We start from the raw sequence: 102,633 nt of genomic DNA on the forward strand, positions 1-102,633 counted from the left end.
CAAAAACAACACATAGACCAAAATCTAAAATGCCGGAAATTTTATTCTGACTATGCATGATGCCGTAAGATGCTGTATCTATCGGGTAATCCGGGGCTGGAATCACGTAAGTCGGGTTACTGGCGACATACCTCTTTTTGAGTTTGGCATCAATGTCCTCCGCGGTACCAATCGCCTTCCCTATCCCGCGAAACATGAGCTGATGTACCGCAGAAAAGTCATAAATACTGCTCTCTCCTTTCTCTTGAACCGCTTGCTCACTCATGAAGGGGGACAACAGGAAATCCATAAAAGGAACGGTGATCGCCACAGCCACCAGAGATCGGATAATTTTCAGGGCCGGGGATTCAGCAGAAGCACTTTTCTCGGTATTTCTGTTTTGAGAAAGGTATGCGGAGTCAAATGCATATAAAGCCACCATCACCCCCCACAATACAGCGGTAACGCCGTAAAGGTAGCGCAGCGTATTGGCGATGGTATTCGCGGTTTCGACCGGCATTGGCGCAGCACAGGCAGCTCTTTCAGAAGCCGTCATTTCGCGAATCACATCCGCCTGGCTGTCTGTCAATCCGAGTGGATTTAAAGCATGTATGGATCCTTCCGAGCCAAACATGGCTAAAAAAATCCGTTGAGAGATAGGTTGATACAATGCTTCGACGGGGGCTGGACAAGAGACAGACATGTCTATCTCATTCTCTGCGGACGCCAGAGGAACCTGCATGAACATCAGGAGCGCGAGCAAGGCACTCACAAAAATTTTGCGCATTTTTTCTATAAGTCTACAAAAATGAACAAAAAAAAGCAGCCTCGTCGGCTGCTTGTCACTGTGTGAAGACAGTTATGGTTCCCGATTCAAGTCATCGTCTTTCGATTGCGTGTCTTCATGTGCATCTGGATCGGTAGTTTGCCCTATCTCTTCCTGATTCTGTTCAGTCTCAACCTGCGTTCTCGAACGGACTTCAGGTGCGCGTTCAGACTGAGATTGACCGGATTGTGCCATCCCGTGTTTTTCATTCGGAGTTCCCAGAAGCTCCGCAGCTTTCTCCTTCGCGCTGCTGGTCAGATCTGACACCTCTCGGAAAGCCGTTCTCACATACTGAGCTTGTTGATGCAGATAAATGGCATTGTTCTGTCGAATGACTTCTTTGGCCGCTTTTTTAACTGCTCTATCCTCCTCAAATACCCGTTCCCGAACTGTCTCCTGGCTGGCGGCGGCGGCGGCAAACAAGAGTGCGCCCACTTTTTGCTCCCGCGCATCCAACGACTCTGCACCAATCTTTTTAATAATATTGTTCGGTGCTTTCAGGCTCACCTCAAAAATCATTTTAATGATATAGATGTAACTCACCCAAATAATAATCACCATAATCAGATTCATGATGACCTTAAATGGGTTAAAGAAGAAATCTGAACCTGAACCCATCCCAAGCACCATATTAATACTGGTCATATCCATCATAATGAATGCCACGTAAGTCAGCACAAAGGCAACCAAGAAACCAACAATCATCGCAAATGGTCTTATCGTAATATTGACGAAGGTTCCATACAAAGATTTCTCAGGTGCAGTGTTCGGATCATTTTGATCCAGGAACATAAAGAAAGTCATTGCAATCAATGAAGAAATCACCATGAGCTGTGCCACCAGCATCAGCCATCCAATATAAGACAACAGGTGACTCGCAACAGGAATCATCGGGGTAATAATCGCCATGATCAGCCCTAAAATAATCATCACCGCAGCAGCCCAACCCATCACAATATTTGCTGCAGAGGCCACGACTTTCCCGGCCCCAACCATATCGAGTTTCTTCAATAATTTATTGGAATTATTGCTTTTCTGGTTTGCTCGACTCGATTGTTCAGCCGCAGCATTTTTCCCACGGTTTCCACCATTGCCCGTGTTACTACTATTATTACCAGCAGGTTCGGTGACAGCATTGGAAATGTCTGTCTGCAGAATATTATCTGCTGCCTGCTTTAGAGAGCCTATAGTTTTCACTGTCATATATGCCGCCAATACAATGAGACCGTAACTAAGAATAGTTTGACCTTTCTCTTGCGAGTAGAATTGCTGATGACCAATATAGATAGGACAAGATGCCTCAAGTACAGCTTTTCCCGCGGTTCCATATTTCTCTTCAACTATCTCAACCGCCTTAATACTGCCACAAAGACTTATGATTTTATGGTAATCCTGAGCGGACAGCTGAATCTTAGCGATCTCACTGCCACGATCACCACCGGCTCTCGCGATGGTTCTGAAAGTCGCTTCTATGGCATCAGAGACAGAAACCTTTGCTTTTTGTTCTAATGTCTCAGTCTGTGTCATCTTCAGCTTCGACTCAACAGCCCCGCCAGTGTAATCAAGATCCGTTTCACTTCGCGCCCCATCCCCCGAACGATGACTTCCGCCTTGTTCGGTAAACAGCTGGGCATCGGCAGCCGCTGCGATTTTTAGCTGGTCGTCTAAAATTCCGCCACCGGTGTCTGGCGTGACATAGAGAAATTCTGGCGCCTTCACCTTGTATTCAGATAAATATCGCGACAACTCAGGGTTACTCGGCGGCAGAAAGTTTGAACCCGAAGAATAAAAAGTCGTCCCACTCTCCATCGTCTGAAACTCCATATTGATTTTTGTATCGATGACATTTCTGGCCAAATTGGTAAGCTCTCTCATTAAAGCCAGAAAGTTATGAGAAAAGGCAGCAAACCCTTCCTCTCTTGTTAACAATGTAATCTCATTGAGATTTTTTTTCGCACCTTCCATCTCTTGAGAATACAGCAGCGCCTGAACAATCCCTTTGACGACGGCGACCCTTGCCGCTTCCACATTGGCATTGTACTGCTCAAAGCTGTCATAGATTCCGATATAGTCATCCTGAAGCTGTGTTTTGCCCAATGCTGCGGCTTCAAGCGAACCACTCAGGAAACTTTGTAAGCTGGATGTGTCGGCTTCAAATGGAATCTCAAGTTTGTTGCCATTGACGACCGCACACTGCAAGCTGAAGTCACTCACCCCGACATTACCTCCGTTAAGCGCTTTGACTGTCGCCTGTGTACGAATGTAAGCCTCTCTGTCTGTGTAACATCGGTCTGACACCACTTGCCTTGCAAATTTCGCTGCCAAAGCCGCTCTGGCATTCAGAATCTCATAGGTCTCGCTATCCTGCTCAACCAAACGGCCGCCCTCAGCGAGGTAAGCGATTTGATCAAAGAAGTAATTCGCTGAACTGATCAGAAACTTTTCTTTTTGTGAGTCTAATCTCAGCACTTTAATCTTATCGTCAATGCCGACTTTGACTTCTGCCCAGAGAGACACCAGCTTATCTTTGTCACTCATTTTTTCAAAAGTGATGGATTGAACCGCCGTATCAATCATTTCGACAATTTCTTCCTCCATCTTGCTATACGCTTCAAAATCAGGAATCGAAACATCAGAGACAAATGCTGGCTTGTTGACTCGCTTTTCTGAACAGATATAAGGAATGGCCTGACCTGAGTTGTCCTCTAAGTGAAAACCCACTTTGGTCGAAAACCCGGTTTCATCCCCCTCCACTTCAATCAGGGATGGGAAACCATCCCCCAGTGTCGAGTATTGATAGCCACTTCCCCCCTGAGATAAGGTCGCAGTTGCCCCAGCAGCGCGGTCTTTTGCACCTTCGTAGACACTCAATAAAGAAACCTGAGCGGCACACAACGCATCTTCAATCAACACACGGCTTTTCGTCACAGGAATACTCGCCATGGAAGGGGCACCCTGTGTATCTAAAAAAGTTTTTTCCCGTTCATCAGGCAAATCGGAAAGCATCATGTAACCAACCGTAGACACCGCGATATTGGCCGCGCCGATGGCCCCCAAAACGGCAACACCCATGATCACTTGAATCACCAGCACATCGGTCTGATAGCCTAGAATGTCAGATTCAACTGGCAGCGGTGTAATCAGCAGCACCCCAACCCCGATTCGAGAGCATGTTTTGAATAATCCATATTTTCCACCCCCGATTTCACCAGACCGCAGCGCAGTAAATGAGATCACCGTCAGCTGCACGCCGATTAGTATCTTCACGAGCCACATCGCCAGCGATTGAATGGAGATGACTGAAACTTCGAGATTCACGATGTCATTTCTGTACTCATCTGATGTTGACGCGAGAGAACGATCGGCCCCATCTTCATGATCTTCCCCACCTCGGATATCAATCAGTGATAAAATTTCATCTTTGTAATCGAGATCCGTGAGTTTGATTGCCGTTTCCATGGTTGCCGGAAAATGGTAAAGCACAGAGAGAATGGATTTATCCCTGGGACAGATTGTCGAGGAAAAAGGCTTCGGCAGCGGATAACCATGCTCATTTGAATAAACATCGCATGATGATTTCTGAGACGCATCAGGCTCTGTGGCATGACTGAGCACAGGTGTCACACTCAATGCCAATAAAACGATAAGTTTTTGAAAAATGCGGAGCATTAGAAATTTATTTACTTTTAATTTAACAAAATTTCTATTTAAAGATAAGGCGAGCCTGAGCCCGCCCTGGTCTTATTTTAGGTAGTGTGTGGGGAGAATCGAGGTTTTCACGAACCCCAGTAATTCTTCATGGGCTGCTTCAGCCTTGACCCCGGTGATGTCATCCACAAAATCAGTCGTCTTATCATAAACATAGTTTGTCGCCTTCACACCGCGATACATCCCCCAGATCAAGGCTAGATTGAGGGCAATCACCGTCATGATCGTGGTCAGAAAATCCGCGATGCCATTCGATGACAGCTCACTGATCGTTGAGGCATAAATGACCACCATGTATGCCGCTAAGTTTGACGCGATCGTGCCAATCACAAACGCAGCCATGAGCGCGACAAACACCATGGAGAGATCAATAGACAATCTGAACATGGCACTTAACAAATATCGCGAGACCGTAATATTATCGTCGTCATCTTCCGTTTCACTGAATTGCTCTTTCAGGAATTTAATCGCCATGAGGGGAGACGCAATCAGGTAGATCAAAAAACGCTTTAAAGATAAAAACAACAAGCTGATTGCCGCCCATAAAAAGAACGCGCCAGCCACCAGTTTTGCCAGAATTGCCGTTAAGAACAACAATCCACCTGTTGTGAACATAGTCTTCATCAAGATCAGGAACATTGTGTTTGCCTCGACGACCTCTTGACTGAGTACCAACTTCATTCCTGATGCGACGATCAAAATGACACCTGAAATAGGCAGCAGCGTGTTATACATCGATTGCATATAACTGTAAGGCTCAATCGTTTTCAGCCTGACGTCTTCTAAAATCGGTGCCCCTTCATCTCCGGATTTGGAGACGGTCAGTTCATCAAGATGCAATAACACATTGAACCACCCTTGGGTGTTTTCATGATTGGTGTGGCTGGCTACTTTTTCCGCCAAATTTTCAGATTCAGATAACCCCTGCCCGATACTATGTCGTGCGACCCGATCCAGCGGGATTTTCACTCGGTTGATGGTGCTCACAGCATCCTTCACGATACTTTTCGCGAATTGGCTTTTCAGCGAATTCCGCATATCCGCGTACTCACTATCAAACTTCAGCAGATAACCGACGGCCGTCATGACAGATTCAATCGGTGAGATGAAGAACCCACGATGATAAAACGCATAGTCGTTCGAGGAAAATTGAATCTGGCTGATGCGAGAAGAGCCGCCTGCGCCGAATATGACCGCTTTGATATTGCTGTAAATCGTCTCTGCATTCACCTCGGCTGGCACAGGCAACATTTTGCCGCCAGCAACCCCTGTCGCGCCATAAAATTCACCGGAAGTCCCAAACCCATCCGATTCATCCCGTACCTTACAGACAAACGAAGCATCAAAAGCGTCATAAGACCAGCCTGATATTGCGCTGAAATGACCTTGTCTTGCCTTATTGGCACAATAGGATTGCTTCTGATAGCGATAGATCTCATTAAAAGCCATTTCAACGTTCGGAATATGCTTTGTCACTTCCCCTGAATAGCTGTCGTGATTGAACTTGAGCGCTTCATTGGCCTCATTGTCCGGGATACTTGCGTTCATCAGTTTGATTGACCCGTCGTAACGCACCTGATCGCGCGAACGTATACTGATTCGTCCTTCTCCCATTCTCTGTAGAAGAAATTTACAGCCCGCGTCAATCGAAAAACGCTCAGACCAATCCGAGCCAAAACAAGTTGCGTTCAGCTCAAACTCGGTTCCCGTGAGCTGATTGACGTCATTAAACTTCGCTATCCCGGCACGCAATGTTTCATTGGTGAGCGGTTTCCCCTCAATGAGAGAGAACACTTTCATGCCAATCGACTCTTCAGCAATCAGCTTCTGGTTCGCAGAGACCACCATGCCGGAGATAAGATCTTTGATGTCATTTTCTGCCATTCTGGTGAACACCATTTGCGCTTCATCGCTGTTCGACGTTGTCTTGACGATATGCGTGAATAATGAAGAAGACGCAACCAGCGCGAAGTTGGCCGCAAAATAGTTACTCACAACGACGGCAAAAACCATGAGAAGCTGTGCAAGGCTCACGCCTCCTAAATCGTCCATCGGCTTTATCATAATCATCGCGATCAGAATGGCTGGTGTGGAGATGAGCATCTTTTTCCAGGCTTTCGTGTTATCTTCTACCGTCATCGACACCCAGGACATACGCCAGATCGCAATCGCGATCAGCGCCCCAGCCAAGACGACCAACACATAATTGAACGCCCCCAGAACCCGCTCAAAATTAAATTGCTTTATCATCGGAAGCACAGTGATGTCGGATTTGTCTTTGACCGTATCAAATATCCGATACATTGCTGTGGTTTGATACGCTGAGTCGGACGGATCAGTATAGGGGTCGTAAACGCCCCCCTGAAATTTCAGGTGCTTGAACTCAGATTGCTCTGGCGCCATCGACTGAAGGGCGTTGATCACAGACAAAGTATCTTCCGGAATCACGATCTTATCTGCCATCTCCATTGCCCTTTTGGTGGTATTGGGCATCATGAAGGTCAACGTTTCGATGACGACATCAGGTTTTGGCGTGACGGTGATTTCCCCGCCAGCATTTGTTTCCTCAGCAGCACTTGCTGCCACTGTCATCGACAGCATCAGTATGATTGAGGAAAACACCCGAGTCATGGTGCTTTTACTTATTAAAGTCATCTGAATTTAAGGTTTCATTTTCTTTTTTTTCTCGATCTCCTCCAGTGAGTCATACAGTGAGTTGTACTGCTGCGGAATTGAAATTGCATTCACAAGAATCGACATCGACATGAGCCCAGCGACTGCCGACCAAAAGACGGAATAAACCAACCTGAACGTCATATTTCCCTCGCCCGACAACGAGGACTTTGCCTTTCTAAAACATAAAAGCGCGAAATAAATCAAGACCGAATAAGTCAATGCGATCGTCAGCGCAGTGATGATGAGGTTTCCCATTTTTTATTTAAGTATATAAATACACTGGGGTAAAAAAAAGCAGGCCTCGACAGGACCTGCTTTGTTGTTGGCAAGCGACTTTACTTTTTATTCGGATCGCCTCCGCCAGTGTCTTGATTTCCATCTGAAGGTTCATCCCCTTCCTGACCTGCACCTTTATCGCGCCCTTCGCCAGATGTTGTTCCGTCTTCAGCTTTCCCGTTCTCGGAAGGCTTTTGAGTACCAGACTCAGATGGCCCGTTCGATTTCGATTCAGAGGGTTCCGATTCTTTATCAGACCCTTTTCTCTCACTTGAAGGCTGAGAGGAGGTTCCGTCTGGTTTGGTGGTTCCCTCTTGGCCTTTCTGCTTTTTATTCTCCAGGAAATTATCAGCAACGAAGCCAGCGGGGGCGGCCGTCACTGACGTTGCCATATCCGAAATGGTCTTGGCAGCAATGAATGTTTCTATCCCTGCGGTGACCTGAATATTCAGACTCTCGACACCCATTGGCCTTAAGACATGATCTGGCATTTCAGTCATCATTTTGACCAGGCTCTTGAGCACGAGGAAATACATTCCGACGGTAAAGACAAAGAATACAATCGAGCTAAAGGCCGCAATAATAGACATCATGATCCCCTCCGCTTCCATCTCCATTCTAAACAGCGTAAACAATGTTGAGTTCACAAGATATACACCTGCATAACTCAATGTGTAGAACACCATAAAGGCAATGAATATCAACGGTGCTCTCAGGACCACAGAGGCCATCATGGAGAGAATAGAGGCCGGTTTAAACAGTGCGTTACCATCCTCTTTGGTCATAAAGGCAAAGGCGATTAGCAGCGGGATGACCGAGAATAAGATTAAAAACTCAGCTAACCAGCCTAACCACATCATCATTTGCGCAATGTAAGGCATCATCGGGATGATATACCCAATAAATATGCCCGCAACAATAAATACTTTACCGAAAATAGCAAATATCGCAGAGATCGTGGCAAGCACCTTCAAGAGTAACCCTACTTTGGTCAATTGACTCAAGATACTGATTCCCAAGCCTTTTATCTTTGCAAGAAGTCCGTCGCCATCCCCACTTTTTCCATCACCATGGTCCTGCCCGTTTACCGCTTTATTTAACAGCTGAATCAGAGAGTCGACTAATACGATCACCAACCCTGTCATGAGCATGTCTTTCCCAAAAATAGAGAGTGTTGCAATGGGGTGTTGCCGAAAGTTCACGCAGTTGGTTGTCGTGGTACATTGCGAGAATCCATCGATTAAGTTGTCACCACCAATGCCAAACCCATGCTTCAGGACATCATCGGCGGGAATCACAGCGTCTAGCATCATACCGATATACTTCGCCATGACTTCAGGCTCATCTTCTCCGGTTTCATCACCCCGCAGTGATTGCGCCGCAATATCTGAGCTGCCTGCCTGAAGCTGTGTGCTGAAGTTGGATTCATTCACAGGGAAGTTGGCTGCCTTGAGAATCAACATCTGATCTTCTGACCACAGTGGCGTCAGGTTTGGCATATTTCCGCCAACCCGTAAGTTAGACTTTGATGTCACCTTGGGGGACGCATTGTAGATCACTTCAGAGTATTTCTCTTGCTCCTTGGATAATTGCATAAAGTAACTTGAGATAGCGACTGCACCCTGCTGTCTCAGGTTTTTGAAAAAACGTGTTTTATCTTCATCGGCATTGGTCGCTATACCTTTCAGCGCGGCATGCCTGCTCATTGCTGCAATTCTCGCAAAGTAAGCTGCGATGTTGCTCATGTGAACTTTCGCTCTTTCTAAAGCCACACCGGATTCGGTTTGGTTCACCGTATCGTCGCTTGCTTCGATCACTTTTATTTTCGCTGTTGCCGCTTGCTGCAAAAGAACAACCTCAAGGTTCGCCGATTCACTGAGGCCAAGCTCAATGGCTTTGACTGCTTCAAGGGCTACAGCCACCATAGGCGCTGGTGCAACCGTTCCATAACTCGTGATATCGCCTTCTGTCGGTAAGATACAGATAGGAAACACATCTCCGCTGACCAGATCTCTGATATCCGAGTTCCATTCATCCTCATCCGGCTTAACCTTATGAAGGAAAGTGATTTCCTGGCTACTCTTGTCGAAGTTTTGAATACAGTTGTAACGCCTTAAATCTCTTGCTGCGGCTAAGGCTTCAGCAACAACAAAATGGAACGGCTCTTTCGCATATTCAATCTTATACTGAGCTGCCCCGATGAAAGGATTAAAGGTATGTGATGTCACATTCTTCCTGTTTTTTACCGCCTCAACACTGATCGCCCCATAAGCAAAAGCCTGAACAATCGATGTCACGTCTGCGCCACTGACCTCAGGGTATTGAATCCGTACTTCTCGGATTAAATTGAGTAGGTTATCCCCTGCAGCCTTAATTTTTTCAGCCTCATTATTTCCCGGTTCGCTGGCTCCTTCACCACTAATCATCAATTCAGAAAGGCTCCCCATCAGCGGGGCATTCGCTATCATGCTCATCACCCCTGCAGGGACATCCGGAAGGGGTGCTGCCATATTGAGCGTTGTTGCGTTTTGGAACAACTCCTCGTATTTATTGGCTTTTTCGAAAATCGGACTCGTTAAGCTATGCCACTGCTTGTCCTTGATACGGCTATCATGGAGCGTGAAGTTTGAGCTACCTGAACCCTGAACGGAACGGGAATCTAAACCACTTGAATGGTAACCATGCCTGCCACCATGAATTATCCCTGAAGACTGCTGTAATGTGATTGAAGTGTCACCGAATAAGCCAGAAAAATATTCTTTTGCCGTGGGATGGCGCGACTCATAGAATCCTACTCTCCCCAAAAGGTGAAAGAAAAATTTATCAAAAAACCCCATTGACGCTTCATCCTGAACCATCCTGGCATCTTCAGGAGCCACATTCGAAAAGTTCGTTCTCAGTGCAGCCTCTTGTGCACCATATAACCCCCGGATGATTTCTGTCGCATACGTTTCCCCCTGCGGTAAAAACTCTTCATACGCTTCGAGAAGAGAGCGATTACTTTCATCAAAATTAAAAACAGCAATCATGGCGGTAAAAAGATACACCGTCATTTTCATCGCAATCAAACCACAACCTACCACCAGAAGCTGCCCGACATTAATGTCACCAATTTTGTATGCCAGCGCAGCAACCAGACCAAACCCGGCAAAGGCTTTATAAGTATTTGGGTCCTTCATGGCCTGCTCAATCGAGGAATCCCTCATGCTACGGTATCCAAATAAGTACAGCCGGTAGGCTGAGAACATCAGGATGATCACCAAACACAGATCGACTGCGGCCGCAGCTACCGCCCCTATCGGTCGGCTGATGAAGTTTACAATTTCTGAGTACTGCGGAATTGGAACACTCAACGTCTCAAACAAGCCTCGAACGGCAGCATTCGATCGGATGACAGAACCCAATGATAAAGAAAAGGCATTCAAGCCAACATCCTGCTTGCAAAGAACGTAACTATTTTCCTGAACCTTACCATCTTCCTTAAAGGCCGCTCGACAGCTATCGTCTATCACAACTTTAGATGTCATGCCTTCAGCGAGTGCACTTCCTGACACAGAGATACCGACCAGAAAGGCTAGAAATAAGTGCTTTAAAAATTTCAGCATTTTATTTTTCAGTGATTTCTTTAAATATTATCAACTTTCACAATCATATTCATATTCCCTCTGAGTTCTTATCATTGATTCAGCAGAAACTTTTATCAGTTCGTTTTTCACATAAGGCTGGATTGAATGAATAAGTTCTTCTCCAAATAACTGAGATTGCACATCAATCTCTTGTGACAGTGCGATGATATTTGAATTTGATTCGATCATTAAACTGACATGCGTTTTCACCAACGCATAAAGAATATGAACCGGTAACTCCCCCTTAAAAGACTTCCTGGCATAGGTTGCCAAATCAGCTTCGAAAGACATCGTTGGCTCAAGAATAAAAGACTTGTCTTTCGATAATTCAGCAGAATATATCATGTCAATCAGAGAAGAAGCATTCACAGATAAAGTTCGTAATTCACGTTTTATAGAAGAAAAACTATCCAGCATTGATTGAGAAAACTCATCATAAGCCACTGAATATCCCATGAATTTATCTTCAAAAAAATTTAACTCGTAAGCAGCATTCACGATCATTTTCTCTTCATCACTCGTCTCACCGCCATCAAAAACACCATGAATAATATTGTTTGCAGCAACCTTCCTTTCTGTTAAATCGGCCTGATACTGAAGGATCATGTCTTTGAATATCTCCCTCTGCTGATTCAACAAGGCTTCGTTTTCTGCAACCTGTTCTTCAATCTTGAGAAGATGCGATACGTCTGATTTGAGCATTAATTTCAATTGAGATAAATGACGTTCAATGATTAATTTATCGACCAGAAAATGATTCATGAAACCAAATGTTCCGAACCTATGATTGATCAATGAAGCAAGATTGAACCATCGCTCAGATTCTTTAAAAATCGTCTCTATATATTCGCACTCTAAATAAAGCTGCATTTGGTTCAACTGACATAGAAAATTGTTAAACCGCTGTATGATATCTCTCGACACAGAATCTGGACTGCACCCAAACGCTTCTCTTTGAATGATATTCGTGATAATTACCTTCTGTTGGGCTATTTTTTGATCACGATTGATCATAAAGAATGGTGAATCTGTCTCACTTTTATTCAGATCGATAATCTGATTAATGCTTAGCATTGTTTTATTTTAAGTTAAGCAACATCCAGATTAATAGACAAATCCAGGGCCAGCGAAGCATCAGAACGAAAAAAGAAACCCAATAAACATATTGTTCTCATCGCGTTCAGATGATTGACGGAACGACATCCAGTGGTAACATAGAGACAAGATCGCATATACTCAGGCATAGGCTCCGCTAAGGCATCGGCGCGTTCAATGGCCAACAGTAAATCTTTACTTTGTTGATACTTTTGGCAAAAGTTGACGTTTTATCGCAGGAAATTCAGTTTCTTCACTTCCGCGAATCACTTTTTCAGTTATCTTTCGAAAATAGATAAGGCACTAACATGCTCGTTCAAGAAATCATCGCAACTTGGTCAAATCAAGCTGCAACCAAAACTGTTGTCCTGTTGGACGCCGAGACAGGCGGCCTGAACGACGCAACAAACGCGACAGATCCAAATATTCCGCCGCCGCTTACCGGCGCTCAGTTTTACCCGGTTCTTGAACTGACCGCTCGATTCTTTGACGGCAACCTCGTTGAGATTCGTCAGCCAATGACGTTCGTTATCCACCACCCCCTTGATGACCTTCATCAGCAGTGCAGCAAGTGGTCAATCGAAAAGTTCAAGGACACATTGTTTCTTGAATGCGAACACGCCGACATCTCCCTCGAAGACGCTCAAAAGATGATTGCTGAAACGGTGAAAGAGATTGGCCATCAAGAGGCTTATCTCCTGGGCAACTCAGTGAGCCTTGATAAAGCTTTCATTACACATCAAATGAAAGATTTGCATGCATGTTTGCATTACAGAATCATTGATGTTTCAACCTTAAAAACTTTATTTGGATTTTTGTTCGGAGAACATGCGAATTTTAAGAAATCTGAATCTCATCGAACTGAGCAAGATGTCGAAGAAACTTTAGGCGAACTCAGATATTATCTCAACAACTTCATCAAGAGTCGTGAAGTTGTGGCAAGAGAAGTCATATAAAAGACCTGATTTACATCAATAAGCCGCATCTTGCGGCTTTTTTTAAAAAAATATGGGCGTGAACTCGCACTGTTTCCCTGAGCCACGCTCGAACTTTCCTATAGAAAAACAGTCAGTTAAATGAAAATCCTTTCAGACGCTTTTGGTGAAAATTCTCATAGATAACAACAACCTAGTTTTTTTGATCCGATTGATGCGCTCCTCGGTTCTGAAACTCCTTTTTTGAATAGCTGATAAATAATTGATTTCTGATATTGAGTCGTGCCATGTCTGTCGTTAGATTCTAAGAGAATCACAACAAATAAGACGAAAAAAGAAGATGAAAAACTCACAAGATAAAACAGACCGATCTTTGTTCGAAGAACTTGATGCGCAGATTCGTGAAGAAACAGGTAAGCATGTCGTCACTTACAAAAAAGAAACCGTCGCTCAGATTGTTCTGAACTATCTTCAAGAGAGTGGTTATTCACGCATTGAGGTTGTTGAGGTGGTCAACGACTTTGTTGAGCACTTCAAGTCAGCACTTCTTGATGGGTCAACGATTGTGATTAGCAAGCATGGCCGTTTAGTCCCCCGGCTTAAAGCAGGGGGGCGTCCTGTCCGAGACCTTTCCCGAAACACTCAGATCAAGATGAAGACGACAGCAACTGTCACCTTCTCAAAAACGAAAAAAGCGACTGGCGGAAAAGTGACCATTCGTGGACTGGCTCAGTCTTTCATGGCGCAATACGACAGTGACCATCGCAAACAAGTCCTCGCAGGTTATATTGCTTCAACCTTCTTTGCCTGCATCACGAGGACGAAGAGTGAAAACCACCGCATGGAAGTCAGGGGGCTTGGCGTTTTTCGTAGCCAAAAAATCAAAGCACGTGTCGGACGCAATCCAAAAACTGGCGAGCAGACGAACATTCTTGAAGCGACCTATCCCAGGTTTCGAATCAGTAAGCCTTTTCGGGATGAACTGGCAGCAGCTTTATCAAGACAAAAATAACGATGCCTTGATCGTTGACTGAGCGAGGCTAATAAAGCCACGTCCCTGATGTGGCTTTCATATTTTATTGCCTTCCACTGGCAATATAGAGAAGCTTCCCGTAAACCAGCCGAAGAATTTCCTGCTCATATGGATTCAGGCTCGACAAAAATTCATGGCCTAAATCTGAAAATTTTGAAGCCAATAACCATGTTGCCGCTGACCTGTCACTCGGTTGCCTGCCAAGCACGAACTTTGTCACCCAGCGAAACTGAGGCCAGTATCGCTTCGCGCGCTCGACTAAGTCTTCCGTTTCTCTGATAGCAACGGAAATAGGCAGCCGTTCGAGACCCAGGTTCAATGCGCTTTCAAGATACTCAAGAGTGTAAATTTCTGCCGCATGCTGACTGAGTAGATTGTGAATTACCTTCGATAAATTTTCTTTATTATCATCAGGGTAATCTTCACCAAATGTTCGTATAGCCTCAGAAACCTCATCGAATGCAGCCTTGTGCGTGGTGAAATACTTCATCGATGCTGCTCTTCCAAACATAGGGCTCCCTTGCATGTTTACTGTAAGTAAAGAGCCTGCACAATGTGTATTCAAGGATGTTCTGAACAAAAAATAATCAAAGCAATGTTATTTCGATTTTTTTGGAAAAGATGGTTGACCCAAAAACGACGTAGTAATATAGTGACAACCAAGGCGAGAGAGATAAGCGAAACCGTTGGCTTAGGCCAGCAAGCCTCTGACTTTTTAGCCTGACACGCCTCTTTTGAAAGTCCTTTCTTTTTAGAGTTGTGTATGTGAATTTACAACCCAGCGACTGGGTTGTCCTGGTGAGGTGGCCGAGAGGCTGAAGGCGCTCCCCTGCTAAGGGAGTATACGGTTTATCCCGTATCGAGGGTTCGAATCCCTCCTTCACCGCCATGTGCTCTGTTAGCTCAGCGGTAGAGCAGACGACTCATAATCGTTTAGTCGCTGGTTCGAATCCAGCACGGAGCACCAGATTTTTCTAGCAATATCATTGGATATGGTTTTCAGGCGACATATTCATCTGATTATTCAGCGAATTACCAGATGAATATGCCTCCATAGCTCAGCTGGATAGAGCACGCGCCTTCTAAGCGCGTGGTCGGGAGTTCGAATCTCTCTGGGGGTGCCATTTTTTAGCATATTGTATAAAGCGGGTGTCGTATAATGGCAATTACCACAGCCTTCCAAGCTGTTGATACGGGTTCGATTCCCGTTACCCGCTCCACTCATTCAAAAAGGCCGCTCAGACGGCCTTTTCTTATTGAGATCAACTTTCATTCAATCTCCTGCAAGCGACCGTGATCCATCCAAAGATGGTAACTGGTGTTCGTATACACAGCCATCTAAGTCAACTGACAGATCACAAATGACGACTTGTGAATCTGAATGATTTGAATCGAACGCCTATTTTCACCATGATTATGAATGTAAACAAAAGAATCTTTATGGGAAAAACAACGAGACTGAAACGCTCAGAACCCGGTCATGTATCGGTCGAGCCAGAAAAAAGAAGCCACAGAGACAAAAAGAAAGAAAAGGTAGAGCAGGCTCAGCAAAACAGAGCAAATGAAAAGAAAAAACTTCAATCTGCGCTCTCGACAGGCAATGTCGATGATCTGGCAACACCGGCACCCAAAAATACAATCAAACCGACCTACCCCAGAAAACGAAATGACCATTAGGTTCGTTACAAAGCCGACACCTGTGTCGGCCTTTTTATTGTGTGCTGAATCACCCACAACATAGATACCTGACGCTCTTTTCGCTGTCGCGACCGGGAGGGAATGAACGAGAAAAACCTTCAGTATGAGCGAATTACTGTCACTAAATGACTAAAAACCATTCATTTAATCAAAAAAAAGATTTTTTTTATAACTCGCTATTGAAATGGTCATCATATTACCACTAACATAAAATCAAGCTTAAAACTCAATTAATTAACAAAAGATCAAATATGAAAAAAACAATTATCTCAGTAGCAGTAGGCATGGCTTCGTTTGGCGCATTCGCTGCATCAGGCGTCGTAGCTCCAGCTCATGATGCAGTCGCTCAGTCAATCGAGAACGTAGAAATTTTCGGTAAACTGGGTGTTTCTTACGATGACTTTGATGCGTCTCAAGCAGCATCTGCCGACGCAGGTTACAACCTTGACGACAAAGGTATCGACTACAAACGTAACACAGAGATCGGCCTGAAAACGACTGCTGATCTGAGTCACGACCTGCAGGCTTCTGCTGTCGTTGTGGGTAACTTCAACAACGCAGACGAAGACTTCCGTCTTGATAAAGTAGAAGTCGGCGTGAAGCACGAACTCACCGCAATACACTTCGGTAAGATTGACGACCGTTACGACCAAGCAACGAGTCAGTTTGACCAGTTCAGTGAAGTGTTCAACGGTACAGACTTCGAGCGTTATAACGCAACGGGTAAAGTTGATGGGATCGCAGTATCTTCCAGCCCATTCGCCGGCCTGGGTGTCGCTGTTCAATTGGGTGATGCTGAAAGCGGTGATCTCGGTGACGATGTTGCACTGACTGCAACTTACCACTTCTCAGGCATTGATCTGGCTGGTGCTTATCGTTCTGTAGATAAAAGCGTTGAAGCTGGCGCAGTTCAAGACGCTGAAGCTTACAAGCTCGGTGCCGGTTACGCCTTTGAAGGTTTTTATGCTGGCCTCGTGTACGAATCAGCAGAAAACTTCGACAAGTCTGAACTGGAAACGCTTGGTCTGTCTGCTTCTTACAAGTTCGATGCCCTGACAGTGAAAGCGGGTTACCTGACTGACGAGTATAAAGGCGTTGATCGTCGCAAGTTCGACACAGACACACTGCGCTTTGCCGCTCAATACGATCTACAGGAGAACGTTGAGCTGAACGCTGGTTACGCAAAAATTGACAGAGACGTGGCAGCTCTTGATGAAGACCTGTTCACCGCTGGTATGATTGTTCGCTTCTAATTGCATCCAATCAAAATGAAGTCGGTTTAGGCCGACTTTTTTTCTTTTGGTCAAAAGATGACGCGCCAGACACCACCTTGACGAACCATCATTCTGACATTCCCAACATTGCGTTCCGGATTCGCTGAAATAAGCTCAATGAATAGCTTTTATCACAGGTCTCAGATTGATTCTCAGCCTGCTCTGTCATACCACAGTAAGCATGAAGCAAAGCCTCTCCTTTCTCATCAAATCTCGGCTCCCCACTCTCTAAATCCACGACCCCGACTCGATTGTCATTCAAGAAAAGCTCGCCCTCAATGTCACAACTCATCGACTCCTGAAACCTTGTGATGTCGAGCATTTTCTTCGACACATCAATCATATTTCTTCGAACCATGTTGCATTTCATCTCGGGGTTAGCCGGAAGCACCAGCATGGCGCTGTATTTCAAGTCACCACACACCCGACACTCAAAGTTAAAAGACTTGATCCCACAACGTTCATTCTCTTTGAGGGTAAACTTCATCACTAATTGAATCGGTTGCTCAAAAAATTGAATGATAAACGGATACATGTCTGATGATGGGTTGGGCGTAAATAATTTACCTTTTTTAATATCCCCAATATGAAATTCATCAAGATAAAGAACATATTCACAATCAGCCCGAAGGTGAGTCGCCTCAAATTCACACCATCGCTTCACAGACTTCATGAGCTTTCCATAATTTTCGGCATACAAGTTCCAGCGGCGAAATCCTTTATCCGAATTGATATGACAGAAGCTCAGCAACGATGAAGGCGTATTTTTCATTGGAAGTGTATTCATGCATACCTGAATGACTGATGTGATATTGTCATACCTCTCTAGGTCTGCCAGGAATGCCTCGTCACTCAAATGTGTACGTATATAATCGAGGGTTGATTGTGGGATCTTCGCGTGAATGGCCATATAAAACTGAAGAAGAGAAACCACCTGAATCACAGAGTCACATGTACTCTCGGGGTGTATGATCGTTTTCTCAAGGTATGACTTCGCCACTCGACAATCATTCGAGTCGAGTACTTCATGATTCAAAATTTTCTTTTGTACGCTTACAGGAAGATCTGACAGAATTCTCTCTGGTAAAATTTTCTGCATCCTAGTTTTTTGTTGCTTTTAGGATCTGAACCAGCGTGAATAGTGAGATGACGCCATATAATCCGAGAGCTATCCAGTTAGGAATGCCAGAGAGCTGTTTCTCTCCCAAAAAGAAGATAAAAAACTCCGAAACTGAGTGCGCAAGCGCGGTTAAAAAGTACATCGCCGCTGAATTTTTATAAGCGGATTCGAGGTCTTCACGTATCGAGATCTTCCCGAGATATAGGCTATAAACAGATAAAAAAGTCATTATTGAGGCTAGCCCAACAAAAAACATGACGTTTCTGACAATCTCTTGGGATTGATAGAAATATTCTGAAGCAAAAATGACACCGCCAACCATCACCGCACCTAAAATTGAAAAGACGCCTCCTTTACGCCGTAACGCCCTTACATCTTCAAAGACATCTACTGATTTCATGATTTATATTTTATTTAATTTATAGCCATTACTGATTGAAAAATGAAGTTTCCGGCGTGTGTTTTGTATATTTTTATAGATAATCATTGGCATCAAGTTATAATTAACGAATGCCTAAACCCGGTTTTATTTCAATATTAAAATCACCCAGCCTACTCATTCCGAGACGTCTATGAATCATAATTACTTTAATCATCTAATTGAAAGTGACTTTAAACTTTTACATTTGGGGAATTGGGCAGACAAAGTAATATTAGATGCAGAAAATCACACTGATGTTCTTTTCGTTGACGAAAGTGCATTCGCACCACCAGCCCCTGAGGCAATCAAAGAATCGATTATTTGTGTGAAATCTGACTTTGAAGCGTCGATTTATCGAAAAGCGAAAAACATTCAAGCGCTTTATGATATCGCGAATAACACAGGAAAAAGATTTGTGATTCTGGGTTACCGTGACCTTGGCGTCGTAAAGGAATCATAAAGGTGGCAGTGCCACCTTTACCTTGATGCGTCTCTTCTCTCCTACGGGCTATCGCAAGAGGCTCAAGAAACTGTTCAGCATGCTTCTGATCACGTGAATGTTCTTTGCTGAACCCTGCCCACGCTAAAATCAACTGTTCTTCCTGAATTCGCGCTTTTCTATCTCATTGAGTTCTGGAACCCATACGACTGCATTGAGTCCCTTCATCAGAAGGATGAGTTCATGAACTCGATGTAATTTTTGATGGCATCATTCATGCGATCAATTTGAAATAATCGATCTTGTATTTCATCATCCGTAAGGCTTTCAAAAGATAAGAGCAAAACTGTCATCTCATGAATCCGAATTATTTCTTCTGAAAACTTTTCGGTTTTCAAAATTTTTTCTTTGATCGCGAATAGATTCGCTATGGATAAATTTAGACTTTCTCTGATTGAATTGACATTCATTTCGATTCCTCTTTGATGGTGTTTCACTGGAATTTTTTCTTCCCATTATGAAATATGACCCTGTTTTGAGAGGGAATCCTTCAAAGAAAATCGACTAAAGATGCCCTGCGTCAGCTTGATAACGATAAATGATACATCGATATCATTGACTGAGTTTAAACAGTGTTGTTACCTGAATATTTGAGCAATTTCTCTGTTGGCAGCAGAAATGCTGTCTGAGCCATGAACTGAATTTTCATCCTCAGACAAAGCAAACAGTTTTCTCAACGTTCCCTCTAAAGCCTCACGTGGGTCAGTGGCCCCCATTAGCTCTTTGTATCTTACAATGGCGTTTTCTCCTTCGATAACAAAGGCAACGATTTTACCGGAAATCATGAACGCAATCAGGTCTTCAAAAAATGGCTGACTTGCGTGCTCAATATAAAACGCTTCAGCTTCCCTTCTTTCAAATCGCATCATTTTCAGCTCAATAATGTCCAATCGTTCCGACTCAAGCACAGCCAGAATCTCTCCGACGATGTTTCTTTTTACCGCGTCTGGCTTGATGAAGCCCAATGTTTTTTCTTTCATTTTCCTTTGTTCTGAATGACGTATTTTGTATACAAATTGGTTCAATTCGCTTTCAATTCAAATATCATGAATTCATGTTAAATCACTTTCGCAACATTTAAACAAGTGGAAAATAGCGAATCACTTTCAATCCTCGATAAGGATTCACTGAATTTACAGGCGGGTAGTAGAAAATAAGACAATGGATATTCCTTTTCAACAACCTAATTTTGAGGAAATTACCGATTCATTCCTCACGTAATTTTGGGCGTGATTCTTTATATATTGATTGCCTTCAAGTGTTCTTTTTCATCAAATAACGCTTGTTTTTCAATCTATAAGGTGACAACCATGCTAACAACATTATCGGTCGTTTTTGGGGGAATCGCCCTCCTGGCCATTCTTCTCTGTGTCAGAATTGTTCCTCAAAAAAGTGAATATATCGTCGAAAGACTTGGTAAATATCACACCACCCTGTCTGCGGGTCTGAATGTTATCATTCCTGTTCTTGATCGTGTGGCCTATAAACAATCATTAAAAGAGGTTGCAATCCCTGTCCCTCGCCAGGAAGCCATCACAAAAGATAATATTTCTGTTGCTGTTGGCGGCAACGTTTATCTGACCGTTGTGGATTCAAACAAAGCGAGCTATAACGTTTCTGACTGGGAGTTCGCTGTTGTGCAGCTTGCGCAAACCGTCATGCGCTCCGCAATTGGTGAAATGGAACTCGATGAAACCTTCAGCAGCCGCGCGACGCTGAATGCGAAAATTGTAGAACAAATCTCCCAACACTCTGAAAAGTGGGGCATTCTTGTGTCAATGTACGAGCTTGACGAAGTTGAGCCACCGCAATCTGTCAAAGAAGCGATGGAAAAGCAAATGAAGAGTGAGCGTGAGAAGCGAAGCGCAATCCTGGATGCACAAGGCAAAAAAGAAGCTCAGATTCTTGAAGCGGAAGGTCGAAAGACAGCGCTTGTTTTAGATGCTGAAGGGCAAAAAGAATCTCAGATTCTTGCGGCGCAAGCAGAGAAAGAAGAACGCGTTCTGCATGCACAAGGTGAAGCTGAAGCAACAATCAAGATGGCTGAAGCACAGGCTGTGTCGATTGAGAAAGTCGGCACTGCCTTAAGTAAAGATGGCGGTAACACAGCGATGCAGTATGAGTTGTCCAAAAAAGCAATCACTGCGAAAGAAAATCTGGCCAAAGAAAGTACGGTAATGCTGCTTTCGGACAAACAGTCCGATCCTTCTGAAACCGTCGCACAAGCGATGGCAATCACCGCAGCAATGTCGAAGCACTAACAATGAGCGACATGTTTACCAGTAGTAGTCATATCATCATGCTGCTCGGGGCATTTCTGATTGCACTTGAGATGCTCACCGGTATTTCAGCATTGTTTCTTTTGGTTCTTGGCGCCATTTTCCTGCTGACTGGCGGAATCATGGAAGCGACCGGGCTCACAAGCACACCCATGATTGTTGCCCTCGTTGCCTCACTCGCCGTTGCGGCATTTTTCGCCCTGAAGGTTTGGGGGAAAAATGACAACAAGGCGAGAGGGACTGTCGACGGGAACCTTTATGAAGGTGAGACGTTTGTCTTAGCAGAAGATCTTTCGGCAGACACCCACACCGAAGTCCATGTCTTTGGTCTGAAATGGCGTTGCCGGGTTGAAGCCGGTCATCCCCCCATCCGGGCTGGAGATGAAGTCGTTATTGTGAAAGCCGACGTCGGAAAAATCACAGTGCGTAAATACGGTTAAATCAATCTTCGCAATGCTGTCTTACAAGCTGTAAAAGAAAAGGCTCTCAAATCGAAATCTGAGAGCCTTTCTACTTTTGTGAGCAAATACCGCTCAAATGCATCTGAACAAATCAATCTCAGGCCACTGGGTGCCTGGGCTTGTTTCCAGGCGGTGTTATTTGATCACGGTCAGCGTTCTGTAAACTTGCTGACTGTTACCCGCATAATCCATCGACTCAATCCCGACATGATAGTCTTTACCAAGGCTCAGCCCTTTCGCTTGCACAGACCACTCGCTATCCGAAAATACGTTGTAAGTCTTGTTGTCTACCGTCACCTGAATACTGGCAGCTTCACCAACCGTACCAGAAATCTGAACGGTGCCATCCGCCTGCATCACAGGAAAGTCCGCCACAGAAATCTCAGGGGCATATGTATCAATCGTCAACCCGTTAGACACGCTACGGATATCGCCAAATGGCGAGTATGAATCAACCACCCACCTATAATTACCGTCTTGTAGGGTGTCTTCAAATGTGACCGACCAACGACCATCCTTGCCTGCATCTGTCGACAACACAACACCATTTAATCGCAAGTGAACCTCAGAATAAGGCGTTGTCATCCCATCAAAAATCAGGTGACTTCGTTGCTTTGTGACATCATCGTATCGTACCCCAGAGTCACTGAAGGAACTCAGCGAGCCATCTAAGAAGTGCGGGCGATGTTCACCCTGTGCGCGGAAAGTGTGACTGACGATGTTACCGGCAACATCAATCGCCGTGAGATCGACACGCTCACCAACCCTTACAGGGCCTAAATTGATATCCCAGTGACCGTTTTCATCGACAAACCCATCAATGCGCTTACCGTTTGCCGTACCATACACAGATGATGAAGGTTCACCCTGCCCAGACAAAACCAATTCTCCATCAGTAAAGTTTTGCTCATAGGTGATGTCGGTGGAAGTATCGATAATGATTGAAGAGGAAACTTTCTCCCCATGACTTTCAGCAATCAGGGGGTATTGACCATCAGCAAGCGGCATCGATTGCCAGAAAAAGAAGCCTTCAGAATTTGTTTTGGTTTTAAACTGAATACCGTTCAGCGTAATTTGTACATCGCTGTTTGGTTCAGCAACCCCAACAAATTCCGGTTGGATGATTTGTGTAATACCATCATGTGCACTCGCTCCGGTATCAGAGCCAGCAGACAGACCGATATTCAGCCCGGATGCCTGAGCAACACAAGGAAGGATGGCAAAAGCAATACTGACCGCGAGAATCTTCTTCATCTATTTTCCTTAAAACAATATTTATCCAAATTTTCAGTTTGAGTAGAGAAAATACCCTCAACTCAACCGTCCTCATATTGCCATCAAATAAAATCAAAATAAACATGTACTTAGCATATTTTTTGCTATAAAAATATTATTTAGTTTATCAATAATAGTGTTAATGGTGATGTTAGGAATCCATGTGTCACGCCACCAGCGTTCAGGGAATCATCCATGTCAATCATAGCTTTCAGTCGCAACACGATAAATGTTGAGAGAGAAAAGCCCTACGAAGAACTGACTTTTTGCGACGCAGGTTAATCTATCCAGCGCCCGGATACACCCCATTCCATCAGGTAATATTGAAATGTCAGGTAAGCGTTGAAATCGTCAGCGTACAATATAAAGCCATCAGAACGATTCGGTGGGCAATGTTGATAGGGCGAGAGTTCAATCAATTCTTTGAGGCCAAAGTCCTTTCGCATTTTTTTCGCTCTCTCCATCAATTCATGACTCCCTATACCAACATCTATAAAACAAAATGTCTTCATTACCTTCCCCTGGGCTTGCTGCATTTCGTAGGCTGATTTTATTGCCGCTTCTTCTCTGCTCAATTGCCCGACAGCTTCTTTGAAAAGCTCATATCTCACTTCTGACATTTCGACAACACGCCCATGCTCATCCTTCAAGAGCAAAAAATTATGTGTACCATTGAATAGATTCATAAAAAAAGAAGTCGTCTGCGCTGTGAACGAATCAATCACCGTGAAAGTTAAGTCCTCTTGATACGCTAGCCTTCTCGGCTTGGTTAATCTTTCTGCATCAAGGCAGTTGTGACATGAATTTGTAAGCTCAGTCACTTCGAATTGTGCCTTCGGGTGCTGGATACATTTGGTGTTGAACGCGAGATGCTCAGGTAAATCATTACAATGTTCGAGCCCTGAAATGTACGCTTTCGGACCTTTTATGGTTATTTTTTCCCCGATGTACTCAGATTGAGACTTTTCAATTCTGTAATGGTCTTCCTCAACTAGCCATAGGAAAGACAGGCAAACAATAAAAGGTAAAAGGAGCGTGATGTTTAACATGGCAATCTTCGTTTTATTCAAGGGTAGAAGATTCGCGCTGGGTATGTCTAACTCAGGTAAGTCTGGTTCTTTCATCGTCACACCGTAAATTCTCACCAGATCTTGCAGAAGCCGTCACTCAAAAGATCCTTTAAAAAAGGCCTGATTCTCAAGCGCGCAAGATTCTTTCTTGCTCAAACCAGTAAGTACGGATGATGACAAGGACACAAATTGAGATATAAATCACGAAATTTAAGGGAGGACGCATCAAAAAGCGGCGCAATCATTTCAAAGTGAAACTATGATTTCACAAAAATCGAGATAAATGAAAGTATAGTTTCACCCAATTCAAATCAATCATCCAAACGATACGCTCAGGGTTCAGCCCAGACAAAACTCGGCAATTGGGTTCCGGATTGATTAGAACCGTATGTCTACTTTCCGAATATGTCAGTGTTTATGAATACCACTCATGATGCATATCACAAAAATAAGCGCATATCGCGAGGAGAACTTCGCATGCCTTATCAGTGAAACTATGATTTCATCATGACTGATTTTAGTGAAATCATAGTTTCATCCATGCCTTTAATCGCCTCTGTTCCCTTTGATCAATTTGTAGTTGATCTAAGAACGCAGGTGAAACTATAATTTCATTACCCATTGATAAGTGAAAGTGTAATTTCATTATGGTCAAGAAAATCATTCAGACGAAGCGCGGGGCCATTGTGTTCCCGAAGCATCAGAAAGTGCTACAAAACCTCGGTGAGAACCTAACGCTCGCGATGAAACGCCGGGGGATCAGCCAGGACATGATGCACAAAAGAACCGGGATTTCAAAGCCGACGCTCCGAAAGATTGTGAAAGGTGATCCATCCGTGTCGATTGGTCACTATGTGAATGTGCTTGTCGTCCTTGGTCTGTTGGAAGATCTGGGCAAGGTTGCATTAGATGATGAACTGGGTAGGAAACTTCAGGACATCGAACTGTTAAAAAGAAAACGATAAGGGCAATTGAGCATGGAAATCTTCGTTTATGCCGATTGGATTGACACAGAGAAACCAATGCGGGTCGGTACGTTGCGTTCTTCCCAGATTCGCGGACATGAGCACTTTAGCTTTACATATGATCCGGTGTGGCTAACGTCCCCGTACATCCACCAAATCGACCCTGCCCTTCATTTGTATATGGGCGAGCAACATGCAACAGATGACAGAAACTTTAAAGTTTTCTTAGACTCATGCCCAGACCGTTGGGGCCGGTTACTCATGCAACGCAGAGAAGCAGTGATTGCCCGCAACGAACAGCGCCGGGCAAGGAAGTTATTTGAAACAGACTATCTATTAGGCGTGCATGACTCGTTTCGAATGGGAGCGCTGCGTTTTTGCACTTCCCATGATGGCCCTTTTCTTGATAACAATGACGATTTGGCTGCTCCAGCAATCACTTCACTGCCAGAGCTGCAGCAAGCCGCAAATGGGGTAGAAGATAAGCCTGATTTTGAGAACCCTGATTATCTCAAGTGGCTCAATATGCTGATCTCTCCCGGTTCGTCGTTGGGGGGTGCCCGCCCGAAAGCTTCCGTAAGGGAAGTTGATAACTCGCTCTGGTTAGCCAAGTTCCCAAGCCGATATGATGAATACGATATTGGGCTGTGGGAGTTTGTGGTGTACCAAATGGCCTTAGCCGCCGGGATCACTATGGCTGAATCTAAGGTACAGTCAGTCGGGACACAACATCATATCTTTCTCACCAAACGGTTCGACCGTCTAGAAAATGGAAGAAGGCTTCATTTCACTTCCGCAATGACCCAGCTGGAGTATTTTGATGGCCATGACGACGGTGCAAGCTATCTTGAGCTGGCTGAGTTCCTCATCCAGAATGGCTCAAACACACAGGAAGATTTAGAACAGCTCTGGACGCGGATTCTATTCAATATCATGGTTTCCAATAGCGATGATCATCTGCGCAATCATGGCTTCATTTTTGATACAACCGGTTGGCGATTATCACCGGCGTACGACATTAACCCGACCCTCAATGCGACGGGGTTACACCTGAACATTGATGATGTCAGCAATGCGCTTGAAGTTGATCTTGCCTTTGAGGTCGCGGAGTACTTTCAGGTCGATGCCGGCAAACAAGATGAAATTTACCAAAAAGTAAAAAATGCGGTCTCAACATGGGAAATACTCGCCAAACAAGCCGGCATCAGCAAAGGCGAACGGGATTTACTCAGAGATTGTTTTTGGGTGCCTGAGTCATGAATGCAATCGGTCAGCGTCATTTCCGCAATAGGCTCATGCTCGCAATAGCTCATTTTCGCAATAGGCTCATGCTGACCGATTACCCAAAACGGGGCTGTCTTGTCGCAGTCTCGTTCCATTTCAGACCTCTATTTTCCTGCAATCCCTAAGGCATCTGAAACCGGCTCATCTGAAACCACGACTCACCTAAAATCCAAGCCCTATTCAACCCCGGGAATCAATTCATGGTGCTTTCGATTGTCGGCGCAGGCAGTGCCAGCAATCGCCCCAGACGATTCAAAGTATGATGCTCACTTTTTCTCTTGTACGAACTGCATCATTGCTTGTGTGGTCTCCAGGACCACAGCCCCTGCAGCAGCCATCTCATCAATCGATGATTGTGCCTGCGCTTCGAAAACAGGCTTTGTGGCCTCAAGATTAAGGGCTGGGATGAACCCCGCCTCAATCAGCTCAAGCACAGTCAATCGAACACAAAAGTCCAGCGCTAATCCGCCCACCAGCACATATTTGATCTTGTGCTTGTTCAGGAACTCTACAATCCCGGTGGATCGTGTTCTGGCGAAATCGTGCCATAAAGCGCCATATGGATGGCAATCGACTTCTTCACCTTTTTTAATGGAGAGATCGTATTCTTCTGGACGATGGAGGCCATCGATCACATCCGCACCCAATGTATTCGCGACACAATGCTGGTTCCAAGTAATATCCGCGTTTGGATAACCTTCGAGTTTTGTGCCCATTGGCTTTTCTTTGGTCGCCTCGTAGACCGCGCCCTTTGGGTGCCAGTCTTGACTGAGGATGTTGAAATCAGCCGCTTCAAACATTTTGTTCATATGCGGCAGAATCTGGAGTGCACCGGTCACTGGCAACTCTTGAGGGCATATTTCCGTGAAACCGTTTTGAGGGTCGACGTGAATTGCAGCAATTTTCATGACATACACCTTTCGATTTGAATCCTTCGTATCGTGATGATCGCTCATCACCTCAAGGCCATGATGTTATGACGCACACTTAATTATGTCAATATGAATTACATAATCGAAATAAGGTCGCACGACGCATCAGAAATCAAACCAGTGATTTTAGTACGTTAACTTGTGAATTATTTTTGTAATTAAGAATGACATAAAACACACATGGAAGAGAACGGACGCTCACACAGATGGCAAATGCACCCTTTGATTCTCGTCACCCACTCAGGTCACCATTCACTCAAGTCGATTCAGGGTATTTGGGATGGCCTTCTTCACAGCCTGAAAGTATACAGTCAAACATCAGTCCCCTGAGCCCCCCTTCCAAGAACAGAATGCCTGACAATCCCAGGCATGATTGCCGGCCGAAAAGAACACGGATCATTAAAATTCAACAAAAAGCTTGAGTTTAAAATCAACATAGCAATATAATGACAGCGCACCTGCTAATCGCAAGCAGGTCAAACCACACGGTTCTAGAGCGTGTGGATAAAGAAACAGCATTGAGCGCGAGAGGCACTCCGACTCGGGTGTGAATGCTGTTTGCGTAAGCGATCACGTTTAAGAACGCACACGCCCCACATAATTCGGAAAACACCCCTAGGTCATAGTTCGTTTTTACCTAGCACGGGTCAGCGACGTGGATGCATACACGGTTCGTTACGTTGTGGGGCTTACCTTTTTACCAGTAGCGAATTACCAGTAGCGAAGCCTTTACCGGTAGCAAAGTCGAATCTATCATGAAAGGCAAAATCGTTCTTTAACGCACTGCTTTTTTTGATCAAAATCCTTTATTTCAATATAAATAAAGAAAAATGATTCAGACAACCAACCTCAATTCAACCGAAGAACGTCTCAAAAAGGCAATTCAACAGGCTGCCGTATCAACATTTAGCACACCGATTCTGATTGCAATCTTCTTCTTTAGTCTTAATTTCTTTCATGATGATGGAAATTTAGACTTTTCCACATGCTATTGGGTCGTGTTCGCTTTCGCTCTGTGCTCAATGTCTGATTTTTTTGACTATTACACGAGGCTTCGCTCCCCCCATCCCATTGATTTCATCTCTGTGGCAAAAAAACTAAAAACATTCAAACATCGCTCACCAGTGCCTTCATTATCGATTTTGAAGCAATTGGCGATGATTTCGCTCACCATCACAATTTTGAGTGACCTTGCGTCAAAGTATCTGATTGAGAGCGTTATTGTTGACTCGATCCCCGCTCAGGAAATCAATGAAATCGCGTTAATGGTCTCATTAATTGCGACCATCGTGATTGCGGTTGCCTCAATTGTCTCCCAACCCTCTCACCATGACGTTGGCATTCAAAATGTAAAGCTGGAACTTCTCCTGGTCGCCACACTCCTCTTGCTGGGACTCACCTCAATCATCAATATCAACAAAAATTATGCGGTTGTACAATTCGAAAATCACGTTAAAAATCAGAAGGATAGTAGAAACATCCGGGTCAGCCACACGATCACAGGAGATTATCTGCCCTCTGAACTATTGGCCCCAACGATATACGGCAATGAGCAACTGGCTGCGAAGCTCCTGTCCTCACTCCATGCAGATGATTTCAAAAAGCACCCTGATCTGGCGCGTGTGATTGCTCAGGCACTTTACGCAAATGCTCACATCAACATTGAAGCGGACAAGAAAGCACAGACAAAACATCGCCGCTTCCCGAATGCCACACAATACCATGCAAAAGATGAGTCAGTACTCAGGATGTTCATTGAAGGTGACATTCAGGGGTTTACCAAGGAATCGGTGAAGATCATTCAAGAAAGCAGCTTACAGACGGCTCCAAACGGCTCTTACGCGGTGAGCCTGCTTCTTCATTTAATTGATGCCGAATTCATTCAAGTGAACGGCATCCAGCCGAACACCAAGAGCAGGGCCAGCACTGAGATTGAAGCGGAAACACGGGGACAAGATATAGAAAAGTTGCTGGAACTGCACGAGTTCCTGACCCAGCCGGACACAAAATATCACGTGGACAACTTGAAGAATAAGTGATTCCAGAATCACATTTTTTATGTGCTGAGCAGGTATGAATGACTCAAAAGGCACCCCCAATGTTCAGAAGAACACCAAGAGACAGGTGCCTCTTTCCCGCTCACGATTTCTCAATTCATTGATCAATTCATGGAGCAATCGGCTTCCCTATCACCCGATCAAAGAAGCTCATTTCTGGTTCTGCAATCACATAGTAAGGCGCTGGTTTTCCTCGTTTTTTCTCAAAGTCACCTTCCAGTTCTTTGATGTATCCGCCATCAACAAGCCTTTGGCGAATGCTTTGTCGTCCCACCTCGATGCCTAACAGTCGGTAAACATGAATGATATCGGCAATTGTAAATTTATGTGGGAGCGCATAAAGCGCACCTGAAGTATATCCAAACAGATTCTTAATATGCTTGATGACTTTCGTGACAGCCTCATTATGATCAAAGGGAAGTATGAGTTTGCCACTGAGAACATCTTCAAGATCGACCCACTTATAATCAGGATTTCGTGTCATCGCCTCAGACAAATCTGGATTCACGAACGCATAAGACACAGCAACAACAGACCATCCGTCACTATCCCTTGTCGCACCACCATCATTGTAAACTTCATTCACTAATGTCGGTGTCACGCCGAGCTTGGTTCGGATGATGCGTTCTTTCGCGCTTTGGTAGGTTTCGTCCCGGCGATATCCACCCTCCAGGTCGTGCGAGTAAATCATGCCACCGACGAGAGCAAATTCTCCGTAATAAGGACGATCTTCCATATTTCTTCGTAAAAGCAGAAGCTGCATTTTCCCCTCAAAGACGCGAAGGGTGACGAAATCCATCATAAAATTTAACATACTGAGTTTCTCAAGCGATGATTTATCGATGTATTCTATGAACCGCCCGCCTTTATGTCAATCTGGATTACATAATCGGATTACACCATGATCGTCGGTCCACATGCATCTTCAACCGAGCGCTAAACTAGTTATGTCGCCCTTCATGGTGTTCAGTTAGAATAGTGAACAACGAAGGCATCACGCGTACACCACACGTGATGATGGAAAACAACATCTTAAACCGGCCCCACAACCTCACTGACAACGGGAGAGACTTATCGTCATGCAGAACCGTAAACCTCACATCATGGCACTGACCCTGACAGCAGCAACCCTGAGCACTGCCTGCACCATTGGCGCCTTACTCTTTGATATAAATCAAAAATATGCAATCGTGATGGCTGTACTTTCTGTTTTTTCCTTCAGTATTTTTATGACCGTTAAGTTCTTTCAAAAAGACATTCAGATTCACACGCCGAACGAAAAAGTCACCAGCACTGATCGACACCCTTTCGCGGTCTCACTGATATTATCGGCAATCAATAAAGATGAACCACCAGCGAAACGTGACATCTAAAGCCACCAGCTTATCATACGTCACTCTGAATGACTTAAAGAAAGCAAACATATCATGCTGATAAAGAAGTATTCATGTGCACAATATCAAACTCACAACCATTTTATGTAATTCTGATTGACATAAAAAACATGATTCTTTAAGCTGGAATCAAGTCAGAAAATGAGAAACAACGATGAACAACACCATGACAGAATCACCACTCCATACAGCAGGATCCACTTCTCTTTCGGATCTGTTTAAAGGCCACGCGATTCGCAGTTTTACTGATACCGACCTGTACAAACTCACCATGCAACAAGCGGTCTTCAGTAAATACCCAGATACTCAAGTTCGTTATGAATTTGTCGTTCGCTCGAATGAAAGTCTGGCAGACGACTTCGCTGCAACCCACAGTGAAATCAATGCCCTATCTAAACTGACGCTGACTGACAGCGAAGCCCGCCAACTTCAGAAACTCCCCTTCTTTAGCGAAGCCTATATTTCTGCCCTACGAGATTTCCGCTTCGAACCAGAGCGTCATGTGAAGATGCGCATCGTTCCTGATAAGAACGGTATGAAACAGCTCAAAATTTCTGTGGTGGGAAGTTGGTATAAGACGATCCTGTACGAAGTCATGGTGCTTGCCATTGTTTCTGAAGTCAGAAACCGCCGCCTATGGCCTGAAATGAAACTTGAGACCTTCCGTAAAACACTCTTTGAAAAAGTTGAACACCTGAAGTCTGAAATCAAACGTCGCAATATTACCAACTTCAAGTTGGCTGAGATGGGCACGCGTCGCCGCTTTTCTCATGTCGCACAGACGTATGCTGTCCAATATCTGGCTCGTACTTTGCCTGAATATTTAGTGGGCTCAAGCAACATCATGCTGGCCCACGAAAACCATATTAAGCCTATCGGGACCGTCGCTCATGAGTATTTCATGGCGCACCAGGCATTCACAAATGTGAAACTGAGCCAGAAGCTCGCCCTTGATGTGTGGGATGATGTATTCCGCGGGCGTCTGGGGGTGGCTCTCACAGACACAATCGGCTCTGATGCATTCCTTGACGATTTCGACTTTAAGTTTGCTAACTCATTCTCTGGTGCACGTCATGACTCCGGTTGCCCGTTCACCTGGGGCGACAAATTCATTGCGCATTATGAGACGCTGGACATTGACCCAATGACGAAAACCCTGGTATTTACCGATGGGCTAGACTTCAATCAATGTCTGGATCTATGTGAGTACTTTGCAGGCCGTATCAATGTCTCCTTCGGTATCGGTACTTTCCTGTCTGCTGATTTAGGTGAAGTGACAAAAGAAGATGGCACTCAGTACAAGCCACTCAGTATCGTCATGAAGCTCGTTGAGTGTAATGGCCAGCCTGTCGCGAAGATCTCTGATGAACCCGGGAAAGCGATCTGCGAAAGTGATATCTATCTGGCAAACCTACATGAGCGATTTGGCCTTCCTCAGTTCAAAAAGCCAGAAAAAGCACTGCGTGAGCGTGCATTGGCTGAGTTAGGCGTGCAACCTACAGAAATATTTAACCCAGAAAAAGAATCTCGTGCCCGCGTGGATTTTCTAAAAAGTAAACTCATTGAAAGCCGTCGTCATTCCCTCGTATTGGGGATCAGTGGTGGGGTGGACTCGACAACGACGGGCCGTATGGCTCAGCAAGCGGTGGATGAGTTGAATCAAGCGTTCAGGACCGATAAATTCAAGTTCATTGCGGTGCGCTTACCTGCTGGGGTTCAAAAAGATGAAGATGACGCACAGGCTGCCCTCGCCTTTATCAAACCCTCTCTGAATGCGACCATCAACATCGGTGATGCATCAGAGGATATCCACAACAGCGTGGTTTCTGAAATGAAGGCAGGCAACTTGAGTGTCGGTCAAGCGGACTTTCATAAAGGCAACGTCAAGGCCCGTATGCGAATGATCGCCCAATATGAGCTGGCAGGCTTCCATGAGGGCCTCGTTGTCGGGACTGACCACAACGCAGAAGCGATTACAGGTTTCTTTACAAAGCACGGTGACGGCGCATGTGATATCGTTCCACTTCGCGGCTTAAACAAGCGTCAGGTACGTCTGATTGCTCAACATCTTGGTGCACCAGCGTCACTGTACGCGAAAGCGGCAACAGCAGATCTTGAAGAAGAACGCCCTCTGCTAGAAGATGAAATTGCGCTTGGCCTGACCTACGACCAAATTGACGACTTCCTGGAAGGCAAGCAGATCTCAGGTGCAGCAGAAGATAAAATCCTGAGCATCTACAAAGCGACCTCTCACAAACGAGCGCTTCCCGTAGAGTACCGGTAAAAAATTCATCATGAGAGTGAGCCACCCAGCGCCAGACGATTTTTTAATCTGATGCTGGTGGCTTTTATTTTAAGATTTACTCACCTCGAACGCACACCTTCGCCTCTAAAATCAATCGCCAAAAAGAAAAAAAACAGATAAACTGTACCCGTCTCTAAAAGCAGTTTCGCCCCTTGAAAGCTTCAAGATAATATAGCGCCATGATGCCGACGTTGAGAGAGTGGTGATTGTTGATTCCGAGGCCAAGGTATAAATCGGCATCAATGAAACAAGAAAAGCTGAGACGAAATATATATAATGAAAAAGACAATTTCTTTTTATCAATTAATACTTTTATTCATCACTTGTGTGAGTCAAATATTAGCCATTTTTATTCAACCAGCTTAAGTATCTCATTTTGTTACACAAGTAGTGAGAAGGGCGTCGAAAATATCAGGGTATTTGAACGTAAATACCTTTTTTGTTTAATATTAATGTAGTAACATAATGCCCTCGGGACATAAGGGAAAATAACAAAAAGTGGTGACAACATTGTCTATTTTAGATGAAACCTCGTTAACGATCGAAAGCATCTTTAATATAGATGCGGCTAAGGTTGGCTTTAAACCCCCAAGCTCACTGAAGAATCTTCTTCTGGAGCAGACTGAACTTGCATGTGACGCACTCGGTCTTCATTCTGCAGATTCGATGTTATTTCAAAGTGATGCCGAATTGCAGGAACTGCTCTCAGAAATCGAGTTTACCGGATACCTGATTGAAGCTTGGATGCCAATGGCGAAAGGCTTTGAATTTGATGGTGACGAACTCATTGGATATTCACATGACTTATCCAACTATAAAATTCAGCTATTCTCTGGTGATAGTGTCGAGGAATGCCTCGAAAAAGCCACGCATTGGCACAACAAGAATATCGCGGATTGGTCGGCCGCCAGCCTTACCGAATAGGGCAATATAGAGATATTTGGGTTGCAATAAAACCGCTTTCACGGTAAGGAAAACATGATGAGTCGTATTTCCAGCGAATCATAAGAGCGCACCTGAGCACGAAGCAAGTTCACTCTTAAGATTTCATAACCAACTCCCCCCCGATTATGTCTCGGGGTTTTTCCATGTAGACTCTTTTCGATTATCACGATCGAGCACCACATCACTCAGGCGTCTCCTTTTATCTCTAAGAGAATCCGTTTCCACAATGATCATTCAAAAGTGACCTCTCTTTTCAGACAGGTCACTCCTCTCATTCTGTCATCGCTCATCACATGGCTTTCACGCAAGCAGAACAATCACAACCAACTGTTTTATAGTCACTTTTAACACATAATTACCATGATCTGAGCGGTGATTGAGCTGATGATTCGACTTTTATTGTTCTCGCTTGTTTTGTAGAAAAAATCGACCATGTGCGCAATCTCAACAGCCCATCGCCAAGGCAATACGGCTTAAAGCGAATAAATAATACTTTCAGAGCAACATAGAGACGTGACGAACTTGAAGCGGTGAGGAGATAAAATAATTCTCTTCCTTCATCTTGGTCACGGTGATCCGAACTGCTAACATAAAGATAAAAATGATTGGACGAATTGAAAATTTAACCAACTACTCACTGGTGGACAACTTTGTCACGGGTAACCTCGGTTCTATCCCATTTTACGGGGCAAAGTTTAACTTAAGCTTCGCTATCTTGTTATTTTTCTACTTGATTTTCAGAAGAAATACCAGTTGGAAGCATATTCCACTACTCGCATTCCTTGCCATCCCATTCTTACACTCAGACCAAATCTTATTCGAAACCTTTACGCCATCTTCGGATAATCCCCAAACGCCGCATATCATGCTTCTCATCTTTTCAGCGTCAGTGTTGACACTCATGGCATGCGTGAAGAAGACCAGAACATTACCTCGGATTTTCGGCTCTATTGTCGCGCTTGCCCTGGTTGCCGCATTTTTGATCATTCATGCCGCGACGATAAACATAAAGCTGAAAGAGCAAGTCGCAATGATCATGGACGCTCATTTCTCAGTTTTCAACGCAACCTTTCAAAGCAGAAGCAGCGAAACCTTTCTTTATTACTGCGAAGAGGAAAAAATACACTGCCTCACCTCTCTACCAACAGAGAAAGACAAAGAAACAATCAAGCAAGTGCTTGGCGGGCTATCAGACAGAGCCTTCAAAGTCATCGACTCTGGTGATGAGTACATTCAAATGTATTCGCTGGACATTCAAAAAAGCGCCTTCATTTTTATGTATGGTAAGGTCGATGACACGGTAAGACTCATCATCGACTTTGACAATCTTCATCAAGCACACCGAAGCTGTCTCATTGTCATGTATGTTTGGTACTTCATCATCTCGAGCTTATGGCTTTACGGGGGGCTCTTCCTTTATTGTAAACATATCAGTATGTTTCAACGCCGCACAAAGCACACGCTATCCCCCCAACGCCCTGAAAAGATCGAGTCCGGCACAATGAAACCGCAATCAAGCCAGGGAGCAAAAGAAAAATAAGCTTGATACACACAACAGTATGCTCTGTTTGAAAATCCCCAAACATGACCGATATCAACAGATTGCATATCAAAATCAGGTACGATGAACCTTGCAGCCGATGAAGATTTCAGAATACCAAGTTGGCAACTGTGTAATTGTCGGATGACTTTCAAGCTGATGAGGGTGCTTGAGCCAGGTAAGCGAAGGTTCTCAGACGACAAATACGCAAATCATGCTAACAATAATCTGTTCAACCTCTTTGAATGAAACACCAGCCTAAGTCATTGTTTTGCAAAAAATCACTAGCCACAGCAATTCCTTGTGGTAGCATAGTGACAAACGCCGGGCACTTCACTCATCTCGAGATGACTCTCCAATTAGCCAATGAGGTTCTCTGGAAGGGCAATGAGAGAAGTAGCGGGTTACCCCGCTCTTTTAAACTGCCAAAAACACGACATCCTGTCATCTTGATGATCGTAAAATTGGTCAGTGAATACGAAGAGGTGAGTATATCTTCCACCCAAACGAAGTGGCAATATAAAGACAATAACAGAAGGTAGTTTCCCAAATGAACAACAACGTCAGCAAAAAGCAAAAAGAAGTACCTCGCTATCACCTGCGAAGGCAGAAGCCATCGGGTCAGAAGAACAACGTCAACAACACACATCAGGTTAAACCCAAGAAAAAGCAAAACACTCAAAGGAAAATGCCAGCTAAAAAAATGGCTAAAACCAAGGTGAAGACACTGAAATCGTTCCTTTTGTGTAAAAAGTTCTGGCCTCGTGTTTTTAATATTTACAACCCGAAACCACTGTGTAAAGGCATGCGTCAGGTGCTTCTTGAAGACGCCGAAAATCGTGGCATCAAGGTTTCTAACAGCACGGTTTACAATGCGTTATTCTGGATGACCTCGACCATCCAGTACAAACAAGCCCTTGTTCGCTACCATGCTCGCTTTGATCATCAGGGTGAAATTATTGGTGTTGTCTCTGAAGTCGAGAAAGCTAAAGCGCAAGAATACATTGATAACGCACCCACAAACGTTAAAAAAGTTGCAGCGAAAGCAGTTGAAAAAGCCCAAAGAGCACGAAGCAAGCATCATCACCCCCATGGCGTGTCTCGCGGTAGTTATCGTCCTCGCGATCAGCAGGGTTCAGGCCGACCAGCGAATGCTCGTCAACATTCAGGCAAGGGTCACCCAAACCAATCTAACGGTAACCGTCACAATAGCGGATATCACCGTCAATTTAATCAAAATCAGGACGGCGTTTCCCTGAAAACCCCGACGATCAGTTACCGCAGTCGTCGATCGCGTCGTTCAGCATCGAGTGAAGTTGTCGCTGTCGCTTCATCCGATTACTAACCCTATCAACCATGACAGCTCATGAGTGAAAAGGCGCTGTGGGGCGCCTTTCCTCGTCATAGAATCATTGAGGTAAAAAATGAATAAAAAAATTAGTCTTCTTTGCGTCGGTCTGGCTTGTCTTGGTGCGCTGATTGGTGCCGATCAGTACAACCGATATCAGACGCGTATCGAAGCAGGTAAACCGTTCATACCGATTGAAGGAAAACATTACCAAGTGATCTCAAAATCAGAAGAAGTCAATGCTCTTCTTACGAAATTGGGTGTGAAGGAAGGTGAAACCTTTGAAATTATGTCTTACACCTGCCCTGCCTGTAAAAGCATGGAACCCATGCTCGACTTCTTTGAAGCCAAAGGGGTTCCCATTCAAAAGTTTCAAATCGGCATGGACACTCTCCCACTTGCCGAAGCAGAGTACTTCGTGAAAGAGAAATCAGCATCAAACCTGAATGCTTTTCGGAAAGAAATGTTCATAAAAATGCTTTCATCGGCACCAGCCCATGAAAAAATCACCTTTGCTAAACAGATTCCTCTTGAATATGGATTGAGCCTGGACGATCTTGCCGCATTCGATGTAAAGGCGACAACGTACAAGCAACTGACTTTAGCTCTGGCAGATAAGTTACAGGTGACACATACACCAACAATCTATGTTGCAGGTCAATATGAGCTTATCCAAAAGAACCACGACTCCTTTGAGCAGTTCTCAAAAACATTCGAACACGCTTTGAATTTAGGGAAACCAGCCAGTGTTCCAGAAGCCGAACAAAAATAAATTTTCACTGTTTCACAGATAAATAAAAAAAACCACCTCATGTGAGGTGGTGAATCAAGTGAGGTTGTGCTTGTTATACACCAATATATGCTGGCTCAGCTCAGTCATGTACAGAAAAAAGCGTACCAGCTTGTTCCTCGTTTGATGTTAGTAAAGTAACTTTCTGACCGGCTTTCAACCCTCAGAAGAAAAAAATAAAAAAAACCACCGCATAAACGGTGGGAAAACATCAAAAATACAAATAATAAATATAAACACAGAAAATTGCCTCTTCGTTAAGGTTCCCCCTAGCGAAGAGACAAGCAGATTAAAACGCATAAGTCATTGCTTAGCAATAGATTTATCGATTAGGTCGCTTGATTGGTTGATGTGCGCACACATGGACACAACCTTGTTGATTTTAAAGTCAAATGAGTAAATTGATACAAAAATTTATATCAATTTAAACAGAATATGCAACCGATTATATTACAATCAGTCCGTCATCTCCTTGATTAGAATACGCCCCATATTATCTAAACTATCAATAAGTGATCCATCAAGTAAAATGTTCAATCATTATCCCGACGAGTCATGCTTCATTTTTTGTATACTGTAGGCCGATACCAAACCCAGGCTGAAAGTCATCGTCAAAGTCGCAGTACCACCATAGCTGATCAGTGGTAGTGGCACACCAACAACGGGTAAAATTCCAATTACCATACCGACATTTACAAAGATATAGGCAAAAAGAATCGACAAAATACCACCAATAAAACTTTTTGCGTAGATATCATCAAGTTTCAATAAAATGCTTAGCACGCGCCCCATCAAAAAAAGGTACATCACCATCAGCATTGCGAAACCGATAAACCCGAACTCTTCCCCGATCACAGCAAAAATAAAGTCTGTATGTTGTTCTGGGATGAAACCCAAATGTGTTTGAGTCCCCTCTAGCCAGCCCACACCATCGAGACCCCCTGAACCAATCGCGGCCTTGGCTTGCGCAACGTGATACCCCGCCCCGAGTGGATCAGCCTCAGGGTTGAATACAGTCATGATACGCTCTCTCTGATACGGCCTTAATACGTGATACCACAAAATCGGTGATGCAGCCGCCCCGACAAGGAATCCACCACCGATCAGCCGCATTGGTAACCCAGAGAAAAACAATACAGCAAACCCAGAAAACGCAATCATGATTGCCGTGCCTAAGTCAGGTTGCAGCAAAACCAAAAATGATGGTAAAACAATGACAAGAACAGACAAAAGTATGTTTCTGAGCTTATTGGCTAATCCCATATGAGCAACAATCAGTGCACACATCATCGGTACCGTGAGCTTAGCCAGCTCAGATGGCTGGAAACTCATCAATCCTAAGTCTAACCATCTTCGGGCACCCATTCTGAGATCACCAAAGCATGCGACAGCGATCAACAAGACCACGGTTAGCACAAATGCTTTCGCAGCCAGCTGTTTCACAAAAATAACATTCAGTCTTGAGGCCACCACAAAAACAACGATCGCCAACAGGCACCGAATCATGTGCGACGTCATCATCTCGGCATTCTCACCTGACGCACTGAACACAATCATTGTCGAGAATGAAAGCAAAAAGATGAGGGCAGTAAACAGCCATCCATCGACCTTCCATCCATCTTTAAAACTAAAGTCGAAGAGCTTTCCGCTCTGGTAGTTATCATGCTTCATTTTGCTACTGTACCGTCATGACCTTGATGATGTACGTATTTCTTCGCATAAATGTTCGCGAGCTTTTGGGCAATAGGCGCGGCCACTGAGCTGCCAGATCCTCCGTTCTCCACAAATACCGTTATTGCTATCTGGGGATCATTCATCGGAGCGTACCCAGTCCAGACCGCATGGTCTCTTAAGTGCTCAGCTATCTCATCGTTCTCGTAGTCAATTTTCCCCAGTGTAGAAAACACCTGAGACGTACCTGTCTTACCTGCCATCGCCACACTGGCTATGTTACGCAGGCTTCTTCCCGTTCCTTTTTTAGAAAAAACAACATCTTCCATACCTTTTTTTACAGCCTCTACATGCTTAGGGTTAACATAGAATTCATTCAGTAAGGCGCGACTTTCCCCCTTGACCATGACAGGCTGATAGAGCTTTCCTCCATTCAGTAAAGCAACCATGGCATTATTCACTTGTATCGGAGTAAGCATGAAAAAACCTTGACCGATACCAACAGTCAGTGTCTCACCACCATACCAAGGTTCTTTCTTCACCCTTCTCTTCCATTCAGAAGATGGCAGCAGACCTTCCCCCTCCCCCTCGATATGAATACCCGTTGGTTTACCGAACCCGAATTCTGCGAGCGCATCATGAATGTAATCGATGCCCATCGCATGAGCCAAACGATAAAAATACACATCGCTCGAGACAGCAATCGCCTCTGCCATATTGACATAACCATGACCTTGACGCTTCCAGTCTCTAAATCGATGTCCCCCAAGTTCGAAATATGGGCCACTCCATCTGACAGACTCTGCTTCAATGAAGTTTCCCTCCAGGGCAATGAGTGACATCAAAGGCTTTATCACCGAGGCTGGCGGATACTGGCCAAGCGCCACACGGTTAAATAAAGGCCTCTTCGTTGAATAGAGATCGTTGACTTCCTGTTGCGTCATTGAATTGATGAACTGATTCGGGTCAACATCAGGCATACTCAATGCGGTAAGGACTTCACCCGTTTCGATGTCCTGAATAATCACCGCTCCTTTTTTGCCTCCCATGAGCTTGTGCGCTTCCATTTGCAGATCAGCATCCAGTGTAAGCTGAAGGGTTTTTCCTTTGACAGGCCTTGACGCGATCTTTCTTTCGACAACGCGACCTTTGGCATCCAGAGCGACAGTCTCTTTCCCTATCACGCCATAGAGCTGCTGATTATAAAGTTTCTCGAGACCCATTTTACCGACATAGTCGCTTGCAATCAGGTGATATCCCTCCCTCTTTGCTTTCTCCATATCTTTTGGATCAACACGGCTGACATAGCCCAGAGGGGAAAGGAATGCGCCTGCATAATGATACTGACGCACTTTTTTCACCTGAATACTTGTTCCTTCCAGGTAACCAATATTTTCAAGCGCAACGGATAAATTTGATTGATTCAGATCTCTGAGCACAATGACCTTCTCATAAGAACGCGAACGGAGAATTTTATTTCTTATCTTTGTCTGATTTTCTTCTGGAATGGGAATGAATTTCGTCAGCATCTCGATGTAATCAAATGCCGCCTTTTCTCTGTTATTTCTGTACGATGCAAGACGCTCAGGGATAACAACCAAGTCATACATTGGCCTTGTACCCGCGACTAAAACGCCATTTCTGTCAACAATGTCTCCACGCTCAGGCGATGTTGATATTTCTTTGATTGTGTTGTTCTTAGCAATCGCATACTGGGCTTTGTGATCATTGACTTGAAGGTCGTAAACCTTGTATCCCAATCCAAGGAAGCAAAAAAGCATGATTGCTGCGGACATTTTTGCTCTGCTGTTTATTGTTTTTCTTTCAAGCTGTCTACTTCTGATCTGCTGACCCTTTTTCATGAAAACCCGGCGATTATTGCTTCATTTTTGATATTTAAAGCCTAAAACTCAGTTCAAATATTGAAAAGGGGGAGAACTGAAATAGATGGATTTTCTTCATGAGCTGGTGGCTTTTTTATCACCTGACAGGTAAATAAAAGAAAACCCCGACAAAGTCGAGGGTCAATGAAAACACTCAGTCCTATAAATTGAGGTACGAATTGATCATTTAGACTGATTTAAGTTTTGGCTTTTCTGCTTTGCCAAGCTTATCTCCAACACGCTCAACACGAATCAACAACAAATCAGCCATACGAACAAAAGCCAAAGCCATCTTTGAAAGTTTCATTTGCATATTGTAGTGCTGCGTTAAACCAAAGTTGATCACCTTAACCTTCAAAAGCGTGACTGTTTTCGGATCATCAAGTTGAATCGCTTTCAGAATTCGAGAGATAACATCGTTGTCTTTCTGCCTGAACATCTCGACATCAGGCTCGTGATTCACATGAGAGGCTGCTTGCTCACCAACAGCTGTCTGGGCCTGGGTTGGTCTCGGATACAGAGTCTTCTGATGTTGAATCTGTACATCTTGCCTCATTTTGGCTTTCGATTGACAGACAGCCTTCCTGCTCAGATTTGTCTTATGCTTACAGGTAGCGTTCTGTGCTTGATTGGAACCACCTACTTCTGATGCAGAGGTAACTCTTTTGTTCATGCTCACTTCGATGGCAGCCACGCCTTGCGGATTTTTTCCAATTTTATAAATGACCTCCGTACCGACAAGTTGGGTAGCACTCATATTCTTTAACTCTTTACGAAGGGCCGCAGCATGAAAATAAATATCCTTTTCTGAATGGGAGTCTGTGAGAAAACCAAATCCCCTTTCACGAAAAAAGATTTTAATTGTACCACTGATTTTAGCCATGTTACCCCTATCTGTGTTTCCTTGATATTATTTCTGCTGATTCAGCAACACCAAACAGTTCACGATATTACCACACCATAACCCACTGTAAAGCCTAATTTCCGCTAAGCACATGTTTTTTGTGCGCATACAAGCAACTTTGACTTTATTGCAAATGGTCCCTATATTACTACCACAATTATCAACAATCATGACTCACGCGAACATGAACTTTATGACCATGCTTAAATTTGGGAGCTTCTATTATACGCTCGTTCTGATTGCCGCTGCGGTTTACCGAGCAACATTCATGGCACATGTTGCGACTTACCAGGATTTAATGTTCTATCTATCATTGATGTTCTGGTTATGCGTTGTACTCACCGTGAAGGAAAATGAGAGAACTCACACACTATCAGCCAAATGTATCACTTCTAGCCTTATTTTTATGCTCCTATCAGAGCAAACATCTGAAAGTGGAATTTATAGCGGATGGAATAACAAAATTGATGAAGTAGTCGATGCAGTACTCGGTGGCATGGAGTTGACCATTAACTTTGGTAAACCAGAAGATCTTATCCCTTATATCAGCACGTTAGAAATTTACCATGCTCTGTATAACGCTCAGGCTGGTGTGTTGATGTTGTTACTCCTAATAGGCACTCTAAAGAGCAAAGGGGTGAAAAAGTTTGCGCCCAAAAAGTCAAAAAGAGTAAAGTCGAAAATAAAATCCTGATAACAAAAAAGTGCTCTTTCTTGTTATCAGGAAAATTCTAGATATTATAACTTTTATAAACTTGATAATTAGTAGGTAATATCTGTTTCAAAAATTGCAACTTGTTGTGTGTTCAAGGTCTCTTGTGCATCTTTAAAGATACCATAAATACCTTGAACATCATCTTTAATCCCTTCGAGTTCAAGGATTGCGCGTTCTATTGATAGCAAGTCAGATCTATTAAAAACGGAATGATTCTCAAATGCAACTTTAGCAATTAAAGCATGATCATCACGCTTTTTGTCAAAGAATTGTTCTGAAAATGAACCACTCTCAGCACTCATTGAAGCTAAACTCAATAAATGCTTCTTTCTAAAACCATCAGCAAAGGTAACCTCAACCTTATCTAAATCTAAGTTATTGATTATAAATTCTTTTCCTGAACTAGCATTTCTGAATAAGATGGACATAGGGTTTCCTTTTCTGTGTTACTTATCATTATGTATAGAGTATTATATTTGTATCGGAATAAATTACAATACAAACTGCCATCCAATCATCAAAAAAGCAATCAAATGGTTAGATTTCCAGCTAAAGTATGAATGGCACGAATAATACACTATCTTTATCTTGCCACAACTGTTAAAACAGGGACTTCGGTCACATATTTACTTTTTAGCGTCAATTCACCGTGCATTCAACATTTTAGAAACAAAATAACAAATCATAAAAATAGTGTAACAAATCCCCCTTCACCCAAAGTAACGTCAAAGAGAACTGTCAAGGCAGAATAAAGAAAAACGCCATAACATAAGTTTCCTGGGATACAGAGAGGCTAACCACAATTTTACCCATGGAAGCAAAATATTGTCGAACCAAGACCTCTTTTTTGATATCAATCTTTATCACACGCAATTTATGTCTACGGCAATCTAGGGATAACACTATCATTTGGTGAAGCTTAAGGCGGCAGAGTACAATCATACTCATTGATGAGTACTAAACGATGGGGGCACCGTAAACATAAAAACTAAATTGTGTACAACTCATCTAAACTTTTACTCAAAAATTATTTCACCACGAACCTGTTGGATCGTTGATTAAATACTTCATAGAGATGATCTCACTGTTATCCTCTGTTGATTTCAATGACTATAGACAGTTATTACGAGTACTCGATGAAGAGAGGATTATTTGAATTTCAAATAGTTAATCATTACCGTTTACTTAAACAGTCTTACATCATGAAACTCAAAAAAAAAGCGAAAGCTGGCTCTACCATGGTTGAGTTAATCATTGTTGGTTCTTTAGTGGTACTCGCCTCAATATTTATTCTTTCTCAGTATTCAACAAACAGTGCATATAAAGAGGGTAAAAGAGAATCACAATCGGTAGATCAGCTTCTCCAGGAAACGATTATGTTACATCCGGTGAACTCGATGATTAAGCCATTCCTATATCCGCTAAGTGATGATCAAAAGAACGATAGAGAGCATGAGATCGTTAAAAAAGGATTTGACGCGATTCCTTCTGAGGACCTCAAGAACCTTCTCAACAAGTACTTTAAACATGCTCTTAATATTCACAGGCATCCTGTCATACTCACAACAAATGGCCAGTTTTTAGAGATAGAGTCAGAATTTTCCTCAGTAGATACTTGTTCAGGATTTATATCGGAAATGAAGTCCACTTCGTGGCAAAAGGTTACAATCAATCATGTTACAGTAAGCATTCAAGACTCAGTTGCAAAAGACTTATCAAATCTTTGTGCTAACCATTCTAAAGATACTTTTAGCTACACCCTCCAGTTCTGTTACGAGACTGCTGCTTTACCCTGTACTTAAAGCAAGATGAATCTCACTATCTGATAACTCTCTGTCATCCATATGGGCACACGAGAAGTTGAACGTAATCCTCTCGTTGCCTATACGATTCAGCACTGATACCTGAAATCAAGTTGAACGCACACAAAAACACAGATAAATGTCTGAAAAGGCGCAAGGTTTCAAAAATCGAGTATTGATGGTTAAGTCTTATTTACGGCAGCTGAGGCTTAGTACAATACGATCCGTCTTACTTCTCTTTTCTGGAAAATTGAATAATCGATCGCTAGAAAATGAAGCTCTCTGCCTCTATTTTTCTCACACTGAACAGAAACAGAAAGCGTTTCCAATGGATTGAGATTCAGCGTTCTGCCAGCAATGTGACATCGCTCCGATTCAAGTCCCGTTTTGTCGATGACGCTTGTAGAAACCTCAATAGGTACATCTTGAGTGTTCTTTATTTCAATCCTACCCACTCCTCCTGATGCTATCTGTAGAAACATCGGAGATACGGATAAGTGTGGCATCGCCTCTAATGAAGATAAAAAAAACAAACTGGATAACAAAGAAACTACTTTTATTTTCATGAAGCCTTTTTGTGTATTATACAAAAACAAATTAACAGAACTTAAACTTTTCAATGAAATCTGCCATAAATTGTCAATCAGCGCTCCTCGCTCCCTTAGATAGAAAGACTTATTCATCTTTCTCTTTTTCATTGATTTCTCTCTGACTTGTTCCTAATATCAAACTAAAAATGGTCAAGAAGATTATTTTATCTTTTGCATTTTCGGCATCGATTTTACTTCCTTTCGCACATGCCGATGAATACACTGAAGGTGTCATTCGTTATGTCTCAGGTACTCTTTATACTAAAGATATTAAAGTAAAGGCTGAATATCTGATTCACTCGATATCCAGAATATTTATAGAAAATTGGATCAATGATAAGGAAGCATTTCAGTCAATTTCTGATGATATCAATATTAGTCTCAGTTGCTACATATACGAGACACAAAAGGCTGGAGTGGATCGTGAATTGAATTTAGTCGATGAGATTCAAACCTTGATGACAGATTCACATCGAACGAAAAGTTTATATCATCAGTTCATGAAACTCGATATGCAGAGCAACCACATCATGAAAGAAAAGACGATTTGCTCCGCGTTAATATAAAGTCATAGGAGCTTTCTGAGTGAGTGCAGTCTCAATATGGGCTTGTATACAAAAGCCAGCATCAGAAGGCTCAGAGATGCAAAAAGAAGCAGCTGGTACTGATCGAAATACAGCCCCAGTAAACATAAAGTAACCAAAACAATGCTGACTACGATTCTTCTCACAAAAAGATCATTATGTGCAAGCAAGATCTTACAAAAATCATTATAAATCCCCACATTATGAGTCTCTCCCAGCGCATAAGGATAGAGCGAGTCTTCAAGTGTCTCACTGAGCGCATCAGCAAATGTGTCGCCATCTTGCAGCCTTTTTTTGACCACTTTGGTGATAAAAGGTGACTCACCCTCAATTTTGTCTAACAAAATCATCGGGGAATCCTCGGGATTTTCCTGGCGTATATGATTCAGGAGGATAACAAACTCAATTTGTTTAGAAATTGAGAAACCCCGTCTTATCTTAAAGCGATTAATCATCTAGTTTTTTACAATGATAGCCATTTTATAAACCACATAGTAGGTCATGAAGCGACTCAATAAATGTCTCTGCACATGAAAGATCTTGAAGTTCGTCAAGACCATATTCCTTTTTACAATTAAAACCACCAAGAATGACGCTAGTTTCTGTGAGAAAAATCAAGTCTTGGTTATGGATTTCTAACTCAATATACTCGATGAGCCGCCCGATCATCACAGCAGGATCAGACTCCAAATCCAATGAAGATACCGATATAGCGTCTTGCTCCCCAACCTCTAAACGAAACTCCAATCCCCAATTTTTTTCCACAAAGTTAGAAACAATAATTTTCTTCATACGAAACCTCTCCATTTCAGGTCTCGCATGATACACCAATCTCCATATTGCCACAATCGGCATATTACTACTCAATCCTTGCTCATCATCGAGGTCAAACTTTCTCAATATTTTTTTATGTGCTTTCTCTCATAATCTAGAAGTTTATTTAGATTGTATATAACCCCCCTCAGTTGCTTGAGCTCATTTTCTAGAACTAGCAACCGATCCTCTACGCTCATCTCATGGCTGACACGACCACCAAGCCATCCACCACTTACTGCGATAATGGCCAATAAAAAAGAACCACGGGTAATAATATATGCGACAACAAGTAATATTTTACTGATATCGTGATGCGCCGTCAGATCTCCGTATCCAATCGTGGTTACACTCACGAAAGTAAACCATAAGCTATCCCACAGCGTTTCTATTTCTGCCCCGGAAACATTTGACTCAAGGTAAAATATTGGCATCGAAAATAAAAATGAAATAATGTGCGCAGCCAAAACAACAAACGCCTGTTTCTTGATTTGATCTAAGTGTCTTTTATTTATCCTCATCTCAATTTTGATTTATTACTTATTTACTATTAAATAAGTAATAAAAAAATGAATCTTTATCTAACAACTGCTTGTGTTGTTTTCATCTCCATGATTTTCTCTTTAGCTGAGTCCAGCGTTGTGGGTTCGAATGAGTTCAGAGTTAAGAAGATGATGAAACAAAATTTTCCAGGGGCATCTGATCTACTAAAGGTAATTTCACAAAGAAACAAATACTTATCTTCAATCATCTTCATGAATACCATGGTGAATATTGGAGGTTCCATGCTCATCGGTACACTTGCTACACAAACTTTCGAAGATTTTTATTATACAGTATATATTTCAACAGTTACTGTAGTCATGCTATTTCTCTCTGAGATAAAACCAAAGGTTTTTGCAGCAAGTCGACCTGAAAAAGTTGGTCGATTTATAGCGAAGCCATTAATATTCATCACAAGTATGATTAGCCCAATCATTTATATCATTAACCTACTTGTGGGTAATAAGTCAGAGCCAGATAAATTAACCATTTGTGAGTTAGACTATATGCTTAAATCTGCCAATGATTTAGGTATCATCGATAACAAAGAAGCCAAATTTATTCAAAATTTATTCTCGATAAGAGATAGAAAAGCATCTGAACTCATTATTAAAGATTGTGAAATCACAGCAATCCCAATACATGAGTCACTCACATTTGCCAAGGAATTGGCTTTAAATAGTCATCTGAAGAGGTTTATCGCTGTAAATAAGCATCAGCAACCTGTCGGTGTTATTTTTAAAAGTGATATTCTTGCAAGCCTACTCAATGGCAACGATGAAAAAATTATCGCAGAGATTGTTCATCCCGTTTTGGTTTGTTCGGAAGAAAAATCTATGATGGAGCTACTCGAAAAGCTCTACAGAACGGATACGCACCTAGCAGTCGTTATAAATAATGACGGGGAGATGCTTGGTGTTGTGACCTTATCCAACATCCAAGAATCAATATTAAGCCACTAACAAAATTAAAAGGGAATTCGAATGGATTCCCCCTCATCAATCGTGTTTTCTTCTGCTTCCTTCGAAAACCCTAAGAATTCCTTAACCACTACGGCACCATAATAGTCTATCTTTATCCCCATTTCTTTCTCTACCCTATCCAGCCCCCACTGAACATCATAACCGTCAGAAAGTTTTAAATTCTCTATACTAAATACCACCTCATTTCCACTTTGATTTCTATTGAGGTATCTCAACAATATTTCTAATACACCGATACATACCGCTTCATCATTCATGAATTCGAACAAATCCTCTATGGTGTTGAATATTTTAGATTGGTATTCAAATATCCATATATCAGATGAATCAAATTCAACTTTTTTGATCAGTCGGTTTCTTATTTTCACAAACATGGAGACAACACCGAAAGGTTATTCGTTAATTTCAGAAAAACACTCACTATAGGTAAAGTGAACCAGTTTTATCCCAGCTTCACCATTCAGAGGAGGAAACAACTCAGCAAGCCAGGAATCAGCAGAATCGAAATAGCAAAGCACCCCCTCAAGGTTTAGGTCTTTTGAAGTAGACACCTGAAAGCAGGCTTTTGCTAAAACTTTTAAAAAACAATTAATTATTCCGTCATCAGACGTATTTAGAAGCATGTGACCGTCATCATAATTTTCTACATAAAGTCTCAGCCTATCTATTGAAACAACCGAGAAATCAATTTCAGCAGTCAATTCAATATCATTCCAGGAATGGTTAACCGTATATGTTTCTTTCGCTATCTTACTCATTGATACCTGACCTCTTCACAAAATAACTTCCTAATCAAGTTCAAGTACGAATTAATCTAGATTTTAGACTAACTTAATATTTTATAGCAAGCGATCACAGGCGAGTATCTAAAAAATATTCGGCGATGATTTTTGCATCAAACTCATCATCTCTCATTTTAAATATCACCAAATTAGCATACCGTTCATTCAGTCTATTCAATACCATCAAAATAATCTTGTTATTAAAAAATCAAGTAAGGTTCCTCCTGTGACACCACATCAAATACTGAAATATATATTTTTTGCAACACAAATCTAACAAATATTCAGTAAGCTGTTCTTTAATTTTAATTCAGTCATTTTATATATTGCATTCCAGGAAACAATTTTTGTTGTGTCACAGCTATCTATCCTAAAGAGTCAAAACACATGTATATACGACTCTCATTTCAAAGTTCTGGTGAATCACTATCCGACAGTGCATGTTTAACAACTGATTCTGTGATGACAAATGAGTCGATATTCTCTGAAGGTGAATCAAAAGAGAATTCTTTTAGAACTTTATTCATCGTGCCATCAAGCCCACGAGCGCCGACTTTCTGCTCAAATGCATGATGTGCTACCGCCTCAACAGCCTCGTCAGTGATGCTCAGATCGATATTATCAGCCAATGCCAAAAGTCGGTGACCTGCAAACATACTTCGCTTGGAATCCGTAATAATCTGCTTCATGACATCCATCGTCAAAGGTTCTAAATGAACAATGGTGCTGAATCTGCCAACAAACTCTGGCTTCATTCCATATTGAACAATATGTTTTGCGTTCACATGCTTCATTCCAGCATTTTCCTTCACACGCGTTTCTGGCGTCTCATCAGCGACAAAGCCAATTCTCTTCTTCGTACCACTCTCCTTATCAAGGATCTCATCAATCCCCTCAAAGGCACCACTCGCAATAAAAAGGATATTTGACGTGTTGATCGTTTGAGTCTTTGCTGCCTGTTGTTTTCGACCACCACTGACCGGGACGCGAACATCAGCCCCTTCACACAGTTTCAATAAAGCACTTTGTACACCATCGCCAGAAGGATCTCGATTTAGATTCGCGCTATCCCCTCGCTTCCTGAGTTTATCGATTTCATCAATGAAGATAATCCCTTTGCTTTCTGCCAAACCAATGTCACCATCACACTTCTGAATCAATTCTGCCAGCATATCTTCAACGCTATCACCAATATAGCCAGCTTCAGTCAGTGGGGTCGCATCCTGAATATGAATGGGAAGATCGGTTAAAGCAGCAATCGTTTCTGCAAGAAGCGTTTTTCCCGTCCCGGTTGGCCCAATGAGAAGGAGATTCGATTTTTTCGCCTGTGAACCAAATCCATGCTTATTTAAAATGATGCGCTTTTGATGTTGGTAAATCGCAACTGAGAGCATTTGCTTGGCATCATGTTGACCTATGACATATTCATCTAACAACGCAACCAATTCACGTGGTTTTCGCAGTTCTGAAACGTCTTCCATCACCATTTCCATCGCATCTTTATGCGTTCTGTCTTGTTCTTCTTTATTCGCTTGTCTGCTTTGAGCACTCAGGAACTCATAACCATCTAGGATACAGGGCTTACAGAGCATGATGTCATCGCTATACGCGACCTTGTCAAAACCTTCCCCATTTCCGCAAGCAGTACATCTGTTTTTAACCTCTTGACTAACCATCTCGTCCCCTTCGCTCAGCACTGATCTTCGATATACTTGTGGCATTATAATGATAGCGACGCTATCATCAACGCAAATTGCTGAATTATTTATGACTGCCATTCACTTTGATACATGAGGGGGGATATGTGGCTGTACGGTGTGTTCAATTTTTTTTAGATGTATCTGAAACAATCCCAGATCAAATCACAATCTCATCGAACGGAAAGGAAGAGACCCTAAAAGTCGATAAATTTTTAACAAGACACACAAGGACCAAAGATTTGGTCGCCGCACTGAGCAAAGCAGGACTTGATGTAAACCGAGATACAGATGAAAGAACGCTCTTAAAACTGGCAAGATACAAGGGATTGGATAACCACAAAATTAACACAAACGAAGTGTTCGTGGTCAAGCATATGACACCCAAGAAGTATTGAAATGCTCAATCAAGAAAAGCGAGAAGATTGACAAAAACCAACAGCCATCACTATAGTGCCACGAAATACAAGCAGACAAAAAATAAAAGAAAGCGATGAACGAAAACAGAAAAAAAGCACTCGATACAGCACTGGGACAAATCGAAAAGCAATTCGGCCAAGGTGCCATCATGCGTCTGGGCGACTCGACCTCAATGAATGTCAAGGCTATCCCAACAGGCTCACTCACGCTTGATGCGGCACTGGGCGTTGGTGGCCTTCCTGAAGGGCGTATTGTTGAGATCTTTGGCCCAGAGTCAAGCGGCAAAACAACCCTAACACTGAGCGTCATTGCTGAAGCGCAGAAATCAGGCAAAACATGCGCCTTTATTGATGCTGAGCATGCCTTAGATCCGGTCTATGCCAAAAAAATTGGCGTAAATATTGATGACATGCTCATATCTCAACCAGATACAGGTGAACAGGCTTTAGAAATGACAGATGCACTTGTTCGAAGTGGTGCTGTGGATGTCATCGTTGTCGATTCAGTGGCAGCGCTCACGCCTAAAGCTGAAATTGAAGGAGAAATGGGTGACGCCCATATGGGCCTTCAAGCCCGCATGCTGTCCCAAGCCATGCGTAAGCTGACTGGAAACATCAAATCAAACAATGTGCTTGTTATCTTCATCAACCAAATTCGGATGAAAATTGGGGTGATGTTCGGAAACCCTGAAACGACAACTGGCGGGAACGCCCTAAAGTTTTATTCATCAGTACGACTAGACATCCGAAGAACGGGGACAATCAAAAGTGGTGATACAATTGTTGGCAACGAAACTCGCGTCAAAGTGATGAAGAACAAAGTTGCACCGCCTTTCAGGGAAGCTAACTTTACGATTCGCTATGATGTCGGTATCGATATGGCTTCTGAGCTCATTGATATTGGTGTGAAAGAAAAAGTGATTGAAAAAGCAGGCGCCTGGTATAAATACAATGGCACCAGGTTGGCTCAAGGAAAAGAAAACACGCGATCATACTTGCTTGCCAACCCAAACCTTCTAGAAGAAGTGAAGAACAAGCTCAAAGGATTCAAGGTTAATCTCAATGATGCCATTCAAATAGGCGCTGAGTCTGAGCATTTCAGCGAAGACCGAAAAAAATAAAACTTCAATCACTATCCTCCCAACAATGAAGAGAAGTGAGCAGGCTTCTCTTTTTTATACAAAGTGGCAAATATAGATATGCTAATAGTGACATAAAAATGACGAATTTATGCATGAAGCCGGTTCTGGGGCATACTCATCAAGTCTAATATGATAACTTACAATAAAAACCAGATGAGCTTTCAATTTTTTATGCGATCTTCCATACATTAAAAACCTATCGTGTAACATTCCTCAAACGACATACCACTCATATTGAGTACCTTATTAAATAAACTTCTTTACATCTGATTGCATTGCAATATAATGCCCCTAGTTTCATAATTACAAATATATGGGTATACATAGAAATGCTCAATGCTCACTACACGATTGATATTAATGGCGAAAAGGCTAAGGTTCACATTTCCGGTTTAATTCCATGCGAAAACCTGACTGGAAACGCATCAGCATTACATCTGAGGACTATCCAGGATCTGTCGAAACCATGGATGACAGAACATTCTTCAGTTGCATCATTCAAAGTTGATACATTCGATATTGAAGATTGTCGTCGGCACACAGAATCATTCCCAGAAGTTGGTGCTCTCATTAAGTTGAGTTATTTTTGGTCAGGCTTGTCTGATGATTATGAAATGCTGTGTCAAACAATTCATAGTGGCTGTTCTGACGAACTCGTATTCAGTGGATATATCTGGGTAAAAGACATGTTTGACCGTGGTGAAGTGAACCAGGTCGTTTCGAATTGGGCCATCCTACAGACGGAGAAAATGACCCATTTAGCCAGCCATGTATCCAGTTTAAACGATGATGAATTTTTTATTGCTTCTCAAAACAACGCTATTCTAGAAAAAATTCGCAACTATTTTAATTGAACTGATTCGATGAGACTGCTTAATCTGACTCTATGTAGGCTGGCGACAGAATCTATCTCGGGCGCATCGCCAGCCTACACGAATTGCACTCAATACGCTTCAAAGACACCGAAAAGAACCGATTGATTCATCTTTATTCAGTGTGGTATTAAGATGCGGCACCCTAAATTTGGTGTATCAATGGCACCAAGCTAGATAAGGTTAGTGAATAAAATTGTCTGATTCAATCCCCTTGTCACGATTATACTGATCAACCACTTTATTGATCCATTGTCTTAAAAAATTAGTTGATGTCATCATGCTTACCCGACCCAACCTTTCTCCGGTTTCAATCAACTGGGTATCAGATGTTCCCATTGCATTGATAATTCCAACAAGCTCATTTTTTTCATTAAAAACACCACCACCACTCATACCAACCTGAATCGGCGAATTTAGTACACTGATAATACATTTTCTGTTATGCCACATGCTCTCTTTCATCTGGATATCCAGCTTGTATACACCCTCGCCATAAATGGTTTTCAAAGGATTCATAAACGATTTACCAAACGTTTTTACCTTTTGCTCAGGATAGATCACGCCCATTTTGTGTCGCTGCTTCCCAGTATTATCTTTTTCGATAATCGATATATCGCAATCCGGATGATGAGCAACGACCAACGAGTAGTCATAACTCGCAACATGTTTTGCCGTTAGGCTAAGATTTTTGGTAATAGGAACACTACTTCCAGAACTCCCAAGGAGCAAAGGTATACCAATTATCTGCGTATCAATATCTATCTCGGTACCATGATAATCCTGAAGAACACCGTTACTGCACCCCCCAATAAACAACACAGACAAGAGTATTGCTAATCTTAATCTCACAGTTTTTAATCTATTTGTAGTCTATTTTTTGATTAAAAAAAACACCTGTCTTTCAATTCTTATTACCCTAACTTATAGTTATAAAAAAGGATCAACCATGAATGCCATGAAAGGCTTTTTAAAGCCAACTTCATATTTTAGACATCTCGTGCAACAAGATGGAAAAGCTCAAGTCGATAATCTATTGAAAAAAGTGATTTTTATTGTCTCTTTCTTTTCTATACTTGCTTACCTTTCTGTGTCGAATTTCGGAGAAAAAATAGGGTTAGCCAATTCTGGTTTATATGCCACTAAAGCCGCAACGGATGCAGCATTATGGGCATTATGTACATTTTTCATACATGGCCTCATCGCGGCAGTCGTCGGTAAACTCTTTCGCGTCGATGAACGCGTTTCAGGGATCGTCACCTGCTTTTTCTGGTCTCACTTTTACGGCTGGATCACTGGCATATCGGCTTTTGTCATCAGCTATACCTCCGTTTATTTGCTGTCAGATGACGTCGAGCTTTCCTTATTGATTTCATTCGTTCCTTTTGTCCTGATCAAGATATGGTATTTAATCAAAGGCGCTGAAATCTCCATGCAAACAAGTAAGTTAGAAAGTACAGCGATTGTATTTCTTTCCTTGGTTTTAGTGATTACCCTGAAATGGTGTCTTAACGAAGCGACAAATCAGCTCTTTGAGAATAAACTCATTGAATCACACGAAATGAAACAGAAATCAGCCCTTGACCTATACTCACAGTAAGCATTGAATCGTTCACTGAGGCAATAGCCTCAGTGTTGACAATGGCTACATGCTCTAAACAGCTACGGATGATTAATGTTTTGATCATCCCCACCGATTTTCATTGCAGCCACCACCAATCTTTTACTGAAGAGAAAATAACTGGTGATGCTATAGATAACAAAACCAAACATACCAACAAAAACACCGATTCTCACCACATCCCGAAGCGTTTCTGTTCCACCAGTCGCAAAATGAATGAGGAAAATCACCGAGAAAACGACCAGATAAACTCCCCAAAACATAGCATATAACGTGAGTACGAATGGGTTGGTTGTGATTTCCTTTAACTTTATCTTTTTCATGACTTCCATATCCCCCAATTTTCACAATCGCTGGATTGTGTTATCCATTGAACAACAAGATGAAATTCAATGAAATCGTGCAAGCATCTATCTTACGTACTGTTTCAGGTGCACCACAAGTACGAATCCCACACGATGACGACAAAATAAGAAAAGTGTTCAGGATGCAAATCCAGCATGTCGTAATAGCTCAACCCCCAGGTCAAGTTCATGATTAGATTCACAAAAAAGCAACAACTTGAAGACTTTACATCCTTAAGAAATTCACGTCCTTATATTGCTTTTTGGTGATTCATCTCGTCAATCAAGTTATACTTTCTCAATCAGACATCAACCAGCACTTCGTATTATGCTCAATGTATATCACTCGAACAGCATGGCGCTATTGAAAACTCTTATCATACAACTGATTAAAAACGAGCCTTTAGAAAGTGTTTTCGAAGAAGAGCAAATTCTTGTCCAGAGTTCAGGGATCTCGCAATGGCTCAAAATGTCTATCGCTTCTGAGATAGGAATTACAGCCAATACCAAGTTCCCGCTCCCTGCCACATTTCTCTGGAACATGTTTCACTTAATCCTTCCTTCGCTCCCGAAGGAGAGCGCATTTTCCAAAGAGATGATGAAGTGGAAGATGATGAAAATCTTACCCTCTGTGATTGATTCACCTGAGTTTGAACCCATCAAAAACTACTTGGTGAATGACAAAAATGGAGTCAAAAACCACCAGCTCGCAGATAAGATTGCAGATCTTTATGACCAATATTCTGTCTTTCGCCCAGAATGGATTGCCGAGTGGGAAAGCGGAACATGGGATCACGATGTCATCGGTCACCATCGTTGGCAACCCATCCTCTGGAAACTTCTCGTTGAGTATACAAAAGCGCTGGGACAATCCGAATTTCATCGCGCAAACATGTACGAATCTTTCATTGAAAAGGTTTCTTCCGGAGACTTCGACAAGTCTGCGCTGCCGAAAAGATTGTTTGTCGTTGGCATTTCTTCTTTACCGCCCAGATTCCTTGATGCGCTACAAGCTCTTTCTCGCCATGCAGAGATCCACTTGATGTTCACCAATCCTTGCCGATTCTACTGGGGAGACATCAAAGACGAGAAGTACCTTGCTCAGTCTGAAGCAAAAAAGAGAAAGAAATTTATCATTGAACACGCAAAGGCAACTGATGCCGGCGAGTCTCATCAGCTCACATCAGGCATTAACCATGAACTTTTTGTGGGTGAGGATACAACGATAGGTGCCTCTGTTGGTCACCCCCTCCTTGCTTCAATGGGAAAAATGGGACGTGATTATTTATCACTTTTGTCTGAGAAAGAGGCCGATGAAATCGATGCATTTATTGATATAAAACGAGACTCGCTTCTGCATCATGTTCAGGCCGACATACTCAACTTAGATGACAAATCTCAGTCTGTTTCCTTCGACAGTAACGAAGGGAAGGGAATGATCTTCGGTAATGATCGCTCAATCACACTGCACGGCTGTTTTTCTCCACACAGAGAGGTTGAGATACTTCATGATTATCTGCTGAAAAAATTCAACGAAGATAGTAACTTAACACCACAAGATGTTGTTATCATGGTCACTGACATTGATCTTTACTCACCTCACATCAACGCAGTGTTTTCAGGTGTTCCCAAAGATCGGTATATCCCCTATTCAGTGTCTGACAGAACTGCATCATCACAAGCACCAGTCTTACAGGTATTTCTTGATCTTTTATCGATTGGCATCGGCAGACAAGAGACGTCAAAAGTCATGGAAATACTCGAAGTCCCTGCGGTGATGAGAAAGTTTGACATCGATCCCGATGACTTCAGTAAGCTTTCCATATGGATAGAGCAATCCGGGATTCGGTGGGGATTAGATGAAGAGACCGCGCGATCAAATAACTTACCAGCCCCGAAGCAAAATCATTGGCTTTTCGGACTCAATCGGATGATCTTAGGCTATGCCATCCCGCAAGAGAAAGGCGAATTCCAAGACATCCTTCCTTACAATGAGTGCCAGGGATCTGCTGCGGAGCTTGCCGGAAAGCTCGGTGTATTGATTGACGCACTCATTGCGCTCAGAAATGAACTCTCTCAACCACATACCATTCAAGGCTGGATTGATGTCATCAACAGCCTCCTCGATACCTTCTTTGATGTCACAAGAGAGGAAGAAGATGCAATTGCAAACATCAGAGCAACACTGTCGACGTTATATCATGTTGTGCAATCTGCCCAGTACACAGACGACATCGCAACAGAGATTATCATCAGACATTTCAACAGCATCTTTTCAAAAGATCGGCTTTCCCAACACCTCATGATAGGGAAAGTCACATTTTGCACCCTCATGTCTATGCGTTCGATACCGTTCAAGCTGGTTTGTCTGCTTGGCATGAATGATGCTCTCTACCCCAGAGCATGCCAGCCTGAAGGTTTTGACTTAATGGCAGCGAATCCCCGAATTGGAGATCGTTCCCGAAGACACGATGACCGATATCTATTCTTAGAAGCCATACTTGCAGCGCAAGAATCGCTATACATCAGCTATGTTGCCAAGAACATACAGGACAACACCGACAAAGCCCCATCCGTCTTGGTCAGTGAACTCCTTGAATACCTTCAAAAAAGCTACTGTTTTGAAGACAACTTTCAGGATGATGCCGAGCAAGCAGAAAGGGCTTTGGTTGATACAATATATTGTCAGCACCCCTTAAGTCCTTTCTCTCCGTCTGCTTTCCAAGGGGAATATCAAAGTTTCGCAGCTGAATGGGTTCCGGCATCCATGGCCTCGGTCGCCAAAAAAGAAAAAGCTGCTGATGTCTTTCTGAGCAAACCTTTGGAAAATATCCTTGTCAATGTATCTGGCCATGACGCTCAGATAAGATTAGACATCAGTGAACTCCTTCGATTCTGGAGCTTACCTGTAAAACACTTTTTTGCGCGCCGCTTGAACGTCAATTTTGATCTGCAACATCATTTTACCCGTGATGAAGAATCATTCGATCTGGATGCCAGAGAAGCGTTCCCGGTCAAAAGGCAATGGCTGGATGCACTTGTTAATCAAACAGATATTGAAAGTGGTGACGGAAAGGGTTGCCAAAGCTTTTTATTAAACGACATGTCATTGAACAACATCTCATTGAACGACATGGTGAAACAGTTTTCGTTAGCGGGGGTGTTACCGCATGGTGGATTTGGTTACAACTGCTTATCAGACATCCGAGAATCCATCGCGTCTGTCGCAAAACAAGTCAGGGGACTCACCGCTTCTGGTTTGCTGGAACAAAAAATAGATCTCTGTTTTGAACTTGATGGCCTCACGATTCATCTGGATGGCTGGGCAAGACGCCTCTTTGCGCATGGCTCAGTTTACTACCGTGCAGGCACGCTTCGACCTCAAGATATCCTCCAGGCCTGGATTCAGCATTTGGCCGTCGCGGCGAGTGGCATTCAAAAACCAACTTATATACTCTGTATCTCTGATCAAATCATGATAGAACCATTGGGTATTGCTGAAGCGAAAGAATATCTAAGAAACCTTGTTCATGGATATTACCAAGGGATGTGCAGCCCAATCCCTTTCCTGCCCAGGTGTTGCTATGCCGCACTGAAAGCCATTCAGGATAAAAAAACGGGTCTGTTTTGTGGCAGCTTTCAGGAAAATAAAGACAAAATCACATCTGCAATTGAACAGGCCTTTACTGGCGGGTACAACGCATTCAGTGGCGAAATTTCTAACCCTTATATATCAAGGGTATGGACTGAGGTAAACGATGACTTTGCAGAATCTGTATTCCACGCTGCACTCACTTATCTATACCCGGCGATGACCAGAATCAAAGCAATTGAGTGAGAGTTCATAACGTACAAAAGGGAACATTCCTTTTCTTTGTTCACATCAAATGACACTCAGGTTTCGTGATTCATAGCCCCGGGAAATCTTCATGAATCAAAATTTAGGTTGTCGGTGTCAAACGCGCCTACAACCGCCCTACAGGATGTCAAACAGGCGATGGTCAATACAGTGCGACCTGCTAACCTAAAAATCTCTCTCTGAAAATATGTCAATCAATTGCTTCTGCGATAATGGTTTTCTGCCTCTTTTACAAAAGTACGCGGGCGCTTCTATCAGAGCAGCTCGAATCAGATGCGCTAAGGCTCTGTTTTTACATCCATACAAATCCACCAGATTTAACCGACGCTTGCCTGGACAATGATCAACAGTGAGGCCGAAGCCACTATAAAAAGGCGTGCCGAAAGTGTGTACTTCTTTCCCCTCAAGCAACCCAAGTATCCCCAATTCAGAAGTAAGCACACAAACCAATCTTGCGGAAAACAGGGCTTGCAGCAAATAATGCTGACTTCTGTATTGATCGACCAGACTCATCAACAATTCTGATTCAAAACGGCCATTGTGATGTTGAGAGTCATCGACAAAAACAACCTGAGTACACTCAAGCTCCCGCTTGACCGACATCAGAAAACTGAAATGATGATGTCTTTGCCCGCCGAATCTCACCTGATCGCTTGTCTCATTTTCTCCAATCACTAAAGTAAACTCAGCCCCACTTTGAGGTGCCACCCTGTTCTTTCTGAACAACGCTTGCAATGCGCTCAGAACCCCGAACGCTTCATCAATTTGTTCATTTGAGTATCGAACGCCCGCAATGTACTGAATCAGCTCACTTTCACCAGAACTCTCATAATGGCAATGTCCCCCTTGTTCCATCAAGAGCGAAGAGATACGGTTCGAAAGGCCAAGAACACTGAGTAAGTCCCCTAGAAAATGATCTGAAATCCGCCATATCGGGATATTAAACTCAAGCGCCAAATCATAAACCCAGGCAGGTTCACTGTGCCCCACAACACAAAATGAACATGCGCCTTCTGAGCTCACAATTTTCCGTTTTGCCAGAGAGGCTCCGAGATGACTTGGGTAGTAAACCCAATTGGATTCAGGGCAGATGCTTCGGGCTCTCAAAAAATTCGCCATGCCCAAACCGACGGCCAAAATGGTACAGCTTCCTTGTCTTGAGGCAACCTCCTGACACATTGCAAATTTCATCCTTATGCACATTCTCTTGCTCATCAGTACGCACTGACCTGATGATGTCATTATTACACCACACAAGCAACAGACCACTTGCCGATCCCGCACGCCATAAACGCCAGTATGAATGCCTTGGCAAGCAACACCCTAATTCGTTGTTTTTAATGTAAATTCATCGTGGCTTCTCTTTCCTCTGTTCAGCATTGTCGTTCTCAAATTGACTAATTTTTTGTACTTTTTATAAAAACCTAAATTTTATGAGTCAAATACCATCGTCATCTCCTCATCGCTTGTTTGAAAGAAAGAAGGATAACCACCCCGTCATCCTTATGATGTATTGGGGATTGATGACTTCTGTATTCACCCTGGGTCTCTCCGCAATTGCGTCCTCAGTCATCGCAAAGATAACCATCCGACATACGTCTGGTATCATTCATGAACACAGAAAAGGGCATCTGGAAAACATTGCCAAACGAGGGTTTATCGGTGGATTTCCACTCTTTATGATCGGCTGTTTAGGCTTAAACACCGCTTTGGCAGGACTGGTCTATTTTCCACTTGGCATATATTTCACACTCGGCGCCATCAGAGGCTACATCAGATACACCGATGGCCTTGATTCTATTCAAAATCATCAGTCACTGAGAAGGCTTGTTTAGGCAAACTTGTGTGGTAACATGTTGACAGTCTTCATTCATCACCACGCAAATTATGCCAGCACCTGAAAAACACCCCATTGAGGTTCTCAACCCGCTTTCCTTCCCGCTTTACGGAGCCAGACTCATTGAAGCTTCGGCGGGCACAGGAAAAACATTCACAATCTGCACCCTATACCTCAGGTTGTTACTGGGTCATGGCACCGAAGACTGTCGCCATCCCTACCCATTAACGGTTGATCAAATCCTGGTTGTCACTTTTACTGAAGCCGCAACAGAAGAGCTGCGCTTCAGAATTAGAACAAGAATCAAAGAGGCAAGATACGCATTTCTCAAAGGAGACTCGAATGATCCTCTCTTAAAAAGGCTCCTGGAAGATACGCAGAATCATCAACTGGCCGCGAACCTGCTCCTTCATGCGGAAAGGCAGATGGACGAATCGGCGATTTTTACGATTCATGGTTTTTGCCAAAGAATGCTTGTCAATAACGCATTTGAGTCAGGGTCACTCTTTGAGACCAGCTTCCTGACCGATGAAAGCAAACTCAGACAACAAGTCGTTTCGGATTACTGGAGAACTCGATTTTATCAGCTTCCTGAAGAAATCAGTGCAATCATACGCTCTGAATGGAAAACCCCGTCTGACTTGCTCCAAGACATCAACCCTTACCTTTCGGGTTCACCGGTGTACATCAAGGGCAATTCTATTGGTGAAGATATACAACAAGTTCATAAAGACAATTTAACCCGAATCTTCAGCATAAAATCAGCGTGGCTATCACACAGCGCCGACATCGTCGAGGCACTTGACCGCTCTGACATTAACAGAAGATCTTACACCAAAAAGTCTCTTCCGAACTGGATCAACCTCGTGACAGAGTGGGCTCACGCCGACACCAGAGATTATTTTATCCCGAGTCAATTGGAGAAGTTCAGAGCGACAGTCCTCCAAGAAAAATCAAAAGCAACCCCACCTCAGCACCCGCTCTTTGATAAAATCGAAACGTTTTATTCAAATCCTGTCAGTCTCACCGACGGGATCATGAAAGAAGCCATTGAGCGCTGTCGAGTCCTTTTGAAAGCAGCTAAAGAAAAAATATACGTTCTGGCTTTTGACGATCTTTTGACTCAACTCAACGATGCCCTTCAAGGGGATCAAAGTAAGCTTCTTGCGAAAAAAATCCGATCATTATATCCAGTAGCAATGATTGACGAGTTTCAAGACACAGACCCACTTCAGTACAACATTTTCAGCGCCATTTATAGAACCAAACTGTCTCAACAGACAGAGATAAAAGCGCATGGCATTTTCATGATCGGCGACCCCAAACAAGCCATCTATGCTTTTCGCGGCGCTGATATCTTCACCTACATTCAAGCCAAAAGAGAGGTCAAATCTCACTTTACGCTCAACACGAATTGGCGCTCAAGCCACAGAATGATTCATGCGGTCAACAGCCTTTTCATGCATTCTCCTGACCCATTTATTTTTAACCAAGATATCGTGTTCAGGCCCGCGCAATGTTCACCGAAATCAGACGCTCTCGGTTGGAAAATGAACGGTATTACTCAACCTGCCCTCACACTCTGGCTCAACCGAGAACATCCAAAACTCACGTCAAAGTCAGACTATATTGCTGAGATGTCAGACGCGACGGTTGAGCAGATCCACGTTCTTCTCTCTCATCCCGCAGCACACATCGTGCAAGGAGATGACTCAAGAAACGTTCAGGCCGGTGATATCGCCATCCTGGTCAGAACAAGTCATGAAGCGAGAATTGTCCGGCAAAAACTGTCGGACCAAAACATAGCCAGTGTCTATCTGTCGAACAGGGATAGTGTTTTTGCGACAAAAGAAGCCCACGACATCCTTAGAATCCTATCCGCAATAAATGAGCCATCCAATGACCGGCGACTGAAACCCGCGTTAGCAACGCACCTACTGGGTGAAAATGCGGAGTCATTCGTTGCGCTTGAACATCATGAGCACTTACTTGAGGAAGTGATGCTGGAGTTTTCTGAATATGCTCGGATTTGGGAGAAAAAAGGCATTCTGCCGGCACTACGTCAGATTTTTATGAACAGAAAAATCGCCGAACGACTCCTGACAAGCGTTGACGGAGAACGCAAAGTCGCCGATTTTCTTCATATCGCCGAGCTACTCCAAGCGGAAAGCCAGAAGACCACAACTCAACATGGCATGATCCGTTGGCTAACGGAAAAAATTGAAAAGCCAGATGGAAACGCTGAAGAACAGCAAGTCAGATTAGAATCTGAAAACGACCTCGTCAAAGTCATTACAATCCACAAATCCAAGGGACTTGAATATCCCTTTGTCTTCTTACCTTTTTTAGCAACATTTCGTGAATCCGAAACATCCCTTTACCATGATGAGGTCCAAAACCAGACGGTTTTAGACACGAAAAAGGGGCCATATGCTACCTCTAAAGCAGAAAAAGAAAGGTTGGCAGAAGATCTCAGACTGCTTTATGTCGCAGTCACCAGAGCCGTATATGGCTGCTTTATCGGCCTTGCACCAATCGCAAACGGAAGAAAGAAAAGTGGTGACTCCGCAATGCACAAAAGTGCTATCGGATGGATCCTTCAGCAAGGATGCACTTCTGATCCGAATGGATTACTCACATTTTCACAGAAGCTCGATGCTTCCTGCGAAGATATTTGTCTTCAGGAGCCACCCAGGCTTGGTCATCATGAAATCAGCCTTCATCAAGAAGTCGAGTCTCACACGGTGAGCGCCCAAAAGAACAATCGGCAGATCACAGAGAATTGGTACGTCACGAGCTTCTCCGCACTCTCAATGAACGCACTGACCCACAGACATGCCGAGCCGGAGTTTGCTTTTGAAGAAGGAGAGATCGAAACTGAAGAAGAAGTCATGAACATCTTCAATTTTCACAAGGGTGCAAAAGCAGGCACTTTCCTGCATAGCGTATTTGAACATGTCGATTACTCAGCGCCTTCTAGCGAAAAAAACAAAGATATTATTAAAGAACTGCTGTTTTTAGCAGGTTACGATGCGGAATGGGCACCTGTCATTCAAAAATTAGTCCATGATGTTCTATTCAAACCCATGGGGGACTCACTTTTTCAATTAAGCCAGGTGACAAAAACCAAGTTACTTTGTGAAATGGAATTTACATTTCCAATTAAAACACTCAATGCGCAAGCTTTGGCGAATGTGTGTAAAAAACACGATCCAGTTTCTGAAAATATGAATTTAAACTTCTTTGATGTCTCTGGCATGCTCAAAGGGTTTATTGACCTTATCTTTGAAGCTGACGGTAAATTTTATATTTTAGACTGGAAATCGAATCATTTGGGAGATGTTCAAAGCTGTTATACACAAAATGCGTTGATCGAAGCCATGCAGGATCATCGATATGACCTTCAGTATCAAATTTATTCACTCGCGCTTCACAAACATCTGAAAAGTAGAATGAAAGACTACGTTTACGAAAAACATTTTGGTGGTGTCCTGTATATTTTTTTACGAGGTATTAATCATGAAAATAATCATGGCATATTCTTCACTAAACCGACTGAGGCATTCTTAATCGATTTGGAAAACTTGTTTGAAAGGAAATAAATATGAAAAATATGACCGACCTGATTCAGAATTTATATCAAGAAAAAATCATCAGGCCACTTGATCTCCAGTTTTCGAAACAAATCAGAAGCCTGTGTTCAATGAATCTGAGTCCAATTGAGCTGGACTTCATCACCTACATCGCTGTGACAACAAGCTACGAATACTCATTGAGCCATATCTGTGTCCCATTGAATAAAATGAAAAAAAAACACGTTTTTGGCCTAAAAAAATATCCGGAAAAACTAAATTCTTTTCTCCCGAGAACAGAAGAATGGGAGATAATACTCGATAAGTCAGGGGTTTGTAGTGATGGAACGAGAGTCACCCCTCTCGTTTTCGACGGCGAGAGAATATACATCTATCGAAACTGGCTCATGGAGAAAGAAGTGGCTGAAAAGCTATTCGAGCTTTCAAAACCCAAGACACTGGATGAAACAAGATTATCAAAAATAAATATAACCCTGAATCAATTATTTCCTAGAGAATATCAATTATTCGATCAATTCACCTCACAAATCGGGGATGACACCTCTGATGACGATATCTTTTCACTCGTCTGTGATTTACTCCATGTGAAGGAAGAGAATATCCAAAAAATAAATAAGATAGCTGTACTCCAGGCCATGAAAAACAGGAATCGGGAAGATATATCGCAGAAAATGAACACGCTGATACCAGAGAGTCTTTGCGTCAACTGGCAGAAAGTTTCCACAGCGGTCGCTTTAACTCGACAACTTTCTGTCATCACCGGTGGCCCTGGGACTGGAAAGACAACCACAGTATCTAAACTACTCGCAGCATTAGCTGAGATACATAAATCTCAAGATTTTACGATAAAATTATGTGCTCCAACCGGAAAAGCGGCAGCCCGATTAACCGAGTCAATTTCAAGAGCCATCGAAAAGTTAACAATCAGTAAACAGGTCAAAAAACGTATACCGTCTGAAGCAAGCACAATTCATCGACTTTTAGGGTCGTTCAACAAAAAGGCAGATTTCAGGTATCACAGAAGCAATAAGCTGCACCTTGATGTTCTCGTTGTCGATGAAGCCTCTATGATTGATCTTGCATTAATGAGCAAGTTGCTTGAAGCCTTACCAGATGAGGCAATCCTTATCCTCTTAGGTGATAAAGATCAGCTGGCTTCTGTAGAAGCAGGAGCAGTGTTCGGAGATATCTGTCAATTTATCAAACGTGGCGTATCAGAATCTCAAAAAAATATTTTAGATCTCATCACACATTACTCAATTCCATATGAACGAGACTCAAATGACTTTAGTGATTCCCTTTGTCTGCTTAGAAAAAGTTACCGATTTCATCAAAACTCGGGGATTGGCCAACTTGCTTTTTCAACAAATACGGGTGATCCACATTTAATAAATCAAGTCATATCAAACGAATATGAAGATATCAATGTGATTGAATTAAACCCAGAAAGTTACAGGTTATTTTTAAAGGATGTCGCAAACGCCTATACGGGTTATCTGAATATGATCCTCAACGGAGAAGATAAACAAGAAGTTTTAAAATCATTCTCTCAGGTAAGGCTGCTTTGTGCCACAAGAGACGGCGAATGTGGTATCAAGGCGACGAACAAAAAAATTGAAATGCTGCTAGAGTCAGGTGGGTTTATCTCCAGACCCAAAACAAGTTCTTGGTATGTTGGCAGGCCAGTCATGATTACAAAAAATGCGCACGCCTTTAACCTTTATAATGGTGATATTGGCATTTGTATGAGAGATATTGATGAAAAGCTCTATGTTTACTTTGAGTCACCCCATGGAGGTCTAAGAAAATTCCTCCCAAGCCGGTTACCTGATCATGAAACTATTTTTGGCATGACCATACACAAATCTCAAGGTTCCGAGTTTAAAAAGACATATCTTCTGCTTCCCGAAAAAATGTCAGCAATGATGACCAGAGAACTTGTATATACGGGAATAACGAGAGCCAAAGAATCACTCACGATATGCTGTTTAAGAAAAATTTTACACAAGTCCTCAGCATTCAAAACAAAGAGAAATAGTGGTCTTGTAGCATTATTATCATCATAAAATCATAGCCCCGGAATTCTTTCTGGGGCTTCATTAACACTTGTAGTCAACATCAACAACCCCGTCTTCAGCCAGGAAAGAAAATGCCTCTGCTAAATTTTCACATAAAACTTCAACCTTTTCATCAGATAAAGGCTTTCTGAATATTCTCTCCCCGCTAATTGCAACAACGATAATATTTTCTTCTTCTCGATAAATATCACTATCTGCAGGAGTAAAACTAATACTTATTTCTGATGGGTTAATTCCAGCCATAACATAAATTTTATTTTTAGCATATATCAAAGAAATTAAATTAAAAAGAGACCAGTAGAAAGAGCAACATCGGTCACTCCTCTTATTCTCGTTAATAATTTTTTTCATCAATAAATAAACATGGGAACTTTATCAGAAAGAATGAGATCAGTAACACGTTTAATCAATTCATCTTTCATAGGCAAGTATTTCTTTGTTTTCCATGCTTTAATCGGATTTAAGTATGGGTGGTAATCATCCACAAGCGTTACTTGAAGGAAATGATATTCATCATAACTTCTAAAGAATGTCTGATTAAATGTTTCAACCTCCATCTTTCTATGAGGCTCAAATGTATGATCAAACTCCAAGTCTTTTGTAAATTTAACATGACCAGACTTGTCCACACCAACACCGACATTGGCCATTGATTCCTTGTACTGAATCTCTAAGGTTGGAATATTTTCGTCTCTCAGTATTTGAGAAAATTCCCCCCTTAACTCTTTTGTCGGAAAACAAATCGCGACCATTGCTCTTTTGGGATGCCCATAGCAACTAGAGCATGTCAGATACCCCTTCCCTCTTAAGGCACCCACTAATCCTCTGATACCTTTTTCAATTTGAGTTTCAAACTCATCAAAGTATGGAGAGACAGTAATGGCGTAATATCTCCCTTGCGAATCGTATCCCCCAAATATTCTGCCGTCTGAAAACTCCTTATTATTTTTTTTGAACGAAATATCATAAATTTCAATGGGTTTAACGTTTTCTTGTTTTTCAACGTTTCTTGCCTCAATCACAACCTCATGAGCTGATATAGGCGACTGAAACATATCAATACTTTCATGAAGGATTTTGTTTTTCTTGCTCATTTTCGACCTGATTTCATACAACCTTTTCAGTTAATATAGGTTTATCTTTTCTCAAAAGCCAAATCAGAGTTCTAAATGAGCCGCCAGGAAGAAGAAGTAGCCAAACGAGAGTTTCTCGATAAAACCGGCAGAAGAGAATCTCGTTATACAAAGATTCCTCTCATTCGAAAGACAATTGATAATTAAGTCTCTATTTATAGAAGCGAAAATTTCTCCTGCTTTCTTATCGACCATTGAACACATTGACAACTGGCATCAGGGTCATGTAGTTGTATGCCAATTGAGCATCTCCCTCAGAATCGAATAGCACGCAACTGGCATCTGTATTTTCCAGCGCCCACATTCCTGTATGCCTTTCTTCCAACCCATAAAATCCAACAAGTTCATCCGTTAATTGAAAGGGCCTATGCATCATTTCATTCTCCTTCTACGTAACATGACACCATTTTCGCCCAGAACTTCCTTTGTAATCATCTGATTTATATTAACTTTCATTGCTCCTTGAGCTAGATTGCAACATTACAATAGAAGCCCCTAAACTGGTAATATAATGACATAGGATAAAAAACAAAGCAGCTTGAAAATACCACGAAGCAAAAATTTCCGATGGGCATCTCATCAGACGATGATGATTCAGCGATAAGCGAAATCAGAGTGCTTGGGTTAAGTATTGATTTGCCGACAGCACAAGTGATACCATAGGCCACATGTTGCTTAATGCGTCATTAAAGTCATGATTTAATTGAACTATCGCGTTTAATTTTTGGGGAAACGATAGCAAGAGAACAACCATGACTTAGCCAACGAGACTTAGGCTGCTCATAGACATTGAAATCAAGGTTTATTTGTCTTTTACTGTACTATTTTCTATATTCTAAGGAAAAACATCCATGGATCTAAATACCCTCCAACAACTCAATACACTCAATCAAGATATCCTCAATGATTCCATCGCATTAAGCGAAGCTGGGAAAGCAGGGAAAATACCCTCGAATCTAAGGCCTGTTGTGGAAAAAGGTCTGGCGCAAGCGACGGTGATGTCATCTCTAATCATGGAAGCACTCATAACAGACGACGATGAATACACACAAGTCATCCAAACACAAGCAACCGCCTTTGCGCAAAACTTGAAAGAAATTATACAAATTTTTGAATAACAGGAGATGAGTAAAGAAAAACAACCCGAATTAGATAAGGAGCTGGAACAAAAGATCGCAAAAGCAAGGGTGCTAGATTCAAAACTGGCATCCTATACAGACGTCAATAAAATTAATAAGAATCTTGCAACAATAGAGAAAGATCTCCCAAGTGATAGAAAAGCTTTTATCCAAGATCTAGAAGATAAGCTGAATCAGCTTATATCAAATCAAGACAAACTTATTTCTACGGCAATCAAAGCTTTGAATCGTATAAAAAAACATGACATACGTAAAAAAATACCAGATTTTCTAGCTAAGCATGGTAAACCGTTACTTAAGGTCGCTGTAGCGACAATCCCTCTTGCATTTATTCCAGATGCGATAGAAGTAGTGACCGCGGGTAAGAATAATTGGGATGCCATAAAAGAGTTGATTTCGATAGATCAATTACAGCAACTCCACAACGATTTCCAACACGCCCGTGATACAATTCTTGAACATATCAATGAAGAGAATATCAAGGAGATTTTTGCTTACGGTATGTGGACTGGTATTGCACTAGAGATGAAACATCAATGTAGTATGCTATTTGAACGCTTATTTGGAGCATATACATCAGGTAAGATAACCACCCAAGCCGGTGAAAAAATTGACACTGCTGCTGTCTTAGCAGCCTACAAGCGCATAGGAGTTGACTTCTACCAAGATAAAATAAATCTAAATGATTTAGAAAAAGTTGTAGCTGAAATAAAGCAGGTCGCTGAGAAAGTGCATTCCTTAGATGAAATTGGGATAATTAATTTTTCGAGAGCCAATGGAATAATAAGTCATGACCAACATACCGAAATGTTAAAAGTCCAAATTATCTCCGGGGTAAAGGACAATACTTACACTCCTCAGCAAACCGAACTCACAGCGTCAGTGGTTCCTATCCTAAATCAGGTCGCAGAAGCGCTCCACCAAACATACCGCTATGATGATAATCAACGGAGAATGATAGCGCTTGCGAAACCGGTAATAAACAACCTTGTTTTTGATAAAGAAGGTTATGAAAAAGTTGATCAATTCATGCGGAAATGCTTTGCTCGCGATGATGGTGGCCATCAAAATCCATCTAACCCTGAATCCACAGTGAATCTCCTTAAAGAGCATATCCTGTCTTCTATTGCTTCAAACGACCAAAAAACCATGAGAGAGTTAGCCAATGTAATACAGGTTACTCAGAACGCTATTCAAAATCTAGAAATCAATAACGCGGCTGATGCAGTATTGGCTGAAGCAGTATTGGAAAATGAGACGAGTGCAACAAACCCGCTTGAAAAATATGATAATCGGGCTAATTTGGTAAAGAATGTTGGTGTTGAAAATATCGCGGCGATAATCCAATCAGGGAAGTCGTTAGAACAAAGTAACAATATGCAAAAAAATGAAAAAGTTGAACTAAGTCGATTAAAGCTATAAGAACAGCAAATTCATTGATAAGAGGGGGTGTAAATCGCCCTCTTCTTTTTATTTTATTGCTCTAACTGCTTTTGCGAGCAGTGATTCAAGTAAAAATTTCACATACGTGTTTTCAGGCACCAGAAATTTCATTCGCGTGATTATCGCACCACAACGTTGACTATCTAAATCTTCCTGCCGATCACCATACGCACGCCATCAGTTCATTCTTACTCGCTTCGCTTCAGTCTCCAATCATTCATCCCTCAACCTGGTGGTTGCTCCAACACGTTTCGATGCCGAACCAGAGAAAGTTTCGATTTACTCAGGCTCTCTCTTTACTCATACATACTCTCCAAATGATTGTCATTCATAGCCCTCATCAGCTCTTTCTTGTATGGCTCTATTGAGAAGTCAGTTCTAAGTAGAATGCCTGATTGCTCACGTTTACCTTTCTGAGCGTGTCTTTTATTTATCCATTCACTTGCCTAAATTGAATGACTTACATCTTCACTGAAGAGGTGCCAGCTTGAGAAATTTTTTACCTATATTATTCACGTAAATGCGTACAGAAATTAAGGCAAACGTGAGATTCAATAATCTTAGGTTCGCCTTTCATGTATTCGTTCACTATATTACTAATGTCTTAATTATGCATAAGATTGAGTCTAATTCTGACCTGCTCTTTGGCTGGATCAAACAGTCGTTTAGCATTGTTTTGACTACTATCCATCGTTTTTCATAAGGTTGGTTCGTAAAAATGTGCGCAACGTGGCATTATTCGGACGACACAAAAAAAAAAGAGCTTTTAATTTCCTTCAATCTATTGCACTCATTGCTCACTGTGGTAATATAGCAACCAATTCTGATGAGGGTTATATTCAGATATTCTAGTCTGTAAGTAATTAATATCCCTCTATTTATCAGAACACCATCAGAAGTATCGCATCACATTAATGAAATAAATTAACACACAAATTGGTTCTAAATTAAGATACTTACAACCTACTAAGATAGGTTTATCAAAAGAAAAATAGGGTGTTTGGGTATATGACAACAGCAAATAAAACTTCTGAAAAACAGCCACAGAAAACGAATCAGGTTACTATCCCTTTCCGCTTCGGAGCCACGACCTCTAAGGCTTCACTTCAACCAGCAATTTACGAAGCCATTCTTACACAAAAAAACGGCGATGTAAAAGCAACTCGATCTTTCATTAAAGACCTCGCCATAGAAGCATGTCAGTCTGATGATGTCCATGACGTTTCTCTTTTCGTCCAGTCGAAAGCATTGGTCCACCTCATGCCACAAGAGATCCAAAGTAACATTTTCTTTAACCCCACTTCAGACGGCCGCCTCCCGATCAGATATCATAACCCTGTCTCCAAAAAGGGAACCAAGATGACAACGCTGACAATCTTAGTTGACATTCTTGATTTCCTTTATGAAGGTTCAGGTCAGGCGATCCATAAAAACTTTGCCATCGCCGTTCACCAGGCGAAAGCCAAGGAGGCGCAAGCGATGAAAGCGGCGGGTCTTGAACCGAAGCGGCAATGTAACGTGAGCCACATCGTGCGTGAACGAATCATTAACCACCTCATGAGCGCCATCGATGCCTGATCAAAAAGTACGTGCACCCTTTTAGCCCTCAATACGAGGGCTTTTTTATATATAAAGATCTAGACACCACCAAACTTAGTGGTAATATAGTGACAATTCTGGCACGACTCGTTTTTAAGTATATGATTTTCTGAGTTTTGTGCTTCTTTATGAGGAAAGTTACCTATGTCCACTAACGTCGTTCATGAAATCGACTTAAATGTAGCTCAGTCTGCGCTCTACAAGATCATTGATTCACAAAAGTCAGCCATTCAGTCCGCTAAAGACGTGATTAGAAATTCATCTGAAATGCAAAGACAAGCAGATGATCTGGATGCTTCTCTTGGTAACACCGAGTTGCAACTCTCGACGTCTATGATCTTAAAAGCAGAAAGAACCATCCGTGCTTGCGTAGACTCATTGCATTACATTCGAATCAATGAATTTGGCTTATGCCGAAAGTGTTGGGATGACATTGAGTACGAAAGATTAAATAAAACACCTTACCTCATCCATTGCTCATCATGTAGTAAAGATGAAGAGCTAGTCGGTCGTCATATCATTGGTGCTCGATAACGAATCATTCATTTGTTGCATTAAGGTAAAAGTTCCCGACAGAAAAAGTTGATGAGGAATTTAAGTTTGAATAGTCCCAAAAAAGAGGTGATCATCACCTCTTTTTATTACCTCTCGTCAGGCATGCATCTAAGTATTTGGTTAATCATTCTCAGCATGGTCATATATTAGATTCGTTGAAACATAAGCGTTTTTTCATAAGACATTTTCTTCAATAAAAACGATCCTGGCCAGTTCAGCGAGATACTGAGTGTTCTGATCACTTGATTCTTTAATGAAGACTCCGTCAATACTATCAATAAATTTCCATCTGATGAGGTTTTTAAAGACCTCCTCGTTACGCCTGTCTTTATAAGCAGGAACAAATCGACTATTTTTAGGTAATTCTAACAAAGGCTTATGGAATAATTCTGCTAGATAATTATAGCACTCAGCGACAATCCTCAAATCTTGATGGCCTAAATTTGACATCACGAGAGACCACACCTGCGCCTGATCAAACTTGGCATTCGGTAATACGCCAGAGAAAATATGATGAATCATATCGAGATCTGGCAAGAGGAGATTAAAGGGTGGAATCTGATATCTTAAATTGAGGGACTCATAGGCGATAGCTCTCTCTAAAGGGGACTTTCCATAGAGTGTTCCTGCTTTCATGACTAACTCATGAACAACGCCAATTTTAGAAATGTACGCATCATAGTTATCAGAGAAATCTCTCTCAGAAATAACAAGTGAACTTTCAATTTGACCACCGGCCTTTCCTTGAATAATTTTTAAATGATTTTCTTCTGTGAAGTTATAAAAGAAGCCGGCCTGTTTCGCTAAATCCCAGACTTTCTTAAATCCAGAGCATTCTTTCTGGGCAAACTTCATATATTCTTCTTCAGGCAGCAGCTTGTAATGATACCAGCCTGCATTACAATACCTCAGATACTCACACTGAACACAGGCATCTCTTTTTAAGGTCAGCTTCTTCGTTTCTTCACCGCTGTTTTCAAACAAGACTCTCGTGGCCCAAGCTTCATCGTCGATAAATATAGGTTTAAATCCGCCAACCATATCACCCATGGTTTGGTTAGCATTAAAATGAGTCAGACCATTTGGCTCAATGCTGAGATCGTATTTGAAATTCCCGTTACACTGAAATGCTGTCCCGTGGCTCAAAGCCCCATACATCTCTTCCAAAGGTGTGAACGTTGCATTTCGGCGGTTTTTGGCATATTGAAACTTTGTTAAGAAGTCAGACATTTTGTCAAAATTCACCATATTATGCTTAAAAAACTCTTTTCCTGAACCATATGGAGATAATTGCTTGATTGAGTAGTCCGTGATCCCAAGCGGATCAAATTCTTCAAGAATCGCTTCAGGCTCCATATCGCAAACCGTTTTGGTAAGGATGATATCAAGGATCTTTTCTTTGGCATGAATCGAGGCTAACGTCTCTTTAAACTTTGGATACATCTTATTGTTGTGGCCAAATCGATTCGTATCAGGCTCCCAAGAGGTATAAAGACAAAATAGATCATGATCTCCATATTGGTTAAACAAGTCTGTGTAACGCTTATCCTTATATATGAGGTTTGTCAGGAAGTTGAGACTCCCCTTTTTCTCACAGCGTTTATTGATTCCTTCTATTCTTTCCAGCGTATAAGGAAGCAACTCTTCCCAGAACTCAAATGGCATCATGGTGGTTTCGCCTCCAATCACCTCCCATTCGATATTCTTCAGCCTATGATCGATATCGATAAGTTTCTCAACCTGATCAAATACTTTTTTATAGTGTTCTACGGTTATTCTTTCTTTACTTTTAAAAAGCTCCGGTTCGATATAACAATGCTTACACTTCAACGTACAAGAACGATTTGTTGTAATCGAAACATTTAATTGGTCTATAAATCTATACACACCTTTTTAACGAAAGATAATCCGTTAATTATGCCGCGTCAAACAAGAACGATACGACTGATACATAAGATAAACCTAAACAGTAATACGTTCGATTATCCAAAAAATTTATTTCATTTTCCTCATTCAGAAGTCGATATTAAATGTGAACATCTTGATATCACCTACCTCATCATAACCAAAATTCAGTCCAAGAAACTCTGAGCTCATAACCCCGATCCCACACCCTAAAACATCAGCAGCCAAATCTGAGCCAGAAAATCCTCGATAGTCTATCTCGTCATAAATCTCTTTTGCTGTCCCCATGAATAAGCACGATGCCAAAGCCTTTTCGTAGTTTTGAAATATTTCGTTTGCCGTAAATCCAATCACACCCGATGTTGTAAGGTGTTTCAACTTATCATTTTCCATGGCAGAAGATGACACGGTAGGCAGTATCACCACGACCATCAGTGCCATTTTTTTTATTGTATCCATACTAGGTTTTTCAACAAGAATAATGACATTCAATCTAAAAACCTACCATGACATATAAAATTAAAAACAAAAGTTACTCACATTGAGAGTTTTATTTCCAACGCTCAACCATACAGTCACAGATAACTGCAACTCTCCCCAAAAGGCGGTATATCAGGAAAATATGTGCTTCCATTGACAAGAAATACACTCGACCAAGAAAATAATCCCTTCAATGAAGGAATTGACGAGCAGTAACATTGCCTTCGTGACACTTTTGGCACGATCGAACTCAATCCTTTCCGGTATCATAAATAATCATCTATTTCTCAGTGATAAATCACAAATGTTTTGCCATATACATTCACGAGAAAATTTTATTCATCTGTGTTTTATAACGTATTGCTTTTATATTTTCACAGCAATATAATGACTAACGAAGCACAAGCTTCAGACCTATTCAGCACCCAATGTTGAGTTGTGTCTTTTTTAGAACCTTAGAAGGCCGCATTTTGCGGCCTTTTCCTTTAGATACTCGAAAGAATCAAGATGACAAAATCGACATAAAGCATGTCATTGACAAACCTCTTGCTCCGAAACGCAGTCACTGTTGCAAAATATAAGACTCGTTTACATCTTTACATCACAATTCATGTAGCTACACAGATAAACTTGGATCATATTGTGAAGCATCTCCTAGATAATTCCCTAATTTTGTTGCTAATATCTACTCAGGCAGCGTAATACCCTCACGTTCTGTCGCAAAAAAATGAAAATCTATGTTTAGAATTAACTCTGATCTTTATGTGAGTGATTGCGGGACCAAATATGCAATTAAGCATAGTGAGCGCCAGTGGGATGTTGGTGAAGTCGTCTCACTCCGCTTAGTCAAAGACCAATCCTCCGCATCGAACGCCTTGTTTAAGGAAGGAATTCCTGTTTACTTCGTTTACTTTAGTGATTTTTGCCTGGGTTATCAGCTGATTCTTGATGAAGATCGTCTTAGAATTTCTAACGCGATTGCCAAAAAGTGGCTAAAGCCACGTCGATATCATGAACTTGAAAGGAAAATATCTAAAGCTCTACACGATCGAACGGCTGAGCTTGATCAGTTAGACAAAGAGTACGGACTGATTGAAATCAATGCTCTCAGTAACAAACTCACGGTAAGGCAATTGCTCGCTTTACTCTCTGCGAAAGAAGTGGGGTGCAAGCTCTTTGAGCAGAATCATCGTGGCTGGTCAATTTCAATCCCAGAAAACGTTAAGCTGAAGTCAAGCGCCTTAGACTATCGGCTTCACGATCACGATATCGAACATATGAAGTCTCAAGGGTTCCTGGAGCCTAAAGAAACGCATGTATACTCTATTGTAAAGTATCCTCAAATTTCCCCTCCGTTTGACCTTAGCAAAGCGCTCTATGCTCAGCAAAAATAAACAGTAAGCGCTCTCATTTAAGCGCTTATTGCCAGTCTAGGTAACTCGCCACCACAAGGATAAATGGCAAAACTGCGCTCTCCAGGCTCTCATTAACTCAGATCACTTTCCCCTTTCGCTCACGCCTTTGAGCTCTTGATTCGTCCTTATCCTGTCTGATGGCTTGAGGCATCGTGAGCAGGCAAGCAAGCTATCTGGAATTCTCACATTTTCTGAAAGCTTCGCGATTATGTCTCCCATTTACAGAGATATTGCGGCAAAATAGAGACAAGTCAATTTTGGAGTATACCGCTGTGAAAAATGTGATCAAATACACTTATAAAGCGAATGCACTTTTTGCGCTCGTTCGTCGAACGCGTTACATTAAACGGTGGTCGCTGATGTTCAATGTATCCGAGGAAAACGTTGGGGAACATAGTCATGAAGTCGCCATTTTTGCTCATGGTATCGCTGTGATTGGCATGAATAACTTTGGTCGCGCGTACAATCCTGAACGTATCGGAATGATTGCGGTTTATCATGAGCTGAGTGAAAGTGTCCTTGGCGATCAACCTACGACGCTGAAACATGCTACTGAAGAAACGACAGCCTTCTTTAAAGGGATTGAAGGAGAGGTTGAAAAAGACATCGTTGACACACTTCCATCCTCTATTCGTAATCATATGGCCAGCCTCACTTTATCCAGCCAATTTCTTGAACATGAAAAAGACATTGTTAAAGCAGCAGACTTACTGAGCATGCTTCTTAAATGTGATCATGAACTGAGTCTGGGAAATAGAGAGTTTTCTTCTGCAAGAGATAAAGTCTGGAGAAAATTCCAACACTACATCGAGGTTTACCCTGAGGTGAAAGAGTTCTACGAGATCCATATGACTCAGCACCAACAGACGATTGACGGACTCGTAAACCTTTAACCTAGCGATGAGCCACTGGAAAATTTTCATCTTGCGGCTCTCTTTATATGCCATGGTGATGCTCATCAGCCCACTTCAACTCATGACGAGTCACACGAGTGCATTCAATGACTGTCCCACCTGAATTACAAAGCGGGGATGGATGCTGCCGATTAAACAATCATTTTTTCATTCGATATGAGCATTACTTCACGAATATTCGATCAATCCGCTCGGAATAGCCTGAGGGAGGTATGAAGAAAAAAATGCCTCCATTCACTTCGGAGGCATCTAATAAAATGACTGACAAACAAGAAAGCGCTGTTCAATGCAATCTTGTTGTCAGCATATTGCCATGGCAGTCACTCAGAATCAATGAGAACTGATGGATATTGCCCATCATTTTGTAAAATATTTGGTCGCTCCAGTCCTTCTCCAATACCCAGCGTTAGAACAGAGATACCCTGCACGACCGCCACTCACCACGAAAAGCGGTTTCTCGACCGTTCTCTTTGGTATTGGTTATATTGATTACTGTCCCTACATTGCTATATTTAAGTTAAGCGCTTAATACAATTATGAAAAATATAAAGTTAATTCAATACACTATTTTTGTTGCAGCTCTCGCTGCCCCAATGTCGGCTTTCTCGTACAACCACCTCCCTTTGGCGACCTATCAGAGTCATGTCACAGTGGAAGCTCAATCCCCGAACCATGTCATGAAGGCAGTACAGTCAAAAGATCTCAACTCATTACTGTCTTACTTGGAGTCTGGCGACCCTCAAGCTCAGCTTTATGTCGCAGAGCAGTTATACGAATCGGCAATCAGTCCTGAAGAAAACATCAGGCAATCATTTCTTTTAACACAAGCTGCCGCAAAACAAGGAAATAAGGACGCACAAATAATTTTATCGAAAATGTACTACCACGGTGTTGGCACAGACATTAACTACGATCGTGCTTTCGGTTGGATGGCTCACTTAGATGAAACGACAGAAAACCTGGAAGCTATCCTGGAATATGCGGAAGTTTACCTATACGGGACCGAGAAGATTGAACCGAACATCCCGTTAGCCATCCATTGGCTCAAGAAGGCAGCAAACAGGCAGCACCTTCCCTCTATCATTGATTTGGCTGAAATCTTCGAGAATGGCGTTTGGATAAAGCCGAACGCTGTCAATGCCAAGTATTATCGGCTTCAGGCAGCGAAGATGGGAGATGCCAACTCTCAACTCATTGCAGCAGAAAATTACTATCATGATGAGGATTACCAGAATGCATTTGAATGGTTCAATCGTTCTGCAGCCAGCGGAATGAATGAGGCAAAGATACAAATCGGCATCATGTACCTCCATGGACTTGGTGTCTCTCATGATCCGATCAAAGCTTATGTTGTCTTATCTGATGCGGCATCCGATGGCGATCATGAAGCCAAAAAAATGAGAGACCTCGTAGCCAAATCCCTGGATGTCGACAGCCTGATTGAAGCAAGAAAAGCCACGAGGCTGTTTATGCAATCCAAGGTTCTCTGACAAGTCAGAAAATGATCAGTCGTCAACCCAAAGAGGTTCCCAACATGCGAACCTCTTTTTAATCTTCACGAAAGTCTCTTTCACCAACATGGATGAGCGCTTTGCCAAATCGCGACACTCATTTCCCCTGACACCGCTTATCAAACTTAATTGTATTCCTTTCGGAACCTGACACGATAAGCCGTCAAAACAAACCCATTTCCGCCATCATCGCGTACAGTCACTCTCAGGCACCAGCGATCTAAAATATCGCTTGGCTCGCCTCTCATTTGCTATGGGTTATATTGGACTTTACTTTCAGTTAAAGATTTGAGCGAACGATATACACATTCTTTGCTGAGTTTATCTGGAGCAATTGGGTCGCCTATCTTAATTTTTAGCTTCCGTAGCCATTTTCCAAGCAAAGGTTTTTTCTTCGATCTTGAAAAATATGAGCCATACACACCCGATAAACCAACAGGGATGACAGGAACTGGTGTCTTCTTGATCACATACTCAATCCCCCCTTTGATCTCTTGAAGCTCTCCGTCGTGGGTGATTCCCCCTTCAGGGAAAAAGACAACTAACTCGCCATTCGATAACGCCCCTTCGATTTTTTCAAAGGCGCTCTTAAAATAATGCATAGATTCCCTTGGGCTCGCAATGGGGATGATACCAGCGCGTTTGAAAAACCAGTTTAAATACTTGTTCTCGTAAATTTTGTACCACATAACAAATTTCGCAGGCCTTTTACTGATCGCAAGAATCAGAAGTGCATCAATGTAGCTGACATGATTCGGGGCGATCACCGCGGCCCCTGTTTCTGGGATGCCCTCGATTCCATTGGCATCAATTCTGTATAGCAGTTTGACTAAAAGCTTTGATAGGTAATGAGCAATCTTATACATAATCATTTCGAACACTGTTTTTTATTTATCCTATTACACTCTTCACCATTTAGCAACCCGACCGTGAGATCAAATTCAAGACCGTTATGAGCACATTCAGTTCTCACCTTTTCTGTTCCATCCTTGCCGAAACACAATGCTCACGCTGTTCAAACTCAGAAACCTTGTTCTGAAAGACTTTTCTTGTTGCTACAACAATGACCAAAATAAGTCTTTCCATTTATTTACAATAAGTTAACTCTTGATTGGTATGCAACTTCTCTCACTAAACTTCATCTTTTGGGGTAATTCAGCTACTTTTTCCACTAGTGAAAAAGCCTTCTAATGCTCAAAAATATTTTCGTTCCCATGCCGATTCTCATGCAGAAAGAGAGCGACAACGCGTCGTTGATGAATTCAAAGTATTAGATGCCCGTAATGATAGAACTCAGCTTCACTTCTGTACTATTCAAGCTTGGTACATGAAAAAACATCTCCCGAGTTTAGCGATGATTAAAATTATTTATATCATTGAAAAACAATCGAATTCACTTTTGTTTTTACAAAACTTTATCTTTCAGTCAATTACCAGATCAATGAATAAAGTATTACCATTAATTAAGCTTTAAAAAAATATATCAAAATATGAATAAAAATATTTTATATACACTGATTGCATTACTCAGCTTTTCAGCCCACTCCTTTAAGTTCGATAAAAAATACACCATGCGTCAGCCTGACGCATTATCTGACGGCACTCATAAAGTTGCCAAAGGTGCACAGGTCATTGAAGAAACAACCTCGAATGAAATGAAGCTAGCTGTTCTTCCCAAGGGTGCCATATTCCTGTTCATGGGTACTTGCCCTCAAGGAAGCAGCGCTGTAAGAGAGATGGCTGGAAGGACTGCCGTCGGGGCTGGCCCTCTTAATGATGGCACCTTATCTCATCACTATAGAATCAACGAGCAAGGTGGTTCACAAAGGCATAAGCTCACTAAATCTGAAATGCCCCGACATCAACATATTATGGCTTGGGGTGAGACCTATAGAGATAAAGATTGGTCGCCGTATGGTGTTGCAGGTGGTAGAGGATATATCGGAAGCGGAGACAGTGATAGAGATAACTACAGATACCTCAACAGCCCAGAAGGTGGCAGTCAATTCCATGAAAACCGAATGCCATATCGCGTGATGAACTACTGCATGGTCAAGTAATATTGAGAGTTCGCGCCATCGTTACTTCTCGATCAGAAATGCCCAGACTGATCATCTGGGCACTTTTTCAACCTAATACGTCTGCGATATAAAAACCGAGCATCCTCGACTCTGATAACCTCTTCGGCCGATGAGGCAACCGCCCCTTCACGTATCTCTCACAAAATTTACTCATGATTTCATAATACTCCGGTGCATTTTCCTTCAGCGGAGTAAGGAGACACTGTAACTGATTCGGTATCCCCAGCCTTGCCTCTGCAATCGCACCTGCAATAGAACAAATCGCATTCGTATCTCCTCCAATGTGGAGGCTATATCGGATCGCCTCCTCAAATGAGTTTGCCTTTAAGCCGATCCAAATTGCATATGGGACACTCTCATATGCCAATGTCGTGAACTGATAATGCCGATGCAAAGATGCAAGATTCATGTCTTTGCTGTATAAATTTCCCCCTCCGTGCACATCGACACTGTCTGCAGCGATCTCTTGGTGTATGTCATCAGGACGCATCCCTTCCAGCGATCGAAAGATCGCCAATGCAACAGCCTGTGCTGCAAACACAGCTTCGGGTGTATCGTGTGTTGCTGTTGAACTTTCTTTCGCCATCGCAAAAAGCTCATCTTTACTCGTGGCAACATAAGCCACAGGGGATACCCTCATTGCGGCGCCATTACCAAGTGAGCCTTTCAGGTTTTGGTTTCTTCCGCTCGTACCATGCAGAAAATTTTCACAACCTTCTATATCTGTAGAGGTGTTTCCATTAATATTCATATACTTAATGTGAAGCTCGGTTTCTCGGTATGCCTCGCGGTATGTTTCAAATTTTCCTATGAGCTTCGCGGCCGTCGCGATAGCAAAGAGCGAACCCTCTGTAAAATGGCTTTTTCCTTCAACAAAAAAAGGCAACGACAACCCCTTTGTTGACTCAATTTCATAATGGGAGCCGATCACATCCCCTATCACTGTTCCTTTCATACAATTTTTAAAAAGAATAAGATGTTGCACACCCAAAAATCAAAGAGGGTGGATAAGATATTCACTTGAGATTTGATTTTTATTTGAAATAATTACCCACCTTATTGTGTTTAATCATCTCCTCAAGATCACTCAGTGATCAACATCCAGTTCAATTCATCCTGAATTCAGATAATCAATACAACATTCATATTCGCACATGAAAAGCTGATTTTAGCGCTCTGAACAGATTCAACCGCTATTCTTTAAGTGTCAGAAAAGCCGCCAGCCTCCTATCAACACCCTTTGAACATCAATTTTGTCGGGCTAATCTTTAGATAAAAATGAAGTTCAACGTATCAAAGTATCCTTACCTGATAGCTTGGTTTGTCGCGAATGCATTGAGCCTGTTATTCTTTACGCTATACGCTACATTTTTAACCGACTACAGCCTCACACACCTCTCAGAAAAAGCAGCACTGATCGTCGGTGGTCTTTCTCTTTACCAGTTTTGCGCCATCATGTGGCTCACGGCATTCTATGAAAGAGCCGATCATCGTTTCGTTTATCTGTCTGCTCTGTTTGCCTTGATCACGTGGCATTTTAGCTTCTGGGGGGAATTCTCAATGTTCACCACAGCGTTGGCTGGCGGTATTCAAGGCGATCCTTCATTTAGGGTTTTCGACAAACAATCGACGGTTATGTACCTATACCTGTTTGGTTGGGCTTATGTTTGTGGTAAAGCGCTCACAAGAAAGTTTCACGACTTACAGTTTATGGCGCTCTCTGGTGGTGCCATCTTGGCCATCCTTGTCGGATATCATCTCTTAGGATTCTGGTCCCTTTTCGATCAGGCGAACCGATACACTCAGATTCAGGATGAAACCTATATGGCTGAGCTAATCAAGCTCCCTGATTCTGAATTTCCGAGTCAGTGTGACATGCTGGAAGGCGTTGAATGTTTTCGATTTCATGTACTCAGAGACGGATATCCTGATGCGTTACTGAATTATAACGCGGCTTATAGAAACTCAATCGTTGCTTTGGCAAACGACCCAATGACTCAGACTGAAACATTTGGTCATACATACCTCTACAGAGACACCCTCTTCGAGGATAACTACACCGAATACTATTCGCGCTCTTTCTTTTTCGATCAGCGTAAAGGCGTCGTCCACTACGTTATCTCGAACTACTTCGGAGATGTTCCTGTCAATTACCTCACCCTGGTTAGCTGGATGCTTGTCATTGCTGGTGTTTTCTGGAACTGGCTTGTGATCGGGATTGGTATCGAGCACTCAAGAAAATTAGAGAAGAGAAAAAGAAAACCTTTCGACAAGAAAGAAGCATGGATATCAGCGGCAATGATCCTGCTCACGGGTCCATATTTAGCCTGGGCGGGAATGGACTACTTCTTCGCTGAATACACTCACCTACTGTTTATCATAATTGGTGCCATAGGCCTGGCCCTGGTGATCAAGCAGCAATGGAGTGCTGTTGTCTTCCTGGTATCTTGTGCTGTTTTTATCACCCCGTCGATTTATATGTACGTCATTGCTCAAATCAAGGTCTGGGACAGATTGGATATTGCGACCATCGAGTCATACAGCCTGAAAGGACTGGGGTACACTGCCCTTACGATTGCGATCATTGTTCCTGCGATCCTGGCTGGCTTTAGAAAACGTGTTATCCATCGGCCAGAAGCGACGATTTCGTTTGTGTTCCTTGCAGTCGCAGGAAGCTTCCTGACCTATGTCGGGACTCACATGATCTTCCCGAGTCTCCTCTCTGATTCTGAAGCTCTCAGGATGAATACCCTATTGGATTCAGGGAAACCGTTTGTTGCATTCTGCCAAGCGTACAACTTCGATGTTTGCCAGACGGTAAATAACCCTGACTGGAAATGGGCGTTCTATCAACCAATCATGAACTCAATCTGGTACATGCTGATGGCTGGCGTCTTATCGATGACAGCATCATTATTACTGCTAACCAGTTTTGCTCATAGAAGAAAGTCATAGTCTCAGCTTTTTTAGCCAAATCGCGATACATCATCATCCGCTCAAGATGGCAACCGATGGCGATTTGGCTGCGAAGTAAACCAGGCACCGCAATTTCTATTGACTTTGCCAGGCTGGGTTCAACGACAGTTCACTTGTGCCCCCTTCCTTTGAAAAATGTTTTTTCGTTCCTTATACTCCCGACAAAACATAGATAAATCATGATGAAAAGTTTATTCGGGGACTCAATCCTCAAGATCAAAACGTCGGTCAATGGTGACGCATACACCCAGCTTCTGGTTTCTCCGGAAGGGGGGAACAAAGACCCATCCTCCCTCCTTAAGTCCATCCACAGAGCGATTCAAGCCGTAACCATCACAAAAAATGAGAACACAGCCACTTGGTCGAAAAGTATTGCATCTATCGTGGGATTTGTTTCACTCAACTACCCTTACAATTCCGCCTATTGCGCGACCAGCTTTGATGTTCCGTCAACTGATGAGATTTTAAAAACAGGGGGACAATGCTTTCAATTTGTCATCAAGCCCTCTGAGTGGGTGTGTGAGTCTGATTGGGCGAACCCAAAATCTTTCGTGATTGAAATTTCAGACCTGAGAACGGGTTCTATTGTTTTTTCTGGAATACCCGATAAAGACGCCATCAAGGAATTGGAACGTAAATTTAACATTGCATTTGAATCCCTCTAGCCATCAAGGTGCGTGATCACGCGCCTTTTTCTTAATCCAACCCCAAAGAAAAGGCGCTTTGATATCATCGCTAAGTCGCCTCAGCTCGTGGCAAAAAGCACAATTGAGTACATCGTGTATCACTCAAGGCTGAGTTAACTCTACGGTCGTAAAATACCAGATTTCGACGCTTATCCCGGCGCTGTTTCAGCCAGCGTATGTGCATCAGTCTCTCGTGCCTCAGCTTCCGGCATCACCCGGTTATCAGCCGATACATTGCTTTTGATATTCCCGCCCAATCAATAAACGATTCATATGGTAATATTGTGACTAAAGAATATTAGACAATCATCAATTCATGAGAAAATTCACCTTAAGCAAGTGGTCATGGCTATTTGCAGCAACCGTGGCGCTCATCATTACCCTGTATATCATCGGTGTCGCGATAACCTGGCTATTCTGGGCCGCTGTAACTTTCATGGTTACGAAATTCACCTTATTCAATAAACACAATCAATCAGCATCAATGAAGCCGAAAAAGAACAAAGAATCGTGCCATCCTGAATAACAAACGAAGCCAAATTTTGAGCAATGATTTTCCCTCGGAGAATGTTCATGACCGTTCTCCTCAGAGAATGATTGTATTTCAATGACTGTGAAATATAATGCCTTGGTACATGAAGAACCAATATAAGGCCAGGCAATGGAATCACTTTTTCTTTGTATTAAGATGAGACATTGTCGTAAGACACGGAGAGCATTATGAGCACAGAATTAAGCTTGAAAGATAAATTTCTCTGTAGAGTTTATGCGATTGGCGTCGTTTTAATTCTCTACTTGATTATCTGGGGAGGGTGGGAAATCGTAGAAATGCTGGCAGGCAAAGGATGGTTCAACTGGTAATCGTCACACCCCGATAAGACTTCCCCCTTAAAGGGGGATTATTTTCTGGCGTGTCTCTTTCGGAACGGACGTATGAAAACAATGTTTAAAGGGTGACAGCCAACCTTCATCACAATCCACAACTCGGCAAAACAGAGCATGACACGACCTCTCGTCACCAGTCACAGTGCATCACACTGCTTTACATGCCAGCAGGCCTCTATCATCAGAAATGAATCCAGTATTTCAATCCAGGATGATATCGAGTGTGCCGCAAGATACACAATGCGACAAATGACCAGTCTTTAAGAGTCTGCGATCCTAAAATCACCACTGATATGCCTTCGCGATCCCAAAATCACCACTCTTTGGCGGCAGTGAGCCTATAATCACCAAGCATTCCCCTTTGCGATCCCAAAATCACCACTCTTTGGCGGCAGTGAGCCTAGAATCACCAGTCATTCCCCTTTGCGATCCCAAAATCACCTGTCTTTTGGTGGTAGTGAGCCTACAATCACCAGTCATTCTCCCTTTGCGATCCCAAAATCACCTGTCTTTTGGCGACAGTGAGCCTACAATCACCTGTCATTCCCCCTTCGCGGTCCCAAAATCACCAGTCTTTTGATAGTCAGTGAGCCTAGAATCACCATAGATTTGCCTTCGCGATCCCAAAATCACCAGTTTTTTAACCATCTGTGGACCTAGAATCACCAATGATGTGCCTTCGCGATCCCAAAATCACCAGTCTTTGGCCGTCTGTGGGCCTAGAATCACCACTGATGTGCCTTCACGATCCCAAAATCACCACTCTTTGGCCGTCTGTGAACCTAAAATCACCACAGATTTTCCTTCGCGATCCCAAAATCACCACTCTTTGGTGGTCTGTGAGCCTAGAATCACCACAGATTTTCCTTCGCGATCCCAAAATCACCACTCTTTGGTGGTCTGTGAGCCTAGAATCACCACTGAATTGCCTTCGCGATCCCAAAATCACCAATCTTTTGATAGTCAGTGGGCCTAGAATCACCACTGAATTGCCTTCGCGATCCCAAAATCACCAGTCTTTTGACAGTCAGTGGGTCTAGAATCACCACTGATTTGCCTTCGCGATCCTAAAATCACCAATCTTTTGACAGTCAATGGGCCTAGAATCACCAATACCAAAGTACTCAGTGGCTTAAAATCACCTGCATTTCCCGTGGCGATCCCAGAATCACCAGTATTAAAGTACTCAGCGATCCCAAAATCACCACTGATAAAGTACTCTGTGGGCCTAAAATCACCTGAAATTCCCATGGCGATCCCAGAATCACCAGCCTTTGCGGAGCCAGCGATCCTACAATCACCAGTATTAAAGTACTCAGTGAGCCTAAAATCACCTGAAATTCCCGTAGCGATCCCAGAATCACCAGCCTTTGGGGAGCCAGCGATCCTAAAATCACCAGTGTTAAAGTACTCAGTGAGCCTAAAATCACCTGAAATTCCCGTGGCGATCCCAAAATCACCAGCCTTTGCGGAGCCAGCGATCCTAAAATCACCAGTGTTAAAGTGCTCAGTGAGCCTAAAAGCACCTGCGATTGCTATGGCGATCCCACAATCACCAGCCTTTTAGGCAGCAGCGATCCTAAAATCACCAGTGATTCCCTTTGGCGCTCCCCAAATCACCAGGCTTATCGAGGAATAACGATCCTAGAATCACCGGCACGCGCTTGGCGATCCTTCAATCACCCAGAAACCAAGAACAATCGACCACAAAACACCCAAATCGATGAATAATGGTACATCTCGTGGTTTCTCTGGTGAATTAAGGATCGGGTTATGGAGAATTTAGGATCACAGTGTGATTTGGAATCAGGTGAATTCAGGATCACTACTAGATTTAGTGTTAAAATAGGTCATTGAACTCAATATATAGAATAAACCGCCCTGAACTGAGAAGGTGTCTCTCGTTGGCCAAAACGACGGTGATTTAAGGATCGCATGATTATCTCATTGTTTTAAAAGCAATTTTATTATCTCTATGTCACTTTGGCTGTCTGACATATTCACTTTCTGTTCGTTTTGAACGATCCTAGAATCACCAAGACTCCATTGACACTGGTGATCGTCGGATCAGGTGAATCAAGGATCGCTAAAATTGCGCTATTTCACATATTTTGAAAAATCAGTCTGTTGATATTTTCCACCTCTGTGAATATCATCTGATTAACCTGTGCGTATCTCTGTATAAGATGTTTATTGTCAGGTGTTTGAAGGATCGCCATTTGGTGATCTTAAGATCGCTTTTGGGTGATTTAGCGATCGCAGAATCCTCAATATTCTTGGATTCTTGGTGATTTAAGGATCGGTATTCGGTGATTAAAGGATCACTACTTTTAAAGAACTATCGAATATACAAAGACTTAGAGTTAATCTTTCCCGCGTTCCTATTTACCCTATATAACAGTATGAATTAAATAAAATTTTTTCCAAATATCCGAAAAAGATCCTTTTAAACACAGACTTTAAAAAAAGAATTTCACTATTTTTTCCATTTAGGGTTAAATTGGCATAGTAAGAGAGAGGTGTAGAGATGACTGACCCTAAAAATGACGTTCTAGATCCTTCAAATGAAGACGCCCAAGAGAATGGACAAGGAGCTGAGCATTCTGCCGCTGTATTTATGGATAACTTATCAGATGGTTATACAACCAGCTTAAGTGCTCACCAGTTACCATTAACGATCTCAGACAAAGCGCTTTCTGGCAAAGTAGCACCATCAATGGCTGTCAAAAAGAGCAGTCGTGATGGTTGGACCATTACTCATAAAGCTGCACAGATTATTAACCCAAGCACACAAGAGGTTGAGCACTACTTCGCGACTAAGCCTGCGATGACCATACTGGACGCTGTATGGGATCTGATTAACATGAAAAAATGCAGCCTTGAACAAGATGGAAACACATTTACAGTCACTTTTCGAAAATATGACCTGAGAAAATATTTATACTCAATTAACAAAAGCCGATCAGGTAAACAAATTAACGAGCAGATAGAAATACTTCAAAGTTCAGTTTTAGAAGTTGCCAATAGTAGCCTGAAACGAAATGATGGCATTAGCAACGTAAAACTGACTGGAACCTACTTCCAGAGCGCATATGAAATTGAAAGTGACAATCCAAGACTAGATGGCCTGTACAGAGCAACCCTTCACCCTGTCATCGCAGAAGACTTGATGCAAGGTAGATTTCGAGATGTTGAAAAAACGTATTTATCTGGTACCTCTGAATCAAATGAGATATATAAGGCCTGTATTCATAAAATGAGACATCAGTTTACAAATGCTGATGCTTCAGCTGAGAAAATTTCTTTTACAATCCTTTTAGGAGATCTTCTTTTTTCAGCCGGAAAAATGGAAGAGATGACTCAGGGCGCGATGCGAAGAGCTGTTAACGTCTTGAGGGAAAAGATGGTAAATAATGGAATTATCTCATCTAAAGAAAATATGCTTTCTGAGTGGGTGTTTGATGCAGCTCGAAAAGTTAATGACTATCAATTGGTGATTACGCCTACAATTGAATGGGGTGAATCACAGCGCCGATCAAATGCCAAATATAAAAGGCAACAAGAACAATTGAAACGTGGTATACCCAGTAAGATAGAAGTACTTGATATTAAAGAAAGCAAAGGCACTCGGATTAAGAAACTCAATTAAGTAAAAGCATGATACGCCGCTGTTCATTCTGGGATGCTCTTAAAGCTGAAATGAAGAGCGGTCTAAGTATCAAATACGACCCCTTTACCTTCAGGTATATGTTTACTACCACGTCAAATAAATAAAATCCTTGAAACGATAGTGAGTCGATTCCTATTAACATAGGATGGACTTAGATAAATCACCATATCGAGATTCATTATTTTCAATGAGCCATTCAAGATATTTTTTTCCACCGAAACAGTCATCTTCAATTTTATTTTCTTTCCAGAACTCCATAACGCAATAGTTTGAGTGTGCGCATTCCAGGCACTCATTATTATCATTTCTGGTGAATTGTTTTGTGAGATAGTTTATTCTTTCTTTTCCACTCAAAATCTCTTCAAATTCTTGGTGGATAATATTGCCAAACGGCCTCATATATTCTTCATATCCATTTTTGTAATCAGGTAAACAAAATGTACCATCAGGCATGAGAAATAATGTCTGGGATGCCGTATTTGAAATAGCTGAGTTCCGGTAAGACTGAACAAAAAAGAATGCTTCCTGACCGATTGTCGGTGGTGTCTTGCCTTGAACATGCAACTTTCGCCCTTCTTTCGTCGCCTCAATCATAAAGAGGGACCAATTGTTCATTGTCGGTGCGAAGCGGTTATATTTCTTACCTTTATTTTGCTCATTCAGCATAAATGGGAGAAAACCTGCTTCACAGATCCCTAAATTTGTTAGATAGGTGATAGTTTCTTTGGCACCGAATTTCAGCATTTCTTCATTGATGACACTGAGTGTCCCCACAGATAAGCCATATTCTGTGGCTTCTTTGACTCTGTTTTCCCATTGCTCCAGGTATTTTTTCCCTCTCATTCTCCCATCAAACGAGGTTTGAAAATAGCCATCGCAATACTTGTCAAAAAATCCAAACCACTCAGGTTCAATATTGACTAAAGATGTTAAAACAACATGTTTTAGTGTGTACCCTTTTTCACTGGATAGCGATGTATTGATAATCTTGATTGCGTCCTCAAAATATGCCATTCCCATAGATGTAGGTTCGCCACCATACCAATAAAGAACAATATTTTTTTGGTTTATTTTTTTTGATTTATAGTAATTATCTATTTTTTTACAGATTAAATTGATGTTTTCTAAGGACATAATTGTTTTATCTGCCCTTTGTTCTTTTGATAAATAACAGTGCGGACATTTCTCAGCGCAGAAAAGGCTTGGCATCATCGTTAAGATGAAGTATCCACTCTCAATGGATACTTGAGAATCAGGTGAAAACATATAATTATTTTTGAAAAAGAATACAAAAAATATGGTATACGGCAAAACAATTCAGAGAGAGGTGAGCTTTTATGGCGTTGGTCTTCATACAAGTGCCAAGTGTGCCCTGAAGATAACCCCCGCACAAAAAGGAGAGGGGCTAGTTTTCAATCTGAAGGGAGAGTCCGTCGTTGTTAACTCAGACTCTTTAAAGGGGTCATGTCTTGGTTCGAATATTGTGGGTGGTCAAGCAAGCCTTAGAACGGTAGAGCACCTTCTCTCTGCCCTCTCTGGTCTTGGAATTACCGATGCTTATATTTCAACAAACGACATTGAGGTTCCTATTCTTGATGGTTCTGCTGCTGATTTTTTCAATCAGCTAAAGTCTGCCGGTATTTGTTTGTTAGGAGACTATCCTCAAAGGAGAGTGGCCAACCCGTTTTCTGTGTCAGATGGTTCTAAAATGGTAGAAATTGTACCGAGAGATGATGGAGAACAGGTCGTTGATTTTTCGATATCCTTTAATAATCAGGTTGTTCAAGGCATGCCCCAAAAGATGAGTTATATACATAATGAATCTAACTTTTATGAACAAATTGCTTTTGCAAGAACTTTCGGGTTTAAGCGAGATCTAGAAGCCCTACTTTCTAACAATCTGTGTCTTGGTGGCAGTTTAGAGAATGCTATTCTTATTGATGATGATAGAGTCATTAACCTTGATGGGCTAAGATTTAAGAGTGAGATCATATCACATAAAATTCTCGATATTTTAGGAGACCTTTATCCGCTCTTTAGAGATTTTACAAGTTTTACAATAAAAGCAAATCAGGCTGGACACGCGATAAACAATCAGTTTTTAAAAGGATTTTATAGAGAGTATGATGAATAACTCGAAGTGATTTATTTCATAATGTGAACGGATAAAACCCAAGATGATCGTTCTTGGGATTTTCTATGATGTCAAAAGCCAAGAGACTTATATCCGTTATACTTTGTTGAAATGAATATCTACTCCAGCAATGTTTTTCACCATATCAATATGACAAGATAGCTCTGAAGCTGGGTTATATCGATAAGATGGCTCATAGATCTGTGTCATGGCAAATTCACCACTATTCACGCCTGTTTGAATGGTAACACCAATTTTTGAAAGGTATTCGCTGACATGGATGTTTGTCGTAGCACATAACCCCACCCTTCCCCAAAGTAGCCTGGTCAGACTGATCATATCGATAAGTGTGTTCGAAAAGTAACTAAGCCTTAAGAACGCGAAGGTTTGGGGAGGTAATGTGGAGCTAACAATCGAAAAGTTAGTATTGGATTGAGAGATTGCTTTACTGTAAGTACTCGTAATCACTTGGTGGAGTTCTTTGCCAAGAGCGTAATCACTTGTATTCACTTTCTCACCCATGTAGTTTTTTACGAGGCAGTTTTGCCTTGTAAGCCTTTCGTTCACAGTACGATTCTCTACTTCTGTGAGTGTGTAAATGACGAGCGCTCTATGATCTTCTGGATCACGTGGGGTCAGCTTAATGGGTTCCATCGCATCAAATTTTGCGAGCCACTTGATGATAGCCTCGTCTTTTGTTTGGTCTTTCACATAGTCAGCAAGTCTTTTGGTCAGCCCGTTTACAAACTCTAAGCCTTGGAAAGATGTCAGTAAACTTCTATCAATTAATCCAGATAGAATACTGATTTGCTCACCTTCATTGGGTTGAATGTATCTTTTGATGGCTTCAGCAAGCTCATTGCATGTGTTTTGAGGGAGAGATGCTCTGATTTGAAGGCCGTTAAGGGTCTCTACATCTTCTAGATCTGGTGAAGTGCTCAGTGAAACGGGCAAAAAATAAACTGTTACAGTGTAACTCTTGCCGCTCATTCGAATGTCTTTTGTCCCTATTTGAGTATGAATGTCATTTTCAATTCGAATCGTTGCTTCCGGATTGTGCTGCAGTGCACACATTGTGCTCCAAATCGGTCTGAATCGCCTTTTATCTTTCAGTTTTTTAAGTTCAGTGAATAATTCCTCGTTGCTAGAGTTAGGGTCGCTGTAAAGCTTATAAAGCGCGAGAGCATCAAGCTCATCTTGCGCCAATTTTGATTTCGTTTGAGCGCTATTCATTGAAGATTTCTTTTCTTTTTAGTAGTAGTAATAAAAAACCATGACGTTTTCAATCAATGAGACGCTGATAGCCGTCGCTCCTCCTCTATTTTTTGTTGTCATTCTGATCTTCATTCTTAAGAAGATAGCGAAAATGACCAAAGGTAAAGAGCCTCATGCATTGCAGAGAAAAAGAAGCATACTTGTTCGGTCTATTATTTCTGCATACAAGCCGATTGCTATCTTGCTCTTGTTTCTTTACATCAAGTACATTTATGTTGTTCTGGATTTTAGAGCGCACGAAAATGCGATTCTGACGTTCGTTTTCGACGACGCTTACTTTATTGCTAATTTGCTTTTTGTTACCTGGGCTGTGACGCTCACCGTGAACAGCTTTAAGGAACGAATGATCAAGAAACTAGCGCTTGAAGAAAAGTCGGTCTCCAACCTGGATAACAACCCGCAAAGAACAAAAATTGATGCACTCGGTAAAATTTCTTATGGCTTGTGGTTGGTCTTTGCGGTGATTCTCGTTCTGGGTCATTTTGGCGTTCCTGTCAGTTCGATTTTAGCATTTGGAGGAATGGGCTCTATTGTGCTGGGGTTTGCTGCGAAGGATTTGTTAGGGGATCTGGTGAGTGGTTTCCTTATCTATATGGATGGGCAATTTGACATTGGTGAATGGATTAAGTTGGAAGAACCTAAGATTGAAGGCACGGTTGAATATATCGGTTGGCGTGTCAGTCGGATCAGAACGTTTGATGATAGACCCTTGTATGTTCCGAATGGCATGTTAAGCAAAGCGATCGTTCAAAATGTGAGTCGTCGTGATGCAATGAGGATTAAGGAATACATTACTGTTTCTGCCGAATCTGCACCTTTAATGAGTATGATATGTAAGGAGATCCGCAACGATGTTTTGTTGAATCATGATGGGATCGACCAAGATAGAACTGTTGTTGTAAATTTAGCCAGTTATCAAGCTGGTGTATGTTGGATTTATTTGAGTGCTTTTACTCGAAGTGGCGATATGCAAGGATTTTATGGAATAAAGCAAGATATACTCATCAAAGTTCACGCCGTACTCCAAATGCATGACGTCGATATAAAATCCCCTGAAGTTTCGGTTCACCAAATATTAGGAGCCGCTTGATTTTCATTTTTTTTTTTCATAGTTTTTATGAAAAAATGAATACGAATGAATTTCAAAAACCCAACACTTTATGGTTATGGTGTGGCGGACAACTCTTGTGTTGATGAGTGCTTATCTGCCATTGATTCCGATAATCAAATTTTCAACCGTTCTTCGTTTGACTCAAAGAGCTTTAATATGGTTTTTGAGTCAGTTTGTAAGTCATTTGAGGACGCTGATACGTCTGCCAGTCTTGCCGTGATAGGCTTAATTAGTTTTGCCATCAAGAATCAAATTCATCTCCAAGACATACATCTTTGCGCTTATGCAAAGGCAAAACAAATTGATCCTTTGGCTCATACAGAGGAAAGGGCGTTTGCTATTTCCTCACTAGACAATCAGCTTTTATCTTTTCTTCTCGATCAACGTGTTCTCCTTGATGATTACTGTAAATAAAGCCTTTTTTTCAATGAGTGCCATCGGTGCTTGTATTTCAGGTTATTTTCTTGGCCTTAGAATCAGCGAAGAGAATGACTATGAAGAGTACTTCGCGGATAAAGAAACAGAGAATCCTTTTCATCAAACTTCATTCCTCATGTCTAAACTCTTACCATTGAAATTAGAGACTGATGAAGCGAGTAAAGAATCTTCGTTTCATTCCATCTCTGAGGATAGCTTTGATGAAGACGAACTTTCAGTGAATGCAGATGTTTCCGATTTAAGACATTCAGAGAAGCTAGGAACATCTCAGCCAAGTTCTCTCACGGTGCAGCCTGAAACTTTACGTATTGTTGAGGTGGACATCTCATCTGGTGATTCATTCATCGGTATTGCAAGAAAGTCGGGCGTGAATACTGATGAGCTGACGAATCTTTTATATCGCAGTGGGTTGAGTCAGTCTACCTTCTCTTTAAGGCAAGGCCAGAGGCTAACTTTTGAATTCAACGGTGAAAAGCTGGTTTCAGTCAGTCTCATCGGTGACTCCATCACATACACGAAGTTGATGAAGGGGAAGAATGGTGGCTTCACGAAGCAAACTTTAAAACTGCCTTCAAAGGTTTATGCAAAAGTGATGGAGTTCAAGATAACGAATAATTTTTCTTCGGATGGTGCAACTCGTGGTTTAAGCCAATCTGAGATCGTTCAGGTTGTTGATGCATTCAGGTACAAGGTTGATTTTGGAACAATGACGCCAGGAGCTGTTGCCAAAGTTCTTTTTGAGAGAGAAGAAGTCAATGGCAAAGTTGTCTCAAGTTTACTCAAAGCGGCAAAGGTATTTTTGACGTCAGAACAAGGTGTTTCAGCATTTTATTACAAAAATGAGGATGGTGCTGGTTACTACGATGAGAATGGTAGTAGTTTGACGCCAAGCTTCTTGAGACACCCGATAAAAAATCCACTCATAACATCTAAATTTAATTTAAACAGAACACATCCGATCCTCGATGTTGTGCGGCCACATTGGGGGACTGATTATGGTCATATGAAGGGAACGCCAATTTTAGCAATTAGCGATGCGAAGGTTAAGTTTGCAGGGACGAAGGGTGGATTTGGGCGAACTGTCATTTTGAGTCACCCTCAGGCTATTGAGACACTGTCTGCACACATGAGTAAATATGCCGAAGGGATAAAAACGGGTGTAAGCGTTAAGAAAGGTCAAGTTATCGGTTACGTTGGAAAGAGTGGTTTATCGACCGGTTATCATCTGCACTTCGAACTCAAAAAAGATGGAAAGAGGGTGAATAGTTTATCCGTTGACTTGCCGACGGTTGATGTCGTAGATGATAAAGAAAGATTTGGAAGAGAGGTCGATGAGTACATTTCTTTACTTGGTCAGTAGCAAATGTGATAGAGGGTGCATCAAGCACCCTTATTGATTTTGATAGCATCTAAAACGTGTTCTTTGGGCATCGGTTTCCCCAAATGGTAGCCCTGTAAGTAGGTACATCCCATTTCTTCAAGGATCTCTGCCTGCTTGGCATTTTCAACACCTTCAGCGACCGTTGTTAGATTCATTGCTTTTGCAATCGTGAATATCCCTTGCATCACTTCTTTTCCACGCTCATTGCACACATCGTCTACAAACGCTTTATCAATCTTTAACTGATTCAAATTCAATTCTTTTAGTCGATACAGGGTTGATTCACCAGTTCCAAAATCATCAAGTGAAACAACAACGCCTAATTCTCTGAGTGTGTTCACATGTTGTTTGATGAGATTAAAGTCTTTGGCGGCCATTGATTCGGTAATCTCAATTTCTAGCAGAGATGGGGTGATTTCATATTCCTGAATCATATTGCGAATATGGGATATGAGCGGTTTGCCATCAAGATGCTCTAGCTGAGCAATCGATACATTGACGGCAAAACTAATATTTCTGTGACCATTTTTTTCTAACCACTTGAGTGTCTTACATGACTCTTCGATGACATGTCGTCCCAGTCTATGTATAAATCCTGTTTCTTCAGAGAGAGGTATGAAGAAGGCTGGGGATATAAAGCCCAACTCCTTATGATACCAGCGACAAAGCGCCTCAAAGCCTATAATTTCTCTTGTTGTGGCAGTTAACTTTGGTTGGTAGAAGACACTGATCTCATGATTATCGATGCTCTTCAGCAGCGCATCTTCCATCTTGATTTTTTCTAGCTGCTTGCTGGCATATTCTGACTTATAACAGTTTATTTTTGTTGCCCCACGTTTCCCGATTAATCGAGCGATTTCAGCTTGAGTTATCGCCGATGAAATGATGTCTACTTCAACACCTTCCTCATTGGCTATTTGAAGCTCAGATATCCCTGAGCATAAACTGAGTGAGAAACCTAAAGGATCTTTCATCGACTCAGATTTTTCGATAATCGAATGAAGGTCTTGCATGACATCTTCTACACTGTCAGCGGCGTATGTGAGTAAAAAAATGTCTCCATAGGGTCTTGCTGAAGCTAAGCATTTACTTTGTTGCTTGATAATCCGGGACACACCTCTGAGCACCCTTCTCCCAATGGTATAACCCATGTTTTTATTTATCTCTGAGAACTCAAGGATATCAATTGATGCGATAAAGATTCTTTTATGATTATTTGGTAGGTTTATCTCGCGGATAACTACCTCATTCATGTTCTTCTTATAGGCCTTAAGGTTAAGCAGCCCTGTGACACTGTCTATATCATCATGTCGCTTCACTTCTGAGGGTAGCAAGAAGCTTAGCAGCAAGCTGCCGGTAATTACCCCATTTACAACAGGGTAGCCTATTGTCCCCAGTGAAGCACTTGCTAGTCCTATTCTTAAAATTTCATGAGAGCGTCTCATAAAGTGCATTAAACTTTTGGTGCATCAGTCAGGATTCTTTGAAATTCCTTCATTAGCTCTTTGTTCGGGGATATATTTCGATCACCATTTCTATATATCTGGACAAGACGTTGAGCAGCCAATTTACTTCCAGCGTACGCAGCATTCTTCAAGTGTTCAATTGCTTTGGATATGTTTACTTTAAAGCCATCACTACCGTAGTAAGTCGCAACGCCGACTTTGTAAAGTGCATCTGCATTCCCTAGATTTGCTGCTGCAACAAGATGAGAAACACCATCTACTCTTGCATTTTCAAACTGGTCTTCATTGTACATATACAGTCTTGAAAGTCTGTAATGCACATCGGCAGATTTCTCTGTATGAATGAGTTGTTCATATAGACGAGCAGCACCTACAAGATCTTTCTCTCCACCGATGCCATGTTCCATGAAGTAACCCAACCGAAAGTTTGCTTCTATTTCTCCGGTTCTTGCCGCCAAGTCATAATAGTGTCTTGCCTGACCTAAGTTCCTTTTCAAGATTTCCCCCTCATCAAATAACTGGGCAAGTCGTAAGGATGCTGAACCTGAACCTTCATCGGAAGCTTTTTTTAGTAATGTTGCAGCTTCAGTCAATGTGTAATGTGATTCAGCACCACCGACGCTACGAATAATATAGTCCGCTAAAATCTCACTGACCCCTGCTGAACCAAGTCTGAGTGAGTTGTTCATCCAATGAAAAGCTTCTTTTTCAGTATTGTTTCTATTGTGGTAGTAGTTTGCCAAAAACAGCGACAGCTCTTTGTCTTCTGTTGCCATTGACTTTATTTTCCTTAAAGCATTATTTAGGTATTCATCATGAAGCACGTCTCGGTCGACGAAGCTCATAAGATTCCAAACAGCACCACTGACCCCTAACTCTATCGCATTCATATAATGCTCTGTCGAGGATTTATAATCATTGGCAGCTGCTCTGTTTTCAGCGAGGAAAATCTGTACGCCAGGAAGGTTTGAATCTTGCTCAACAAGGCTTTCAAAAGTAACTGGCGAGGTTGAAGCATGGCCTGAAGCAGAGAAGCCAGCTAAGAATATTACCGCCAGTAAAGAAAGGTTCCTTTTCATTTTATTTTTAATTTAACTATTTCGTTTTATGTATTTCAATAGCACCTCAGAAATGCGTCTAAGTAATTAAAGTATTTCTGCATTAAAGTTATTTATATAGTTTTCACTCTCACAGACTTTCCTTAAAACCCAGCTTGTCGAGATTGCAAGAGTCAAAAAATGCAACACGTCTTGCTTTCATTGTGAGTGATTTAATCCAACATCTTATATATTCCCCAGTTACATTGTCATTAATCTCTCATACCCTTAGCGACATTTTAGAACCTTAGAGTCTTTTTTATTCATGCTTCATGTGATTTTCATTAAACCACTCAGCGTTGAGGCGGGGGCGAGATAAGCTTCTTGTATAACAATCCAAATGGACACTACATAATTTAGGCGGTAATGCTTAGGCTGCTAATCCAATGTAATACAGTTACTTATATGATGCTGCTGCGCAAAGATACTTAGATAGTAACATTCGCTTGGCTGCATGACCTCTCCTTAATGCGCAATCAATACAAGCACAGACAAAGCGTCGCCATCGGTGATTTTCCACTAGTGAAAAATCACCTCACCCATTATGCGCGTCGAGTGTCTTGGTTTTCACAAGTGGAAAATTGCCATCCCAACGATTCGTTCTGATGTTGATTACTAATAATAATTTAAGCTGCAAGACCCAACTGAAAACGCAGTGGTTGTTGTGGGATTTCCCTGGCGAAGACTCAAGCACCCAACAAGATAGGCTCGCTCATAACTACTAATTTTTCACTACTGAAAAGCTCCGGAGATTACACGGTACGAATGACGACCTTTCCACTAGTGAAAAAAGCCATTGTTAGATGGTGGTTATCTTGGGGTTTAGGTTTTCACTGCTGAAAAGTGAGTGGTATAGATGTCCATTGAAAGGGAGGTTGCCATTGTCTTTTCACTAGTGGAAAGGTGATTGGGCTGTGTTGTTTTTTGGCTGGCTTTTCACTAGTGAAAATTTTGTTTATTTTGGTGTTCCTTTTGGGGTTTTTAGTTCACTGGTTAAGGTGTGAGTGGCTTTAGAATCAACCCGTGGGGATGTTTTCATTGGTGGGAGTTCAATGCCATACCTAGCTTCTGGGTGGGTTGTTGTTTGTTCTTATATGGGTGCTGATTTCGATTGTGAGTAATCTTGGCTCTGTTGAGTTTTGTGAGTGAAAGTGCAAGGTGTTTTGTTGTTTCCCTATTGGTGTCTCTTTGTGCGAGAGATGCTCTTCGATGGTGCGTTGTGATTCTGTTGCGCTTTTTTGGTGTCAATGAATAGTTAATGAATATTGTATCGTGGGTCTTTTATTGGATTCTATGCTAATCATTCTTTCAGGCTTTATTGTGTGTTTACTGTCAACGCTAGGTGTCGGGCAATCGGGCTTTTCCTTGCATGATATTACCTTGTCTGCTTGATTGCTTTTCCGGCGTCCTCTCGTTAAAGGGGGTGTTTGTCTGTATTTTGAAGGCTCCAAGTTTATGGGTCTTGTCAAGTGCTTTTAACTGGCTTGAATCTCCCTTGTGTTGAGTGTGTGTGTTGAGTTTGTGTGTTGTTTGGTTTTGTTCGTGTCTCATCTTCGGTGTGCTCAAGGTGCTGTGTTGGATGAGGGTTTTCTTGGCCACAGGTGAAAGGCTTTCCTTACTCTTCATGCGGGCGAGGTTTTTCTTTAATGAATTGATTTTAATTGTCTTACCTAAATAGTTTACCTACGGTTTTACAGGAGTGTTCTGAGAGAGCCTGGTTGATCTGAATGGTGATAACGATGCTGCTCTTTTCGCCTTGTTTTTAGTGAGCGTCTAACCTTTGATGCTTGATGCTTGAGGTTTGTGGTCGGGGTAAGCAACAAGATTGTTGTGATGGCTTCCCTACAGCTATTCGGTTCTGGCTAGAGTCATGCCTCTTTAAGTCGAAAGACTTGTGGGGAGATCCTGTCGATAGAGATAGGCAGATGTGAGTGGGTTTTTGTATCAGAACTAGATGTTTACAACGGTCATCATGAAATGTTTTCTTGTGTGATTTTTACCCTGTTTTTGGTGTCTTTTTTGATATCCCCTCGGTAAAGAGTGCTTTTTGTAATTTTTTGTGGACTTATATATAGGGCACTGATAGATTCCCTTTTTAAGGGGAAATCCTTTACTTTCGCATACATCGCTTTATGAAAAGGAAAGTTTCATGACAGTATCAGTCAGTTGTGAAGAGTTGGCGGATCTTCGCGAGCAGGCATTTCAGGCATTCAAGTATTGTTGCAAAAATTCAATTATCACCAATACATCAACGATCACCGATGACCGTTACTGGGGCTACCTTGATGTCGGTATGGTACGCCGGTTGCAAGAAGAATGTGGCTATGTTCCTCCTTATGTCATTGAGCAAGCACGTCATTTAAAGACGTTTAATGAGCTTAATGATGTCATGGCGCTGATTTCGAAACATTTTTCACAAATCCGAACAGACTACGGCGAGGTTCCACGATCTCTGCTGTATACGTTCTTATATGATTATGAGTTGTTTGATTACCTGAAAAAGGCTGATGAACAATTCGATGAAAAAGCCAGTGGTGTGAGAACATCAATTCGGTTTGATGAGTCGATGATTATCGACCTCTATGGTTTTGACCACGCGACGATGAAGAAAAAGGTGAAGAGTTTTGTTTCCAAGGCTTCGAAAGAAAATAAGTGGAACAACTCAAAAAGATTTCATCTTCATGAGGTGATTCAGATCCGTGAAACATTTTTTGAGTCGCTTGGAAGAGCTGAAACGTCTTCACAAGCAGCAAGAGTTCTGACGGTTTACACACAAAAGGGCGGTGTGGGTAAAAGTCATGTCACTCTTTCTCTTGCAGGTGCGCTTGCGTTAGCTTCAAGCAGTAATAAACGCGTTCTCGTTGTGGACACAGATTATCAGCAATCTTGTACATCGACATTAGTGAAGAGAAATCTGGACGGTTACTTTGAATATCGACAGTCACTTTGTGTTTTTGATTTATTCCGAAAGTACACAGAAACTGAACCGACGCTGGAATCACTGTCGACGTTTAAAGAAGATTGTAAGTCTGCCGTTGTGGAAACAGTCATTCCAAATGTAGATTTACTTCCTGCAAGTAGCGATTCTTCATTTGATACACAATTTAGTGTCGGGGCCGGTCAAGGTAGTAAATTTATCAAACCCAATGCACTCAAGGTGATTTTGGATAATATCTGTGAAGAAAATCATTATGATTATATCCTTATCGATACTCGCCCGGACATTCATGCAAGTGCTGCGCTGTCATATTATGCTGGTGATGAACAGTTGGCGATTCTAAAACCAACAGGAACTGATGTTCAGTCGTTTAGAAACTTTGCGAGAAGGATGGCCATTGATGTCATACCGACTTTGATCTCGAATCGTTCTGAATACACGACACCGCAGAAAAGCAGATTGATCATCAACCAGTTTTTGACACAATCTCAGGTTCAGGATTCTGTGGTCACCATACTTCAGTCGGCACTCAAAAACACCATGTATGAGTTAATGGATGTGATTGTTCCGAACTCGACAGCTGCGACAACATGTAGTGCTCAGGAAGCGACAATATGGAATCCAGCAAAAAACACGACAGGTAAAGATGACCATAATCCTCTGAAGGCACAAAGACGTGTTTTTTCACAGCTGGCATTGAAAATTACTCACGAAAGAATGATGGAAGAAGGTAAGTAACATGACCCACCAATTATCAGCGATTACAAAGTCTATTAGTGCACGTGAGCAAAAGTCTGATGAAGATGTGAAGGCGTTAACGCTGCCGACGAAAGAATCAGAATTGCTCCACGAAATAGATACTCTCTCTAAGAGAATGATTGGTGGCGTCGAAGTTAAGGTAACTAAAATCTTAATTCGGGCAGCTGACATTGAATCAAAAGTTCAGGTTCATAAGCTCAACATGCGTATTCAGAGCTTCTTGAAACGCAGGAATGTCGACGATCTGATTGCAGATATTGAAGAGAATAGCGGCGTTATTAATGAGCCGGTTCTTTGCTATTTTGATGGTGCGTCTTACCATGCTATTGATGGCTCAAGAAGGAGAATGGCGGCACTAAAAGGTCAGTTTGATTTACCGCTAGAATACTTTACGGTCGATCTACCCTATAAAGTCATCAAGGCTCACATTAACTCAACAAATACGAGTAAAGATTTTTCAGATTTTGAAAAGATTATCTCTGCTCGGAATGAGTATCGAGATCTGCTTCATGCGAACGCCGAAGATGAGAGTGTGAAGTCAAAAGACTTGATGGTTGATGTGCTTGAGTCAAATGGGTTCTCAAGTAGTAACGCTTCTATTTCTCGCATGAAAAAAATCTTCGATTACATGCATGAAGAGTATTTTGAATTTGCACGAGTGAATCAGATTTCTCAGGACAGCATTCGCAAGTTATCTGAATTTATTGCGAAGTTTTCTAAGATTGACTCTGACGCCTTCTCTAAAGAAAATTTGATTCGTGTGTTCAAGTCTGTTTTCGATGAACTGGAAGTTGAGTATGACGGTGAGTATTCAGGGGCAGAAATGCTTTCTATGTTTAGGAAGAAAATGTCTCCTCAGGGAGATAATCCTAAAGCTCAAGCAATGCTCTCTTCTACTTCAACACTGATTGAAAATGAAGATTTTAAAATTGAGTTGATTGAAAGCGCTAAAGGCTGGGGTGTGAAGGGTAACGGTAAGTTGTCTAAAACATTCAAGGAAGAATTTCAGCAGCTTCTCAATAAACATTACCAGGACTAAGTTGTCCATTTGAAATGTGAAAAAAGCCCGAGTTAATCAATGAACTGACCCCCAATAGTT

84 protein-coding genes, 4 tRNA genes and 1 pseudogene (1 of these 89 running past the window's edge) are annotated in these 102,633 nt (G+C 42.2%); 50 read left to right on the forward strand and 39 right to left on the reverse strand.

All coding sequences use genetic code 11. The annotated features are described in order from the left end of the window. From EA58_RS13880 to EA58_RS13900, 5 genes are all read right to left on the reverse strand, one after another. Positions 1–727, reverse strand: partial view of a hypothetical protein gene (locus EA58_RS13880; RefSeq protein ID WP_161781053.1) — the beginning only. Its footprint begins 2,315 nt before the window's first position; 727 of the gene's 3,042 nt are visible here — the first part of the coding sequence; the start codon lies at positions 725–727; its stop codon lies beyond the left edge, outside the window. Between the two features lie 111 nt (positions 728–838). Next, positions 839–4,474, reverse strand: a complete 3,636-nt coding sequence (locus EA58_RS13885) for a hypothetical protein (RefSeq protein WP_036753946.1) — start codon at positions 4,472–4,474, stop codon at positions 839–841. 72 nt (positions 4,475–4,546) lie between these two features. Next, entirely contained in the window at positions 4,547–7,105 is a 2,559-nt protein-coding gene (locus tag EA58_RS13890; RefSeq protein WP_152548056.1) for a hypothetical protein, read from the reverse strand. 419 nt (positions 7,106–7,524) lie between these two features. Next, on the reverse strand, positions 7,525–11,070 hold the full coding sequence (locus EA58_RS13895) for a hypothetical protein (RefSeq protein ID WP_036753951.1): 3,546 nt from the start codon (positions 11,068–11,070) through the stop codon (positions 7,525–7,527). 30 nt (positions 11,071–11,100) lie between these two features. Next, entirely contained in the window at positions 11,101–12,165 is a 1,065-nt protein-coding gene (locus tag EA58_RS13900; RefSeq protein ID WP_036753953.1) for a hypothetical protein, read from the reverse strand. Between the two features lie 329 nt (positions 12,166–12,494). Here EA58_RS13900 and EA58_RS21035 point away from each other — a divergent pair, with 329 nt between their 5' ends. Together EA58_RS21035 and EA58_RS21040 are read left to right on the forward strand one after the other, a co-directional pair. Beyond that, positions 12,495–13,142, forward strand: a complete 648-nt coding sequence (locus tag EA58_RS21035; protein WP_051642106.1) for an exonuclease domain-containing protein — start codon at positions 12,495–12,497, stop codon at positions 13,140–13,142. Positions 13,143–13,461: 319 nt separating this feature from the next. Then, positions 13,462–14,133 (forward strand): HU family DNA-binding protein, encoded by a 672-nt coding sequence (locus EA58_RS21040; protein WP_051642107.1) that lies wholly within the window; start codon positions 13,462–13,464, stop codon positions 14,131–14,133. A 64-nt stretch (positions 14,134–14,197) separates the two neighbouring features. Here EA58_RS21040 and EA58_RS13915 read toward each other — a convergent pair whose 3' ends face one another. Then, positions 14,198–14,665: a hypothetical protein gene (locus EA58_RS13915; protein ID WP_036753956.1), complete on the reverse strand. Its 468-nt coding sequence runs from the start codon at positions 14,663–14,665 to the stop codon at positions 14,198–14,200. Positions 14,666–14,951: 286 nt separating this feature from the next. Here EA58_RS13915 and EA58_RS13920 point away from each other — a divergent pair. From EA58_RS13920 to EA58_RS13945, 6 genes are all read left to right on the forward strand, one after another. Then, positions 14,952–15,043 (forward strand) — tRNA-Ser (locus tag EA58_RS13920). 3 nt (positions 15,044–15,046) lie between these two features. Continuing rightward, positions 15,047–15,121: transfer RNA gene (locus EA58_RS13925), tRNA-Ile, on the forward strand. An 80-nt stretch (positions 15,122–15,201) separates the two neighbouring features. Then, positions 15,202–15,278 (forward strand) — tRNA-Arg (locus EA58_RS13930). A 21-nt stretch (positions 15,279–15,299) separates the two neighbouring features. Then, positions 15,300–15,374 (forward strand) — tRNA-Gly (locus EA58_RS13935). Positions 15,375–15,525: 151 nt separating this feature from the next. Beyond that, on the forward strand, positions 15,526–15,831 hold the full coding sequence (locus EA58_RS13940) for a hypothetical protein (protein ID WP_152548057.1): 306 nt from the start codon (positions 15,526–15,528) through the stop codon (positions 15,829–15,831). Positions 15,832–16,103: 272 nt separating this feature from the next. Beyond that, entirely contained in the window at positions 16,104–17,105 is a 1,002-nt protein-coding gene (locus EA58_RS13945) for a porin (RefSeq protein WP_036753960.1), read from the forward strand. A gap of 88 nt (positions 17,106–17,193) precedes the next feature. On the opposite strand, the gene EA58_RS13950 is transcribed toward EA58_RS13945, so the two are convergent. Both EA58_RS13950 and EA58_RS13955 read right to left on the reverse strand, forming a co-directional pair. Continuing rightward, positions 17,194–18,225, reverse strand: coding sequence for a hypothetical protein (locus tag EA58_RS13950; RefSeq protein WP_036753963.1), 1,032 nt, complete (start codon positions 18,223–18,225; stop codon positions 17,194–17,196). A gap of 1 nt (position 18,226) precedes the next feature. Continuing rightward, a complete protein-coding gene (locus tag EA58_RS13955; RefSeq protein ID WP_036753966.1) occupies positions 18,227–18,646 on the reverse strand; it encodes a hypothetical protein in 420 nt (139 codons plus the stop codon). Between the two features lie 172 nt (positions 18,647–18,818). On the opposite strand from EA58_RS13955, the gene EA58_RS13960 reads away from it, so the two are divergent. After that, entirely contained in the window at positions 18,819–19,127 is a 309-nt protein-coding gene (locus EA58_RS13960) for a hypothetical protein (RefSeq protein ID WP_036753968.1), read from the forward strand. Between the two features lie 617 nt (positions 19,128–19,744). On the opposite strand, the gene ndk is transcribed toward EA58_RS13960, so the two are convergent. Then, a complete protein-coding gene (ndk, locus tag EA58_RS13970) occupies positions 19,745–20,146 on the reverse strand; it encodes a nucleoside-diphosphate kinase (protein WP_036753973.1) in 402 nt (133 codons plus the stop codon). A 249-nt stretch (positions 20,147–20,395) separates the two neighbouring features. Between ndk and EA58_RS13975 the strand changes: the two genes are divergently transcribed. Then, complete coding sequence (locus EA58_RS13975; protein WP_235199616.1) at positions 20,396–21,427, forward strand: SPFH domain-containing protein; 1,032 nt, start codon at positions 20,396–20,398, stop codon at positions 21,425–21,427. 11 nt (positions 21,428–21,438) lie between these two features. Continuing rightward, the gene (locus EA58_RS13980; RefSeq protein ID WP_036753979.1) at positions 21,439–21,885 is read left to right on the forward strand and encodes an NfeD family protein; all 447 of its coding nucleotides are present in this window, start codon (positions 21,439–21,441) and stop codon (positions 21,883–21,885) included. Positions 21,886–22,041: 156 nt separating this feature from the next. Here EA58_RS13980 and EA58_RS13985 read toward each other — a convergent pair whose 3' ends face one another. Together EA58_RS13985 and EA58_RS13990 are read right to left on the reverse strand one after the other, a co-directional pair. Then, the gene (locus tag EA58_RS13985) at positions 22,042–23,160 is read right to left on the reverse strand and encodes an Ig-like domain-containing protein (protein WP_036753981.1); all 1,119 of its coding nucleotides are present in this window, start codon (positions 23,158–23,160) and stop codon (positions 22,042–22,044) included. Between the two features lie 299 nt (positions 23,161–23,459). Beyond that, positions 23,460–24,305, reverse strand: a complete 846-nt coding sequence (locus tag EA58_RS13990; RefSeq protein WP_152548058.1) for a hypothetical protein — start codon at positions 24,303–24,305, stop codon at positions 23,460–23,462. Positions 24,306–24,898: 593 nt separating this feature from the next. Between EA58_RS13990 and EA58_RS13995 the strand changes: the two genes are divergently transcribed. Further along, the gene (locus EA58_RS13995) at positions 24,899–25,216 is read left to right on the forward strand and encodes a helix-turn-helix domain-containing protein (RefSeq protein WP_036753985.1); all 318 of its coding nucleotides are present in this window, start codon (positions 24,899–24,901) and stop codon (positions 25,214–25,216) included. Positions 25,217–25,228: 12 nt separating this feature from the next. Then, positions 25,229–26,476, forward strand: coding sequence for a type II toxin-antitoxin system HipA family toxin (locus EA58_RS14000; protein WP_036753988.1), 1,248 nt, complete (start codon positions 25,229–25,231; stop codon positions 26,474–26,476). Positions 26,477–26,766: 290 nt separating this feature from the next. Here the strand turns inward: EA58_RS14000 and EA58_RS14005 are convergent, their stop codons facing one another. Further along, positions 26,767–27,408, reverse strand: a complete 642-nt coding sequence (locus tag EA58_RS14005) for an isochorismatase family protein (protein ID WP_036754189.1) — start codon at positions 27,406–27,408, stop codon at positions 26,767–26,769. 854 nt (positions 27,409–28,262) lie between these two features. On the opposite strand from EA58_RS14005, the gene EA58_RS14010 reads away from it, so the two are divergent. Then, positions 28,263–29,471: a hypothetical protein gene (locus EA58_RS14010; protein WP_036753991.1), complete on the forward strand. Its 1,209-nt coding sequence runs from the start codon at positions 28,263–28,265 to the stop codon at positions 29,469–29,471. A 127-nt stretch (positions 29,472–29,598) separates the two neighbouring features. On the opposite strand, the gene EA58_RS14015 is transcribed toward EA58_RS14010, so the two are convergent. Beyond that, positions 29,599–30,303, reverse strand: a complete 705-nt coding sequence (locus EA58_RS14015) for an NUDIX hydrolase (RefSeq protein WP_036753993.1) — start codon at positions 30,301–30,303, stop codon at positions 29,599–29,601. A gap of 265 nt (positions 30,304–30,568) precedes the next feature. Here EA58_RS14015 and EA58_RS14020 point away from each other — a divergent pair, with 265 nt between their 5' ends. The 7 genes and pseudogenes from EA58_RS14020 to EA58_RS14050 all read left to right on the forward strand — a co-directional run bounded on the left by EA58_RS14020 (position 30,569) and on the right by EA58_RS14050 (position 37,793). Continuing rightward, complete coding sequence (locus EA58_RS14020; RefSeq protein WP_036753995.1) at positions 30,569–30,862, forward strand: hypothetical protein; 294 nt, start codon at positions 30,569–30,571, stop codon at positions 30,860–30,862. A gap of 187 nt (positions 30,863–31,049) precedes the next feature. Next, positions 31,050–32,315 (forward strand): annotated as a pseudogene (gene pncB / locus EA58_RS21870) (nicotinate phosphoribosyltransferase); the annotation flags it as partial. A 27-nt stretch (positions 32,316–32,342) separates the two neighbouring features. Then, entirely contained in the window at positions 32,343–33,167 is an 825-nt protein-coding gene (gene nadE / locus EA58_RS22015) for an ammonia-dependent NAD(+) synthetase (protein ID WP_268748948.1), read from the forward strand. 531 nt (positions 33,168–33,698) lie between these two features. Beyond that, positions 33,699–34,112, forward strand: a complete 414-nt coding sequence (locus EA58_RS14030; protein WP_152548059.1) for a hypothetical protein — start codon at positions 33,699–33,701, stop codon at positions 34,110–34,112. A gap of 622 nt (positions 34,113–34,734) precedes the next feature. Further along, positions 34,735–35,673 carry a hypothetical protein gene (locus EA58_RS14035; RefSeq protein WP_152548060.1) on the forward strand — a complete coding sequence of 313 codons (939 nt, stop codon included), beginning with the start codon at positions 34,735–34,737 and terminating at the stop codon, positions 35,671–35,673. Between the two features lie 550 nt (positions 35,674–36,223). Further along, a complete protein-coding gene (locus tag EA58_RS14045) occupies positions 36,224–37,018 on the forward strand; it encodes a ProQ/FINO family protein (RefSeq protein WP_036754004.1) in 795 nt (264 codons plus the stop codon). A 79-nt stretch (positions 37,019–37,097) separates the two neighbouring features. Beyond that, positions 37,098–37,793, forward strand: a complete 696-nt coding sequence (locus EA58_RS14050; protein WP_036754007.1) for a thioredoxin domain-containing protein — start codon at positions 37,098–37,100, stop codon at positions 37,791–37,793. A gap of 558 nt (positions 37,794–38,351) precedes the next feature. On the opposite strand, the gene rodA is transcribed toward EA58_RS14050, so the two are convergent. From rodA to EA58_RS21045, 3 genes are all read right to left on the reverse strand, one after another. Then, positions 38,352–39,482: a rod shape-determining protein RodA gene (gene rodA / locus EA58_RS14055; RefSeq protein WP_051642109.1), complete on the reverse strand. Its 1,131-nt coding sequence runs from the start codon at positions 39,480–39,482 to the stop codon at positions 38,352–38,354. Beyond that, positions 39,479–41,344, reverse strand: a complete 1,866-nt coding sequence (mrdA, locus tag EA58_RS14060; RefSeq protein WP_036754010.1) for a penicillin-binding protein 2 — start codon at positions 41,342–41,344, stop codon at positions 39,479–39,481. The genes rodA and mrdA overlap by 4 nt, the downstream gene beginning before the upstream one ends. A 208-nt stretch (positions 41,345–41,552) precedes the next feature. Beyond that, the gene (locus EA58_RS21045) at positions 41,553–42,248 is read right to left on the reverse strand and encodes a cold-shock protein (RefSeq protein ID WP_051642110.1); all 696 of its coding nucleotides are present in this window, start codon (positions 42,246–42,248) and stop codon (positions 41,553–41,555) included. 214 nt (positions 42,249–42,462) lie between these two features. On the opposite strand from EA58_RS21045, the gene EA58_RS14070 reads away from it, so the two are divergent. Continuing rightward, on the forward strand, positions 42,463–42,963 hold the full coding sequence (locus EA58_RS14070) for a hypothetical protein (RefSeq protein ID WP_036754013.1): 501 nt from the start codon (positions 42,463–42,465) through the stop codon (positions 42,961–42,963). A 68-nt stretch (positions 42,964–43,031) separates the two neighbouring features. Here EA58_RS14070 and EA58_RS14075 read toward each other — a convergent pair whose 3' ends face one another. Then, a complete protein-coding gene (locus EA58_RS14075; protein WP_036754016.1) occupies positions 43,032–43,412 on the reverse strand; it encodes a hypothetical protein in 381 nt (126 codons plus the stop codon). A 708-nt stretch (positions 43,413–44,120) separates the two neighbouring features. On the opposite strand from EA58_RS14075, the gene EA58_RS14085 reads away from it, so the two are divergent. Further along, complete coding sequence (locus tag EA58_RS14085) at positions 44,121–44,786, forward strand: hypothetical protein (RefSeq protein ID WP_152548061.1); 666 nt, start codon at positions 44,121–44,123, stop codon at positions 44,784–44,786. A 209-nt stretch (positions 44,787–44,995) separates the two neighbouring features. Here the strand turns inward: EA58_RS14085 and EA58_RS14090 are convergent, their stop codons facing one another. Beyond that, complete coding sequence (locus tag EA58_RS14090) at positions 44,996–45,469, reverse strand: hypothetical protein (RefSeq protein WP_152548062.1); 474 nt, start codon at positions 45,467–45,469, stop codon at positions 44,996–44,998. A 53-nt stretch (positions 45,470–45,522) separates the two neighbouring features. On the opposite strand from EA58_RS14090, the gene EA58_RS14095 reads away from it, so the two are divergent. Further along, a complete protein-coding gene (locus EA58_RS14095) occupies positions 45,523–45,942 on the forward strand; it encodes a hypothetical protein (RefSeq protein ID WP_036754026.1) in 420 nt (139 codons plus the stop codon). 2 nt (positions 45,943–45,944) lie between these two features. Here EA58_RS14095 and EA58_RS14100 read toward each other — a convergent pair whose 3' ends face one another. The 3 genes from EA58_RS14100 to EA58_RS14110 all read right to left on the reverse strand — a co-directional run bounded on the left by EA58_RS14100 (position 45,945) and on the right by EA58_RS14110 (position 47,294). Further along, a complete protein-coding gene (locus EA58_RS14100; RefSeq protein WP_152548063.1) occupies positions 45,945–46,310 on the reverse strand; it encodes a hypothetical protein in 366 nt (121 codons plus the stop codon). Positions 46,311–46,440: 130 nt separating this feature from the next. Continuing rightward, on the reverse strand, positions 46,441–46,752 hold the full coding sequence (locus tag EA58_RS14105) for a hypothetical protein (RefSeq protein ID WP_152548064.1): 312 nt from the start codon (positions 46,750–46,752) through the stop codon (positions 46,441–46,443). 104 nt (positions 46,753–46,856) lie between these two features. Continuing rightward, positions 46,857–47,294, reverse strand: coding sequence for a potassium channel family protein (locus EA58_RS14110; protein ID WP_036754034.1), 438 nt, complete (start codon positions 47,292–47,294; stop codon positions 46,857–46,859). Positions 47,295–47,342: 48 nt separating this feature from the next. Here EA58_RS14110 and EA58_RS14120 point away from each other — a divergent pair, with 48 nt between their 5' ends. Beyond that, entirely contained in the window at positions 47,343–48,278 is a 936-nt protein-coding gene (locus EA58_RS14120; protein ID WP_081819679.1) for a CNNM domain-containing protein, read from the forward strand. 5 nt (positions 48,279–48,283) lie between these two features. Here EA58_RS14120 and EA58_RS14125 read toward each other — a convergent pair whose 3' ends face one another. From EA58_RS14125 to clpX, 3 genes are all read right to left on the reverse strand, one after another. After that, a complete protein-coding gene (locus EA58_RS14125; protein WP_036754039.1) occupies positions 48,284–48,673 on the reverse strand; it encodes a hypothetical protein in 390 nt (129 codons plus the stop codon). An 18-nt stretch (positions 48,674–48,691) separates the two neighbouring features. After that, positions 48,692–49,057, reverse strand: a complete 366-nt coding sequence (locus tag EA58_RS14130) for a DUF2528 family protein (RefSeq protein ID WP_036754041.1) — start codon at positions 49,055–49,057, stop codon at positions 48,692–48,694. 431 nt (positions 49,058–49,488) lie between these two features. Continuing rightward, positions 49,489–50,757: an ATP-dependent Clp protease ATP-binding subunit ClpX gene (clpX, locus tag EA58_RS14135; RefSeq protein WP_161781054.1), complete on the reverse strand. Its 1,269-nt coding sequence runs from the start codon at positions 50,755–50,757 to the stop codon at positions 49,489–49,491. A gap of 514 nt (positions 50,758–51,271) precedes the next feature. On the opposite strand from clpX, the gene recA reads away from it, so the two are divergent. Both recA and EA58_RS14150 read left to right on the forward strand, forming a co-directional pair. Continuing rightward, entirely contained in the window at positions 51,272–52,318 is a 1,047-nt protein-coding gene (gene recA / locus EA58_RS14145) for a recombinase RecA (protein ID WP_036754047.1), read from the forward strand. A 350-nt stretch (positions 52,319–52,668) separates the two neighbouring features. Further along, positions 52,669–53,193 (forward strand): hypothetical protein, encoded by a 525-nt coding sequence (locus EA58_RS14150; protein ID WP_036754050.1) that lies wholly within the window; start codon positions 52,669–52,671, stop codon positions 53,191–53,193. A 201-nt stretch (positions 53,194–53,394) separates the two neighbouring features. On the opposite strand, the gene EA58_RS14155 is transcribed toward EA58_RS14150, so the two are convergent. Further along, a complete protein-coding gene (locus EA58_RS14155; protein ID WP_161781055.1) occupies positions 53,395–54,039 on the reverse strand; it encodes a trypsin-like peptidase domain-containing protein in 645 nt (214 codons plus the stop codon). A 121-nt stretch (positions 54,040–54,160) separates the two neighbouring features. On the opposite strand from EA58_RS14155, the gene EA58_RS14160 reads away from it, so the two are divergent. Next, on the forward strand, positions 54,161–54,811 hold the full coding sequence (locus EA58_RS14160; protein WP_036754053.1) for a hypothetical protein: 651 nt from the start codon (positions 54,161–54,163) through the stop codon (positions 54,809–54,811). 62 nt (positions 54,812–54,873) lie between these two features. Here the strand turns inward: EA58_RS14160 and EA58_RS14165 are convergent, their stop codons facing one another. Then, a complete protein-coding gene (locus EA58_RS14165; protein ID WP_152548066.1) occupies positions 54,874–55,155 on the reverse strand; it encodes a hypothetical protein in 282 nt (93 codons plus the stop codon). Between the two features lie 349 nt (positions 55,156–55,504). On the opposite strand from EA58_RS14165, the gene recC reads away from it, so the two are divergent. Then, positions 55,505–59,014 (forward strand): exodeoxyribonuclease V subunit gamma, encoded by a 3,510-nt coding sequence (gene recC, locus EA58_RS14170; protein WP_036754058.1) that lies wholly within the window; start codon positions 55,505–55,507, stop codon positions 59,012–59,014. A 186-nt stretch (positions 59,015–59,200) separates the two neighbouring features. Here recC and EA58_RS14175 read toward each other — a convergent pair whose 3' ends face one another. Then, positions 59,201–60,226 (reverse strand): capsular polysaccharide export protein, LipB/KpsS family, encoded by a 1,026-nt coding sequence (locus EA58_RS14175; RefSeq protein ID WP_161781057.1) that lies wholly within the window; start codon positions 60,224–60,226, stop codon positions 59,201–59,203. A gap of 242 nt (positions 60,227–60,468) precedes the next feature. Between EA58_RS14175 and EA58_RS14180 the strand changes: the two genes are divergently transcribed. Genes EA58_RS14180 through recD form a run of 3 tightly spaced genes read left to right on the forward strand, consistent with a single transcriptional unit; the run spans position 60,469 to position 66,531 of the window. After that, a complete protein-coding gene (locus tag EA58_RS14180; RefSeq protein ID WP_152548067.1) occupies positions 60,469–60,870 on the forward strand; it encodes a hypothetical protein in 402 nt (133 codons plus the stop codon). Between the two features lie 52 nt (positions 60,871–60,922). Next, positions 60,923–64,474, forward strand: a complete 3,552-nt coding sequence (recB, locus tag EA58_RS14185) for an exodeoxyribonuclease V subunit beta (protein ID WP_036754067.1) — start codon at positions 60,923–60,925, stop codon at positions 64,472–64,474. A gap of 2 nt (positions 64,475–64,476) precedes the next feature. Beyond that, on the forward strand, positions 64,477–66,531 hold the full coding sequence (gene recD / locus EA58_RS14190) for an exodeoxyribonuclease V subunit alpha (protein ID WP_051642113.1): 2,055 nt from the start codon (positions 64,477–64,479) through the stop codon (positions 66,529–66,531). Between the two features lie 33 nt (positions 66,532–66,564). On the opposite strand, the gene EA58_RS14195 is transcribed toward recD, so the two are convergent. The 3 genes from EA58_RS14195 to EA58_RS14205 form a co-directional block, all read right to left on the reverse strand. Beyond that, complete coding sequence (locus tag EA58_RS14195) at positions 66,565–66,894, reverse strand: hypothetical protein (protein WP_036754070.1); 330 nt, start codon at positions 66,892–66,894, stop codon at positions 66,565–66,567. Beyond that, on the reverse strand, positions 66,894–67,637 hold the full coding sequence (locus EA58_RS14200; protein WP_036754072.1) for a hypothetical protein: 744 nt from the start codon (positions 67,635–67,637) through the stop codon (positions 66,894–66,896). The genes EA58_RS14195 and EA58_RS14200 overlap by 1 nt, the downstream gene beginning before the upstream one ends. A gap of 223 nt (positions 67,638–67,860) precedes the next feature. Then, positions 67,861–68,049 (reverse strand): hypothetical protein, encoded by a 189-nt coding sequence (locus EA58_RS14205; protein WP_152548068.1) that lies wholly within the window; start codon positions 68,047–68,049, stop codon positions 67,861–67,863. 478 nt (positions 68,050–68,527) lie between these two features. Between EA58_RS14205 and EA58_RS14210 the strand changes: the two genes are divergently transcribed. The 4 genes from EA58_RS14210 (at position 68,528) to EA58_RS14225 (ending at position 72,391) form a co-directional block, all read left to right on the forward strand. Next, positions 68,528–68,794 carry a hypothetical protein gene (locus EA58_RS14210; RefSeq protein ID WP_036754078.1) on the forward strand — a complete coding sequence of 89 codons (267 nt, stop codon included), beginning with the start codon at positions 68,528–68,530 and terminating at the stop codon, positions 68,792–68,794. Positions 68,795–68,800: 6 nt separating this feature from the next. Beyond that, positions 68,801–70,237 (forward strand): hypothetical protein, encoded by a 1,437-nt coding sequence (locus EA58_RS14215; RefSeq protein WP_036754081.1) that lies wholly within the window; start codon positions 68,801–68,803, stop codon positions 70,235–70,237. Between the two features lie 1,029 nt (positions 70,238–71,266). Continuing rightward, on the forward strand, positions 71,267–71,836 hold the full coding sequence (locus tag EA58_RS14220; RefSeq protein ID WP_036754083.1) for a hypothetical protein: 570 nt from the start codon (positions 71,267–71,269) through the stop codon (positions 71,834–71,836). Between the two features lie 165 nt (positions 71,837–72,001). Beyond that, a complete protein-coding gene (locus EA58_RS14225; protein WP_036754085.1) occupies positions 72,002–72,391 on the forward strand; it encodes a TraR/DksA C4-type zinc finger protein in 390 nt (129 codons plus the stop codon). 195 nt (positions 72,392–72,586) lie between these two features. On the opposite strand, the gene EA58_RS14230 is transcribed toward EA58_RS14225, so the two are convergent. Then, on the reverse strand, positions 72,587–74,242 hold the full coding sequence (locus EA58_RS14230) for a radical SAM protein (protein ID WP_152548069.1): 1,656 nt from the start codon (positions 74,240–74,242) through the stop codon (positions 72,587–72,589). Between the two features lie 183 nt (positions 74,243–74,425). Beyond that, positions 74,426–74,809 (reverse strand): hypothetical protein, encoded by a 384-nt coding sequence (locus tag EA58_RS14235; protein ID WP_152548070.1) that lies wholly within the window; start codon positions 74,807–74,809, stop codon positions 74,426–74,428. Positions 74,810–75,534: 725 nt separating this feature from the next. Between EA58_RS14235 and EA58_RS14240 the strand changes: the two genes are divergently transcribed. The 3 genes from EA58_RS14240 to EA58_RS14255 all read left to right on the forward strand — a co-directional run bounded on the left by EA58_RS14240 (position 75,535) and on the right by EA58_RS14255 (position 78,616). Beyond that, entirely contained in the window at positions 75,535–76,191 is a 657-nt protein-coding gene (locus tag EA58_RS14240) for a hypothetical protein (protein ID WP_036754089.1), read from the forward strand. Positions 76,192–76,484: 293 nt separating this feature from the next. Further along, positions 76,485–77,105 (forward strand): 5'-deoxynucleotidase, encoded by a 621-nt coding sequence (yfbR, locus tag EA58_RS14245; RefSeq protein ID WP_161781058.1) that lies wholly within the window; start codon positions 76,485–76,487, stop codon positions 77,103–77,105. Between the two features lie 557 nt (positions 77,106–77,662). After that, a complete protein-coding gene (locus EA58_RS14255; protein WP_036754098.1) occupies positions 77,663–78,616 on the forward strand; it encodes a tetratricopeptide repeat protein in 954 nt (317 codons plus the stop codon). A 272-nt stretch (positions 78,617–78,888) separates the two neighbouring features. On the opposite strand, the gene EA58_RS14260 is transcribed toward EA58_RS14255, so the two are convergent. Further along, positions 78,889–79,503 carry a 1-acyl-sn-glycerol-3-phosphate acyltransferase gene (locus tag EA58_RS14260; RefSeq protein ID WP_036754101.1) on the reverse strand — a complete coding sequence of 205 codons (615 nt, stop codon included), beginning with the start codon at positions 79,501–79,503 and terminating at the stop codon, positions 78,889–78,891. Positions 79,504–80,127: 624 nt separating this feature from the next. On the opposite strand from EA58_RS14260, the gene EA58_RS14265 reads away from it, so the two are divergent. Beyond that, positions 80,128–80,697, forward strand: a complete 570-nt coding sequence (locus EA58_RS14265) for a hypothetical protein (RefSeq protein ID WP_036754104.1) — start codon at positions 80,128–80,130, stop codon at positions 80,695–80,697. Positions 80,698–80,764: 67 nt separating this feature from the next. On the opposite strand, the gene EA58_RS21050 is transcribed toward EA58_RS14265, so the two are convergent. Next, positions 80,765–81,673: an ADP-ribosylglycohydrolase family protein gene (locus EA58_RS21050; protein WP_152548071.1), complete on the reverse strand. Its 909-nt coding sequence runs from the start codon at positions 81,671–81,673 to the stop codon at positions 80,765–80,767. Between the two features lie 323 nt (positions 81,674–81,996). Here EA58_RS21050 and EA58_RS14275 point away from each other — a divergent pair, with 323 nt between their 5' ends. The 3 genes from EA58_RS14275 to EA58_RS21725 all read left to right on the forward strand — a co-directional run bounded on the left by EA58_RS14275 (position 81,997) and on the right by EA58_RS21725 (position 85,241). Beyond that, positions 81,997–83,673 (forward strand): hypothetical protein, encoded by a 1,677-nt coding sequence (locus EA58_RS14275; protein ID WP_036754107.1) that lies wholly within the window; start codon positions 81,997–81,999, stop codon positions 83,671–83,673. A 200-nt stretch (positions 83,674–83,873) separates the two neighbouring features. After that, complete coding sequence (locus tag EA58_RS14280) at positions 83,874–84,359, forward strand: hypothetical protein (RefSeq protein ID WP_036754110.1); 486 nt, start codon at positions 83,874–83,876, stop codon at positions 84,357–84,359. A gap of 741 nt (positions 84,360–85,100) precedes the next feature. Beyond that, positions 85,101–85,241, forward strand: a complete 141-nt coding sequence (locus EA58_RS21725) for a hypothetical protein (RefSeq protein ID WP_161781059.1) — start codon at positions 85,101–85,103, stop codon at positions 85,239–85,241. A gap of 1,148 nt (positions 85,242–86,389) precedes the next feature. On the opposite strand, the gene EA58_RS14285 is transcribed toward EA58_RS21725, so the two are convergent. Beyond that, positions 86,390–86,791 carry a hypothetical protein gene (locus tag EA58_RS14285; protein ID WP_036754113.1) on the reverse strand — a complete coding sequence of 134 codons (402 nt, stop codon included), beginning with the start codon at positions 86,789–86,791 and terminating at the stop codon, positions 86,390–86,392. A 1,001-nt stretch (positions 86,792–87,792) separates the two neighbouring features. Here EA58_RS14285 and EA58_RS14290 point away from each other — a divergent pair. Beyond that, positions 87,793–88,914, forward strand: a complete 1,122-nt coding sequence (locus tag EA58_RS14290) for a hypothetical protein (RefSeq protein ID WP_036754115.1) — start codon at positions 87,793–87,795, stop codon at positions 88,912–88,914. A gap of 156 nt (positions 88,915–89,070) precedes the next feature. Here EA58_RS14290 and EA58_RS14295 read toward each other — a convergent pair whose 3' ends face one another. After that, the gene (locus tag EA58_RS14295) at positions 89,071–90,201 is read right to left on the reverse strand and encodes an SPASM domain-containing protein (RefSeq protein ID WP_036754212.1); all 1,131 of its coding nucleotides are present in this window, start codon (positions 90,199–90,201) and stop codon (positions 89,071–89,073) included. A gap of 31 nt (positions 90,202–90,232) precedes the next feature. Between EA58_RS14295 and lpxC the strand changes: the two genes are divergently transcribed. Next, positions 90,233–91,069, forward strand: coding sequence for a UDP-3-O-acyl-N-acetylglucosamine deacetylase (lpxC, locus tag EA58_RS14300; protein ID WP_036754118.1), 837 nt, complete (start codon positions 90,233–90,235; stop codon positions 91,067–91,069). A 96-nt stretch (positions 91,070–91,165) separates the two neighbouring features. On the opposite strand, the gene EA58_RS14305 is transcribed toward lpxC, so the two are convergent. After that, a complete protein-coding gene (locus tag EA58_RS14305) occupies positions 91,166–92,302 on the reverse strand; it encodes a hypothetical protein (protein ID WP_036754121.1) in 1,137 nt (378 codons plus the stop codon). A 40-nt stretch (positions 92,303–92,342) separates the two neighbouring features. On the opposite strand from EA58_RS14305, the gene EA58_RS14310 reads away from it, so the two are divergent. From EA58_RS14310 to EA58_RS21055, 3 genes are read left to right on the forward strand one after another with little or no spacing between them, the layout of a single operon-like run. Then, the gene (locus EA58_RS14310; protein WP_036754124.1) at positions 92,343–93,434 is read left to right on the forward strand and encodes a mechanosensitive ion channel family protein; all 1,092 of its coding nucleotides are present in this window, start codon (positions 92,343–92,345) and stop codon (positions 93,432–93,434) included. A 45-nt stretch (positions 93,435–93,479) separates the two neighbouring features. Beyond that, a complete protein-coding gene (locus EA58_RS14315) occupies positions 93,480–93,869 on the forward strand; it encodes a hypothetical protein (RefSeq protein ID WP_036754127.1) in 390 nt (129 codons plus the stop codon). Next, complete coding sequence (locus EA58_RS21055; RefSeq protein ID WP_051642117.1) at positions 93,853–95,253, forward strand: M23 family metallopeptidase; 1,401 nt, start codon at positions 93,853–93,855, stop codon at positions 95,251–95,253. Before EA58_RS14315 ends, EA58_RS21055 begins: the two co-directional genes overlap by 17 nt. Before the next feature lie 20 nt (positions 95,254–95,273). Here the strand turns inward: EA58_RS21055 and EA58_RS14325 are convergent, their stop codons facing one another. Further along, the gene (locus EA58_RS14325; RefSeq protein WP_161781060.1) at positions 95,274–96,719 is read right to left on the reverse strand and encodes a putative bifunctional diguanylate cyclase/phosphodiesterase; all 1,446 of its coding nucleotides are present in this window, start codon (positions 96,717–96,719) and stop codon (positions 95,274–95,276) included. Positions 96,720–96,727: 8 nt separating this feature from the next. Beyond that, on the reverse strand, positions 96,728–97,819 hold the full coding sequence (locus tag EA58_RS14330; RefSeq protein ID WP_036754132.1) for a tetratricopeptide repeat protein: 1,092 nt from the start codon (positions 97,817–97,819) through the stop codon (positions 96,728–96,730). Positions 97,820–99,986: 2,167 nt separating this feature from the next. Here EA58_RS14330 and EA58_RS14340 point away from each other — a divergent pair. After that, positions 99,987–101,513 carry a ParA family protein gene (locus EA58_RS14340; protein WP_036754138.1) on the forward strand — a complete coding sequence of 509 codons (1,527 nt, stop codon included), beginning with the start codon at positions 99,987–99,989 and terminating at the stop codon, positions 101,511–101,513. Between the two features lies 1 nt (position 101,514). After that, positions 101,515–102,573: a ParB N-terminal domain-containing protein gene (locus EA58_RS14345; protein WP_036754141.1), complete on the forward strand. Its 1,059-nt coding sequence runs from the start codon at positions 101,515–101,517 to the stop codon at positions 102,571–102,573. The last annotated feature ends 60 nt before the right edge of the window (positions 102,574–102,633 follow it).

Source organism: Photobacterium galatheae (genome assembly GCF_000695255.1).
Classification (GTDB): domain Bacteria; phylum Pseudomonadota; class Gammaproteobacteria; order Enterobacterales; family Vibrionaceae; genus Photobacterium; species Photobacterium galatheae.

Bases quoted from the DNA above. Each gene is read 5' to 3' on its own strand.
- EA58_RS13885 (WP_036753946.1), bottom strand. From the start codon at position 4,474: ATGCTCCGCATTTTTCAAAAACTTATCGTTTTATTGGCATTGAGTGTG.
- EA58_RS13890 (WP_152548056.1), bottom strand. From the start codon at position 7,105: ATGACAGTGGCAGCAAGTGCTGCTGAGGAAACAAATGCTGGCGGGGAA.
- EA58_RS13895 (WP_036753951.1), bottom strand. From the start codon at position 11,070: ATGCTGAAATTTTTAAAGCACTTATTTCTAGCCTTTCTGGTCGGTATC.
- EA58_RS13900 (WP_036753953.1), bottom strand. From the start codon at position 12,165: ATGCTAAGCATTAATCAGATTATCGATCTGAATAAAAGTGAGACAGAT.
- EA58_RS21035 (WP_051642106.1), top strand. From the start codon at position 12,495: ATGCTCGTTCAAGAAATCATCGCAACTTGGTCAAATCAAGCTGCAACC.
- EA58_RS21040 (WP_051642107.1), top strand. From the start codon at position 13,462: ATGAAAAACTCACAAGATAAAACAGACCGATCTTTGTTCGAAGAACTT.
- EA58_RS13915 (WP_036753956.1), bottom strand. From the start codon at position 14,665: ATGTTTGGAAGAGCAGCATCGATGAAGTATTTCACCACGCACAAGGCT.
- EA58_RS13945 (WP_036753960.1), top strand. From the start codon at position 16,104: ATGAAAAAAACAATTATCTCAGTAGCAGTAGGCATGGCTTCGTTTGGC.
- EA58_RS13950 (WP_036753963.1), bottom strand. From the start codon at position 18,225: ATGCAGAAAATTTTACCAGAGAGAATTCTGTCAGATCTTCCTGTAAGC.
- EA58_RS13955 (WP_036753966.1), bottom strand. From the start codon at position 18,646: ATGAAATCAGTAGATGTCTTTGAAGATGTAAGGGCGTTACGGCGTAAA.
- EA58_RS13960 (WP_036753968.1), top strand. From the start codon at position 18,819: ATGAATCATAATTACTTTAATCATCTAATTGAAAGTGACTTTAAACTT.
- ndk (WP_036753973.1), bottom strand. From the start codon at position 20,146: ATGAAAGAAAAAACATTGGGCTTCATCAAGCCAGACGCGGTAAAAAGA.
- EA58_RS13980 (WP_036753979.1), top strand. From the start codon at position 21,439: ATGTTTACCAGTAGTAGTCATATCATCATGCTGCTCGGGGCATTTCTG.
- EA58_RS13985 (WP_036753981.1), bottom strand. From the start codon at position 23,160: ATGAAGAAGATTCTCGCGGTCAGTATTGCTTTTGCCATCCTTCCTTGT.
- EA58_RS13990 (WP_152548058.1), bottom strand. From the start codon at position 24,305: ATGAAAGAACCAGACTTACCTGAGTTAGACATACCCAGCGCGAATCTT.
- EA58_RS13995 (WP_036753985.1), top strand. From the start codon at position 24,899: ATGGTCAAGAAAATCATTCAGACGAAGCGCGGGGCCATTGTGTTCCCG.
- EA58_RS14000 (WP_036753988.1), top strand. From the start codon at position 25,229: ATGGAAATCTTCGTTTATGCCGATTGGATTGACACAGAGAAACCAATG.
- EA58_RS14005 (WP_036754189.1), bottom strand. From the start codon at position 27,408: ATGAAAATTGCTGCAATTCACGTCGACCCTCAAAACGGTTTCACGGAA.
- EA58_RS14010 (WP_036753991.1), top strand. From the start codon at position 28,263: ATGATTCAGACAACCAACCTCAATTCAACCGAAGAACGTCTCAAAAAG.
- EA58_RS14015 (WP_036753993.1), bottom strand. From the start codon at position 30,303: ATGTTAAATTTTATGATGGATTTCGTCACCCTTCGCGTCTTTGAGGGG.
- EA58_RS14020 (WP_036753995.1), top strand. From the start codon at position 30,569: ATGCAGAACCGTAAACCTCACATCATGGCACTGACCCTGACAGCAGCA.
- EA58_RS14035 (WP_152548060.1), top strand. From the start codon at position 34,735: ATGATTGGACGAATTGAAAATTTAACCAACTACTCACTGGTGGACAAC.
- EA58_RS14045 (WP_036754004.1), top strand. From the start codon at position 36,224: ATGAACAACAACGTCAGCAAAAAGCAAAAAGAAGTACCTCGCTATCAC.
- EA58_RS14050 (WP_036754007.1), top strand. From the start codon at position 37,098: ATGAATAAAAAAATTAGTCTTCTTTGCGTCGGTCTGGCTTGTCTTGGT.
- rodA (WP_051642109.1), bottom strand. From the start codon at position 39,482: ATGAAGCATGATAACTACCAGAGCGGAAAGCTCTTCGACTTTAGTTTT.
- mrdA (WP_036754010.1), bottom strand. From the start codon at position 41,344: ATGAAAAAGGGTCAGCAGATCAGAAGTAGACAGCTTGAAAGAAAAACA.
- EA58_RS21045 (WP_051642110.1), bottom strand. From the start codon at position 42,248: ATGGCTAAAATCAGTGGTACAATTAAAATCTTTTTTCGTGAAAGGGGA.
- EA58_RS14070 (WP_036754013.1), top strand. From the start codon at position 42,463: ATGACCATGCTTAAATTTGGGAGCTTCTATTATACGCTCGTTCTGATT.
- EA58_RS14075 (WP_036754016.1), bottom strand. From the start codon at position 43,412: ATGTCCATCTTATTCAGAAATGCTAGTTCAGGAAAAGAATTTATAATC.
- EA58_RS14085 (WP_152548061.1), top strand. From the start codon at position 44,121: ATGAAGAGAGGATTATTTGAATTTCAAATAGTTAATCATTACCGTTTA.
- EA58_RS14090 (WP_152548062.1), bottom strand. From the start codon at position 45,469: ATGAATAAGTCTTTCTATCTAAGGGAGCGAGGAGCGCTGATTGACAAT.
- EA58_RS14095 (WP_036754026.1), top strand. From the start codon at position 45,523: ATGGTCAAGAAGATTATTTTATCTTTTGCATTTTCGGCATCGATTTTA.
- EA58_RS14100 (WP_152548063.1), bottom strand. From the start codon at position 46,310: ATGATTTTGTTAGACAAAATTGAGGGTGAGTCACCTTTTATCACCAAA.
- EA58_RS14105 (WP_152548064.1), bottom strand. From the start codon at position 46,752: ATGAAGAAAATTATTGTTTCTAACTTTGTGGAAAAAAATTGGGGATTG.
- EA58_RS14110 (WP_036754034.1), bottom strand. From the start codon at position 47,294: ATGAGGATAAATAAAAGACACTTAGATCAAATCAAGAAACAGGCGTTT.
- EA58_RS14120 (WP_081819679.1), top strand. From the start codon at position 47,343: ATGAATCTTTATCTAACAACTGCTTGTGTTGTTTTCATCTCCATGATT.
- EA58_RS14125 (WP_036754039.1), bottom strand. From the start codon at position 48,673: ATGTTTGTGAAAATAAGAAACCGACTGATCAAAAAAGTTGAATTTGAT.
- EA58_RS14130 (WP_036754041.1), bottom strand. From the start codon at position 49,057: ATGAGTAAGATAGCGAAAGAAACATATACGGTTAACCATTCCTGGAAT.
- clpX (WP_161781054.1), bottom strand. From the start codon at position 50,757: ATGGTTAGTCAAGAGGTTAAAAACAGATGTACTGCTTGCGGAAATGGG.
- recA (WP_036754047.1), top strand. From the start codon at position 51,272: ATGAACGAAAACAGAAAAAAAGCACTCGATACAGCACTGGGACAAATC.
- EA58_RS14150 (WP_036754050.1), top strand. From the start codon at position 52,669: ATGCTCAATGCTCACTACACGATTGATATTAATGGCGAAAAGGCTAAG.
- EA58_RS14160 (WP_036754053.1), top strand. From the start codon at position 54,161: ATGAATGCCATGAAAGGCTTTTTAAAGCCAACTTCATATTTTAGACAT.
- EA58_RS14165 (WP_152548066.1), bottom strand. From the start codon at position 55,155: ATGAAAAAGATAAAGTTAAAGGAAATCACAACCAACCCATTCGTACTC.
- recC (WP_036754058.1), top strand. From the start codon at position 55,505: ATGCTCAATGTATATCACTCGAACAGCATGGCGCTATTGAAAACTCTT.
- EA58_RS14175 (WP_161781057.1), bottom strand. From the start codon at position 60,226: ATGAAATTTGCAATGTGTCAGGAGGTTGCCTCAAGACAAGGAAGCTGT.
- EA58_RS14180 (WP_152548067.1), top strand. From the start codon at position 60,469: ATGAGTCAAATACCATCGTCATCTCCTCATCGCTTGTTTGAAAGAAAG.
- recB (WP_036754067.1), top strand. From the start codon at position 60,923: ATGCCAGCACCTGAAAAACACCCCATTGAGGTTCTCAACCCGCTTTCC.
- recD (WP_051642113.1), top strand. From the start codon at position 64,477: ATGAAAAATATGACCGACCTGATTCAGAATTTATATCAAGAAAAAATC.
- EA58_RS14195 (WP_036754070.1), bottom strand. From the start codon at position 66,894: ATGAAAAAAATTATTAACGAGAATAAGAGGAGTGACCGATGTTGCTCT.
- EA58_RS14200 (WP_036754072.1), bottom strand. From the start codon at position 67,637: ATGAGCAAGAAAAACAAAATCCTTCATGAAAGTATTGATATGTTTCAG.
- EA58_RS14205 (WP_152548068.1), bottom strand. From the start codon at position 68,049: ATGCATAGGCCCTTTCAATTAACGGATGAACTTGTTGGATTTTATGGG.
- EA58_RS14210 (WP_036754078.1), top strand. From the start codon at position 68,528: ATGGATCTAAATACCCTCCAACAACTCAATACACTCAATCAAGATATC.
- EA58_RS14215 (WP_036754081.1), top strand. From the start codon at position 68,801: ATGAGTAAAGAAAAACAACCCGAATTAGATAAGGAGCTGGAACAAAAG.
- EA58_RS14220 (WP_036754083.1), top strand. From the start codon at position 71,267: ATGACAACAGCAAATAAAACTTCTGAAAAACAGCCACAGAAAACGAAT.
- EA58_RS14225 (WP_036754085.1), top strand. From the start codon at position 72,002: ATGTCCACTAACGTCGTTCATGAAATCGACTTAAATGTAGCTCAGTCT.
- EA58_RS14240 (WP_036754089.1), top strand. From the start codon at position 75,535: ATGTTTAGAATTAACTCTGATCTTTATGTGAGTGATTGCGGGACCAAA.
- EA58_RS14255 (WP_036754098.1), top strand. From the start codon at position 77,663: ATGAAAAATATAAAGTTAATTCAATACACTATTTTTGTTGCAGCTCTC.
- EA58_RS14260 (WP_036754101.1), bottom strand. From the start codon at position 79,503: ATGTATAAGATTGCTCATTACCTATCAAAGCTTTTAGTCAAACTGCTA.
- EA58_RS14265 (WP_036754104.1), top strand. From the start codon at position 80,128: ATGAATAAAAATATTTTATATACACTGATTGCATTACTCAGCTTTTCA.
- EA58_RS21050 (WP_152548071.1), bottom strand. From the start codon at position 81,673: ATGAAAGGAACAGTGATAGGGGATGTGATCGGCTCCCATTATGAAATT.
- EA58_RS14275 (WP_036754107.1), top strand. From the start codon at position 81,997: ATGAAGTTCAACGTATCAAAGTATCCTTACCTGATAGCTTGGTTTGTC.
- EA58_RS14280 (WP_036754110.1), top strand. From the start codon at position 83,874: ATGATGAAAAGTTTATTCGGGGACTCAATCCTCAAGATCAAAACGTCG.
- EA58_RS21725 (WP_161781059.1), top strand. From the start codon at position 85,101: ATGAGCACAGAATTAAGCTTGAAAGATAAATTTCTCTGTAGAGTTTAT.
- EA58_RS14290 (WP_036754115.1), top strand. From the start codon at position 87,793: ATGACTGACCCTAAAAATGACGTTCTAGATCCTTCAAATGAAGACGCC.
- EA58_RS14295 (WP_036754212.1), bottom strand. From the start codon at position 90,201: ATGTTTTCACCTGATTCTCAAGTATCCATTGAGAGTGGATACTTCATC.
- lpxC (WP_036754118.1), top strand. From the start codon at position 90,233: ATGGTATACGGCAAAACAATTCAGAGAGAGGTGAGCTTTTATGGCGTT.
- EA58_RS14305 (WP_036754121.1), bottom strand. From the start codon at position 92,302: ATGAATAGCGCTCAAACGAAATCAAAATTGGCGCAAGATGAGCTTGAT.
- EA58_RS14310 (WP_036754124.1), top strand. From the start codon at position 92,343: ATGACGTTTTCAATCAATGAGACGCTGATAGCCGTCGCTCCTCCTCTA.
- EA58_RS14315 (WP_036754127.1), top strand. From the start codon at position 93,480: ATGAATTTCAAAAACCCAACACTTTATGGTTATGGTGTGGCGGACAAC.
- EA58_RS21055 (WP_051642117.1), top strand. From the start codon at position 93,853: ATGATTACTGTAAATAAAGCCTTTTTTTCAATGAGTGCCATCGGTGCT.
- EA58_RS14325 (WP_161781060.1), bottom strand. From the start codon at position 96,719: ATGAGACGCTCTCATGAAATTTTAAGAATAGGACTAGCAAGTGCTTCA.
- EA58_RS14330 (WP_036754132.1), bottom strand. From the start codon at position 97,819: ATGAAAAGGAACCTTTCTTTACTGGCGGTAATATTCTTAGCTGGCTTC.
- EA58_RS14340 (WP_036754138.1), top strand. From the start codon at position 99,987: ATGACAGTATCAGTCAGTTGTGAAGAGTTGGCGGATCTTCGCGAGCAG.
- EA58_RS14345 (WP_036754141.1), top strand. From the start codon at position 101,515: ATGACCCACCAATTATCAGCGATTACAAAGTCTATTAGTGCACGTGAG.